Here is a 113449-nt window from a genome sequence, read left to right on the forward strand (position 1 = left end):
GGCTGCGTGTTCGTGCAGGTATTCGCACGTTACAAGGCGGCCGGCCTCCGGCAGGGCCTGTGCCATCCAGATGGTGCTGTATCCGGCCAGGGTGCCGATCTCCAGGACCCTTCTAGCGCCGGAGATGCGCACCAGCAGGTTGAGCAGCTTTCCTGCGTTTGGTGCCACCTCTATGGCAGGCATCCCGGCTTCGGTGGCAGACACCACCGCTCGCTGGAGCGACGTATCAGGACGGACGACGGCGGCACTAAGGTACTGCTCCACCGCCGCCCAGGATGGCTGGACCTTGTGTTCGAACATGGCCCAAAGTCTGGCACCGGATGATCCACGGCGGAAGGGCCTGCCAAAGATTGCGTCAATCGTCTTGCGTGGCGCGTTAGTCCTGCTTGCCGAGCGCTTCTTCGAGCCGGTCCACCTTGGCTGTCAGCTCGCCGGAATAGCCCGGGCGGATGTCGGCCTTGATCACCAGGGAGACCCGGCTGCCGTAGCGGCCCACCGCCTCGGTGGCACGTTTGACGACATCAAATACCTCATCCCACTCACCCTCGATCTCCGTGAACATGGAACTGGTCCGGTTGGGCAACCCGGATTCCCTGACCACTTTGACGGCGGCCGCAACGGCGTCGTGGACTGACGCGTCGGAGGCGCCCGGAGCGGAAGCGCCTGCAAGGGCGGCTCCTCCAGGACCGGCGCCGCTACCGGAGGCGACGGATTCGGACGGCGTTCCGGAAGGGGCAACAGAAAATGCAAGCAACATAAGGCCAGTCTGCCATGCCTCTGCAGCCTCGAGCAGGCCTGCCAGCGTCACAAATTGGACTACTGCAGGGTAACCCGCCACTGGTGGCACGCGTTGGCTAATCTGGTGGAATGAACGTCGCTGCAGACCGCAAGCCCCTCCGTGCGGATGCCGCCCGAAACGTGGACAAAATCATTTCCGCGGCCACCCAATGCTTCCGCGAATACGGCCCCGACGTGCCCTTGCAGACCATCGCCACAGCGGCGGGAGTGGGTCCCGCTACGCTGTTCCGGAATTTCGCAGACAAAGAGGACCTGGTCCTGGCGGCCCTGGACCGGCAGTTGCGCAGCCGGGTCGATCCGGTGATTGCCCAGGCACTCCTGGAGGAAGATTCGGCAGCCGGCCTCTTCCTGGTGATGGAGGCCATTATGTCGACCTCCAGCGAGGACGCGAACCTGCTGGGAGCGGTGGCCGGCCGGCGTCAACTGCTGATCGGCATTACTGGAAGCCTCATCGAATCAGTTGGCGTCTTGTTAGGCCGTGGCCAGCGCCAGGGGACCCTGCGCGACGACGTTTCGCTGACGGACATGGTGCGCCTGCTGGCAATGCTGATTGGCGCTGTGGACACCATGGAACCCGGCTCAGACGCCTGGCGACGCCCGCTGGCGCTGGTGGAGGATGCCCTCCGCATCCAGCGGTTGGCCCGTAGGCTTCCGGCTCAGGTGCCCCTGCCCGGTGATCCCTTCCCGGGAACCACGCTGGGCTGACCGGCCGGGACCTACACGTACCGGAGCTGTAAGTGCACTTGCCGGCAGGCGTTACTCGCGCACGTGATGGTGGCCCTCGTGCAGCCCGTCGTTGGGCGTGTGGTGCTCAGCTTCCTTGAGGTGCTGCTGCAGCTTCTCCTCGGCCTCCCGACGGCGGCGGGCAAGGTCGCGGAGTTCGCGCGTAGACAGGGACCCGGTGGAGTCCCCGGGGCGAGCGGCTGATTCGTGGTTCATGGAATGGCGGTCCTTCCAGTTCGCGGCTCGGTTGCTACGGCATGCTTCCCGCTTCTCCCTTACTGGCAAACGGGTCGGGTGACCCGCCTGCCCGCAGTCTCAATTCCTGGTTGACCGCCGCCAGGAGCTCCCATGAGGAGCTTGAGGCCTGCGGGCCTGCAGCGTCTTGAAGGTACAACTGCAAGGTAACCAGTTCGTCTACGGGTACAGCCTGCAGTGCAGGAAACTCCCGGTAGAAGCGTTTGGGCCTTGTTCCGGCCACTGCCTGGACGGCTGGAACACATATGGAATTGTCTGCTTTGGGATTGTTGGTGCGATGCCGATTATTGTCCATGCTCCCCACTTACAACGACGAATTTCCGCCGACGGTCAGGTTCATGGCCAACTGCATAGCCACTCTCATGCTAACCCCGGTGGCCGTTTACCACCACAGCACCAGACGTGCGGCCCCTGCCCTAGCCCCAGCCGAGGAGCCTTAATCCTGCCGCGGTGCCCGCGCCGGCGAGCACTACCACCAGGAAGGGGGCGCGAAGGATGAGGGCTACCGCAGCGGCCGCCAAGGCACCAAGGCGCGCATCCAGAACCAGCGACTGCCCCGTGGCCAGGGCATTGACCACGGTCAGGGACGCCAGCAGGCCGATGGTCATGGTCCCGGCAATCCGGGACATTCGCGGGTTCTCCATCAGCTTTGTCGGCACAAGGTAGCCGGCCACTTTCCACGCGTAGGCGAGGGCACAGGCGATCAGGATCCACAGCCAGAGGTTCATAAGAGGTCCTCCTGCTGGTGCCTTGCTGCCGGGCTTCCCTGGCGCTTACCCTCACCCTTGCCTTCGGTTTTCCCTTTGGTGTTCCCTCGGGGACGGTGCGTGTGTTCCTTTTCGTAAGGCTCGACGTCGGGCTCCAGTCCTTCATCACTGCGTCCGTGGCTGAACCACCCCACGACGGCAGCCACCACAGCGGCCACCAGGATCGGGACGCCGGCCGGAACATAGGGGACCGCAAGGACGGTGGCCAGAGCGCAGACGACGGCGATCGCTACCGGTTCGCGGCCCTTCAGCCTCGGCCACAACAGCGCCAGGAAAGCAGCGACAGCTGCGCCGTCCAGCCCCCACTGTTTCGGATCGCCGAGGCCGCTTCCCGCCAGTGCCCCGACGGCGGTGAACAGGTTCCAGAGGACGTAGATGCCGATCCCGGCTGCCCAGAAACCACGGCGCTGCTCGTCGGGATCGGTCTGCCCGGTGCTGGTGGCTGTTGACTCGTCTATTGTCACCTGCGCGGCCGCGAACCTGCGCCAGCCCTTCGGCCGCAGCAGGGCGTTAAGCTGCATGCCGTAAATGCCGTTGCGCATGCCCAACAGGGTTGCCGCACTCATGGCAGCAACCCCGGAGCCACCACCGCCCACCACACCGATGAAGGCAAACTGCGAGCCACCGCTGAACAGGAGCAGGCTCAGCGCCATGGTCTGCCAGAAATCAAGGCCCGAGGTGACGGACAGGGCGCCGAAGGAGACGCCATAGAGGCCTGTGGCAACGCTGAGGGACAGTCCAACCCGAACGGCCGGCGATTCCATCAGCTTCAAACGCATCCCCCTACTTAATCACAGGCTACGGAGCCTACCCGACTCCCGATCTGGGCCAGGACCTTGGCTGGCTTGTTGGTGGTGATCTCATGAATGCCCAGTCCCTGGCACAACGCCACGTCCTTCTCGGTGTCCACCGTCCAGACCCGAAAACGGCGGCCCGACTCCATCCAGCGCTGCACCGTCCGGGCGTGCTGGCGTACGTAGTCGATGCCGGGGCCGGCGAGCAGCACCTGGCAGTCGTCCAGAACCCGTTCTGCGCCCAGCTGGGCCGCCCTCATTACGTTGGCCACGGCGCTGCGGGCGATCGGACCAAGCCCGTGGTCCTCGCGAAGGTCCTGCAGATCCACCTCATGGACCAGCTGGCAGATGAAGTCACCCGGAACCGTGCGCAGCAGATGGGAAATGGAGTCGGAGCTGAAACTCATGAAGGAGACGTTGATGTTATCCACCACAGATGCCTCCGGGGTCCAGCCATGCTCCTCCAGAACCTCCAGCACCCGGTCCTCCAGCTTGAGCTGATATGGGCTGGGATGCTTGAGCTCGATGGCAAGGCCAACAGGACGGCCGGCGCCCTGCAGGATTTCCAGGAGGTCCTCCAGCGTCAGGAACTGTTCCGATTTGGCCCCGTAAGCCTCCGGAATCCGGGTGCCCTTCCACGAGGAAAAATCAAGCTGGCGCAGTTCATGCAACGTGTGCTCGGCTACCGGTCCGGTACCGTCGGAGGTGCGGTCCAGCGTGGTGTCGTGAAGCAGCACCACATGGCCGTCGCGGGTCAGGTGGACATCGCATTCCACCCCGTCAGCGCCGTCCGCCAGGGCCTGCATGAATGCGGCACGGGTGTGTTCGGCAAACGCGGCACTGGCCCCCCGGTGGGCGTAGACCAGCGGACGGGCAGGTGAGGACTCGTCAAATGTCATGAAGAAACCTTAGCCAACCCTGTGTCAGCGACCGGCACTAGGCTGGGCACATGCAGGTGAACACTGAGCCAACACCCCCCGCAGGTCCCGGCGTCCACGAGCGTCCGCCGTTCCGGAAACCTCCCGCCGCCGTCGGACTCTCCGATCTCAGCGCCGGCGATGCCGAAAAGGCTGCCGCGCTGCGCCGGATGAAAGCCGTGGCGCTGACCCTGCTGCTGTTTATGGCAGTGATCTTTGTCGTCGCGTTCGCGCTTCAGGATGACTATCCATGGCTTGAGTATGTGCGGGCCGCGGCCGAAGGCGGCATGGTGGGCGCCCTCGCGGACTGGTTCGCCGTGACGGCGCTTTTCAAGTACCCCATGGGCATCAGGATCCCGCATACAGCCATCATTCCGCGCCGGAAGGACCAGATCGGTGCGTCGCTGGGCGAATTCGTGGAGACCAACTTCCTCTCCGAGCAGGTGGTCCAGGACAAACTGGCCAGCATCAACGTCGCCCGCAAGGCCGGGCAGTGGCTGTCCGGTCCCGGCGGCGCCGAGCGGGTGGCCAAGGAGGGCGCCGCCGCCATCCGGGGAGCTTTCAAGGTCCTCAATGACGACGACGTCCAGGCAGTGATCGAGGCAATGGTGCGCAAGCATCTGCTGGCTCCGCCATGGGGGCCTCCCGTGGGCCGGCTCGCTGAACGGATTTTTACCGAAGGCCACCACCACTCGCTGGTTGACTTGCTGGTGGACCGTGCAGCCGACTGGGTCCGCGACAACCACCAGACGGTCACCAGGCTGGTGGCGGACCGCTCGCCGACGTGGGTTCCGCAGTTCGTGGATGGGATCGTTGCGGACAAGGTGTACCTGGAAATTTTGAGGTTTGCCCAGGCAGTTCAGGCAGACCAGGAGCACCAGGTCCGGAAGTCCATCGATACCTACCTGAACACGCTGGCCAAGGATCTGCAGCATGATCCAGCCATGATCGCCCGCGCTGAGCACATCAAGTCCCAGATCCTGGGCGATCCCGAGGTCCGCGAACTGGCCTCACGCACGTGGGCTACCGTCAAGAACGCGCTGCTCACCGCCGTCGAGGATCCGGAGAGCGAGCTCACCGTCCGGTTCAAGAGTGCTGTGCGCGACTTCGGCAAGCGGCTTGTTGACGACGTCGAGCTGGCCGGAAAGGTGAACACCTGGATTGGCGACGCTGCCGGGTACCTCGTGCGCACCTACCGTTCGGACATCGCCGGCGTGATCACGGATACCGTGTCCCGCTGGGATGCCGAGGACACTTCACGGAAGATCGAACTCCAGGTGGGCAAGGACCTGCAGTTCATTCGGATCAACGGCACCGTCGTGGGATCGTTGGCCGGGCTGGCCATCTTTACGGTGGCACACCTGGTGTTCGGGTAGGGGTCCCGGCCCGGCAGCCGCCGGGGCTGCTAGGCGAACGGCGCGAGTTCCACGCCCGAACGCTGCAATGCATCCCGCACGGCAACGGCCATGTCCACAGCACCCGGAGTGTCGCCGTGGATGCACAGCGAGTCGGGGCGGACGTTCACTACGCTCCCGTCGATCGCGACCACCTCACCCTGCGTCGCCAGGCGGACGGCCCGCTCGGCGATCATGCCGGCGTCGTGCAGCACCGCGCCCTCCTGGCTGCGCGGCACCAGAGTTCCATCAGGCTGGTAGGCGCGGTCCACGAACGCCTCGATAAAGACCGGATGGCCTGCCTCGCGCGCCTGCTCCAGAAGCTGTGATCCGGGGAGGCCCAGGATCGGCAGGCCCGGATCGTAGGCCTGGATGGCGGCCACCACCGCGGAGGCCTGCTCGATGTCGTGGAAGGTCCGGTTGTAGAGGGCTCCGTGCGGCTTCACGTAGTCAACGGAGGCACCCACGGCGTGCGCCACGCCGTCTAGTGCTCCCAGCTGGTAGAGGACATCGCCGAACAACTCGTCGAAGGACATCTCGATGGCCCGCCGGCCGAAGCCCGCCAGGTCGCGGTACCCCACATGGGCCCCCACCGTGACGTCGAGCTCAAACGCGGCACGGCAGCTGTCCAGCATGGTCACGGGATCACCGGCGTGGAAGCCGCAGGCCACGTTGGCGCTGGTGACGATCTGGAACATGGCTGGATCGTTGCCCATGGTCCAGGAGCCGAATGATTCGCCGAGGTCAGCGTTGAGATCCAAGGGTGTTGCCTTCCGGGCCGGGCGTTTCAATCGCCGGTGGCTCCGCGGCGGTGGCCACCGCACGGAGTTCGCCCGGAATGGTGTCCGGGAGCGGACCGAACGCCTCCTTCGCATTGGCGATGACGGCACGGCCCATGACGAGGTTACCGGCACCACCCACCACTGCCCCAATGCCGAACGGCAGGGCCCGGCCCAGCAGCGCTGTGCCCTGCCGTTTGAGCAGGCTGCGCAGGAAGGCTTTCTGGATCCGTGCGCGGACTGACCCAAAACCGGATGGTACGGCCCGGGACAGGATGCCGCCCCAGGCTTTGGTTGCACCGCCGCCCACGCCGCGCGCCTGCCCGCTGAGGCTGCCCAGCAGGGTGGTTCCTTCCTCCCCCAGCATGATGGCCATGACCATGGTGCTGGCTTTGTCCGGGTTGGTCAGCCGGATGCCGTGCAGCTCGGCGAGCGAGGTCGCGTACAGGGCCGTAGCTTCGAGGAAACCAACGGTCGCCACAGCGGACAGTCCCAGCGACGCCACCGTTCCCACCCCGGGCACGACGGCGGTAGCGCCCACGAGTGCCCCGCCCCCGGTAACAGCGCCGAGGTAGTTGCGTTCCAGGATGGCGGCCAACTGTGCGGCTGTGGCCTGAGGATGCCTTCGCTGCAACCGGCGAAGGTTGGCCAGCACCAGCGGCCGCTGGATTTCGACGGCGCGGAGCAGCATGTTGTGGACGCCCGGCTTGGGTTTGCCTTCGGCGTCGAATACGGCATCGTGGGCCTTCTGCTGGGCGATTTTTACGGCAGGATTTGCGCGCTTGGCCATGGTCACCTTCGTTCAGGTCCGCTTCGTTTACGTGCAAAGCAGCGGTTGCTGCCTGCGCCTCTCCATCCTAAGCCGACCGGCACTAAGCATGCTTAATACTTCCCCGCCTTCCGGCCATCAGTCTTCCGCTCCCTTCCGAAGGATCTCTGCGACGTAGGCAGCCAGGTTGCCCAATGTCTGCTGACCCCCCTCGATCGCGCCGTGCTTCTCGACCGCCTCGTTGCGCAGTTCTTTAGTGGGGAACACCGTGAGCATCTCGATCCGGGTCCCCTCCCCGTCGGCTGCGAACGTGAGGACCGATTCGAATGCGTTCGGGTCACCGCGGTACTCGCCATGGAGCATCGCGATCCGTTCCGCCGGGACGATCTCCGTCCAGGTGATCCACTCGCTGTAGTCGGTGCCGTCCGGTCCGTGCATCACGAAGTCCCACTCAGCGCCAATGCGGAACTCGAAGGACCGGGTGGTGGTGGTGAACCCTTCCGGGCCCCACCACTGCGACAGGTGCCGAACGTCGGTGAACGCCTCAAATACCAGCTCCCGCGGGGCGTCGATCACTCGGGAAATCACGATCTCGCGGTCGGCCGTCGCGGACGGTGCCAGCGATTCTCTTCCAGTCATGTTCATCATCTACTCCTCTTGCCTCTCCTGTTTAAGGTCTTGCACGTATGCCTCCAGGCGATCGAAGCTCGCGTTCCAGAATTGCTCGAACCCGCCGGTCCACTCGTGAACCGCACGCAGCCCGCGGGCATCAAGGCCGTACAGGCGTTGCTTGCCGGCCTTGCGGTCGCGCACCAGTCCCACCTCCCGAAGCACCCGCAGGTGTTTGGATGCCCCCGGCTGGGACATCGCCAGCTCCCGGCACAGCTCGGTCACCGGTCGCTCACCGGTCTGCAGAAGCGCCAGGATCTCCCGCCGCCGGGGCTCGGCGATCGCGTTGAAGACGTCCGACGTGGTAGCTGCTCGTGCCATGACACCCAACATATACCCATATGGGTAAGCGTTCAAGGGTTCCATCCCGACGCCGCGAATCTTCAGTTATCAGCCTCCACAATTGGAGTTGGCGCTGCCCGGTTGACCGCCGCCTAGACTAGCTTCCATGCCCAACCTCCGAGCCCTGCGTCCCTTCGCGCACCGTGAATACCGGGTGCTGATCGCGGCGCTGGCCATCTCCATTTTCGGCTCGGGCATGTGGGCCGTTGCCATGGTCTACCAGGTCATTGCGCTCGGCGGTGGGCCCTTGGAACTTTCGCTGGTGGCTGCGGCCGGCAGCACCGGCCTGGTGGCTTTTGTCCTGGCCGGCGGCATTGCCGCGGACCGGGTCCCGCAGCGGCTGCTGATCATCGGCGTCGAAGGGGCCAACCTTGCCGTCATCGCCGGCATCACCGGCCTGGCCATGTCGGGATGGTTGGAGATGTGGCACCTGGCTGTGGGCACGTTCATTCTGGGAGTTGGTGCGGCCTTTTTCTTCCCGGCATACTCGGCGATCCTGCCGCGGATCCTTCCTCCCATGGACCTGCTGGCGGCCAACGGCATGGAAGGGACCATCCGGCCCGTGCTGCAGCAGGCGGCCGGGCCCGCCGTCGCCGGTTTGGTGGTGGCGTCGCTGTCGCCGTCGCACGCCGTGGCCGGGGTGGCCGCCTGCCACCTGCTGGCCTTTCTGGTCCTGAACATGCTGGGCCGCAACACCCTGAACACGCCCGCGCCGGCCGCCAAAACTACACTCCTGCACGATTTGCGGGAGGGCGTCGGCTATACCCTGCGCACCCCGTGGCTTCTGTGCACCCTGTTGTGGGCATGCCTTTCCGTGCTGTTTATGATCGGCCCCATCGAGGTGCTGATCCCGTTCGTGGTGCGGGACCAGCTCGGCGGGGACGCCCGGATGTTCGGCTTCCTGCTCGCCATCATGGGAGTCGGCGGGGCGATTGGTTCCCTGATCACCGCCTCCCTGAAGCTCCCCCGGCGCTACCTCACGGTGATGATGACGCTCTGGGCGGCCGGGGCGATGCCGCTTGCCGCCGTCGGACTGATTCAAAGCTTCTGGATGCTGGCGGCGGCACTGTTGATTTTTGGTGCCACCGGCAGTGCGGGCATGGTTATTTGGGGCACGCTGTTGCAGCGCCGGGTTCCGCCGCATCTGCTGGGCCGGGTTTCCAGCCTGGACTTTTTCGTGTCGCTGGCGCTGCTGCCACTGTCCATGGCACTGGCAGGACCGGCTGCTGAGGTAATGCCCCTGTGGGTGATCTTCCTCGTGGCGGGCGCTGTTGGTCCTGTGCTGGCCGTTATCGCGCTGATCGCCGCGAAAATGCCGCAGGACGAATTGGCCCACCCGCTGGACGCTGCAGGCAGCGACCACAGCCCGGAGCATCCAAGCCCCGCCCTTCCCGGAGACTAGATTCCGGTCCCCACCACCGGGATGCTCGCCGTCGGGAGTCCGGACGGGAAGACCGTTGGCTCCGGGACAGGGATCGGATCCAGCGGGACGCTGACGCCCTCGGGCCCCACCTGGACCAGCTTGCCGCGGACGTCGACGTCGAGCGCCATTCCGTCCGTGCGCAGGGACAGCAGGCCCGGCGTCAGGTCCACGGAAAGCAGCCCGCCGCGGATCCGTACATTGAAGGTCAGGCTGCTCCACTCCTGGGGCAGCCGGGGATCGAAGAACGGCACCGGCCCCTGGTCCCGCAGACCGGCAAAGCCGCAGACCAGCGAGCTCCAGACGCCACCGGCGGATGCGATATGCACGCCGTCGATCGTATTGCTGTGCGAATTGTCCAGGTCGATGAACACGGCGTTCGTGAAGTGGTCCAGGGCAGCCTTGGTGTAGCCGACTTCCGCCGCCATGATGCCCTGCACGCAGGCGGACAGGGTGGAGTCGCCGGTGGTGATGGGATCGTAGAAGTCGAAGGCCCGCTGCTTTTCCTCAGCGGTGAAATCCTGCCACTGCAGGAACATGGCCAGCACGGTGTCCGCCTGCTTCAGCACCTGGTGGCGGTAAATCACCAGCGGGTGGAAGTTCAGCAGCAGAGGATACTTATCCCGTGGCGTGGTCCAGTCCCACTGCTCCAGGGTCATAAAGTCGTTGTCCTGCGAGTACACCTGCAGCCGGTCATCGAACGGCAACTGCATCAGGTCCGCGGCGGCCCGCCACAGCTGCCGCTCGTCGTCGTTGATGTCCGGGTGCTCCAGCGCCGCGGCGGCCCGGAGATTGAAGCGGGCCATTACGTTGGTGTACAGGTTGTCATTGACGACGGCGGTGTACTCATCCGGGCCGGTGACGCCGTGGATGTGGAATTGCCCGTCCTTGCCGAAGAACCCGAGGGAGACCCACATCCGGGCGGTTTCTATCAGCAGTTCGGCTCCCATTCCCTCGCGGAAGCCGTCATCACCGCTTGCCCACAGGTACCGGTTGGTGGCGAAGGCGATCGCCGCAGCGATGTGGAACTGGGCCGTGCCGGCAGCGTAGTAGGCGCTTGCTTCCAGGCCGTTGATGGTCCGCCACGGGAAGAGGGCGCCGTCCACGCTAAGCTCTTTGGCGCGGATCCGTGCCTCGGGCAGCATCGAGTGCCTGAATTCCAGGACTTTACGGGCACCTTCGGGGTTGGTGTACGTCAGGTACGGCATCAGGTACACCTCCTGGTCCCAGAAATAGTGGCCGTCGTAGCCGGACCCGCTGACGCCCTTGGCGGGGATGCCGCCAACGTCTGCCCGGGCGGTGGCCTGCGCAAGCTGGAACAGGTTCCAGCGGATGGCCTGCTGCAGCCCGTCCGGGCCACCCACCTGGATGTCCGCAGTGGCCCAGTACTGCTCGAAGTGCCGCCGGCTCTCCGCGAAGATCTCGGCCACTGGCAACAGCGCCGCCTCAGCGGTTTCCGCCGTGTCCAGGGCGTCTTCCTCCTGCTGGGCGCGGGCCACTGCGTAGCTGACGCTCTTCTCGAGCCGGAACGGCTCGCCTGGGTTCAGGGCCAGGATGTACCGGACACTGCTGTCGTCCTGGTCAACCACCGTCTCGAACGGCTGCAGTCCGGCGGAATTCCAGTGGTCCACGGCGATTCCGACCCGCTGCTTCGATTCGGCGGCCTCCCAGGACAGGCGAAGTGACCCGTCGGAGCCTTCCTGGCGGACCGGCAAGAGCACGCGGCCGGCGTGCCGGCCGGATCGGCGCGGATCGTGTTCTGAGTGGTCCTCCACAGGCTGGTCCTGCCGGTTGATCACCGAAGAGGTGATGTCCGCGGACACTGCCCTGTCGGCGTCGATCTCCAGGGAGATCCCCAGGTTTCCGCGGGCGTCGTAACCCACAGCCCGGCGTTCGGTGGTGGTGACCAGGGCGCCGGAGCGGCTCTGCCAGGTGATGCGGCACTCGTATATGCCGGTGGAGAAATCGACGGTGCGCCGGTAGTCCTGCACAGTGGATTCCGCGAGGGTGAGCGGCTCGCCGTCGATGATCACGGTGAAGTTGTTGGCGTCCGGGATGTAGAGGATGCGCTGGCCGGTGCGGGCAAACCCGAAGGCATTTTCCGCATGCCGGATGTCCCAGATCTCGTGCAGTCCGTTGATGAAACTGCCGGGAAGTTCGACGTCGGCAGCAGACCAATGTCCGCCACGAACGCCCAGGTGCCCATTGCCCAGGGCGAAAAGGGTTTCCAGGGTGCCCGCATCACCGGGACGGTGGGCGGTTTCGACCAGCTTCCAGGGATCATCAGGGAAACGAAGGCGATCTTGTGTTACCAGTGCCATGGTGTTGGGGGTCCTTAGGCAGTTGTTCTAGAAAGTTCTTGCTATGGCGGCGAGTGGCACCCGGGGAAGGCGCCCTCTCCTGCTACAGGAGTTCGTCGAGATCGTTGACCACCAGCGTGGCTCCGGCGTCCGTCAGCGTCTGGCGTCCCGCGCCGCGGTCCACGCCGATCACCGCGTGGAAGGAACCGGCTTTGCCGGCCTGAACGCCGGAGACGGCGTCTTCAACAACCACGCAGTCTTCGCTGGGCAGACCCAGCAGGCGTGCGGCGTAAGTGTAGGTGTCCGGGTTTGGCTTACCCGGCAGGCCCTCGGCAGCTGCAACGACGCCGTCCACCACCACGTCGAAGCGGTGGTCCAGGCCGGCAGCCTTCAGGACAGCGGGGGCGTTACGCGAGGAGGAGACGACGGCAATCTGGAGTCCACGCTCCTCCGCAGCATCCATGAACTTAACCGAGCCGGGGTACGGGTCCACACCTGCGGCAACAATGCTGTTGAACACTTTGTTTTTGCGGTTGCCCAGGCCGTGGACAGTGTCGTTCCCGGGATCGTCGTCCAGGGGGCCTTCAGGAAGCACAACGCCCCGGGACGCCAGGAAGTCCCGGACGCCGTCGAACCTTGGCTTGCCGTCGATGTGGTCGAAGTAATCGCTGGCAGCATACGCAGGCACGTCCGGGTGCTGCTGCTGAAGGTAACCTTCGAACAGTTGCTGCCAGGCGCGTTCGTGGATGATGGCCGTGGGGGTCAGTACGCCGTCGAGGTCAAAGAGAATTGCCGCGGCACCTGTCCAGGCCGTGGTGTTGTCAGCAATGTATTCGCTCATAGGTTTGCAGCGTCCTCTCGGGTGGGCGGGCAGCAGGCAATCGTGCCGGTTTCCCGGTCCCGCAGCCTGCCAGGTTTACTCGTACCCGCCGCGTGCAGGTCAGAACGTGGCCAAGACACAGAGTGTAAGCGCTTGCAGAAGTGCTTGCAACTGGATTTAAGGCCCGTAGGTCAGGGGTTGTTCAGTACGTAGTGGCGCAAAAACGCGGAGACATCCACCATCTCCTGTGCACTGATTGAATGGCCCATTCCCGGATAGGTACGGGCCGTCAGTGCGGTGTTTTGCTCCAGCCACCGGGCGGTGTGCTCGATGGCGTCCTCGTTGATAACGAGGTCGCCCCGGTCCCGGCCCCAGAAAAAGGGCGGCGGGGTGGAGAACTGTTCGCTCATGGCCAGCAGTTCGTTGTCCAGGACAAATCCGGAAAGGCCTACCACTGCCTTATATTTTTCCGGATGTAGACGTAACAACGTACTTGCCATGGCCATTCCCTGCGAGTATCCAAGCAGGGTGACGCTGCTGTGCCCGGGGCGGAGCGAGTCGATCCAGGTGTGCACCTTATTGGTGGCAGTGACGACGTCCGCGAAGTCGTTGGTCAGAAAATAATCCAGGAGGAACCAGCCGAACGCGTCGCCAATGGCCATGGGTGCCCGCGGTGCGGCGCAGGTGAACTCCTGCGGCAGCATCCCGAAGAGCTTTTCCATCCGGGATTCATCGGTGCCGTAGCCATGCATCATCACCAGCAGGGGCGTACCGGCACGTTCGGATTCGGGTTTGGACCAAGCTACTGTTTGCACTGCCCCAGCCTAGTCAGTTCATGGGCCGGCGGAGGCAAGGCAGGGCTCTTTTCAGACTGCGCTGGTGGTTATCTCCAGACTGCCGGATTCCTGGAATCACGGGAGAGTCCGTCTTAGAAAGCAAAGCTGTCTCGCTACAGCGAGCAGATACGGGCGGCAGGGCCTTATCCCCACCGCCCGCATCTGCGGTTATCCGTCTGATCCTTCTCGTCGTGTTACTGGGGCTTGCCGTTGCCTGGGCGCACGGTGACCTCGGCCGTAGCGGTTGTTTCGATGCCGGCGTGGTTGATCGCGGTGACGCTAAGTTCGAAGCTGCCCTTGAGGCCTTCGATGGGGAGCTCGTAGCGGCCGTTCACTCCAGTGAGCTCTTGTCCGTTGAAGGTGACGGTGAGTGAGCGGACACCCGACTCAGGATCTTCTGCTTGAATGTCGACGACGAGGCCGTGCTTTGCACCTACTTTGGTGTCCTTGACCTCGGTCACGACTGGTGCTGTCTCGTCGGGTACCGGGGCGTTCACGTAGGCGATGCTCGGAGCGGGAGGCGTCGTCATTCCCTCGCCGAGGAAGAAGCTCGGGTGAGGGGGCTGGTTGTAGGCGGTGTTCTGCCACGCTACGCCGAGCCGATACACCGGATCGTGCATCAGGGTGCGGATGCGGTGTTCGGTGACATCGGTGGTGGTGAAGATCTTCAGCGACGAGTGGTCGGCGCTGCGGTACACGAGTTCCTCCCGCCAGTCGCCGAACAGGTCGGCCTGCAGCCCCGGGTTGCCCTTGGTGCCGTTACCAGTGAGGGTGCCGTCGAGTGTGAGCAGCCGTTCTTCCGTCTTTGACTCCCAGTTCCACTTCGATATGGTCGGCGTCGCACCAGTGGCGAGTTCGGTCGGGTCGGTGTAGTCGTGATCGGTGATCTCACGCAACAGGTCCCCGTCCCACCAAGTGAGGAAGTTCGCCGCGGGGATGCTCGTACCCAGGTCCGTGCCATCTGCTGCGCGAAGCGATCCGACCTTCGAGTAGAACTTGTACGTTCCTCCGATCGCCCACGCCTCATTGCCCTCGTGCGTCGGGTCGATATCGCCCGCCGCGCCACGGCCGGTGTCACGGGTACCAGGTATCGACCAGAGGATCTCACCCGTAGCGGCGTCGCGCATCGTCGCCGCACGCTGGCCACTGCTTGGCATGCTCTCGTGCACTGAGAAGACCTCCAGCCCCCCACGGGAGGGGATGTGGTCGGTGACGTGCATCGCGTCACCGTGCCCGAGGCCGGTGTTATAGAGCGGCGTGCCGTCGCTATCGATCGTCATCGACCCGAAGACAATCTCGTCGGCGCCGTCCGCGTCGACATCCGCGATCGAGAGGTTGTGGTTGCCTTGTCCTGCGTACTGGTTGCCGGCCTTGGTCGAGTCGAACAACCAGCGTTCTTCGATCTTGCCGTCAACGAAGTCAAACGCGGCGATGTAGGTCTTTGTGTAGTACCCACGGCTGAAGATCATGCTGGGTTTTTCACCGTCGAGATAGGCGGTGCCGGCGAGGAATCGGTCCATCCGGTTGCCGCTGGTGTCACCCCACGATGAAAGCTCCCCGCGCGTCGGTACGTAGTCAATACTGTCGAGCGCCACACCGGTCGCGCCTTCGAAGACGGTCAGGTACTCGGGGCCGGTCAGGATACGGCCGCTCGTGTTGCGGTGGTCCGCCGCCGCGTCGCCGATGACCGTGCCTGCACCATCGACCGTAGCGTCCGCGGTCTTCATCGCAACTTCGGCTCGGCCGTCACCGTCGTAGTCAAACACCTGGAACTGTGTGTAGTGCGCTCCCGCGCGAATGTTGCGGCCGAGGTCAATCTGCCACAGCCGGGTGCCGTCAAGCTTGTAGGCGTCGAGGTAGACGTTCCCGGTATAGCCGGAACGTGAGTTGTCCTTCGCGTTCGTCGGATTCCACTTGAGGACGATCTCGTACTCTCCGTCACCGTCGAGATCGCCGACCGACGCATCGTTGGCTTCGTACTCGTAGGCCTCGCCCGTCGGAGTCGTGCCCCCTGCCGGTCGCTGGAGCGGGATGTCCAGCGACTGATCCCCCCACGGCGTGAATTCGTCAGTAACCGTGACTTCCCGCTGGTCGATCAACGCGGTCACGCGGTAGACCGAAGCTTCGGTCCCCTCCGCATCGAGCAGGTTGGTGCTGCCGGTGATCGGAGTTTCAGTGATACGAATACCGTCACGGTAGACGTGGAAACCGATCGAATCGGCGTCGAGACCAAGCATGCGCCAGCCAACGTAGACTCCGCCGCCGGTTGTTACAGCGACCGGGGCTCGGTCGAGGTATTCCACCTGCCGGATCGGCGTGTTCTCGGGCGCCGCGACTGCCGGCATACTCACAAGCGTTGCCGCAGCGACAGCAGCTACTGCCGCCGCTCCTAGCGCTCGTCGTGACCTTCGTGGGTGGACGAACGAAACCATAACCATCTCCCTTGATGTCCTCATGCAGAAGCAAGTCATCGCCCCGCACTGGGAAAACGCTTTCTTTTGAACCGTTTCATCGTGCTTCTGCTCCTTACCGGTTGTCAAGGAAACAGACGAATATGAAGGCCCACCGTCTGCAAGGAATCATTAGGTCGACCGGTGCGCAGCAGCGAGTGAACCAAACGGCTGTCACATCCGTCCCGCCGCAAAGATCGCCCCACCACCACGAATTCGTTCGCGCTTTATCAAATTGGATAGCGGAGATTCGCACGCGACTTCTCGACGCCCGGAGCGCCCCGTACAGGGCAACCGAGCCGGCAGGTCAAAAGCGCCGCGGGGACATGTCCTGCGCCGCGCCAGCCATCACTCCGTGAAAGCAACTAGCAAGGGTGTAATTCCATCGCAATAATCTCGCGGCGCGTCCAACACGCTCAACAACTCAGACTTCATTGAAACCCCAACTCAGTGGCAGTAGCGTAAAGTTGACAGCATGCTTATCAATGCTGCGGGAAGCCCGTGGCGTACAGAAGGAGCAAGTCCATGAGAATCGGCTCATCCATTTTCCTCATCGCCCTGGGAGCAATTCTGGCCTGGGCCATCACCCCAGGACTGATCCCCTACGTTGACCAGACGCTGATCGGTTACATTCTGATGGCGGTGGGCGTTATCGGCCTGGTCGCCTCCCTGATTCTCGCCTCCCCAGGACGCCGTCACCGGGTCAGCGAGACCCGTACCGTGGCAGACCCGCAAACCGGCGAGCGGATCACGCGCCACGACACCCGCGACGGCGGCCTCTGACGCCAACGCCTAACAACCACACGAACCACTACGCAAGCGCAGGCCCGGATCGCCACGATCCGGGCCTGCGCCTTTATTGGCGCCGTGCAACTTGGGCGTTGGACCAATCCGCAGTCCATCTGCTAAGGACTGCGGCCGAACCTCTCAATCGCTGGCGTTGGCAAGCCTGGCTGCCAGCGTCCTGACGTGCTCCACAAGCTCCGGAGGTTCGTGCACCTGGAAGTCGAATCCCTTGGTTGCTACATAGATGGCCAACTCATCCAGGGAGTTGGCTCCTGCATGCAGCGTGCATCGGTGCTCGTCGATCGGCTTCAGCGCACCGGTGGTGGGGGCAATCCGCTCAGCCGCCGTCTCAGCGCTGACGTGCAGGGTGAACCGGCCCTGGTAGCGGTAGGCCGACGTCGTAATCGCCTGCGAAGTGTAGCCGCCGAGATCGGGAGCCGGCGGGGTGCGTGGGGTAAACCGGGGGCCGGCGGGGATGCGCGGGTCGAGGCGGTCTACACGGTAGGTGCGCCAGTCCTGCCGATCCAGGTCCCAACCTACGAGATACCAGCGCCACCCTGCATGTACCAGCCGGTGCGGCTCAGCCGTGCGAATTCTGCTGGTTCCGTCGTGCCTGCGGTAATCGAAGCGCAGGCAGAGCGAGTCGCGGCATGCGGCGGCAATGGCGGTAAGCGTCTCTGGAGCGACAGTAGGTCCGGTGCTGGACATCGGCACAACTACTGCCTGGAGGCCGTTGATTCGGTGCCGCAGCCGGGACGGCAACACCTGTTCGAGCTTGGCCAGTGCCCGCACTGACGACTCCTCGATGCCGGTAATGGAACCACCGGCGGCCGTCCGCAGCCCAACCGCTACAGCCACGGCCTCGTCGTCGTCCAGCAGCAATAGCGGAAGAGCAGCCCCCGCGCCAAGGCGGTAGCCGGCAGCACCGGCAGTGGCCAGCACTGGATAGCCCAGGCCGCGCAGCCGGTCGATGTCCCGCCGCACGGTCCGCTGGGTAACTTCCAGCCGCTCGGCCAGCTCGGTCCCGGACCAGTCGCGCCGGGCCTGCAGCAGGGAGAGCAGTCGCAGCAGCCGTGCCGAGGTTTCCCACATGGCCACCATCCTGCCACGGCTTAGGACCGGACCTGACCTAGGTGATTCCTAGGCTTGTCTCTATGGACAAGAACACAGACATCAGGCCCTTCACCATAGACATTCCCCAGGTTGAGCTGGACGACCTGCGGGACAGGCTCACCAGAACTAGGTGGACTACAGACCTGCCGGATGTGGGGTGGAGTCGCGGCGTGCCGGCAACGTACCTCAAGGGACTGGCCGAATACTGGCGGGATGGGTACGACTGGCGGGTCTTCGAGCGGGCACTGAACAAGTACCCGCAGTTCACTACGGAGATCGACGGGCAAAACATCCATTTCCTGCACGTCCGCTCGCCCGAACAGGACGCGCTGCCGCTGATCCTGATCCACGGTTGGCCCGGTTCAATCGTTGAGTTCCTGAACGTCATTGGCCCGCTGACCGACCCCAGGGCACACGGAGGAAATCCGGCAGACGCATTCCATCTGGTGATCCCGTCAATCCCCGGCAGCGGCTTCTCAGGTCCTACCGGAGAAGCCGGCTGGGACACCAACCGAGTGACCAGGGCGTTCGCCGGGCTGATGGAACGGCTCGGCTACGACCGCTATGGCGCGCAGGGCGGAGACACTGGAACTGTCATCTCCCCGGGGCTTGGCCGGCTCAACCCCGGCAAGGTGGTTGGGGTTCATGCAAATGGTCTCGCGGCCTTTACCAGCGTCAGCCCAAGCGAGATGGCGGAGTTGACCGAGGCGGAGCGGGCACGGCTGAACCACGTGCAGTACCTGGAAAGAGAGCAGTCCGGCTACGCGATGGTCCAGATCAGCCGTCCACAGACACTGGCCCACGGGCTGCACGACTCCCCGGTGGGGCAATTGGCCTGGATCGTGGAGAAGTTCAAGGAGTGGACCGATCCGGCTGCCAATCTGCCCGAGGATGCGGTGGACCGGGATCTGTTACTTACCAACGTGATGCTGTATTGGCTGACCGGCACCGCAGGGTCCTCGGCCAACAGCTACTACGAAACCGCCCATGCCGGCGCCTGGGGCGCGAGTCAGCGTTCGTCCGTGCCGACCGGCGTCGCAGTTTTCCCCTTGGATGTGTCCATCCGGCGGACTGTGGAACTTGAGCACACAGTTGTTCACTGGTCCGAATTTGACCGCGGGGGCCACTTTGCCGCCATGGAGGCACCGGACCTGCTCGTCGCTGATGTCCGGAGGTTTTTCAGCGGGCTGCGCTGAAACCAAGGCAACAAGCCCGCACCCACACTGCCGGCGGCAATCGCATACGCGCTTTCACATAAGGGACAGGACAAAGGAGAGGACGAAGCCGGCCGCCGTGCTCATTGCTACAGCCGGTCCGCCGTGTTCATAGGCCTCGGGCATAAGGGTGTCAGCCAGGGACGCGATCACAGCGCCGGCGGCGAATGCCAAAGGCAGGGAGATAGTTTCCGCGTCTACCTCTGAAAGGGGGCCTGCACCGATCACGACGGCGATAACGAGCAATACCGCACAGGCACCCCACAAGCCGAAGACGGCGCCGGCGCTTCGGCCCTGTGCGCGCATCGATGATGCTCCAACCAGTGCCTCGGGGAAGTTGGAAACGAAGATCGCAGCCAGGAGGGCCAGTCCACCGGTGCCGCCGCCGAGTGCTACTCCCAGTGCCACGTTCTCCGGCACACCGTCGAGGGTGACAGCGGCGAGGAGGGCCAGACCTGCCGCACCGCGTGTCGATGCCTTGGAGGACGAGCGCTCCGTCGCGGCAGCATCCGTATCGAGCTTTGCGCTGCCTTCGTATTCATCGGCGGGTGTCGCTTCTGAACCTGGTTGGGCCCAACGGTCCAGCAGCGCGCTGAGGACGGTAAAGACGAGGGCGCCGGCCAGCAGGCCTATGGCTGCCCGCCAAATACCGCCTCGTTCATAGGCGTCCTCGAAGAGTTCAAAAGCCAGTGCGGTGATGAGGGACCCGGCAGCAAACGACAGGAGGATCGCCAATAAGCGTTTAGGCAGATTGAACCGGACGCCGACCAATGCTCCAATAACCAGCGCACTGGAAGCCACTACGCCGAACAGTAGCGACATCATCATGTAGCCAGTATAGGAATCCAACCCACGGAATGAGGAGAAGCTTCTGAAGGTGAAGTGCACTCCAGTCCGCCTGTGTTTCCTTCGCTTCACATCGCCACCCGTTGACAATCCAACAGAAACAAAGATAAAGTCAACTAATTCCACATTGGAGTGATAGCTGTCACTCCACCCGGAAGAAGCACCTAAAGCACTACGCGATGGAGGGTACCGTGTTCGCCGAGGAACGCCAGCAGAAGATCGCAGGTCTTGTTGCTGCCACCGGCCGGGTAAGCGTGACGGATCTCGCGGAGAGCTTCAGCATCACTACGGAGACCGTCCGCAGGGACCTCGCTGCCCTGGAAGCCACTGGAACTGTGCGACGTGTCCATGGTGGCGCCGTCGCCGCAGACCGCTTCACCACAACCGAGGAAAGTGTCACGGAGCGCACCGTCCAGCGTCCCGAACAGAAACTGCGGATCGCGAAGGCCGCCCTGAAGCTGGTTCCGCACAGCTCGGCCGGCAGCGTCCTCCTCGACGCCGGGACCACCACGGAAGTCCTCGCGGACCTGCTTGCCGGGCAGCACGGCCCGACCAACGGCAACGACATAACAACACAATCCAACAACGCCGGCCCGGACTTGGTGGTTATCACCCATGCCCTGCCTATTGCCGCGAAGCTCTCCAGTACGCCCGGCATCGCCCTGCATCTGCTGGGCGGACGGGTCCGGGGACTGACGCAGGCCGCCGTGGGGCAATCCACGTCGGAGGCAGCGGCCCGGCTCCGCCCCGATGTTGTTTTCCTGGGGACCAATGGCATCCACGCGTCTTTTGGCCTCAGCACGCCCGATCCTGAAGAAGCCGCCGTCAAGGCAGCCTTCGTCACTTCGGCACGCCGCATTGTGGTGCTGGCCGATTCCTCCAAGCTGGACGCCGAAACGCTGGTCCAGTTCGCCTCCCTGAAAGATCTGGACACCGTGATTACTGACAGTGAACCCGGCCCCGAGCTGGCGGCGGCCCTGGCCGACGCCGGCGTAGATGTGGTGATCGCATGATCGTCACGCTCACGGCCAACCCCAGCCTTGACCGTACGGTGGCCCTCCCGGGTGCACTGGAACGCGGAGAGGTCCAGCGCGCAGTCTCGGTCCGGCAGGAATCCGGCGGCAAGGGAGTCAACGTCTCCCGCGCGCTGGTGGCCTCCGGCCTGGACACCGTCGCCGTCCTCCCCGGGGCAGACTCGGATCCGGTCCTGGCCGGCCTCCGCGAAGCCAAGGTCCCGTACAGTGCCCTGCCCATCAGCGAACCGCTCCGCACCAACGTGGCGCTCACCGAACCGGACGGCACTACCACCAAGATCAACGAACCCGGCCCCGTCCTTGACGACGTCCAGCGGGAGGAACTGATCGCCCTCCTCCTGGAGCGTTCCCGCGGCGCCCGTTGGGTGGTCCTGGCCGGTTCCCTGCCGCCGGGTTTCCCTTCAGATTTCTACGCCACCGTGACCCGGCGGCTAAGAATGTCCGACGGCGGCGCTCCCCTGATCGCCGTCGACTCCTCCGGCGCTCCACTTGCCGGGGCCGTGGCCGGCAACAGCCCGCAGGGCACTACAGGTGAGGACACCACCGGGAAACCGGATCTGCTCAAACCCAATGCCGAAGAACTCGCCGAACTGGCGGCTGCGGCCGGATCCAGCCAGTCCTTCACAGGTGAGCAGCTCGAGGCGAACCCTGAGATGGCAGCTGCTGCGGCAGCCGCCGTCGTACGTTCCGGTGTGGGAGCCGTGCTGGCCACGCTCGGTTCCAAAGGCGCCGTCCTGGTAACAGCCGACGGCGCGTGGCTGGCCACGCACCCGCCGGTCACCGCCGTCAGCACCGTCGGCGCGGGCGATTCCGCGCTGGCCGGTTACCTGCTGGCCCACGGTCAGGGCGCCGCCCCGGCTGATTGCCTCCGTCAGGCAGTGGCACACGGTGCCGCCGCCGCTTCGCTGCCGGGTTCCACTGTCCCGGCAGTCCACCAGACCACCCCCGAAGCCGTCACCGTGACGGCTCTTCGAAAGGATTGACAGTGTCCCAGCTCATCACCACAGAACTGGTCGACCTCGACCAGAACCTGGGCTCCTCGCCCGAGGCCGTGATCCGGCACTTGGCCAGCAAAGTTGCTGCCACCGGACGCGCCACCGAAGTAGAAGGCCTCTTCGCGGACGCCTTCGCCCGGGAACAGAAAACCGCAACGGGGGTGCCCGGCGGCATCGCCATTCCGCACTGCCGCTCGGCCGCCGTCACCGTCCCTACCCTGGCGATGGCCCGGCTTTCCAGCCCTGTGGACTTCGGCGCCAAGGACGGCCCCGCGGACCTGATCTTCTTCATTGCTGCCCCGGACGGTGCAGACCAGGAGCACCTGAAGCTGCTGTCCAAGCTGGCGCGCTCGTTGATTAAAAAGGACTTCACGGGGGCGCTGCGTAACGCAACCTCCTCAGAGGAAATTGTTGAGCTGGTGACCGCAGCGATCGGTGACAGGCCTACTTCCGGCGCCGCCGCTGATGGGGGCCCGGGAGCGGCTTCGGGCGTCCGCGAAGCGGGCGGGGCCCCCATCGGTGGTGGCGCCCCCGCAACCACCGGCACCAAGCGCCTCGTCGCCGTGACCGCCTGCCCCACCGGCATCGCGCACACCTACATGGCTGCTGATTCCCTCGTTGCGGCCGCAAAGGAAGCCGGCGTGGACCTGCAGGTGGAGACGCAGGGTTCCTCCGGCGCCAAGCCGCTGGATCCCGCCGTCATCGCTGCGGCCGACGCGGTCATCTTCGCCGTTGACGTTGACGTCCGCGGCAAGGAGCGCTTCGCCGGCAAGCCTGTGATCAGCGCACCGGTCAAGCGCGGCATTGATGAGCCCGCCAAGATGGTCCAGGAGGCACTGGCCGCCGCGGACAACCCCAATGCCCGTCGGGTCACCGGCAGCATGGAAACTGCCGGTGGGGAAGAAACAGGCGGCGGTGAGCACCTGGGCCAGAAGCTGAAGAAGGCGCTGCTGACCGGTGTCAGCTACATGATCCCGTTCGTTGCCGGCGGTGGCCTGCTGATTGCGCTGGGCTTCCTGCTGGGCGGCTACGACATCACGGACATTGCGGACACCGTGGTGCTGGAGAACAACCTGGGCAATCTTCCCGAAGGTGGCCTCAGCATCTACCTTGGCGCCGTGCTGTTCAAGATCGGCGCGCTCTCCATGGGGTTCCTGGTCCCTGCACTGGCTGGCTACATCGCCTTCGGCATCGCTGACCGCCCGGGCATCGCTCCCGGTTTCACCGCCGGCGCAGTTGCCGGCTTCATGGGTGCGGGCTTCCTGGGCGGCCTGGTGGGCGGTCTGCTGGCCGGTGTCATTGCCCACTGGATCGGCACCTGGGAGGTACCGCGGTGGCTGCGTGGCCTGATGCCCGTGGTGATCATCCCCCTGCTGGCTTCCATCGTTGCTTCCGGTCTGATGTTCCTGGTGCTGGGTGGCCCCATCGCCGGACTGACTGTTGCCCTGAACTCCTGGCTGTCGGGCATGACCGGTGCATCCGCCGTCGTGCTGGGCATCATCCTCGGCCTCATGATGTGCTTTGACCTCGGCGGCCCGGTCAACAAGGTTGCGTACTCGTTCGCCGTGGCCGGCCTCGGTGCCGGCAGCCTGATCGACAATCCCGCGCCTCTGCAGATCATGGCCACCGTCATGGCAGCCGGTATGGTTCCGCCGCTGGCCATGGCCCTGGCCACCACGCTGGACAAGAAGCGCTTCAGCCTGGCTGAGCGGGAGAACGGCAAGGCCGCCTGGCTGCTGGGGGCATCCTTCATCACCGAAGGTGCCATCCCGTTCGCCGCTGCCGACCCGCTGCGTGTCATCCCTGCAAGCATGCTCGGCGGTGCCGTAACCGGTGCCATCGCCATGGCTGCGGGCGTCACCTCGCAGGCCCCGCACGGAGGCCTCTTTGTCTTCTTCGCGATCGGCAACCTGCTGATGTTCGTGCTGTCCATCCTTGTGGGCACGGTCATCACCGCGCTGGCCGTCCTGGCGCTGAAGCGCTGGGCCGTCCGCGAGCCCGCTGCTACGGTGGAAGCTGTCCCGGCCACCGTCTGATCCGGCCTGCCAAGGCCACTCGATTCACACCATAAAGGAGCACACCCCATGTCCGAACGCACCGCAACCGTTGCCAGCCGCGTTGGCCTGCACGCCCGTCCGGCCGCCATCTTCGCCGAAGCTGCCGGCGAATACGATCTGGACATCACGATTGCCCGCGAAGGCGAGCCGGCCGACGAAGCAATGGACGCCGCCAGCATCCTCTCCCTGATGAGCCTGGGCGCCTCGCACGGCGACGTTGTGGTGCTTCGGGCCGAAGGAGACGGCTCAGACGCAGCCCTCGACCGCCTGGTCCAGATCCTCGAAACGGACCACGACGCCGAGTAACTTACCGCCGGGACCTTCCGAGGGAGCGTCCGGAGCCCAATGGCCAGTACCGCGCAGGTACTGGCCATTGGGCGTTAACCGCCAGTTGTCTATAGCGCCATTTTCGCCTTTTAGGGTCCATGAGGACCTCAGCCTGATCGGGCTGGCCATCATCGAAAATGGAGCACACGGACAATGGAACACATTCAGCGGACGAGTTTCAGCCGACGGACGGCACTGGCGGCCGCAGGAACGTTGGGCGCGCTGGGCATCGGCCTGTCGGCTGGGACGCCGGTCTTCGCCAAACCGGGACCGAAAGCGCAGAAGCCTGCTTTGACGTTCCGGCCCGACGGCGGGTTCAAGGTTGTCCAGTTCAACGACACCCAGGACGACGAACGGACTGACCGGCGCACCATTGAGTTGATGAACGGCGTCCTGGACGCAGAAAAGCCTGACTTCGCAGTGATCAACGGCGACGTGATCAACGGTGGCTGTGACACCGAACTGGAAGTCAAGCAAGCACTGAACCACGTGGTACAGCCAATGGAAAGCCGCAGGGTTCCCTGGGCTGTGACGTTCGGCAACCACGACGAAGATTCGGCTCAGCGAACCGGCATGACGGAAGACCGCATGCTGGAGTTCCTGCAGACCTACGAATTCAACGTCAACGCTGACTCAATCCCGGGATTGACGGGGACCTCGAATACACAGCTGCTCCTGCAGTCCTCGCGATCGAAAGACCCGGTCTTCGGCCTCTGGTTGATGGACACGGGCCGGTATGCGCCAGATACCATCAATGGCCAGGACTTCGCGGGCTACCCGGACTGGGACTGGGTACGGATGGACCAGGTAACCTGGTATCGCAATCTGTCCATCGCCACCGAAGAGAAATACGGCAAGAAGATCCCGTCGCTGATGTGGGGTCACATTGCACTGCACGAGCACCGCAACATGTGGTTTGCCAGCATCGATTCCCGCACTGACGCAGATCATGCCCGGGCCGTTGCGAAGCACAACATTGTTGGCGAGCGGAACGAGGACGAGTGCCCGGGCCCGTTCAACTCGGGACTGTTCAATGCGTTCCTGGAGCGTGGTGACGTTCTTGGCTACTTTGTAGGCCACGACCACGTGAACACCTACGTGGGTAACTACTACGGCGTGCAGCTCGGTTACGCACCCGGAACCGGGTTCGGCGCCTATGGGCTTTCAGGCGCGGAGCGGAACCGCCTCCGGGGTGCCCGGGTCTTCGAGCTGCACGAGGACCACCCCGGAATCTACAAGGACACCCGGGTGGTCTTCGCCAAGGATCTGGGCATCGACCTCACCGCCAACGACCAGCCCATCGAGCCACTGCCGCTTAGCGCGCCACAGCAGTAGGCCGGCGCTACGTGCCGGCGGATTCGCGCAGCCCTGGGGCCTCGGGTGCGGTCTATGTACGATGGCCTCAATTGAACAACCACAAATGGGGGCAAATGGGCGAGAGTACTGATACTGCAACGCGTGCACTGGACACGCAGCCTGACCGGGCAGCACTACCCGGACCAACGGCGGCGGGAGCACGAATCACCGCGGGTATCCTCTCGATCGTGCTGGGCCTCTGGATGCTGGTCTGTTCGGTCCTTGTATGGGCGGACGCCTTCGAATCTTTCACGGACACCCGCATCGTTGCGGCCGTCGTTTTCCTCATCGGCCTTGCCACCCTGACCATGGGCACTGTCTGCTTGACACTGGCAAGGGGCCGACATCGAGAACCAGCCCTGTCATTCGTTTGGGTCCCGGCCGTAGCCGTCCTGGTATCGCTGTTGGTGCTTAACGCGTACGGGCCGCTTCTGCTAGTGCCCGCCCTGTTGTTGGGACTTCCCGCGATTCTGGTGTTGCTGCCGAGGCCGGCGTAGCTTCATCACGCAGATTCGGAACTTCAGAGGGAGCTCCACGAACACCGAGAGGACTACCGCATGCCCAATATGCAGAATGACCGCCTGTGGGCGATGGCCCGCGCCGAGCGGGCCGCGCTGGCGGAGGACCTGTCCGGCATTAGTGCGGAGCAGTGGCGGCATCACACGCTGTGTGGGCAATGGAACGTGGAGCAGGTCCTCGCCCACCTCACGGCAGCGGCCAGTTTGAATCAGTGGCAGTGGATAGGCAGCATTCTCAGGGCCCGTTTCCGTCCCGATGTGCACAACCAACGGGCATTGGCCGAGCACCTCGGTAGGACCCCTTCAGAGACGCTTGAGCGCTTCCGGAACATCATCGACAGCACCACGGCTCCCTCAGGCCACACCGCGGCCTACCTCGGCGAAATCGTCGTTCACGCCCAAGACATCCGGCGGCCGCTGGGAATTCCCCGAACACCGGCGGTCGAGGCGCTGACTCCCGTCGCCGATTTTTTCGCCGGAAACAACTTTGCTGTTGACAGCCGCACGCACGTCACGGGCCTTCAGCTCCGGGCCGACGACGGGCCATTCGCTGCGGGCAGAGGTTTATTAGTCACCGGTTCAACCCTCGCCCTGGTAATGGCTATGGCCGGCCGCACCGCGTACCTCGACGAGCTTGAGGGGCCGGGGTTGCCGGTTCTTGCGTCCCGCGTTCAGGGCTCCGCCGCCGGTTAGCTGCCCTGACCCTAAGGCCCGACGGCGGCACCCGGCTTAAGCGCCCTTCCGCGCGCGGGTGCCGGTGGACTTCGCCGTGCTGGACTTCGCGGCTGTGGACTTGGAAGCGGTGGACTTCGCCGCTGTGGACTTGGCGGCCGGCTTGCGCGCCGGGGCCTTGGTGTCGGCGTCGTCCTTGTCTTCGCTGTCCTTGGCAGTAGTGCTCTTCGAAGTGGAGGCCTTCGCGCCACTGGACCGGGTGCTCCGGCTCTTGGCAGGGGCCTTCTTCGCGGCACCCGAGTCCGTCTCGTCGTCGGACTCTTCCTCGTCTTTAGAGCCGGATTTGGATCTGGAACCGGTTGCTTCCCCGCCCTTGCCGCGCTTTTTATCCAGGCTCCGCTTGAGGGCCTCCATGAGGTCGATGACCTCACCCTTGCTTTCACCCTCCACAGCGCCGAAGGTCTCTTCAGTGTCCAGGGCGTCGCCCTTTTCCAGCTTGGCCTCAATGAGCTGGCGAAGCTGGACCTGGTAATCATCGGTGAACTGCTCGGGCTCAAAGTCGGCGGCCATGGATTCCACCAGGGCCGCCGACATATCCCGTTCCTGCGCGGAGATCTTCACGGAGGTGTCCAACGCCGGGAAGTTCACCTCGCGCACCTCGTCATGCCACAGCAGCGCCTGCAGCACCAGAACGTCATCCCGGATGCGCAGCGCGCCCAGGCGGGTCTTCTCGCGCAGGGCGTACTGCACAATCGCCACCCTGTCCGTGTCCTCCAGCGCGCTCCGCAGCAGCACATAGGCTTTGGGCGACTTGGAATCCGGCTCCAGGTAGTAACTTTTTTCGAAAGTCATGGGATCCAGTTGCTCAGACGGCACAAACTGCACCACCTCGATCTCATGCGAGTTCTCCGCAGGGATGGACTTCATCTCTTCCTTGCTCAGGATCACCGTGCGGCCGTCTTCCTCGTAGGCCTTCTCGATGTCCGAGTAATCCACCACCTCACTACAAACCTCGCAACGCCGCTGGTACCTGATCCTGCCGCCGTCGGCATTGTGAACCTGGTGCAGACTAATGTCATGATCCTCAGTGGCGCTGTAGACCTTGACGGGCACATTGACCAGCCCAAACGCGATGGCACCTTTCCAAATGGCTCTCATCCCTCAAGTGAACCCCAGCTTGGCCGGAAGGAGAAGCCCCATGCCGGGACCTAGGGAACGTGTCAGGGTAGCGGGCCGCGAATTGACCCTCACCAACTTGGACAAAGTGCTCTATCCGGAGACGGGCACCACCAAGGCCGATGTGCTGGCCTACTACGCCTCGGTGGCACACGTCCTCATCCCGGCCTCTGCCGGCCGTCCGGCCACCCGGAAGCGCTGGGTCAACGGCGTGGGGACCGCCGAGGAGCCCGGCCAGATGTTCTTCCAGAAGAACCTGGACGAATCCACGCCCGGGTGGGTTCCCCGCGCCGCGATCACGCACAAGGACCGCACCATCCACTACCCGCTGGTCAACGATCCCGCGACGCTGGCCTGGTTTGGCCAGATCGGCTCGCTGGAAATCCACGTGCCGCAGTGGCAGGTGGATTCGCACGGCAACGCGCTGCCGCCGGACCGGTTGGTGCTGGACCTTGATCCCGGTCCGGGCGCGGGACTTCCGGAATGCGTTGAGGTGGCGCTGCTGGCGCGGACCATCCTGCAGGACGTGGGATTGGAACCGGCACCGGTGACCAGCGGCAGCAAAGGCATCCATCTCTATGCCAAGCTGGACGGCAGCCAGAGCTCGGACCAGATTTCCGCCTTCGCACACGAGTTGGCACGAGCACTGGAAGCGGACCACCCGGACCTGGCGGTCAGCGACATGAAGAAGTCGCTGCGCCAGGGCAAGGTGCTGGTGGACTGGAGCCAGAACAGCGCCGCGAAAACCACCATCGTGCCCTACTCACTGCGGGGGCGTCTTACGCCAACCGTTGCCGCTCCCCGCACCTGGGAGGAGCTGGAATCCGGTTCATTGAAGCATCTGGACTACCGGGAAGTGCTTCAACGTGTGGAGGCCGGCGAGGATCCGTTCGCGCCGATCTCCGGCGGGTATGGTGGCAACGTCGCGGCCACTGATTCAGACAGCGACGGCGGCGGCAACCCGCGCCTTGCAAAGTACCGCTCCATGCGCGATCCGGCCAAAACTCCCGAGCCCTTCACCGGCACTCCTGACGAACGGATTGGCGAGAACCGGACGTTCGTCATCCAGGAACACCATGCAAGCCGGCTGCACTACGACTTGCGGCTGGAACACGACGGCGTGCTGGTCTCCTGGGCAATTCCCAAAGGAGTGCCGGACACCGCGGACAAGAACCACCTGGCCGTGCAGACCGAGGACCACCCGCTCGATTACGCCACGTTTGAAGGCACCATTCCCAAGGGCGAGTACGGCGCAGGCGAGATGACCATCTGGGACCACGGCACGTACGAGACGCACAAATGGATCAACGGCAAGGAAGTGATAGTTACCCTGACCGGGTCCGACGGCGGCGGGCTGGGCGGGACGCGGAAGTTCGCCTTGATCAGGACCGGACGCAGCGACGGCAAGGACCAGTGGCTGATCCACCTGATGGAGAAGGAATCGCACCGCTATCCCAGGCGGCGGCCCGAGGACGATCCTGAGGACCTGGTTGCTGTGGGTGGGACGCCGGAAGGTGAGAGAGCAACCGGTGAAACTCCGGAACCGGAACCGGCGGAACCGGGCGGCGAGCACAGCGCCTCCGCGGAAGGGGACGGCGATAACCAGACCCAGGAGCCGCCGTCGTCCATGGACTTCCGGCCGATGATGGCCACCTCCGGGACGCCGGCCGAGCTGAGCGGCAGCGACTGGCAGTTTGAGCTGAAGTGGGACGGCGTCCGCGCCATTATCATTGGCGGCGGTGGAAGTGTGCGCATCTTCAGCCGGAACGGCATCGACGTTTCCGCCACGTACCCGGAGTTCACCGACCCCGCCCTCTGGCCGGACCGGACGTTTGCCGCTGATGGCGAGATCATCGCCGTCGGGCATACGGGGAAACCTGATTTCGGGCTGCTGCAGGGCCGGATGAAGCTGACGCGGCCGGGCGACGTCCGCAAGGCGCAACGCACCATTCCCGTGCGGCTGGTCCTTTTTGACTTGCTGTACGACGGCGGCACCGACCTCCGTGCCATGCCGCTGCGCAGGCGCCGGACGCGCCTGGAAACGTTCTATGGCCAGGCTGATGCCCCCCTGTCGGAGGCTTCAATCGAGCTGTCCCCGGTGCTGGACGAGGACGTTGAGGACCTGTTGGACAGCGCCGGCGAGCTGGGCCTGGAGGGGATTATGGCCAAGCGCGCGGACACCCGCTACGTCAGCGGCCAGCGCACCCGGACATGGATCAAGCTCAAACTGGAGCAGACCCAGGAAGTGGTGGTAGGTGGCTGGCGGACCGGCAAGGGCGGACGCTCAAGCACTGTGGGCTCGCTGTTGCTGGGGATCCCGGAGGGCGGCAGCCTGCGGTACGTGGGCCGGGTGGGCAGTGGATTCAGCGGCCGCGAACTGGCCGAGATCAAGGAAAAAATGGACCGGCTGGCCCGGAAAACCTCACCGTTCCACGACGTCCCGGCCGTTGACGCGTCCGACGCGCACTGGGCCAAACCCGAGCTGGTGGGCGAGGTGACGTTTGGCGAATGGACCGAATCAGGACGCCTGCGCCATCCTGTGTGGCGCGGATGGCGGGTGGATAAAACGCCCGACGACGTGGTGCCCGGCTGAGTGCCCTGGGTAGCTGGGTTAGACCGCCGGGCCCGCTTCGCCGGGCTCGCTGGAACGGTGCCAGGACGCCGTAACGTTACGGCGTCCCGGCACCATTCCGGCGAGTGGACGGAACTCTGCTGAGCCGTCCGACTGGAAGCAGCTAGCTCGAGTGCTTCACCTGCGGCCGACTGGTCCGGTGCACGGCGGTAACGGCTGCTTCGTGGCCAGGCCTGCTGTGCGCAAGGAACTGGTCGTGGCTGTGCTCGTGGCGGTGGCGCTTGGCGTCGCCGTTCGAAACCGCTGCCCGTGGCTGGTTCACTCCCCCAACTGAAGCAGGCGGAGCGGCTGCCATCTGTGCCCTCATGGATTCGGCAAGATGCCGTGCGAGCTCCGGATCGAGTTTCCCCCCGGAGTCGTCAGGCATTCCTGCAGAACTTGGCGTCCTAGCGGACCTGGACGCCCTTGCGGTTTTGTTCCTGGCCATGGTTCTTCCTTCCTCTTTGAATGAAGCTGTTCCTGTTTCAAGCACTCTGGGCAGGGTTCCTACCAGCGCGTTTTCTTCTCCACAGGCCCCTTCTTACCGCTGGCCTGGGTGGGCTGGTGGCTCTTACCCACGCTCTGCACGTGCCCACCGCCGCCCCTTGATTTGCTGGCCAGCATGGCCCGCTGCGCCTCGCTCAAGCGGGACTTGACGCCGGACGCTGGTGGCGTGGTGGACTCGGCTGAGCCTGTGGACTTGGACTCTGTTGGTTCATTGGAAGCTGCCGGGTTCGAAGCAGAGTTCGATGCAGCCTGGTTGCTTTTGGATTCAGGGGTGGTCATGGTGACCTTTCGGGTGACGGCCTGCGCAGACGGGCGATGCGGACCGGCGATGCAACGGGCCCATCTGTACGGCGTCAGCCGAACAAACAGGACCACGGGAAAAATGAGCACCAACCAGCCTGAACAGGCATGGACTTACGGACGTTGGAAGACGACGGGACCAGCAGGAGGACTGTGGTCAGACCGTGGCACTTCTACTCAAAAATTAGTGTTCCCATGGACCAACCATAATCACCCGGCGGGTGCTTGGGAACCCCACACGGCATGCACACGGGCCAGGGCATTTCCCGTGGGCAAATTCCGGATAAACGCAGCGGTGAATACAGTCCCCGGCGGAAGTGAATTCCGTGCCGAATTGCCTCATGTTTGCACAAGTTTGCCCCGGATCGCGGGTTCTCTACAGAGAGATAGAACACATGGCCTGCAAGCGGCCGCGGATCCCTTTGTTGGCGGGGATCTCTGGGGCAACCTCAGGCCCCATGGACTGTCCGATTTCCGCTAGTAGCAGGCACTTTGAGGCCGTTCCAATTCTGACTTCGACCTAATCCAGCGTAAAATCTATAGCCTGCCCGAAGCGGGGCAGCTATACGTCGCAAGCAAATGACCTCCCTAGGAGTGGCACAAATGCCCACAGACCGAAGCACGACCTCTTTCACAGGCGCCAGGAACGCCAGCAGACCCAGCAAACCGAGCCTCCTCAAGCGTCGGCGCCTTAAGGTGTCGGATGTCAACGTGGTAAACCAGCCGATGTTGAAGAAGGCGCTTGGCGGCACGATCGTCGGTAACACCATGGAATGGTACGACGTCGGCGTGTTCGGCTACCTCATCACCACCATGGGTCCGGTGTTCCTGCCTGAAGCCGATGCCTCGGTCCAGACACTCTTCCTCCTGGGCACGTTTGCTGCAACCTTCATTGCCCGTCCACTGGGCGGTGTGGTGTTCGGCTGGCTGGGAGACAAGATCGGCCGCCAAAAGGTCCTCGCCGCAACCCTGATGCTGATGGCTGCGAGTACTTTCGCCGTCGGCCTCCTTCCGGGGTACGCGCAGATCGGCATCTGGGCAGCGGCCCTCCTGGTCCTGCTGAAGCTCGTGCAGGGATTCTCCACCGGCGGCGAATATGCCGGTGCCACCACCTTCGTGAGCGAATACGCCCCCGACAAACGCCGCGGCTTCTTTGCCAGCTTCCTGGATATGGGCAGCTACCTCGGCTTCGCCCTCGGCGCAGCCCTCGTCTCCGCGCTGCAGCTGACCCTGGGCCAGGCCGCCATGGAAGAGTGGGGCTGGAGGATCCCGTTCCTGATCGCCGGCCCGCTGGGGCTGATCGCTGTCTACTTCCGCAACAAGATCGAGGAGTCCCCGCAGTTCCAAGCCACCTTGGACGCCCAGGAAGACCTCGCCAAGGACGCGACCGCACTGGACACCGCTGCTTCCAAGGGCCCGGTGGGCATCGTCAAGGCATACTGGCGTTCGCTCATCGTGGCCATGATTTTGGTGGCAGCCGCGAACACAGCGGGCTACGCCCTGACGTCCTACATGCCGACCTACCTGACGGAGTCCAAGGGCTACGACCCGGTCCACGGCACCCTGCTGACCATCCCCGTTCTTGTCGTCATGAGCCTGTGCATCCCGCTGACCGGCAAGCTCTCCGACCGGATCGGCCGCCGGCCGGTGCTGTGGATAGGGGCCTTGAGCACCGTGGTCCTGGCCGCCCCGGCGTTCCTGTTCATCGGAATCGGCGAGGTCTGGTCCACCCTGCTGGGCCTAAGCCTGATCGCCTTCCCGGTAACGTTCTACGTCGCCAACCTGGCCTCGGCCCTGCCGGCGCAGTTCCCGACAGCGAGCCGCTATGGAGCCATGGGCATTGCGTACAACTTCGCGGTAGCCATCTTCGGCGGAACCACCCCGTTCATCGTCGCGGCGCTCATCACGGCCACCGGCGATGACATGATGCCTGCCTATTACCTGATGGCCACCTCCGCGATCGGTGCGGTTGCGATCTACTTCCTCAAGGAATCAGCGCAGCGCCCCCTGCCGGGTTCCATGCCCAGTGTGGATACGCCTGCCGAGGCCCGCGAACTCGTCGCTACCCAGGACGAGAACCCGCTGATCGACCTGGCAGGAATGCCCTTTGAGCAACAGGACGCCATGGATCGCGGTGAAGTCGAACGGGCTTCCCATGAGGAGCGCGACCTGGCCAGCAGGTAACTTCACCGCTCCTTCGCTGTAGACGTATGGATGGGACTTCAAAGAGATACAGGAAGCATCACGCCGTTCCTGCCTCACCGGCACAGACCGCAGCGGTGGGCACGTCAACAGCAAAGTGACCGGAGCTTCAATGATCGGCGGGTCGGGTTTAGGATTAGCCTACTCATCTAGCAGATCAGGGATTCCACTGGTACTGCCGGGCCCTCCAGGCCCGACCGCGACGGTGAGAATCGCTGAAAGCCGGAAGAGTATGTCTGACAACCACACACGCGCTAATATCCCTGCTGATATCCGGGCTGACGCTGATATTGATGTCTCCGTACCGGGGATGCTGCAGGACATGGTCCTTGAGAGTACTGACGTCGAAGGATTCCTGACGAACCTGGCGAAACTGGCAGCAGGAAGGTTTTCTTCCCCTGACGCTGAGGTCCTCGCCGCGGTGACACTCCTGCGGCCGCGAACAAAAGTTACCGTAGCCAGTAACAATGAACACGCGCAGAAGCTGGATGAAGTTCAGTACGCGTTCGACGACGGCCCCTGCCTGCGGGCCGCACGGGAAGAAAGAACCTACACGGTCGGGGACTTCCGCACCGAAACCAGGTTCGGCCGGTACCCGGAGGCTATCGCTGGACACGGCATTCTCTCAGCAATTGGCGTCCCTATCCCGCTCGACGGCGACGCTAATTGCGGATTGAACCTGTATGCACCTGAAGCGGGACACTTCACGGCGGAGGACATTGCAGAAGCAGAACTGCTCGCACGCCAGGCATCGAAGGCTTTGCGCATGGCCGTGCGGATTGCCAAGGCCACTGAAACCAGTGAACACCTCAAGGCCGCCATGAACTCCCGCACAGTCATCGACGTGGCTGCAGGCATCATCATGGCCCAGAACAGGTGCAGCCACGACACAGCCATGACTATCCTCAAAGCCGCTTCCAGCGGACGGAACATCAAACTTAACGCGGTTGCCGCTGCTGTGGTGCAATCCCTCGGTCAGGAAATTCCCAGCACCCATTTCGAGGGATAACCCGAACCTGATCAGCCAGCGCAGCAAGAGGCCACCGGAACCCGCCAGTTACCTCTGTCGGCGGAAACTTATCTGTGTTGAACTGTTCTAGCGGGCGTTCCAGTCCCGCCGCAATATCCACGGCCAAACCGGCCTGACTACCGGCAGGCCGGCATCGGGAAGGATCGAGCTCATGGCAGCAACGTACAAGATTGGCTATTTTGTGGGGAGCCTGGCGACTGGCTCCATAAACCGCATCCTCTCAAGAGCGCTAATAAAGCTTGCCCCGGAGGGCCTCGAGTTTACCGAAATTCCCATTGGGAATCTCCCGCTCTACAGCTACGACTACGACGCCGACTTCCCTCCGGAAGGCCGCGCACTCAAGGAAGCCATCGAAGCGTCCGACGGCATCCTCTTCGTATCTCCGGAGTACAACCGTTCCATTCCGGGTGCGCTCAAGAACGCCATCGACTGGGGCTCCCGCCCCTGGGGCTCGAATTCCTTCGCCCGTAAACCCACCGGAATCATCGGCGCCTCTCCCGGCAGCATCGGCACCGCTGTGATGCAGTCCTCCTTCCGCAGCGTCCTCAGCTTCCTGGACGCTCCTCAGCTGAACGCGCCCGAGGCATACGTCCACTACGACGCTGCCGTGTTCGGTGAGGACGGCGAAGTTAAGGATGAGTCCACCGCAAAGTTCCTCCGCCACTACATGGACGAGTACGGTGCCTTCGTGGCCCGCGTCCTGGCTGCCAACGCGCCGGGGCACATCGGTGATATGGAACCGGACGCCAGCAAACTGTCGCGCTAGGAGGAACAGTGCGGGGGTTGCCTTCCTCTCCGGCACCGGACCGTCCATGGTGCTCCTGGTAGGTCAGCGCACGGCAAGCGCCACCACGCGGTCCGGCAGCAGCCGGGCACCGGCCACCAGAACCTTGTAACGCCTGGAAGGGATGGATACGGCCCTGCCATGCGCGTTGTCCGCCAGGCCCTCGCGGACCACCCGTTCGGCATTCAGCCACAACCACCCCGGTGCCACTGACTTATCCATGCCCATCCGCTGGTGGAACTCGGTGTGTGTCAGCCCCGGGCAGACGGCCGTGACCTTCACCCCGCGGCGACGGTAACTCACCGCGGCCGAGCGGCTGAAGCTCAGGAGCCAGGCTTTGGCGGCGGAATAGGTGCCGCCGGGGGTAAAGGCGGCCACGCTGGCGACGTTGATGATCCGCCCCGAACCGCGCGCCACCATCCCCCGCAGCGCCGCATGACTCAGCACCAGCGCCGCCTTGCAATGCAGCCTGAGGAGGTCCTGTTCCGCGTCCACGGCGTTGTCTTCAAACTGACCCAGCAGGCCCATCCCCGCATTATTCACCAGCATCTCCACCGGCCGCGCGGGATCGGTAATGCGTTCGACGACGGCGGCCAGGCCGGCGTCGTCTGTCAGGTCCGCTGGAAGCACCTCAGTTGTGGTGCCGTATTCGGACTCCAGTCCCCGGGCCACGGATTCGAGCCGGTCCCGGTTCCTGGCCACCAGCACCAGGTGCCAGCCAGCCGCCGCGAGCTGACCCGCGAATTCCGCGCCGAGGCCGGCGCTGGCTCCCGTGATGAGAGCGGTGTGAGGTGTAGATGGCGTCATGCGGCCAGCCTAGCTGCTACCGGTCCGCGAACCTGGCCAGCGGATTCACCAGCCTGCCGGCCATCTGAAGCCCGCCGGACGGATCCGTGAGGTCCAGCATCTGCTGGTTGTTGCGCAGCTGCAGGCGGTTCAGGCAGGAGAGCTCAAAGTCCGGGGCGAAAAGATCGTGCATGGCGAACTGATCCGCCAACTCCGGGTGTCGCTGCTGGTATTCACGCACGACGGCGGCCGTCACCTTCCAGAATTCGGTCTCGGCCAGGATGCCGTCCTCCGCGAGAATTGCGGCCAGGAAGCGGAAGATGCAGTCGAAGACGTCCGTGAAGATGGCCAGCACCATCTCTTCCGCAGGAATGTCGGCCTTGATCCGGGAAACGTCCTCCGACAGCTCCAGCCGGTCTCCCATCACCACGATTTCCTCAGCGATGTCTTTCATGATGGCCCGCACCGGAACACCGTTTTCAAGGACCAGGATGACGTTCTCGCCATGCGGCATAAAGGCCAGCTCGTACTCGAAGAGGCAGTGGACCAGGGGCACCAGGTAGGCCTCCAAGTAGCGGCGCAGCCAGGCGGCAGGCTCCAGCCCTGAACGTGCAATGAGCTGGGACGCCACGGAAACGCCCTCGGAATCGACGTGCAGCAATGACGCCATGGTGGCGAGCTGCTGGCCGTCTTCGAGCAGCGGAAGGGGACTCTCCCTCCACAGCGCGGAGAGCATTTTGCGGTAGGCCGAGCCCTTGGCTGACGCAGCCTCGTAGTAGTGGTTGTGATAGCCGATCGCAGCCGTCTCCCGGATCATCGCCAGTCCGCGATCCTGGAGTTCCCGGTCCTGGCCGATGAGGTCCTGCAGCCAGTCGTTGATCGCAGGGGTGGCCTTCATGTACTGGGGCGACAGGCCGCGCATAAAGCCCATATTCAGCACCGACATGGCGGTCTTGACATAGGCCTTCCGTGGCTCGGTTGTGTTAAAAAAGGTCCTGATGGACTGCTGCGCCTGGTAGGCATCGTCGCCGGTACCAAGGTGCACGATGTGCCGCCGGGCGATCTCAGCGGCAAACGTCACCGTAAGTTTGTTCTCCCACTGCCACGGGTGCACCGGCATCAGCAGGTACTGGCGGGGATCCACGCCGGCCTCTGCCAGTTCGGCGTCGAAGCAGGCCAGGACGTCCGCGCCCAGCTCGGCTTCGAAGTGGCTCCTGTAGTCCAGTCCGGCACTGGAGGTGAAGACGGCCTTGCTCCGGTGCACCGCGATCCACTCCAGCTGGACTGCTGCCCCGGTTTCGGGTGCAAAGGCGTGGTAATCAGTGATGCCGAAGCCCAGGCGGCCGTTGTTGGCCACAAAGCAGGGATGCCCCTCGGTCATGCTGCGCTCTATGGCCTGGAAGTCGGCAGCGGCATCGGCGCCGCCGGAGATGCCCGCCACGAGCTCTGCGGAGCCCGTGCTGGAACCCTGCTTGTAGGCGTGGCTGGAGAGTGTGCTGCTGATTTCCTCAAGGTAGACCGGCAGCATCTCCTCGCGGATGGCCAGCTGTTCCCGGAATTCGGTGATGAAGGCCAGGGCGTCCACAGGCAGTTCCACGGACCCTTCGATCCGCAGGATGGACTCTGCCGGAATACTCCAGTGCTCCAGCTCCAGCACGCGGGCCTGGAAGCGGTACTCCACTGCCGCGTCGTCGCTCACCACGCGGTACAGGCCGCCGCCCGCTCCGCCCGCTTCCTTGAGCAGTTCCGGAACCAGTATCCGTTCGTGTGAGAACTCGGCAAGCGCCTTGCGGACCAGGTGCCTGTTCGCGGCGGCCCAGCGGGCCGGCGTGAGGTGGTCCACGGATCCGGTTGCTTTGGTGCGGGCGGGCGGCTGGACGCCGGTGGTCTCGTCGGCAGTCTTGGTGGGGTCTTCAACAATGGTGGTCATCGGGTCTCACTTACAGTCAGGGTTTGGAGGAAATCAGCACGGGTGCAGAAGCTCAGGAGCGCTTCCTTGAAGGTTTCGGAAGGGTCGACGGCGGGTAGGGTCACCACGGCGTTGGGCCTGAAACCCACCCGTTTGTTCAGGGCCTGGATCTTGTGGTTGCGGGCATCCGGTTCCACCACAATGCGTTCCGTTCCAGGGTTCTCGAAGAGGCGGGAGACCACCGAGCGCATCACGTCCCGGGTGTAGCCGGGCCGCGGACCCGTTGCCGGCGGGGACACCAGGAGGTGCATTCCCCGATCGCCCGGATGTACCGCGTAGACGGCGGCCAGCGGTGAGGCGGCGGGATCGTACTCCTCCATCAGGAAGGCGGGGACGCCGTCGTCGAGTCCCAGCAGCGCGTGGTGGTGGCCACTGGACTGGATCCTTGAGTACTCCTCCACAACGTCCTGGACAGTGACGGACAGCATGCCCCAGAACGAAGCGTAGGGTTGCGTCACCCAGCTGTGGAGGAGCGGTGCATCCTGGATGGGATCCACGGGGCGGAAGGTGAAGCTCAATGTGCCGCCTCCGCCAGGTGTGGAGCAGCCGATTCACCGGAGGCTCCGGGAATGGTGGAAGCTCCCGGAACGCCCGAGGCTCCGGATCCATCCGGCTGTTGGGGTGCCCCGAACTGCTGGAAGGCAATGCTCCGCTCCACCGGATAAACCTCGCGCCCCGTGATCTCCCGGAGGATGCAGGAGTTGCGGTATGCGGCCATTCCCAGGTCCGGGGTGACGAAGCCGTGGGTGTGCAGCTCGGCGTTCTGGACGAAGATTTCGCCCGGTTCCACTCCTGTGGAGTAGTTGCGGGCGACGTCGAACCGGCCCCGGGGGTCGCGGGCGATCCGGTCCTGGATTCCGGCCAGGAACGCCGGTTCCCGGTAGCCGTAGCCCGTAGCCAGCACCACGGCTTCACTATCCAGCGTGTAGTCCTTGCCGTGTTCTTCGTGGCGCAGCTTGAGGGTGTGCAGGCCGGTTGACGCGTCCCAGCTGGCGTCATTCAGGGCCGAATGGGTGAGCAGTTGGCTGTCCACCATCCCGGAGAGGTTCTTGGTGTAGAGGAGATCGTAAATGGCGTCGATCAGCTCGGAATTGATGCCTTTGTAGAGGTTCTTCTGGCTCTTGATCAGGCCATCGCGTTGTTCGGATGGAAGGCTGTGGAAGTAGTCCACATACTCCGGCGACGTCATCTCCAAGGTCAGCTTGGTGTATTCCAGCGGAAAGAACCTGCCGGACCGGGTGACCCAGTTCAGCTGGTACCCGTAGACGTCGATGTCCTGCAGCAGCTCGTAGTAAATCTCCGCGGCGCTCTGGCCGCTGCCCACAATCGTGATGCTGCGGGCGGCCTGCAGTTCACTCTTCCTCGACAGATAGTCGGCGTTGTGGAGGACAAGTCCCTCACTGGCACCATCCGCGATGCCGGCGCAGGCCTCGGGCACATACGGTGACGTGCCCGTCCCCAATACCAGCCGTCGGGCCGAAAGTACCTGGGTGCCTGTGGAGGACGAGACGGTCAACCGGTACACCCCGTCGTCGTAGGCCACGTCGGTGACGTCGGAACCAAAACGGACGGAGCGCAGCTGTCCGGCAACCCACTGACAGTACTGGTTGTACTCGGCACGCAGGGGATAGAAGTTCTCGCGGATATAGAAGCGGTAGAGGCGCCCGGTCTGCTTGAGGAAGTTGAGGAAGGAATAGGGCGAGGTGGGGTCCGCGAGGGTCACCAGGTCTGCCATGAACGGAACCTGCAGGTGGGCCGGCTCCAGCATCATGCCCGGATGCCAGTCAAAGGAATCGCGGCGTTCCAGGAACACGCTGTTCAGGCCGGGGATGGGCTCGCTGAGGGCGGCGAGGCCGAGGTTGAAGGGTCCCAGGCCGATTCCGGCGAAGTCGTAAACAATTTCCGTGCTCATGCTGCGTCCTCACTGGTCATGGAGGTCTGGGTAGTGGAGGTCTGGGTAGTGGAGGCCTGGCGGGTAGCGCCCTGCGGAATGCTCTCCTGCGTGGTGGCCAGCAGTGAAGCGCCGGTGCAGCGGAGGAGCTCGATGATCTCGCGGATGTCGCCCAGGGTTGCCTCCGCATTGAGGAGCGTGAATTTCAGGTAATGCCTTCCCGCCACCGTAGTTCCGGCCACCACTGCCTCGCCCGAGGCAAACACGGCCGCACGGATGGCAGGGTTCAGCACGTCGCTGCCGTCCTCACCGAGGCGGGAACCGTCCACCACCGGCCGGTAGCGGAAGACGAGCGTACTCAGCCGGGGCGCCGCGGCGAGCTCGAAGTCCGCGTCTGCACCCAGCACCGTTCCCACCCGGGCCGCCAGGTCTATGGCCTCGTCAAACAATGCCCCGATTGATTCCGCGCCCATGATGCGCAGGGTCAGCCACAGCTTCAGGGCGTCAAAGCGGCGGGTGGTCTGGATGCTCTTGTCCACCTGGTTGGGGATTTCGGCGCGGACGGCGCTCTCCGGGTTGAGGTAGTCGGCGTAGTACGTGACGTGCTGCAGCATGGCCCGGTCCCGGACCAGCAGGGCGCTGGAGCTGACGGGTTGGAAGAAAGTTTTATGGAAGTCCACGGTGACGGAATCGGCCAGCTGGCTCCCGTCCAGCAGATGCCGGTAGCGGTTGGACACCATCAGCCCGCCGCCGTACGCCGCGTCCACATGGAACCAGGCGCCGTAGGCGCGGGCCAGGGCCGCCATGTCCGCCAGCGGATCCACGGCCCCGAAGTCCGTGGTTCCGGCAGTGGCCACAACCGCCATGGCCAGCAGCCCGGCGTCGTGCGTTTGCGCCATCGCTTCAGCCAACGCCGACGGGTCCAGCCGGCGGTCCTCAGTGCACGCTACCGGGACCACGGCGTCGTAGCCCATCCCCAGCATGGACGCGGACTTCTGGATGCTGAAGTGGCTGTCCGCGGAGGTGAAGATCCGCAAACGCTCCAGCAACTGCGGGAGCCGGAGGTGCTCGTTCCCGGGCTCGCGCCGCAGGGCCGCCACGGCGTGGTTGCGGGCGATCAGCAGGGCCTGGAAGTTTGACTGGCTGCCACCGGACGTGAAGACGCCGTCTGCATCGGGGCCAAGGCCCAGCCGATCAGCTGTCCAGTTAATGAGCCTTCGTTCGATCATGGTGGCGCCGGCGCTCTGGTCCCACGTGTCCATCGACGAGTTCACCGCCGACAGCACAGCCTCCCCCACCAGCGCTGGAATGACCACGGGGCAATTGAGGTGCGCGGCGTACTTGGCGTCATGGAAGTAGATGGCGTCCTTGAGGTACACGTCTTCCAGTTCGGCCAGCGCGGCGGCGGTGTCCGGCAGCGGACGATCAAGATCGACGGCGGCAATTCTCGCCTTCATCTGCGCGGGTGCGATGCCTGTGAACGGCTGCCTGGTCCTGTCCAGTTTGGTAGCCACGGCGTTGACGCCCTGCAGCACCTGCGCAACGTAACGGGGCGAATTGCGCGCGTTGAACAAGTGGTTCGTGGCGGAGAGCGCCAGCTCGACCCGGGCACCAAAGCCCGCATCGGCGTCGTTGTCATTGGCGGGGCCAGTGCCTGTGCGGTTACTGGCGGAACCTGTGGGAAAAGCCTGGGGTTGTTCGGTGCGGGGCGGTGGGGTCACGGGGTCATCCTTTGTTCTGACGCGTGTGGTGCACGGGTAGCAAGGACAGACTTACTTAGGCAACCCTTATAGTCAAACTTCTGTGCCCTAATTGCCAGCACGGGCGTCATTGACTTTCCCAAACGGCCCGGAAGGTCCAAAATGTGCGCTTCATTGCTTCCGGGGCAGGATGAATCACCGGCGGTCCGCCGTCGGTAGCCGAAGCACAGCTGTAGGGTGTTGGAATGGCGCTGGCCGGGCGCCGGGATAAGGGGGCCAGGATGAATCAACGCGAGGGTATCTCCAACTTCCGGGAGATCGATGCTAACGGGAATCCCGTCCCGGCACCCGGATCCGGCAGTCGCGAGTTCGCTGCGTGGGGCCAATCCGTGGGCGAAGACGCCGGTTCCAGCTCTGCATTCCCGCGGATCAACCCGTTTATCGTCATTCTCTGGCTACTGGCGGCACTCCTGCTGGGGTGTGGCCTGTGGTTCTTTATGGAGTCAACGACGGGTTTTATCGGTCCTCCTGGACCCGCGTCCCAGTTCACCTACATGATGATGACTTTCGCGCCCTGGGCGGTGATTGCGGGGCTTGCCACCCTTGCCTGTTTGCTCTTTTGGCATGCCAACCAGTGGCAAAGGCGCCGCGACACACTCGGTTAGTTCCGGCGTCGAGCTCTATGTGAACCTTGCCGCAGGGCCTTTCGAGCATGCAAAGACGTTCGCCGCCCAAGCCGGCGGCAGGTGGGGCAGGTGAAACTACGGCATCAGGGCCAGTCGACGCACTGCTCGTAGTCTGTGTGCTTGCGGAGGTACCCCGCGATGAACGGGCAATGCGGAATGATCCGCTTGCCCGAGGCCACAACATCATCCAGCGCGAAATGCGCCAGCACGCCGGCATAGCCCCGACCCCGGAACTCGTCATCCGATTCTGTGTGGGTGAAGTCTATGTGGCCGGGAAGTTCCACGAAATGCGTCTGCACCGCCACTTTTCCGCCCACCAACAGCTCATAACGGTGCTGGGCATCGTTGCGGACGGTGGTGACGTCGGCGCGGAACGCGTCCTGCTCCATCTCCGTGTTCTCAGTCATCCTTCGAGACTGGCACTACTTGGGGCAGGTGGCAATGCTCCACTGATCGAGGAAAACCACCACGGCGGCGGTGACCACAATGGCCGGCGCCCTGCCCGGAGGTAGCCCGGCGCCGTCGGACATTCCCCCGGACGGCCGAAGATCGCTGCCGCGGGAGACAAGAAGAGGACTTCAGTGCGCTCAGGACAAGGCGGCAGGCGGGGCAGTTGTGCCCCTGATGACCAGTTCAGTGGCCACTTCCAATGCGCCGGGAATGTCCCGGTGCTCCTGCTGATCGGCCAGGATTCCCACGGCCATCGAGGCAAGCTGGGCCAACGGCTGCCGGACGGTGGTCAGCGGCGGCGACATCAGGGCCGCTTGGGCAATGTCGTCAAAGCCCACCACGCTGAGCTGTTCAGGAATTTTCAGCGAGCGCTGGGTGGCGGCGTTCATGACACCCAGCGCCTGGAGGTCGCTTCCGGTAAAGATAGCGGTTGGCGGCTCTGCGAGATCCAGGAGGTCCCCGCCATGACGGATACCCGATTCAATACTGAAATCCCCATCCCGCACCAGTTCGGGCAGCACCGGCAGGCCGGCTTCGTGGAGGGCCGCGGCGTACGCCGCGTAACGGGCGCGACCATGGCCGGGACTATGCTTGCGGCCGGTGATGATACCGATGCGCCGGTGGCCCTGGGCCAACAGATGGCCCACTGCCGCCAGGGCGCCGGAGAACGACGCCGGGCTGACGCTGGGGATGGCCAGGCCTTCGGTGCCTTCGGGGTCGATGGCAACAGCCGGGATGTTCAGGCTCCGCAGCGAGGCTACCAGCTTGGATTTCCGCCGGGGCGCCAACAGGATCACGCCGTCGAGCCGGTTGCCTGGGGATTCGCGCAGTTTCCGCCAGCTGTCCGGGGTAGCGTGCTCCGCCCTGGTGTAGACCATGGTGTAGCCGAGTCTGGCCGCGGCGGTCTCGACGCCTTCCATCGTGGCCAGCACCCAGGGCGAGTCAAAGTTGTTAACTACCAGCTGCAAGAGCCCGGGCTGTTGCGCGGGGGCGTTCCGCTTGCTGTAGTCCAGATCAGCCAGCGCCTTCCGCACCTTGTTGCGGGTGGCTTCGGAAACGTGGGACCGGCCATTGAGGACTTTGGACACAGTGGGGACGGAGACGCCCGCTACTGCAGCCACATCCGCAATCTTCGGGCGTGGAGCGGCAGTCAACGGGGTCCTCACGATCACAGCGAAGCGGCGGCAAGATGCGGGGCTGAAGCCCGGCGCACCGGTGCAACATCCAGACGCACAGGACCAACGATAACACTGCCTTTTTCCTCGGATCCCAGTGGTGAGGTGGCGAACAGGCCCAGTTCCGCGCCGATCCACTGCCCCTTGGCGACCTCGAAGTTCCATCCCTGCACTTCCCAGGGATCGCCCTCGCCGGCCCGCCAGGCGAAGGTGGAGCGCGGCGTTCCGTCGGTGCGGATCTGCAGCTCAATCCGTGGTCCGGCCAGCAGCAGTTGGCGTCCTGGCTTCTGTTCCTGAGGGCCTTCTCCCCCGATGCCGCTGCCTAGGACATACCCGTCTGCCGTCCGGATAATTCCCAGCCAGGCGTACTCCAGGCCAAGGACTACGACGCCGGCCCGGGTGCCTACCGGAACGTCGTCCAGTTCCAGCGAGGTGCTGAAAGTGCACGGTGTTCCCGGCAGGATCTGTGCCAGGACGTTGGGCAGCTCGCGCAGGTTGATTGGGTCGTTGGCCAGCGGCACCAGGACCCTGCGGCCGGGGCCGTCGTGAAAGGACCAGGATTCGTCCGGGTTTGCCTGCCAGTGCCATTGCGGGCCAAGCACTGGGGAATCGAAGGGGTCGCTGGTGGGGGGCGCAACGTTGTCCGGTGAAGTACCTTCCGGATAGGGATGGCTGAGCACCGGAACTCCGGGGCCGCCGTCGGGATCCCTGTCACCCATCCACGGCCAGCCATCAGCCTCCCAGCCCATCGGCTGCAGGTGGACCACCCTGCCGTAGGGGCCGCGGTCCTGGAAGTGCAGGAACCAATCCTGGCCCTCAGGAGTGGTGACCCACGCACCCTGGTGCGGGCCATTGACCTCTGTGGAACCCTGTTCCAGGACCCGCCGTTCCTCATAGGGGCCGAACGGTGAACGGGAACGGAAGACAGACTGCCAGCCCGTGGCTACCCCGCCGGCCGGGGCGAAGATCCAGTACCACCCGTCCCGCTTGTAGAACTTGGGGCCTTCGAGAGTGGTGAAGCCGGGCAAATCCTCGCCATTAATCACGTGTGTGCCGTGATCCAGCAGGCGGCTCGCGTCCGGGCTCATGCGGTGTACGGTAAGCCGATTCTTGACGCCGATCCGGCTCTTCGCCCAGCCGTGCACCAGGTACGCCTGGCCGTCGTCATCCCACAGCGGGCAGGGGTCGATCAGCCCGCGTCCGGGGTAGAGCAGATGCGGGGCGGTCCAGGGCCCCTCGGCCTTCTCGGCGCTCAACACGAAGATGCCGTGGTCCGGGTCCGGGTAGAAGATCCAAAACCGCCCTTCGTGGTACCGGAGCGCCGGCGCCCACACGCCGCAGCCATGCCGGACCAGCGAGTAGTGGCTGTCCTGCGGCAGGGCCCGGAGTGCGTGGCCCGCATGCTCCCAGTCCACGAGGTTCCGGGACCGCAGTACCGGAAGCCCGGGCACCCGGTTGAAGCTTGAGGCGATGAGGTAATACATGCCGTCCACCTGCACCGCATCCGGGTCAGGCCAGTCGCCGTTGAGGATCGGGTTGCTGTAGACGGGTGTGGGGATCCGGGTTGTCATGGTGTCCTGTCGGGTGAGCCGGTGCTGTTGAATGCGGGGTGGTGCTGGAGCAGGTCCAGGGCGCGGGCCGGAGTTTCCACCCGGCCGTCGTGAATCACTGCATGGAGGCTGAGTTGCAGGGGATGGAGGTGATCTGCCCGGGCAGGCTCGGACCACGCGACGGCCGGTCCGGCGCCGAGGTAATCGCCGGCGCGGATAAACCAGGGGAACCGGGCTCGGCGCAGCGGTTCAACGGCAGGTTCCGTACCCACCCCGGTGTCCTGCGCCAGCAGGATGCTGACTTGCTTCCCGGCCAGGAAGACGGTGATGGACAACCAGGGAGAACGTGAGCCGTGGGCGGCGGCTTCGCCGGGACCGTCCGCGGAGATGATCAGCGGCTCGCCGGAACCCCGGGGGAACCGCCAGAAGATTCCGCCATAGCCGGCACCTTTCCTGCCCTTGGCGGCCGACGACGACACCTCCAAAGCGTCCGCACCGGCTCCCGGAACCATCACCGAGGCAAGTGTCAGGCTCCAGGTTCCTTCCTCCGGGTGCTCCGAGGCCCTGATGGTTCTCCTCTCCCGGCCCAGTTCGACTCCGCCCGGAGAGCGCCAGGACACCTCGCCGGCCGCGTAGCCCTCGTCATACTGCCAGCCCGACGGCACCTGGGTTCCATGGTTTGGCAGCAGGGCGGGCCCATTGGAGGTATAGGTGGATCCACCCCAAAAGTTTGTGCCGTTGAGGTCCGCGAACGCCACGGACAGGCCCAGATGGTGCCTGTGGTCTGCAGGTTCAACTTCAGTGACGGTGGCGCCGGCCAGGGATGAAACCGGGTGCAGGTAGGGCCGCGGCGCATGGACGGCAGGCTGCAGCATGCCGTCCAGGTGGGCGGCAACCTGCTGCCCCTTCACTGACAGGGCGGAGGCTACTACCGCCCGTGCGTCTTTGCGTGGCATGGTTCCTCCTCGAACTGCAGTGGCTGGCTGGTGAGGATCAGCATAACCATCCAGAAAACCAACGGCAAGTAGCAAAGAAAGTTTCTTGGCAGCTTCGGGGGCGTTTTTCGGTAGTGTGTTGACAGTCACAAGGTTTCCTTGCTAGAAATCGTTTACTCGCTGAACGACTTCAGCATCTGCATGAGAAATGCAGGCCGCGGATCGTGGCAACAGGCCCAGAAAGTTTCTGGCTTAGTAACCTACAAGCGCATCACCCCTGAGAGGCGTCATTCAATGAAGAAGACAGTTAGCACCCCCATCCCGCGAAGGCTCTTCCTCGGCGGGGCCGTGACCTTGGCCGGGCTCGCTTTGAGTGGCTGCGGGGGAGGCTCCGCACCGGCCGCGAGCGGTCCCGTCGAACTCAACTTCGTGTTTTGGGGGGATGCCAACCGGGCAAAAGTCACTGAGGAGGCTTTGCGGATCTTCGAGGAAAAAAACCCGGGCATCACCGTCAAAACCGAATACCAGGACAGTGGCCCCTACGCAGACAAACTGGCCACCCGCTTCGCCGGCGGCAACCCGCCTGATGTCCTGGCCATGGCGAACCGCAGCCTCCTTGAGTACGCCCAGCGCGGCACTCTGGCGGATTTGAAGAGCCTGCCGGAACTCAAGCTGGACGCCATTCCGGAGACGGTACTCAGCCGTGGAACCGTCGATGGAAAGCTCTACGGCCTGGCCACCGGCGTCACCACCATCGGCATGGTGGTGAACAAGACCATCACGGACCAGGCCGGTGTGACCATTCCGGACGACAAGACGTGGAGCTGGGAGGACTACGCCAAGTTCGCCACTGAGATCACTCAGAAGACCGGAGGGAAGGTCTATGGTGCCGGCTTCGACGTCGCCACCGAAACCGGCCCCATCATGCTGGCCAGGCAACGTGGCGAGGACTTCTATACCAAGGACAACAAGCTGGGCGTCAGCGAGGAGACTATCCGCGACTGGTTCCAGTACAGCATTGAACTCCGCAATGCCGGCGGCTACCCGCCGGCCGGTTTCTTCGAGCAGATTGGCGGCTCCCCCGCCCAGTCCTACCTGGCGAAGGGCACAGTTGCCTCACAGATCATCCCCATCAACAACTACCGCGGCTACAACGATGCCGTGGAGGGCGAGGTAGTCCTCCTGCGCATCCCCGGAGAAACCTCCGGCGAGCGCCGCGGTTACTCTGCTGATCCCACCATGCTCTGGTCCATCGCAGCCAAGTCCAAGCACCCCAAGGAAGCTGCAAAACTGTTGGACTTCCTGACCAACGACAGCGACGGCGCGGCTCACACCCTCACCCAGCGAGGCGTGCCCATCAACCCCGAGGTAGCTGAATCCATCGAGTCCAAGCTCAGCGAGGATGACAAGAAATTTGTTGACCTCATGGCAGCCATCCAGGAAGACGAACTGCCTGCAGCCTACGTTTACCCCAAAGGCGCCAGCGTGGTGGCGGACACCCTCAAGCAGCTGGCCACTGAAGTGGAATTCGGCCGCATCACACCGGCTGACGCTGCCAAGACCTTCCTCGAGAAGAGCAATGCAGCAATCAACAAGTAGTGCCGCCGGACGTCCAGCCACAACGCAGACAGGAGCCTGACGCATGTCCGTGCTGACCAAACAAGCCCCGGGCCCGGCCCTGGGCTCCCCCGCAAGCGGTGCGTCCCGGCGTCGGCCACCCCGGCGAAAGAACCAGCGCTCCGGCTACCTGTTCCTGCTGCCGTGGTTCCTGGGCATGCTGTTCACCATCATTCCGTTCTTTGCTTCGCTGTACCTGGCGTTCACGGACTACAACCTGTTCACCGAACCCAACTTCATAGGGCTGGCGAACTTCCAGGCGATGTTCGAGGACCCACGTCTCCTGCAGTCCTTGAAGGTCACGTTCATCTACACCTTCGTGTCCGTGCCGATCTCGCTGGCCACTGCACTGCTTGTGGCACTGATCCTGAACAGGGGACTCCAGGGCCTGGCGATTTACCGCTCCGTCTATTACCTGCCGTCCCTGCTGGGCGGCAGCGTAGCGATCGTGATGCTGTGGCGCTACATCTTCGGCAACGACGGAATCGTCAACAGCTTCCTGGGCCTGTTCGGTATACAGGGGCCTGCCTGGGTCACGGACCCGGAGTTCGCCCTCAGCACGCTCATTGTGCTGAATGTGTGGACTTTCGGTTCGCCCATGGTGATCTTCCTGGCCGGCCTCCGCCAGGTCCCCACCATGTATTACGAGGCGGCCTCCATTGACGGGGCATCCAAGTGGCGGCAGTTCCGCAGCATCACCTTGCCGCTCATCAGCCCCATCATCTTCTTCAACCTGATCATGCAGCTCATCGGGTCCTTCCAGACCTTTACGCAGGGCTATGTCATGAGCGGAGGTACCGGCGGTCCGGCGGATTCAACCCTCTTCTACAACCTCTACCTGTACCAGAAGGGCTTCACGGAGTTCGAGATGGGGTACGCCTCCGCCATGGCCTGGCTGTTGCTGATGATCATTGCGATCTTCACCGCCATCAACTTCATCGCGTCCAAGTTCTGGGTCTTCTACGACAATTAAGGCAACCGCAATGGCTCTCCTCGAACAATCCCTCAAGCCCAAGCAGGTCAAGCCCGCCAAGGAGGCGGCACCGGAAGATGCCCTGACCGGCACGCCGGGGACCCGCTTTTCCCGCCACCTGATTCTGTGCCTGGTGGGCCTGGTGATGCTGTACCCGCTGCTGTGGCTGGTCTCCAGCTCCTTGAAGCCCAGCAATGACATTTTCCGGCAGCTGGGGCTGTGGCCTGAAAACTGGGATTTCAGCAACTACGAACAGGGCTGGACGGCGCTGGACCAGCCGTTCCATGTGTACCTGATCAACTCGATGATCATTGTGGTGTTTTCCATTGTGGGCAACATCTTCTCCTGTGCCCTGGCCGCCTACGCCTTTGCCCGGATGGAGTTCACTGGCCGGAAGCTGTTCTTCGCGCTGATGCTGGGCACCCTGATGCTGCCGGGCCACGTGCTTTTGGTGCCGCAGTACATCATCTTCTCGCAGCTGGGATGGTTGGATACCTACCTGCCGCTGATCGTGCCAAACTTCATGGCTACCAACGCGTTCTTCATCTTCCTGATGGTCCAGTTCATGAAGGCCCTGCCCCAGGAACTGGATGACGCCGCCCAGATCGACGGTTGCGGACCCTTCCGGACATTCCTCCGCGTCATCATGCCGCTGTGCGTCCCGGCCATGGCCACCACAGCGATCTTCACTTTCATCTCGACCTGGAACGAGTTCTTCGGCCCACTCCTCTACATCCAGAACCAGGACCTGTACACCGTCCCGCTGGCACTTCGGGCGTTCATGGACTCAGAGGGCCAGAGCATGTGGGGGCCCATGTTCGCCATGTCTGTGGTGTCCATTGCGCCGATCATCGGATTCTTCATCGCCGGCCAGAAATACCTCATCAACGGCATCGCCACCACCGGCCTGAAGTAGGCCGCCTCTCTTACCGGGCAACGGCCTCAAACAACCCCTAGATCCAAAATAAACAAAACAAAGGAGTTTTGCATGAGTTTGCGACGTCTACTCGGCGCGGCAACCGCCGTCGTCATCCTGGGAAGCCTCACCGCTGTTCCCGCCCAGGCAGCGCCCTCCGGCGCACTAACGCTTCCGACGGCGGTGCCCGCGACTTCCGGCGCCGCCGGCACCCCTGAAGCCATGTGGAAGCAGAAACCCGATGGTTTTGCCTCCCTTCCCGGCAACGGGCTGGCCGGAACCACAGGGGGCCAGTCAGGCCGCATAGTTACGGCCACCACCCTGCAGGAGCTGAAAGACTACGCAGCGGCTAACGAGCCGCTGGTGATTTTCCTCGAAGGCACCCTCACTGCCGAACACTATGTGAAGATTCCAGTCTCCGCTAACAAGAGCTTCATCGGTGCCGGTGCCGGCGCCGAACTGGTCAACGCCGGCTTCAAGCTCATCAACGTCTCCAACGTAATCTTCCGGAACTTCACCATAAGGGACTCGTATATCCCCGGTGACTGGGATGGAAAACGCCCGGACAATGACAGGGACGGGATCCAGATTGATACGTCCCACCACATCTGGGTGGATCACATGAAGATCCAGCGCATGGGTGACGGACTGATCGATACCCGCAAGGACTCCGACTACCTCACCTACTCGTGGAACGTGTTCGCTGACAACAACAAGGCCCTGGGCGTGGGATGGACCGCTAATGCCGTGACCAAAATGACCATCCACCACAACTGGATCCGCAACACCACCCAGCGCAACTTCAGCATCGACAACACAGCAGCCGCCCACGTGTACAACAACTACCTGCAGGACATCGGCCAGTACGGAATGATGGGCCGCGGCGCCGCCAAGGTAGTGGTTGAGGCAAACAACTTCACCGCGGTCCAGGACCCGATTGTGGCCAAGGACCCGGGAACGCAAGTACGGAACAGCGGCAACATCTTCAACGGCACGCGCGGACGCAAGGACAACGTCGGCGCAGCCTTCGACCCCACGGCTTTTTACGGCTACCAGAAGGACGATGCCGCGCGGGTTCCGGAGATCGTTGCGTCCGGCGCCGGGCCACGGGAGAACAACGCCCCCAACAACGCCACGGAGATCACGGTGGCATTGGACGGCAGCGGCGACTTCGGCAGCCTCCAGGCAGCCATCGGTTCCATCCCCAGCGGCAGCACCATCCCGCGCACGATCACTGTGAAACCCGGCGTTTACCGGGAAGCGGTGAATATCTGGGCCGACCGGCCCAACCTGACCATCCAGGGCGCAACAGCCAACCCGGCCGACGTCGTCATCACCTACGACACCCCGGCCAACGGCATCAAGTTCTTTGGAGGAACCTGGGGAACCAGCGGCAGCGCCACCATCAACGTCCTCGCCTCGGACACCACCGTCCGGAACCTCACAGTGGAAAACGCCTACGACGAAGCAGCGCTCGGTTCCAGCCAGGCGCTGGCAGTACGCAGCGTTGGTGATCGGATCACGTTCGACGGCACCCGCTTCCTTGGCAACCAGGACACCTACCTGGCGGACACCACCGGGCGGGATGCCACAGCCCGGACCTACCTCAAAAACTGCTACGTCGAGGGCGACGTGGACTTCATCTACGGCCGCGGCACAGCCGTCTTCGACGGCTGCACCATCCACTCCCTGGACCGCGGCAGCGCCACCAATAACGGTTACATTGTTGCCCCCAGCACCAAGAACTCCAACCCCTACGGCTTCCTGATCAGGGACAGCAACCTGACCAGCAACGCGGCTCCCGGAACCGTCAGCCTGGGCCGGCCGTGGTTCGCCAGCAGTGATCCTGACGCCCACCCCATGGCCGTCATCAGGGACTCAACACTGGGCAGCCACATCGCGGTCCAGGGTTGGGCCGATATGAGCGGACACCACTGGTCCGAGGGCCGGTTCGCGGAATTCAACAACAGCGGACCCGGTGCGCACATCAATGAGTTCCACCCCCAGCTCAGCGCTGACGAAGCACCCGCCTTCACCAAGGAGACTTTCCTTGGTGATTGGACCCCCGAAGGACGTGGTTGAGATGGCGGACCAGAACGAAGCATCGGTGACACACGGGCTCCCCCGGCGTACGTTGTTCACAGCAAGCCTCGCAGCAGGAGGCCTGATGGCTTCCGGGCTGCTCGGTTCAGCGGCCCCGGCCGCTGCCCAGCCGGCTGGCACTACTGGAGTCGCTGCAACGGGCCTGACCCCTGACCTTAACGGCTACGCCCAAGCCGGCTTGCCGCGCAACAAGGCGCTGAACGGCACCGTATGGGCTGACGCTCCGGAAGGTTACGCCGGAATCTCCAGCCACGGACGGGACACCACCACCGGCGGTGCCGGAGGAAGGATTGTGCACGCCTCTACTCCGGAGCAGCTGAAGGAGTTCGCCGCCAGTCCCGAGCCCCTGGTGGTGATTATCGACGGCGTCCTGGCGTTCCCCGTGTACGAGAAACTGCGGGTTACAGCCAACAAGTCCTTCCTGGGCAGAGGCGAAGGAGCCACGGTGGTAAACGCCGGCTTCAAGCTCATCAACGTCTCCAACGTCGTCTTCCGGAACTTCACTATCCGGGACTCCTACATCCCGGGCGACTTCGCCGGAAAGCGCCCTGATAACGATCGTGACGGCATCCAGATGGATACCTGCACCCATGTCTGGGTGGATCACATGTACCTCACCCGGCTGGGCGACGGCCTGGTGGACATCCGGAAGGACTGCGACAACGTCACCCTGTCCTGGAACGTTTTCGCTGACCACAACAAGGCTTTGGGCGAGGGGTGGACCCAGAACGTTGTCACTCGGGTGACCCTGCATCACAACTGGGTCAGGAATACCCACCAGCGCAACGCCAGCCTGGACAACACCGCTGCATCTCACGTCTACAACAACTACTTGGAGAACATCTCCAGCTACGGAATGCTGGGACGCAACGCCGCCCTGTTGGTGGTAGAGGGAAACCACTTCCGTGATGTCCGGAACCCGCTGCACCACCAGGGCCCGGGAGGTGAGCTGGTGGTTCGTCACAACGTGTTTGAGCAATGCAGCGGCAATACCGGCGAGCAGCGGGGAAGCTCTTTCGTTCCTCCCTACCCGTACAAGTTGACGCCGGCAGAGGCCGTGCCGGGAGTTGTCCGGGCCTTTGCCGGGCCTCTCGGAGGAACAGCTCCCACAGACCGCAGCGTCATTACGGTGGCCTTGGACGGTACCGGGGACTTCGCCAGCATCCGGGCGGCTGTTGGTGCCATTGCGTCCAACAACCCCGGCCCGGTCACGGTCCTGGTCAAGCCCGGCACCTATCACGAGCCTGCGGTGATCTGGGGAGACCGCCGGAACGTCACCTTGGCCGGAGCCACCGGCCAGGCGGCGGACGTGGTGTTGACCAACAGCGAGGGAATTACGCTGCTGGTTGCGGCGGACGGTTCCAACATCAGGGACCTCACCGTCACGTCCGACACCCCTCAGAACGGCCATGTGCTCAGGACAACCGGCCGTCATGTCAGCACCAGCAATGTGGTGGTACTCAACGGCACCTCCGGCTGAGCTCTGGCCCCCGCTCCGAACTACTACTAGTCTTCAGGGACAGCCCAAGTGGGAGATTCACGAGACTGAGGAGAGCATTATGACTAACAACACCTACAGCATTTCCGAGATCGTCGGCACCTCCAACACCGGCGTGGACGACGCAGTCCGCAACGGAATTGCCGAGGCCGCCAAGACTCTCCGGAACCTGGACTGGTTCGAGGTCAAGGAGATCCGTGGGCACCTGGAGAACGGCGAGGTGGCCGACTGGCAGGTCACCATCAAACTGGGTTTCCGCCTGGAACGCTGATCCGTTCCAACTCGCCAACCAGGTAGCAGTAGACGCCGTTTAGAGTTCTGAAAACGGCAACTACTGCTACCTAGTTGGGTGAGGCAGTGCCTGCGGAAACCCGCTGCCACACCGTGGGCACGCCGTCGAACGCGGGAAACACGGTGCCCTCGAAAACGGACAGCACCGTTGTGGGATCCGCATCCGGGCTCCAGAGGCCCGAGGCCGGGCAGTGCGAGCCGGTGGCGGTGACCTGGCCCAGGCCGGCAGCGGACGCCTGGCGTTCCTTGAGCAGCGAGATGCGTTTCATCGTTGAAGACCATCCTTGGTGGAGAAAACGGAGATAGCTCCAGCCTAGGAAAAGGCCAGCAGGGCCCCAATGGGCTGCTGGACAGAATAGTGCGGCCACGCTGGACAATTGCACAGCCCAGGCAGAGCAACAGGAAACCGGAAAACTCAGGTGCCGCAGAACGTGCGGTACTTGCCGAAGTCTCCCGGGGCTCCTTCGGCGTACCTTTCCAGGCCGGGACGTTCGTTGAAGGGATCTGTTACCGCAGCCAGAAGCTGATTGAAGGGTGCCAGATCGCCCTCGGTGGCCGCAGCGAGGGCCTCTTCCACCAGGTGGTTGCGCGGAATGTAGACCGGATTGACCTGATCCATCAGCTCAGCGTCGGGAGACAGGGCAAGCCAGCGCTGCGTCCACGAGTCAAAAGCAGCGAGATCCAAAACCATGCGACGTGCGGGCTCGGCATTTCCCCGGGCGGCTTCTCCCAGGTTCCGGAAGAACGACGTGTAATCCACCGGGCTTTCCTGCAGCAACGCCAGGAGGTCGTTCACCACGGGCGAGGCAACGGCATCATCAATGTCTGCGGGAAGGCCGAGTTTGACGTTGAGTCCTGAAGACCACGCCGCACCGTACAGCCGTCGGAACCCGCCCAGGGTCTCCACAGCGATATCCACTGCTTTTTGCTCGTCCTCATGGAGCAGCGGAAGCAGCGTCTCCGCCAGCCGGGCGAGGTTCCATTCGGCTATTACAGGCTGGTTCCGGTAGGCATAGCGCCCCATTTCGTCGATCGAACTGTAGACCGCCGCGGGATCGAAATCGTCCAGGAAGGCGCATGGCCCGTAGTCGATGGTTTCTCCTGAAATGGCCATGTTGTCTGTGTTCATGACGCCGTGGACGAATCCCACCAGCATCCACTTGGCCACCAGTGAGGCCTGCGCTGCCATGACGTCCCGGAACAAGGCCAAGTAGGGGTTTTCAGCCGAAGCGGCCGACGGGTAGTGCCGTTCGATGGCGTAATCAGCGAGCCGGCGGATCAGGTCGGTGTCGCCGCTTGCCCGGGCGTACTGGAAGGTGCCAACCCTTACGTGGCTTCCGGCGATCCTGGCCAGCACGGCTCCGGGCAGGACGGTCTCGCGCTGCACAGGTCGTCCTGTTCCCACCACTGCGAGGGCCCGGGTGGTTGGAACACCGAGCGCGTACATCGCTTCGCTGACCAGGTACTCGCGCAGCATGGGGCCCACCACAGCACGGCCGTCGCCTCCACGAGCGAAGGGAGTGCGTCCGGAACCTTTGAGGTGCAGGTCGCGCAGGTGTCCGTCCTGGTGGAGGATTTCGCCCAACAGCAGGGCGCGGCCGTCGCCGAGCCGTGGCGAATACCCGCCGAACTGATGGCCGGCATACGCCTGGGCCACCGGGACGGCGCCCGGGGGCAGAGCGTTACCGGTCAGCAGGCGCACTCCTTCAGGACTGCGCAGGAAGGCCGGGTCGAGGCCAAGCTCGGCGGCAAGGGGTTCATTGAGCGCCAGCAACTCGGGGCGGGGAACCTCCTCCGCATGCCAGGAAATGGCCAGTTCCTTCAGCTGATCGGCGAACCGGCTCTCAAGCATGACGGCGGACAGTGCGGTGTCACTCATCTATCAATGATACCGGCGTCACCTTCTGCGTGGAGGGGAGATGTGGTACCTCCGGCCATCTGCGAGGGCGATTCCCGGGGAGACCCCTGATGCGCGCCCGCCCCCAGACTGCCCAACAGCGCCAGTGCATCGGCCGATGGGGATCCGGGCTTCGCGGAATACACCCTCAGCACCTGGTCCGGATCGTCCGGGAGGACCAGGTTTTCAAAGTTCAGTTCAAGATCGCCGACGGCGGCATGGTGGAGCCGTACGCTGCCGGCGGACCGTGCCGCGACCCTGTGCCCTGCCCACCATTGGCGGAAATGCTCGCTGTGGACCGCGAGTTCCCCCACCAGCTGGTTGGCCTGGGAATCATTGGGGTGCCGGCCCACGTCCACGCGAAGAGCTCCGGCCGCCTCTTCGGCGACCATCTTCCAGTCCCGGAAAAGCTCCCGCGCCAAGGGATCCAAAATGAGCCATCGCGTCAGGTTGCGCTCCTGCGCGGGAAGCTCCTGGAAGTTCGTGAACAACAGGTAGGCCAGCCTGTTTCCGGCCAACACATCGGTGCGCCGGCCCAGCACCAGAGCCGGGACGTCTCCTACCGCTTCGAGCAGGTGGCGGAGGGCGGGACGGACCCCTTGGGGTGGTGCGGGAGCCCGGCTGGCTGCCGAGCAGTTTTCCAGCAGGTCCATCATGTGCGCGTGTTCGCTGCTGTCCAGCCGGAGCGCTTTGGACACCGAATCCAGTACCGCCCTGGAGGGACGGATGTTCCTGCCTTGCTCCAGCCGGACGTAGTAATCCGTACTCACTCCCGCAAGCAGGGCCACCTCCTCGCGGCGCAGTCCCGGAACCCTGCGAGCGCCAGAGTTTCCCGCACCCCCTGCGTCTTCCGGACTCAGCCGGGACCGCATGGCTTTCAGAAATTTTCCAAACTCGGCGCTCTGACCCATGCCCACCATTGTGCACGCTGGTCCCCCGGAAGTTCTACAGACTTTTTACGACGAGGGTAGGACTGCCAGTCCTAGGAAAAACAGGGACACGATCAGGGGCTGACTCGCGCAGCAAAAGTGCATAGGCTCAATACAGAGCCCAGCGAAACCGCTTTCTGAGGTGACGCTGGCCTCCGCACACAGCGCAAACAGCACTGTGCGAACTTTGCACACAGCACTGCCTGCAACCAAGGAGCCACACCATGAAAGAGCTGACCCTGAACAATGGCGTCACCATTCCCCAGCTCGGCCTCGGGGTTTTCCAGGTCCCGCCGGAAGAAACGCAGCGCGTCGTCGAGGATGCCCTGGAAGCCGGGTACCGGCACATCGATACCGCGGCCGCCTACCGCAACGAGGCAGGAGTAGGCGCAGCGATCGCGGCCACCGGCATTTCCCGCGAGGAAATATTTGTCACCACCAAGCTCCGCAACGGCGAGCAGGGCCAGGCCCAGGAAGCTTTTCTGAACAGCCGCAAGGCCCTTGGCCTGGATTACCTGGATCTCTACCTGATCCACTGGCCGGTCCCGTCACAGGGCCTGTTCATCCAGGCCTGGAAGGAGATGGAACGACTCTATGCCAACAACCAGATCCGGGCCATCGGGGTTTCCAACTTCCTGTCCGACCACCTTGATGCCCTGCTGGAATCCGCTGAGGTGGTGCCCGCAGTTAATCAGATCGAACTGCACCCCAGCTACCAGCAGGCCGCTCTGGCCGCTAAATGCCGTTCGCTTGGCATCGCCGTGGAAGCTTACAGCCCGCTCGGCCAGGGCGGCGACCTCAACGGCAGCGCCGTCACTGCCATCGCAGAGGCACATGACGCCAGCACGGCCCAGGTGATCCTCGCATGGCAGCTGGCATCGGGCAACATCGTGATCCCAAAATCTGCCAATCCGGCAAGGATCAGGGAAAACCTCGCAGCCTCGTCCCTCACCCTGTCTGAGGACGAACTTGCGGCCATCACGGCACGGGAGTCCGGTGCACGCCTCGGTTCGGACCCGGCCGTCGCCGCCTTCACCCAAATGTAGGTCTCGACAGGCTCGCCCACTGAAAGGACAGGCTCGACCCGAAAGACGGGCTCGACCACCGAAAGGATCTACCAATGCAGTACACCCACTTGGGCCGCTCCGGCCTCCAGGTTTCCCGGCTTTGCCTGGGCACCATGAACTTCGGCCCGCAGACTGAGGAAGCCGATGCCCACAGCATTATGGATTCCGCCCAGGAAGCAGGCATCAACTTCTTCGACACCGCCAACGTCTATGGTGGTGCGGACCACCGTGGCTGGACGGAAGAGATCATCGGCCGCTGGTTCGCCAAAGGCAATGAACGCCGCGAACACACAGTTCTGGCTACCAAGCTTTACGGCACCATGACGGACCGGCCCAATGAATCCAAGCTCTCCGCCCTGAACATCCGGCGCGCGCTGGACGCCAGCCTTAAGCGCCTGCAAACGGACTACATTGACGTCTACCAGTTCCACCACATCGACCGGAACACCCCATGGGACGAGATCTGGCAGGCCATCGAAGTGGCAGTCCAACAAGGCAAGATCCTCTACTCCGGCAGCAGCAACTTCGCCGGCTGGCACATCGCCCAGGCGCAGGAAGCCGCGCAGCGCCGGAACTACACCGGGCTGGTCAGCGAGCAATCCATCTACAACCTGTTCATGCGCCAGGTGGAACTCGAGGTCATTCCGGCTGCCCAGCAGTACGGGCTGGGCCTGATTCCGTGGTCCCCGCTGCAGGGCGGCCTCCTGGGCGGCGTTCTGAAGAAGGAAAGCGAAGGGGTCCGGCGCACCGAGGGCCGTGCCCTGGAAACACTGAAGGCGCACCGGGAGCAGATCCAGCAGTATGAGCACCTGGCTGATGATCTGGGCCACGAGCCCGGCGACGTTGCCCTGGCCTGGCTGCTGCACCAGCCGGCGGTGACCGCGCCGATCGTAGGGCCACGCACACAGGAACAGCTCGACGCCGCCATCCGGGCCCTGGATGTCACCCTGGACGCCGATGCGCTCAAGCGCCTCGATGACATCTTCCCGGGGCACCGCACCGCTCCCGAGGACTACGCGTGGTGAATCCGCTGGCACCTGACGCGGACACGGTGGCGCCGAGGAACATCCTCTTCATCGGCGGTACCGGGGTGATCAGCGCGGCGGCGGCAGAACGTGCCGTCGCGCTGGGCCACCGGCTCACCATCCTCAACCGCGGGCAGTCCACCGGCAGGCCGGTTCCGGACGGCGCCGAAGTGCTGCACGCGGACGTCCGCGATGCAACAGCCGTGCAGGAGGTGCTGAAAGGACGGGAGTTCGACGCCGTTGCGGACTTTATTGCCTTCACTCCGGACCACGCGCGGGCAAGTATGGAGTTGTTCCGTGGCCGTACAGGGCAGTACGTCTTTATCAGTTCGGCATCCGCGTACCAGAAGCCGCCCACCCGGCTGCCCATCCTCGAGTCCACTCCCCTGAAGAACCCGTTCTGGCAGTACTCGCGGGACAAAATCGCCTGCGAGGACCTCCTGTTCGAGGCGTACCGCTCCGATGATTTTCCGCTTACGGTGGTCCGGCCGTCGCACACGTACGACCACACGAAGATTGCGATGGTGGGCGGCTGGACGGATATTCACCGGATGCGCGAGGGCCTGCCCGTCCTGGTGCATGGCGACGGCACTTCGCTCTGGACGCTGACTCACAGCCGGGACTTCGCGAAGGCCTTCGTGGGGTTGCTGGGCAGGCCCCAGGCCGTGGGCGAGAGCTACACCATCACCTCTGACGAGTACCTGCCGTGGAACCAGATTTACCGGCTCTTCGGCCGAGCGGCAGGTGTTCCGGCACCGAAACTGGTCCATGTAGCGTCAGAAACCATCGCCGCACACAGTCCTGTGCTGGGCGCCAACCTGCTCGGCGACAGGTCCCACTCGGTAGTATTCGACAACACCAAGATCAAGTCTCTGGTCCCCTCCTACTCAGCCACGATTCCGTTTGCCGATGGCGCCCGGGAAATCGTGGCGTGGTACGACTCGCACCCGGAGCTGAAAGTAGTGGACCGGGAATACATGGACCTGAGCGACCGGCTGATCAGTTTAGCGAGCCAAACCGGTTGACTTCCGTCTCCGGGCGGGATTGGTGCCCTATTCTGGCTGAGGAGCATCCAATCCGGGATGGTCCTTTTGGGGGAAAGAGCATGAATGGGCGCGCTCGAGCAGACCGACACCGAAACTTCCGCTGAACGGGAACGCAGGGCGCAGCAGCCCGCCGCGCCCGGGGACGGCGGAAGCACATCGCCGCGGAAGCATCGACGTCGACGGCGGTGGTGGGCAGCCATCGCCGTCACGGTCCTGGCCGTGGCCCTGGTGCTGTCCTTGACGCCGTGGCCGTCCGCCTTGCTGATCCGGAGTGTCTTTGAGCAGGGCGCAAAGTCCACGGTGGCCGAGATGCTTCCCTATGTTCCCGATACCCCATTGCGCCAGCAAACGGATATCGCCTACAACGCCGACGGGTTGATGGACCATTACACTCCTGCCGACGCGAAGGGCCCGCTTCCCACCGTGGTGTGGATCCATGGTGGTGCGTGGATCTCCGGGGACAAGCGGGACGTGGCGCCCTACCTGCAGATCCTCGCGGCCAAGGGCTACACCACCATCGGCCTCAGCTATCCGATAGCCCCCGAGACCACCTACCCCAACGCCGTTGAAGACATCAATGACGCCCTTGCGTACATCAAGGAGCACGCGGCGGAATTGAACGTGGACGCCAGCCAAATCGTCCTGGCAGGGGATTCGGCCGGAGCGCAGCTGGCCAGCCAAATGGCCACACTGACTGTGAACCCGGACTATGCGCAGCTGCTCGGTATCCAGCCTGCCCTGGCGAAGGAGGACCTTGCCGCCACCATCCTGCACTGCGGGGTCTATGACCTGAGGGCAATGGCCGAGCTGGATGGATTGGCGGCCTGGGGCTTCAAGGTTGCCCTGTGGGGATACACCGGGACGAAGGACTGGTCAGAAACCTACGCCGGCGCCACAATGTCCACCATTGAGTTCGCCAGCGGAGACCTTCCGCCCACCTTCATCAGTGGCGGGAACGCGGACGGGCTCACCTGGCTGCAGTCCATCCCCTACAGCAACAAGCTCAAGTCCGAGGGCGTGCCGGTGACGCAATTGTTCTGGGCAGCGCACCACTCAACGGATCTCCCCCACGAATACCAGTTCCATTTGGACTTCCCCGAAGCCCAGGAGGCAAGGGACAAAACCTTCGATTTCCTCGCCCAGCACACCTCCCCCTGACTGATGCGGGGTCCGCAGCGCCCTAAATACCCCACGAACAAGCCCAGTGCAAGGCTTGTTTTCGGCCCCCGACGGCCACTAAGTTACTGGGGAAGCGTTTTCCCATTCCCGAATTGAAAGGATTCACTGATGAATCCGAACAGGAAATCCGTGCGCCGTCTTTCGGTTGCCGCGGCTGCCGGCATGGCACTGACCCTTGGCTGCCTGAGCACCCCGGCCTCCGCCGTCGGGCCTTCCTCCCGTGACTCTGCAAAACCCGCCGCCGCAGGCGTCCAACTGGATCACCTGGACCGCGGCCTGGTGGCCGCCGGAACCAGCGAAGGCGTCTTCCTGAGCTGGCGTCTCCTGGGCCACGAGGCCACCGGATCCAGCGCAACGGGGCTCACCGGCACCGACTTCAACGTCTACCGTGACGGGCAGAAGATCGCCACAGTCACGGACAGCACCAACTTCCTTGATATAGACGGCACGGGAACATCGGCCTATGACGTGCGTGCCGTCGTCGGAGGCGTTGAACTGGACAAAAGTGACATTGCAACCCCCTGGGCCGGAAACTTCCGGGACATCCCGCTGACCAAGCCGGCCGACGGAGTTACTCCCGTTGGGGAGGCTTACACCTACCGGGCCAACGACGCCAGCGTGGGCGACGTGGACGGTGACGGGCAATACGAATTTGTCGTCAAGTGGGACCCCACCAACTCGAAGGACGTCTCCCAGGTGGGCTACACCGGGCCCACCTTCGTAGACACGTACAAGGCGGATGGCACCCTGCTGCACCGAATTGACTTGGGCGTGAACATCCGCTCCGGGGCGCACTACACTCAGCTGCTGGTCAATGACTTCGACGGCGACGGCCGCGCAGAGCTGATGTTCAAGACGGCGCCGGGAACCAAAACCACCTCCTACAACGCTGACGGCAGCGTGGCAGGCGAGTCCTTCATCTCGTTGTTGCAGGAGGACATTGACGCCGGGTACTCCAACTCGGACGACTACCGGATGAGCGCCGCGGATTACTATCAGCACGTGGTGGAGATGTTCATGGGCTGGACCGAGCACCCCGAGGTAGCGTCCGGTAACTGGCCCGCAACCCTCGAAGAGGCGTTCGGCAAGGCACCTCAGTACCAGTACCCGCTGTCACGCACCGACGCTGAATCACTGGCGGACTACTTCATTGACGAGTACGCGCCCGGCCGAAGCGCACGGAACAACCTGCGCGCATTCGAAGGCTTTGTGCTGGACGGCCCGGAGTACCTGAGCGTCTTCGAGGGAGCCACGGGCAAGGAGCTGAAGACTGTAGCCTACGAGCCCGGCCGGCACGACGACGGCCTGATGTGGGGCGACTACGCCATGGCCCGGATTGAACCGGGCAACCGCGTGGACCGCTTCCTGGCAGGGGTGGCGTACCTGGACGGCAAAACGCCCGCAGCCGTGTTTGCCCGCGGCTACTACACCCGCACTACCCTGGCCAGCTACACCTGGGACGGCACCAACCTTAACCCGGTATGGGACGTCGATTCCGGGTGGACCCCCATGGCCAATCCTTTCAACGCTTCACCTCACGGCGTTGACGGCACGGATCCGGTGTTCGGCAAGTTGACCACCCAGGGCTTCCATTCCCTGAGCGCAGCCGACGTTGACGGCGACGGCAAACAGGAAGTCGTCTACGGCTCAGCCACCATCGACGATGACGGCTCCCTCCTGTACAGCTCGTTCGACACCATGCCTGCCCAGAGCGCTGCTCCCGGCCAGGAAGCACGGCTGGGCCACGGCGACGCCATGCACGTGACGGACATCAATCCGGACCGGCCGGGCAAGGAAATCTTCTCCGTGCATGAAGGCGGCGTGTGGGCACCCTACGGCTACGCCATGCGGGATGCCGCTACCGGTGAAGTGCTGTTTGGCGAGTACTCCGGCAAGGACACCGGCCGCGGCATGATCGGCGACGTCGATCCCAACGTCCGCGGCATCGAAAACTGGGCCATCGGCATGCAGTCCGCGGCCGGGCAGAAAATTTCCGACAGCATTCCCGGCACCAACATGAGCATCAAGTGGGCCGCGGACATGACCACCCAACTGGTGAACGGCTCCCGGGACCAGACGCCGACGATCGATGACTGGAAGCGCGGCCGCCTGCTGACCGCTACGGACACCCGCACCAACAACGACACCAAGGGCAACCCCAGCCTCGTGGCGGACGTCGCGGGCGACTGGCGCGAAGAGCTGCTGGTCCGCACCACGGACAGCTCCGCGTTGCGCATGTACCTGAGCACCGAGGTCACCACCCACAAGCTCTACACGCTCATGCATGATCCGCAGTACCGCGCTGAAGTGGCCAGGCAGAACACCTCCTACAACCAGCCGGCTTACACGGACTTCTATTTCGCCTCCGACATGGACTTCAGTAACGTCCCGTTGCGGGCCGCATGGACGCCCGGCAGCGTAAGGGCCCTGCAGCAGGTCCTCGAAGGCCTGGTGGAGTCGGGCGAGGTGTCCGGTCCGGCAACTGCCCAGCTCACTGCCAGCCTTCGGCAGGCCGTCAAAGCAGTTGACGACGGCGACAGCACCAAGGCGGGCCAGGCAGTGCAGCGTTTTGTTGGCTTCCTCGGCCAGCAGAAGCGACCCGACCAGGTGAGTGGTTCAGCCAGGACCCTCCTGGAATACCATGCCGGAAAAATTCTTCGGGCTTTCCAGGGCTAGGCCAACCGGAAGAGGGAGACACTGTTCAGATGACACTTGCACCGCTGATCACGCTCAATGACGGGCATCAGATTCCGCAACTGGGACTCGGCACTTGGCCGTTGGACGATGCACAGGCGGCGGCAGCTGTCGTCCAGGCGGTGGACGCCGGCTACCGGCATATCGATACAGCAGTGAAGTACGGGAACGAATTGGGGGTGGGCGACGGCATCCGACGTGCCGGCGTCGACCGTTCCGAGCTGTTCATCACCACCAAGCTGGACGGCACCTACCAGGGTCAGGACCGCGCCGTTGAGGGCCTGGAAGGTTCGTTGCAGAGGTTGGGACTGGACTATGTGGACCTGCTGCTGATCCACTGGCCGCTGCCCGGCCGGGACGAGTTCGTGTCCACCTGGAAGACGTTTGAGCGGCTTCAGGTTGAGGGAAAGGCGCGGACAATCGGCGTCTCCAACTTCAAGCCTTCGCATCTGGAGAGGTTGATTGCTGAGACCGATGTGGTGCCGGCTGTCAATCAAATCCAGCTAAGCCCCGCCATTACCCGCGCCGAAGAGCGGGCATATAACGCCGCTCACGGAATTGTTACGGAGTCCTGGAGTCCGCTGGGAGCCGGCACGGATCTGCTGTCCGCGCCGATCTTATCCGTGCTGGCCGAGAAGTACTCCAAAACCCCGGCCCAGATTGTGCTCCGCTGGCATCTCCAGAACGGCCTGGTAGCCATCCCGAAGACGGCTAATCCCCAGCGAATGCGGGAGAATCTGGATGTTTTCGACTTCGTGTTGGACCGGCTGGACCTGGCGGAACTCGCAGTCCTGGATGAGGGCCCCCGAGCCGGGGTCGATTCGGACGTCCGGGGGCACTGAGGACGGCGCCAAGACTGCTGGAAAAAGGCCTTAAGCCCCGCATGAAAGCCGCGTCAACCGCACTGATAGCACCTCGGCGACTGGCGAAAATATAGTAAGCATGTTTAGTATTGAGGCAGAAGGAATCAAGCGTATCCGGCAATCCGGTGCCTCCTTTATGAAGGAAGAGGAAGACAAAATGGGTTTTTTTGCATTTCTGATCCTTGGGCTTATCGCTGGTGCGATCGCTAAGGCAATCCTGCCGGGCAAGCAGGGCGGCGGTATCTTCATGACCCTGCTGCTCGGCGTCGTCGGCGCATTCCTTGGCGGTTGGCTCGGAAGCGTGCTGTTCAACGCACCGCTGCAGGAATTCTTCTCCCTGCAGACGTGGCTCCTGGCGATTGGTGGCGCCATCATCGTGCTGCTGGTCTACGGGCTGGTCACCAAGCGGAGCGTCCGCAGCTAACACAGCTTCGGCCGGAAGCCGGCCCCAGGTACTCCTGGGGCCGGCTTTCCTTTTCACGTTTGCACACCATCCCCACCCCGTGGTCTCCATCAACTGAGCAGGAGTTCATCATGAAATCAAAGCTTCTCTTGGGCATCGGCCTTGCCGCCGGCTATGTCCTCGGAGCGCGGTCCGGACGGGCCGCGTACGAAAAAATCAAGGCCAAGGCCACCGGAATCTGGGAGAGCGAACCCGTCCAGCAGAAGGTCGCAGCCGCCACGGAGACCCTCAAGGAGAAGGCACCCGAGGTAGCCGACCAGCTGGGCGAGGCTGCCCGCCGCGCAGGCACGGTAATCGGCCAGTCAGTACATCGCGAATCAGGGGACACCAAGACTGCAGACCAGGGCACTTCTGGTGGGGGTGCCTTTGGAAGCGGTACCTCGGCAGACTCCTCAGGCCCTTCCGGCGCCGAAGCTGCGGTTCCCGGCCACAGCACGCATGCCGGCACCCCAAACCTGGACACGCATATCAGCCCCGACGCCGGCGCGGCGGATTCCAGCGTCTATGAGACTGCCGATGGGATCGTGGAGGTAGCCGAAGAGCACGACCGGGCTGTCGACGCCGCGGGTTCGCATGCCCGGACCGCAGACGTTGATTCGGATCCGGCCCTTAACGCCGCCAGTGGCCAGGACTGGACAGACGAAGGCGGCGCAACGCCCTCCGGTGCTGCCACTAACACGGAGCGGAACGAACAGTAAGATCCGCGGCGTCCCGCTTCGCCACGGTAGTCTCTAGCCGGGACAGCTACAAGGAACGGTAAGGGATTACACGTGAGCGAAGCGGGGAACCAGGGCGTACCGCCGGGTTGGTACAACGACCCGGCGGGATCCGCGCAGCAGCGCTGGTGGAACGGTACGGCGTGGACCGAGCACGTCAGCCAACCAAGTCCCCACGTTGCTCCCGGTTACGCCGCCGGGTACCCGGCCAATTACTCCGCCGGATACCTGCCCGAGCGGCCCAAAATTAGCGACCAGACGCCGGTTTACAACCCGATGATCTGGATCATAACCTTGCTGCCCCTCGTCACGGTGGCGCTGCTGCTGGCCTGGAACCCCGACTTCAGCGCCCTGTACGTTGATCCCCGGGGTGACTACAGCCCGGCCATGGATATCGGTGCAGTCTTCACGCCCGCTTACCTGTTACTGGTCGGCTCAGGCCTCCCGCTCTATGGGGCCACCGTGGTGCTGGCCTATTTCGACAGCGAACGGCTTAGGCGCGACGGCGTGGTCCGGCCGTTTCACTGGGCGTGGAGCTTCCTGAGCACTGCCGTCTATGTGATCGGACGGAGCGTGATTGTGCGCAAGGTAGCGCCAGAACGCGGCCTGGTTCCTGTTTGGGTCCTGATTGGCGTGGTGGTGCTCAGCATCGTGGTCAGCACAGTTAAGGTCACGGCCCTTACGTCCTCCATGATCGATACTCTTTCCACCTACTGACGGGCAGCTCATGCCGGCAGCCCTTCGTAAGCGATGAAGAAGACTCTGTTTTCTCGAATAGCATGAAGGAATGCCTGCTGCCCCTTCTTCGGCCATACCACCAGCTACGCCGCGACATCTAGTCGAACCCGGCACAGCGCAGCTGTCATTTGGGCAGGGCAGGCCATGGGCAATGCCGGGGACGATTGGCTTGTTGGCGTTCTGTGCCGCTTTCATCGGTTCATGGGTGCCCTCATTTTGGGATGACGAAGTAGCCACTATTTCCGCAGCCGGACGGTCACCGCACGAGTTGCTGATGCTTCTGCAGTCGGTGGATGCAGTCCATGGGTTCTATTACTTCCTGATGCACGCCTGGACGTCGGTTTTTGGCTTTTCTGAGCTGGCAATGCGGTTGCCTTCGGCCGTGGCGGTGGCTCTGGCCTGCGCCGGAACAGTCATCATCGGCCGGAAGCTGGGCTCTGAGCAGATCGGCCTGGCGGCAGGGCTTGTCTTGGCGTTGCTTCCTCGGATGGCGTGGGCCGGAACAGAGGCGCGGCAGTCCGCCTTCACCGCCTTGTTCGCCGTGACCCTGACTCTTCTGCTCATTCGTGCGTGGAAGTCCGGCCGCGTCTCTGACTGGCTGCTGTACGGGCTGTGTGCGGTCCTGGGCGTATGGATGTTCATGTTTTTCGCCTTGGCCGTTGTGTCGCACGCCATCGCGGGCCTGATCTTGAAGCGCAGGCCCGTTGCCACCCTCATCACCTGCGCCGGAGCAGGCGCCCTGGTCCTGCCCTTCCTGCTGTACGCGCTCGGGCAAAAGGCTCAAGTGGACTGGATCCAAGACCGTTCGCTGGTCCAGAACCTGGCAACTGCCGGCGTCAAGCAGTTTTTTTATGGTGATGACAGGCCCACGGAGAACCTTCCTCCGCAGTGGATCCTCGGCTTTGTTGTACTGCTGGGAGTCCTGGAAATTGGCCTCCTGGTATGGGGCGTACGCGCTGCGGTACGCATACCGCACCTGCGCCCTTTGGTGGTCCTGGGTCTTGTCAGCGTTGCCGTCCCGGCCATGGGCCTGCTGGTAGTAAGTGTTATCGCCCAGCCCGTGTACGTTGCCCGCTACCTCACTTTTACGGCTCCGGCGTTCGCCTTGCTTGTGGGCGTCGGAATCAGCCAACTGCCAGCCACCCGCACGTTGCTGCGAAACCTCATCATCGCGGCAGTTGCCTGCTCGAGCCTGGTTCCCCAACTCACCCTCAAGAGCCTGGTCAATGAGCCCCCTGACACTGAACGGCAACTCGCAGCGCTGCTCAGTGCCCAATCCGAACAACCAGCCGCAATTGTCTACCTGCATCCGCATCTTCGCGACATGGCCCTTGCCTACCCTGAAGACTTCCGCAGCTTCCAGGACCTCTCCCTCAAGGAAAGCCCGGGCGAGTCAGGGACATTGTGGGGGGAGAACATGGCGGTCGCCCCCGAGCGGCTTTCGGGACGGGGACAGGTCTGGTTTGTGGGCGACGGCAAAGGGGCATCGAATGACCTGTCAGCCTTTACAGCAGCCGGATGCTCGATGACAGAAACCCGCGCGTATCAACGGGTTACCCTGATTGCCTTCGACTGCCGCTAAGCCACCACGCAACCCGGTCCCACCCAGCTCGTCCCGGGTCGGGCTGGAAACTGAGGCCATGGAGCAAAAACCCACCCGTAAGGCGCCATAAGTTGGCAGGATAGGGCTATGAATCCTGCCGCATCACGCACCATTATCTGGACCGGTACCTACACCCCCGACGGCGGAGGCAGGGCCGAAGGAATCGGCGCCTTGGCCGCGCACAGCGATGGCCGGCTTGAGTGGCTGGGTACGGCCGTGGCGGCGGATTCGCCGTCGTTCCTTGCCGTGCACCCCACGCTTCCGGTCTTGTACGCGGTAGCTGAGCAGCGCCGCAAGGTCCAGGCCTATCGCCGCACCGGCGGGTTCGAACTGGAGCCGTTTGGCCCCGCCCAGGACGCGGGTGAGGGCTGCTGCCATGTGGCAGTTGACCCTCGAGGCCGTTTTACCGTGGCTGCCTGCTACGGCGACGGCCAGGTCCTGCTCTACGAATTGGACCACGACGGCGGTCTGGGCGCACGGTTCCAAACCGTGCCTTCGGTTGATCCGTACCCGGGCGCCAGTGCTGCGGGGCACCGCCAGAGCCGCGCCCACGCCAGCCTGGTGCTGGCAGACGGGCGCGTCATGACAACAGACCTGGGCCACGATAAGCTCCGCATCTGGACCTACGTTCCCGGCCGGGGCCTTGTACCGGACCATGAGGTGGTGTTGCCCGCCGCCTCCGGACCCCGGCACATGGTGCAGCACCACACCGGCAGCGTTCTTGTGGTCACGGAATATTCGCTGGAAGTACTGGTAGTGCAAGCGGACGACGGCGGGACGTTCCGTTTGGTCAGCCGGGGACCGGCTACCGCCGGCGGAACCCTGCCGGGTGATTCAGCCGCCGAGATTTGCCTGGACACGGACGGGACCTACGCTTACGTCGGTATCCGGGGATCGAACATTGTCGGCGTCCTGACCGTCAGCGCCGACGGCACCCAGGCAACTCCTAAGCGGCACTATGCCAGCGGCGGCGATTGGCCACGCCACCACCTCGTCCGGGGCCATTGGCTCTACGTGGCGCACGAACGATCCGACGAAATTGCCACCTTTGCCCTGGACCCGCAGACCGGCCTGCCAGGGCCCCGGGTGCAGTTGCTGGCGGTACCTTCCCCCACTGCCCTGGTGGTGGCGGCGGACTAGCTCCTCCTGGTGCCCGACGGGTGATGGCGCATTCAGGTGCAAGCGCTTACACTTGTGATTTCAGTCACGCACGCCTCCCGCGCGCTGCTGGCTGCTGTCCCATTCCCTGAAGCAATGCCGCTACCAGGAAGGCCTCATAGCAGTGTCATTACGCACCCGAATAAAGCCCCCGTACCGATCCCTGATTCCTCACGAACCCCGCACGGCGGCCCGAGCCGCCGCGGCCGTCCTACTGACCGCCGCCGTGGCCGTGTCCACAGCAGTACTTCCCGTCCAAGCAGCGCCCGGCCCCAAAGGTCCGGGATCGGCGTCGGCCCTCCATTCGCTTCGCGCACCGGTGACGGACGAAAACTTCTACTTCGTCATGGCGGACCGCTTCAGCAACGGCGACGCAGCCAATGACGACGGCGGACTCGGTACCGACCCCATGGTCTCCGGCTTCGACCCGACCCGGAAGGGCTTCTACAACGGCGGTGACCTGGCAGGACTGCTGGACAAAATCGACTACATCCAGGGCTTGGGCACCACGTCCATTTGGCTGACCCCAAGCTTCAAAAACAAGGCGGTTCAGCCGGAGGACAATTCGGCGGGCTACCACGGGTACTGGATCACCGACTTCACCCAGATCGATCCCCACCTGGGTACCAACGACGAACTGAAGGCCCTGATCGACGAGGCCCATGCGCGCGGCATGAAGGTGTACTTCGACATCATCACCAACCACACAGCCGACGTGATTGGCTATGAGGAAGGCGCCCGCAAGGCCTACGTGTCCAAGGACGAGGTGCCCTACAAGACGGCGGACGGCGTTGAGTTCGATGACCGCGACTTTGCCGGCTCGCCCGACTTCCCGGCGCTGGATCCGGCTACGTCCTTCCCCTATACGCCTGTGCTGGACCCGGCCGAAGAAGACCTTAAGGTGCCGGCCTGGCTGAACGATCCCACGCTCTATCACAACCGCGGTGACACCACCTTTGCGGGCGAAGACGCCTACTACGGTGATTTCTTCGGCCTGGACGATCTTTTCACCGAGCACCCCACCGTGGTGGAGGGCATGAAGGACATCTACAAGACATGGATCGGCGACTTCGGCGTTGACGGCTTCCGGATCGACACCATGAAGCACGTCAACAATGAGTTCTGGCAGGACTTCGGCCCGGAGGTCCTCAGCTACGCCCACGAACAGGGCAAGGACGAGTTCTTTATGTTCGGCGAGGTTTTTGACACCACCAAGAGCTTCACCTCGCAGTTCACCACCCGCAGCAAGATGCAGGCTGTGCTGGACTTCCCCTTCCAGGAAGCAGCCCGCAACTTCGCCTCCAGGAGCCAGGACACCCGGTCGCTGGAAACGTTTTTCGCCGGCGACGACTGGTACACGGACGCCGATTCCAACGTCTACCAGCTGCCCACTTTCCTGGGCAACCACGACATGGGCCGCATTGGCAGCTTCATCGCGGCAGACAATCCCGGAGCCACGGACGCCGAGCAGCTGGCACGTGACCAACTGGCGCACGAACTGATGTACTTCTCCCGCGGCAATCCGGTGATCTACTACGGCGACGAGCAGGGCTTCACGGGTCCCGGCGGGGACCAGGATGCGCGCCAGACACTGTTCGCCAGCCAGGTTCCGGAGTACCTTGACGACGACCTGCTGGGTACCGACGCCACACATGCCACAGACAACTTCCGCCAGGACCACCCGCTGTACGCCAAGATCAGCGCGCTTTCGGCCCTCACAAAGGAACACCCGGCCCTTCGCGACGGCGCCCACCAGCACCGCTATGCGTCGGACGGCGCCGGCATCTATGCCTTCTCCCGCACCGACGCGAAGGACCAGCGCGAGTACGTGGTGGCCCTGAACAACAGTGAGGAGCCGCAGACCGCCCAGGTGCCGACGTATGTCGCAAAGCGCAACTACACCTTGGTCTATGGCGATTCCGGGGCTGCCGCTGCAGAAGTAAAAACGTCGGCCGCCGGCACCCTTGCCGTCACGGTCCCGCCGCTTTCGGCTGTGGTGTACAAGTCCTCTGGCCGTCTTCCGCACTCCAAGCAGGCGCCCGCCGTCGTACTCCAGGATCCTGCCCCGGCAGCCGGCGACAACGGCCGCCTGAAAGTGACTGCCGACGTCGCCGGTACTTCGTTCTACGAGGTCACCTTTGAGGCCAGGACGGCGGGAGGCGCGTGGGAACCGATCGGTACCGACGACACCGCGCCCTACCAGGTGTTCCATGACGTCGCCGCGCTCGACGCCGGCACTGCCGTTGAGTACCGCGCAACGGTGCTGGACAACGGCGGCCATACGTCCGTCAGCCAGCCGCGCACGGGAGCAGTTCCGGCACCGGTCCTGACGATGCAGACTCCGGCGGAGGGCAGCAGCGTAGAAGGCTCCGTCACCGTCAGTGCCACGGCTGATCCGGAAAAGGCCAGCCATGTGGTGTCCTTCGAGCGCAGTGTGGACGGCGGCGAATGGACGGCCATTGGCTCCGACGATTCGTCTCCGGTGTATTCGGTGACCGATGACCTCACACCCCTGGCACTGGATGACGGCACGCAGGTACAGTACCGGGCCCTGATGAGCGGTACCGGATTCAGTGTGGTGAGCGAACCACGCACGGTAGTGGTGGGCGAGGCGCCGCAGCCCGACTCGGTCACTGTCGCCGGCGATCTGAACGTCCTGATGGGCTGTCCGGAATGGGATCCGTCCTGCCCGCAGGCCATGATGGTGCTGGATCCCGCAGACAAGATCTGGCGGCTCACGGTTGACCTGCCCGCAGGCCAATACCGGTACAAGGCTGCGCTGAACGGCGACTGGGAAGAGAACTACGGCGCCGGCGGCGAGTTCGACGGGGACAATATTGTGCTGGACCATCCCGGCGGGCCCGTCACGTTCCGCTACGACCACAGCACGCACGTTCTCGACGTGGTCTATGCATCCCAGCAGCCGCAGTCCGTGACTGTCGCAGGCAGCCTGAACTCGGAAATGGGTTGCGACGCGGACTGGCTGCCGGACTGCGCGGCGGCCCACCTTTCGCTTGATCCCACCTATCTTGTGTGGAAAAAGACGGTGGATCTGCCGGCGGGCTCATACGAGTTCAAGGCCGCGCTGAACGATTCCTGGAGGGAGAACTACGGTGCCGGCGGCGTGGCCAACGGCGGCAACGTCCAGTTGGTCCACGACGGCGGGCCGGTCACCTTCCGGTATGACCACTTCACGCACCTGATCACGGCCCACTGACCGCGAGCCCTGGTCCCGTCCCAACTAAGTAGCAGTAGTTGCCCTTTAGAAGCCTCTAACCGGTAACAAGTGCTACTTAGTTGGGGGCGGGTCAGGTGGGTGTCCGGAGGGACTTTTCGACGGCGGCCAGCAAGCGGTTGAAGCGGGCGTTGCCTGGCAGCTTATCCAGTGAGACCGCTTTTCCGTCTGCATCGGCCAGCGGCACCTGCCAGTTCGGGTAAAGCGCCTCCGTGGTGCCCGGCTGGTTTTGGACCCGCCGCTCCCCTACTGCATCCACCAGTGCAACACCCAGCAGTACCGACGGCGTCTGGGCGAGCAAAAGGTGCAGGGCCTCGATGGTGCGCTCCTCGGTGCCGCCCAGGTCGCTGATGGAACCTTTACCTTCCAGCTGGGCCGGCAACAGGCCCCGCTCTTTGAGCAGGTCCATCATCTTCGCCAGGGTGGCGTCATGGTCAGTTCTCTCGTCCGCCTCGGACCGCTTCAGGAGCCCCAGCCTGCTGCGCAGAGATACATGTTCCCCGGCAAGATAGCCGGCGGTAGGCGGAAGGTCGTGGGTGTTGACGCTGGCAAGTGCCTGCACCCGGTACTTTTCCGGCGGGAGAGGAGATTCGCCGTCGTATTCGAACCAGAGGATCGAGGTGCCCAGAATGCCGCGGCTGGCAAGATAATCCTGCACCCAGGGTTCGAAGAGGCCAAGATCCTCGCCGATCACCACCGCCCCGGCGCGGTGGGCCTCCAACGCCAGCACACCAATCAGCGCGTGGTGGTCGTACCGGACGTAGGCACCGTCTGCGGGGCTGCTGCCGGCTGGAATCCACCAAAGGCGGAACAGTCCCAGGATGTGGTCCACCCGGATGCCGCCGGCATGGCGCAGCACTGTTCCCAGCATGTCGCGGAATGGCCGGTAGCCGGCTTCTGCGAGCCGTTCCGGGTGCCATGGCGGTTGGCCCCAGTCCTGGCCTTGCTGGTTAAACATGTCCGGCGGGGCGCCAACACTGGCCCCGGGGGTGAGAACACCCCGCAGCGTCCAGGCATCGGCACTGCTGTGATCCACTCCCACGGCCAGATCGTGAACAACTCCCAGCCGCATCCCGGAACGCCTGGCTGCACGCTGGGCGTCTTCCAGCTGCTCATCACAAATCCACTGCAGCCAGCGGTGAAAGTCGATGCGGCCTGCCAGCTTTGCCCGCTTGGCCTCCGCCCGCTTGGTGCCAACAGCGGACTCCGCATCCTGCCAAAAGTCCTCGCCGGGTCCGGTCTTCTCCCGGATCGAGGACCAGAGGGCAAAATCGTCCAGTCCCTTGCCGGTTTCGGCGCAGAACTTGTCCAGGGCTTCCTGCCGCGCAGCCGAACGCTTAACCCTGAAGACCAGTTCCAAGGCCTCCAGTTTTGCCTCGAAAGCCTTGTTACGGTCCAGCCTGTCGGCATCTGCGTTGAGTTTTTTCACCTGCTTGAGAAGCTGGTCCACCACGGCGCGCTTCTTCGGTTTGAGGTAGGCAAACTCAGGAATGGCTTCAACCCGGATGTACAGCGGGTTGAAGAAACGCCGCGAGGACGGCGAGTAAGGAGAGGGCTGGAGCGGCGGAACCGGCTCCGCGGCGTGCAGCGGATTGACCAGGACATAATCCGCGCCACGGCTGCCGCTGATCGCCGCCAGATCGGCCAGGTCCGCGAAATCGCCGATTCCCCAGGATCGCTTGGACCTCACCGAGTACAGCTGCGCCGCGAGCCCCCAGCCGCGGCGTTCACGCAGCGGCTGGGCGGTCTGAAGGCGGGTCGGAACAACGATCAACGCCCCGCTGGCCGTGAGGTCATCCGAGGAGGCGCGCAGCGTGTGATAGCCAAGAGGCAGATCCGCGGGTACTTCGAACGTCGCGCGTCCCACGAGCTGGCCATCGACGTCGGCTGGCAGCACCCACACGTCCTGCTGTTCGGCGTCGTACACTTCCCCGTCCTCACGCTCGATCGTGAGGCGGGCGGGCCTGCCATGCGGGACGTGGACCGGAACCGTGGCGGATTCGCCCTCGGTCACGACGACGGTGGGCGGCACCATCCGTCGCCAGGGCGCCAGTTCGGCGTCGCGGAGGGCCTTTTCGATGAGTTCCTCAGTATCTGCCTGGACGCCCAAGGCTGCCAGGACCTTCACCAGGGTTTGGTCCTCCACTTTGTGCACCACATCGCCCCAGCCGAGGAAGGAGGTACCCACGCCGTGGGCAGCGGCAAGCTGCTGGAGCGGCGTCTTGGGCTCGTCCGGTTCCACGGGGCCGGGGGCTTCCGCTTCATCCGGTGCAGGAAGTTCTGCCGTCGTTGCCGTGGGAAGGGTTTCCTGCTGGTCCGGGGTGTTCATGGACGTCCGCCTCGTCTTGATGTGCCAGAACTTACGCTGCTGCCTGGCGCATGCTGATCAGCATCCGCGCAAACCTTTGGTCCGATTATTGCAGGGCAGACAGGCATTTCCTCAACGCTGCGGTACGACTGCGCAGGCGTACCGCAATGAACACCGTCCGACGGCGCAAACCCAGTGGGAATCCTGTGACCCTCTCCACCGTTAAGACTTATGAACAACCCGTCTGTAAAGGAACCGAATGAGCAGGAAGTTTGAGTCAGTAGAAGACGACGCCGGCAAGGTCACCCGCTACGTCCGGCACCCGAATGGTGGGGGGCTGGTCGCGCCCGGAGCCGCCGTCGCCGATAACGTGCGGATCGGTTCCATGACCTATGTGGAGCCCGGCGCCAGTATCGGTTCCGGAGCCCGGATCGGCCGGGGCAGCTGGATTGACCGCGGCGCCAGGATTGGCGATCGCGTGGTCATTGGTGACGCGGTGCATGTTGGCCACGGAACAGCTATTGGCAACCGCGTCCATATCGGCAGCCACGCCCGGATCGGCTCCGGTGCCGTCATTGGCCACGGCGCCCTTGTGCATGCAGACACGATCGTGCCTGATGGTGCCCGGATCATGGCCGAGCCGGAGCGCGGCCGCCCTGCCCGCGGCAAGCGCCACCCCACGCGCAAGCAGCACGGCCTGGCCGCCTAGCGGGGGCCTGGTCTCAGCATCCGCCACGCCCGCCAACGAGTTCAAATGATGGCGTTAGCGCGGGGCGGTCCGGCCCGGGCGCAGAAGGTGGTTTGCGCCCCACACCGCCAGCAAAAGGCCAACCAGGAGCAACCCTGCGTTGCCCAGATCGATCGAACCCAGCCAGGTGGTGAGCGGATCCTCCAGCACGAATGCCGCATTGGCGAAGCCGCCCAGCGTGATCACGGCGATGAACAGGGCGGACACGGCTGAGATCCCGGTAACTACAGCGTTAAAGCCAAGCTTCCGCAGCGGATCGTCCAGCGCAGAGCGGTACATCCGCATCATGGCCACGCCGTTGAGGGAATCGCACAGGGTCATCGCAGCGGTGAAGGCGAGGGGCAGCGCGAGCAATGCCAGCGGAGACACCCCGGCGAGCGAGGCCGCCGTCGTCATCACCAGCAGCCCGATCGTTGTGGCAGTATCAAACCCCAGCCCGAACAGGAACCCGATCACGTAAATGTTCCGCGGCCGCCGCACCCGGGACAGCGGCCTGGCCAGCAGCCGCGCCACCAGCCCCTTCGTCTCCAGATCGTCGACGGCGATGCTCCCGCCGCCGCGCGCACTCCGATACACGCCGGCCGCACGCATAAAGGCGGAACCGTTGTAGAGGCCCATCGCCAGCAGGAACACCCCGGAAACACCGCTGCCGATCAGCCCCAACACCAGGTTTCCCGCGGTTCCGTCCTCCATGAACTGCCCCACCACGGACGCACCGGCAATGACCAGCACGCCCGCCAGGATCACCACCGAACTGTGCCCCAGGCTGAAGGCGAACCCCACACTGACCGGGTCCTGCCGCTGCGCCACAAACTTGCGCGTGGAGTTGTCGATCGCAGCCAGATGATCCCAGTCATAGCTGTGCTTCACACCGGCCAGGTACGCAGTGAGCACCAGTCCCAGCACTATCGGTTCGCCACCTGGAATCGAAATGCCGGCTGGGGTCCCACCGGACATCCCCAGGAGGAAAAGTATGACGGCGGCACCGTGGAGTGCGGCCACCGCCCCGAAGGTAAACAGCAACCGCGTCCGGAAGGGCAGGTGCTCCCGGCGGTGGTAGAACGAGGCGAACGCCGTCAAGGTCGTCATCAGTACTTCCTCAGGTTCAGGGGCTGTTGCCCGTACCAGCGATTTCGAAGATAGCCCGTGCAGGCGCCCAGCAGGCGGTTCAGCTCCCCAGTGCTGTTGGACAACGCCCGGAGGACCAATCCGGTGGTGCCGGCCAGGGGACGCGTCAGCGAGATTCCGGTATGGGCGCCGTGTCCGGCGGCCACGTGGTGGAGTTCATCGGCGAGCGCTTGGTCCACGCGGGGATCAACCACCAGAAGTGATCCCAAATGGGTGTAGCCCTCCATAAAGCCCATTCCGGTCACGTCCGCCGAGGGTGGCCGGATCAGCACGTTGTCCAGGGCCAGGAGTTCGCCTCCGTGCCCGGCGCCTATCCGGATCTCAGTCCTCAGCCGCAGCTCCTCGTAACGGAACGATGCCCCATCCGGGGACCAACCGGGCGTCACCACATCGGCTACCACCAGGCTGGACGTCGGACTCATGGTGATGTGCGTGTGCTGCCGGTAGCTGGCCTCGCGGTAGGCAATAAGCTGGTCCGGCAATAGTTCCATTCGCGCCGCCTCCCCCAGCCGCACAGTCATCCGCTGCTCAGCAAAGGATCCAGGAGTCCGGTAGACCTTCGTGGCGGACTGCGTCGTCAGCAACAGATCAGCCCCTGCTTTAACCTCCACATCGAGTAAGTAAAGGTCAGCGCCCAGGTAAGCTCCACCGGGATTCACCATGACATAACAAACCTGCCCGCTGTCATCCAGGTAATGCGGCCGCAACACTCTCAGTGCGCCCTGATGAAACTGCTGCGAAGCGACGGACCGTCCGTTGCCGTCGCCAATCACCAGGTTGAGAACTCCGCGGGGTTCCGGTGATTGAGCCTGTCGAAATCCGCCTGGTGATTGAGCCTGTCGAAATCCCCGGGTCTCGACAGGCTCGATCACCGGCATCGTGATCATGAGGCGAGGTCGAGCATCAGGACATCGCGGCGCACCCACTCGATCACGCCGTCGAGGCCCTCATCTGTTTTGAGGTTGGTGAAGCAGAACGGTTTGGCGCCGCGGAATTCGCGGGAGTCGCGCTCCATGACGGAGAGATCCGCGCCAACATGCGGGGCCAGATCCGTCTTGTTGATGATGAACAGGTCCGACTTGATCATGCCCTGGCCGGCTTTGCGCGGGATTTTTTCGCCTTGGGCCACGTCGATGATGTAGATGGAGAAGTCCACCAGTTCGGGGCTGAAGGTGGCGGAAAGGTTGTCGCCGCCGGATTCCACAAAGATGACCTGCAGGTCCGGATGCCGTGCCTTCAGCTCCTCGATAGCTGCGGTGTTCATCGAAGTATCCTCGCGGATGGCGGTGTGCGGGCAGCCACCCGTTTCGACGCCGATGATCCGGTCCTCCGGCAGGATCCCGTTGGCGGCCAGGATCTTCGCGTCCTCGATGGTGTAAATGTCGTTGGTGATGGCGGCCATGGAGATTTCAGTACTCATGTGCCGGGTGAGCCGCTCCACCAGCTGCGTCTTCCCGGCTCCGACGGGCCCGCCGATGCCGATTTTGATGGGTTCAGACATGTTTCCTCCTTGATTCCGTAAACAGTCAGCTCATGAACATGCGGGCGCGTTGGCGTTCGTGCCGCATCTGTGAAATTTCCAGCCCCGGGCTGATGGCACCGAAGTCATCCGGCGTGAGGTGCGGGACCTGTTCGACGGCGGCAACGACGTCGTCGGCCGCTTTCCGCAGCAGCCGCTGCCCTGCGTTCTGGCCCAGCGGGATGGCCCGCACCGCGTTCTGCGTCAGGGAGGTGACGGCGGCAAAAAGGTACGCGGACAGCGCCTCGGCCAGCGGCACGCCCAGGGAGCGCGCGACGACGGCGAACGCCAGCGGCTGGTGCCCTGCGGCCCTGCCCGTGGTCACCATCTCCCGGTACAGTGCCAGCGCCGGTGACGGGAAGACGTCCTGGCCGATCTCGAGCAGCCGGGTGCCCATCTTGATACTGGCCTCGCGGACCTGGCGTGGCAGCAGTTGAGCCGTGAGCTGGGCGTCGAGTTCGCCAACGGGTACTCCTTCATAGGAAAAACGGATGGCCAGGCCGTCCGAATAGGTCAGTTGTTGCGTCACAAACGCCGAGAGCCACGTCCCAAAAGAGGCCTCGTCGTGGACCAGCCCGCGCTCGATATACCCCTCGAAGCCCAGCGAATGCGCGAAGGCCCCGGTAGGCAGTGCGGAATCGGTGAGCTGCTGCAGGGCCAGCTGGTAGCTAGTGGCTGTGTTCGGCATGGCGGAAGGGGACAGGCATTACGCGGTCCTGCCGTTCATAAGGGGCGCCAACGTGTTTGAGGTAGTCCTCCACGGTGTGGTCGTACTGGCACACCATCACCTCGGCGCCGTACTCGGAGGAGGCATCGAAGAACTGCGCCTGCAGGTGCCGGTTGCCCAGCGAATGCGCCACTACACCCATTTCGTAAACGGATCTCGGCGCGATGACCAGGACGTCTGTGGGCAACACTGACACCACAATCATGTTGCTCTCGGCTACGTGCAGGATGTCGCCGTCGCGCAGGTCCCCGGCAGTGGAGGGCAGCCTGATGCCGAGCTCCTTGCCGTGATCCGTGGTGACCCGTTGGATACGTTTGACCAGCTGGGAGCTGGGCAGCACTACTTTCTCTTTGTGGTGCCTTGTCAGGGCGGCAGTCTCGGCGGCGGGCAGTTCGTGGAGGTTGCCCAGAATCTTCTCAATAATCACAGTGGCTCCTAAAAGAGGAAGTAGCGCTGCGCCATGGGCAGCTCGTCCGAGGGCTCACAGGTGACGTCCTCGCCGTCGACAGTTACCTGGTAGGTTTCCGGATCCACCTGAATGTCCGGGGTGGCACCGTTGTACTTGAGGTCCGCCTTGGTCAGCGTCCGGATGCCGGAGACCGGCCGGATCACTTTCTGCAGGCCCAGCTCTTCAGGTACACCGGCGTCGATCGCGGCCTGCGACAGGAACGTGATGGACGACTGTTGCAGCGCCTTGCCGAACGTGGCGAACATGGGGCGCATGGTGCGCGGCTGCGGCGTCGGGATGGAGGCGTTGGCGTCCCCCATGAGGGCGTAGGCGATTTGGCCGCCCTTGAGAACCAGCTCGGGCTTGACCCCGAAGAACGCCGGGTCCCACAGCACCAGGTCCGCGAACTTACCCACCTCCACGGAGCCGACGGAGTCCGCCATGCCCTGCGCGATCGCCGGGTTGATGGTGTATTTGGCCACGTAGCGTTTGAGCCGGAAGTTGTCGCTGTCCGCGGAACCATGAGCCGCGCCTGCCGGATCATGGAGCACCCCGCGCTGCTTCTTCATCTTGTCCGCCACCTGCCAGGTACGCGTGATGACCTCACCTACACGGCCCATGGCTTGGGAATCGGAGGACGTGATGGAGAAGATACCCATGTCCTGCAGTACGTCCTCCGCGGCGATGGTCTCGGCCCGGATCCGCGAATCGGCGAAGGCCACATCCTCGGGGATGTCCGGGTTGAGGTGGTGGCAGACCATCAGCATGTCCAGGTGTTCTTCGATGGTGTTGCGCGTGTACGGCAGCGTGGGGTTGGTGGACGCCGGCAGCACGTTGGGCAGCCCGGCAATTTTGATGATGTCCGGGGCATGGCCGCCACCGGCGCCTTCGGTGTGGAAGGTGTGGATCACCCGGCCGTCGATCGCGGCGATAGTGTCCTCCACAAACCCGCACTCGTTCAGGGTGTCGGTATGGATGGCCACCTGGACGTCGTATTCATCGGCCACCTTCAGCGAATTGTCGATCGCCGCCGTCGTTGTTCCCCAGTCCTCATGGACTTTGAGCCCCACGGCACCGGCGCGGATCTGCTCGGCAAGGGGCTCCACGGCGGACGCGTGGCCTTTGCCCAGCAGACCGATGTTGACGGGCAGCCCTTCAGCCGCCTGCAGCATCCGGTGGATGTGCCATGCGCCGGGGGTGACGGTGGTGGCTTTGGTGCCCTCCGCCGGGCCGGTGCCGCCGCCCACCATGGTGGTGACGCCGCTGGTCAACGCCGTGGGCACCTGGTCCGGGGAGATGAAGTGGATGTGGGTGTCGATCCCGCCGGCGGTGAGGATTTTCCGCTCGCCGGCGATAATCTCCGTGCCGGCGCCGATCACAATGTCCACGCCGTCCATGATTTGCGGGTTGCCGGCCTTACCGATCGCGAAGATGTGGCCGTCGCGAAGGGCAACGTCCGCCTTATAAATGCCGGTGTAATCCAGGATCACAACGTTGGTGATCACGGTGTCCGGCACATCGGGAGCGCTACCTTCGCCATTACGGGTCAGCTGGCCGTTCTGGCCCATCCCGTCCCGGATCACCTTGCCGCCGCCAAACACCACTTCCTCGCCGTAGACAGTGAGGTCCTTCTCGATTTCCAGGAACAGTCCGGTGTCCGCCAGCCGGATGGCATCGCCCGTGGTGGGCCCGTAGAGATCGGCGTATTGTCTGCGCGGCAAGTCGAAGCTCATGGCCGGCTCCCCTCTGTGGTGGTGAGGTCCGGCATGGCGTTGGGCTGTCGGCGGGTGCCGCCGTCGAGCTTTCCGTTCACAGCATTGCTGAGTCCATACACCTCACGGCTGCCGGCAAGCTCCACCAGTTGAACCGTGCGGGAGTCGCCCGGCTCAAAGCGGGCTGCAGTGCCGGCGGGGATGTCCAGGCGACGGCCAAAGGCCGCATCCCGGTCAAACTCAAGTGCATTATTGGCCTCGGCGAAGTGATAGTGCGAACCAACCTGGATGGGCCGGTCGCCGCGGTTGACCACCTCTACGGCGATGGCTTCACGGCCGGTATTGCAGGCAACGGGCTCCGGGCGGAGCCGGTATTCTCCGGGAATCATGTGGCTCCTAGCGGATAGGATCGTGGACGGTGACCAGTTTGGTGCCATCCGGGAAGGTGGCTTCGATCTGGACGTCGTGGATCATTTCCGGCACGCCTTCCATCACGTCGTTCCGGGTGAGGAGGGTGGTTCCGTAGCTCATCAGTTCGGCGACGGTACGGCCATCGCGGGCGCCTTCGATGAGTTCGTAGCTGATGATCGCTACCGACTCCGGAAAGTTCAGCTTCAGCCCGCGGGCCTGGCGGCGGCGGGCGAGGTCAGCTGCCACCACAATCATGAGCTTTTCCTGCTCACGGGGCATCAGATGCATGCGGATCCCTTCAACGTCCTGCCGGAGATGGCGTGGGATCAGCGTAGGGGCCGCACGTTTCAGGGGCGTTTCGGGAATGTCTCCGGCAGAGTCCTCCCAACCCAACTAAGTAGCACTTGTTGCCCTTTACCGGGCTTCAAAGGGCAACAAGTGCTACTTAGTTGGGAGAGGATGAGGGGCGGCGCGGGCGCGGGCGGGTTATTTCTTTGCGGACTACTTCTTCGCGGCCTTGGCTGCTGCCTTCGCTGCCTGCTTGCTGGCCCGGACCTTGGCCAGCGATTCGGAGTCCACGATGTCCGCGACGGAGAGGTAGGAGCCTTCTTCGCCGTAATGCCCTGCAGCTTCGCGCCAGCCCGGGGCCTTGAGCCCGCACTGCTTGCCCAGCAGGGCGAGGAAGATTCTGGCTTTCTGGTCTCCGAAACCGGGCAGTTGCTTCAGCCGGCGCAGTACCTCGGGCCCGTCCGGTTCTCCCTGGGTCCAGATGGCTGAGGCGTCGCCGCCCCAGTCCCCCTCAACGGTTGCCGCGAGCGCTTGGACCCTGGCGGCCATCGAGCCGGGAAAGCGGTGGACGGCCGGACTCTGCTTGAAGACCCCAAGGAATTCCTGCGGATCGTAGGCAGCGATGGCCGAGGGGTCCAGCGTTCCGATTCTGTCCTGAATTTTCTGCGGCCCGGCGAAGGCGGACTCCATGGTGACTTGCTGGTCCAGCAGCATGCCGGTCAGGAGCGCAAAAGGATCCGAACCCAGCACGGCGTCTGCGTCCGGGCTCCCAGTGATGTGCAGTTCCACGTTTTACCCTCCAAGGGCATTCTGGATGGTGGTCACCAGCTGATAACCGCCAAGCACAACAAACAGGACGGCAGTGATTACCAAAGCGGTGTTGGTGTGCCAGCGGTTGCGCCATGCTACGGGGACACCGTACTTTTCCAGGTTCAGCAGCGGCAACAGCGTGATGGCGAGGAACGGCATGAACAGAGCGCCCAGGACGCCGTAGGCGAGGACCAAGCCGATCGGCTCATCCAGCATCAGCAACAGCATGGAGGGGAAGGTCAGCCAGATCAGGTAGAAGCGGAAGTATTTTCCTTTGAGCCTGGCATCCGCATGGTCCGAGCCCTTGCCCCGGGTGTTGGCCCAGAAGTCCGCGAACATCAGGGAGACGCCGTTCCACACGCCCAGGATGGAGGAGAAAGCGGCGGCGAAGAAGCCCCATAGGAAGGCGATGCCGATGACGTCTCCATAACGGTCCTGCAGCACGCCGGTCAGGTCCAGCAGGCCCTTGTCGCCAGCCGAGATGCTGACGCCTGCCACCTGCACCACTTCCACGCCCACAATCAGCATGGAGATGACGAAAATACCCGTCATGACATAAGCCATGGTGTTGTCGATGCGCATGACCCGCATCCAGCCCGGGGTGATCCAGCCTTTTTCGCGCAGCCAGTAGCCGTATGCGGCCAGGGTGATGGTGCCGCCCACCCCACCAGCCAGGGCCAGGGTGTAGAAGAGTCCGCCGTCCGGGATCATCGGGATGAGTCCGGTGAACATGGCGGGGATGTTAGGGGCAGCGATCACGGCCAGCCCCACGATGGTGATAAACATCAGGCCGACCAGAACCGCGGTGATCTTCTCGAACACGGCGTACCTGTTGAACCACACCATGACGAAGCCTGCAAGCCCGGTGCCGATGGCAAAGACCCACAGCGGAACCGCCGGAAAAAGCGCGGCCAATGGCAATGCGCTCGATGACATGGCCGAAGCACCGTACACAATGCCCCAGATCATGATGTAGGGCCCGAAGTACCAGACGGGCCACCGGCCAAGAGAACGCCAGCCCTGGAAAATTGTCTTGCCGGTGGTCAGGGAGTAGCGCCCTGCGCCTTCAACCAGGACGATTTTCAGCAGGATACCCAGGATGACTGCCCACAGAAGCATGTATCCGTACCGGGAACCAGCAGCCAGCGTTGCTACCATGTCCGCCGCGCCCACACCGGTAGCTGCCACCACAAGCCCGGGGCCGATGATCTTCCATTTGTGGAGGCGGGCCCGCTCCTCAGAGTCGGCGTGCGCAGTTGTTTCTGCCATGGGAACCTTTCGGTGCGACCGGCCCCGCTTCGCGGCCCGGCATTGGGTGACGTAAGCAAATGTTAGCGCGTCACCTTGCCCGGGACTGTCGAAGTCCTGGTCAGGCAGGTCCTCGAGCGCCTTCAGGACGTCGCCGTCCGCTCCGGACTCCTTGGCTTTGTCCAGCAGAGCCGCCTTGCTGGCGGGATATTCAATCCCGCTCAGGAACTTATGCACTTCATGTTCGTCGCCCTTGGCGGCCCTGGTAGGAAATGAAAGCTACCAATTCCCCGACTCTGTCCTCCGGATAACTGCGTGCAATATCAGCCTGGGAGACGATCCCGACGAGGTCGTGGCCGTCAATAACCGGGAGGCGGCGTACCTGGTACTCCTGCATGGTGCGGATGGCTTCTTCCACCGAATCGTCGGCTCCCACGGTGACGGGCTTGCCCTGGGCGAAGTCTCCTGCTGAATGGGCTTGTGGATTGCCGCCGTCGGCGATGCACTTGATCATGATGTCCCGGACCGGCCCGGTTCTTCAGCTGCAGCCCACTTTCAGGCTAGTGCTGGCTACTGCCGTGGGCAAGGATGGCGCAATAGGTACTACCCGTTCCGGCTCAGGGGGCCGAGCTGCGGATTAGCAGAGTGTAGTCCGCCTCGATGTGGACGCCATCAGGCGAGGTTTCCTTGCCATCTATCCGGTCCAGGAGGAGCCGCAGGGACCGTTGGGCGATCTCTTCCATCCCGGGGCTCACCGTAGTCAGGGACGGCGAGGCATAACTCGCTTCATCGATGTTGTCGAAGCCGGCCACGGTCACATCCTCGGGCACCTTCACGCTGCGGACCAGCAACTCGTGCATCGCGCCAAGCGCCACCGCATCGTTGAGGCCAAAAACAGCATCGAACTCGATGCCCCGGGACTGGAGGGAAGCAACTGCTGACGCGCCGCCGTCGCGCCGCCACTGGCACTGCACCACCAGCGCGGGATCAAAGGGAACGCCGGCTTCGGCCAGCGCTGCCCGGTAGCCGTTCAGCCGCAAACCGGGGCTTCCGGCGTCGTCTGTTGCTTCGGCACCGAGGACGGCTATCCGACGGCGGCCTCCCGCGAGCAGGTGGGCGGTGACAGCGCGGGCGGCTGCATGGTTCTTCATGGTGACCAGGTCCAGGCGCGGATCCAGGACATGTTCGCCGAGCAGGACCAGTGGCTTGCTGCCGCGCCGGGCAATGATGGTCTCCGGATCCAGGGTAAGGGGGGTGAACAGCAGGCCGTCGGTGAGTTGGCGGAATGGCCCCTGGAGGGCGGCGAGCTCGTTGCCCGCACCGGCATTGGACTGCTCAACCAGCACCCGGTAGCCCGCCTCCGAGGCAACAACCATCAGCCGCGATGCGAGCTCGGCGTAGTACGGGACGGAAAGGTCCGAGAGCACCAGGCCCAACATCCGGGTCTTGCCGGAGCGTAAGCTGCGGGCTGTCAGGTTTGCTTCATAGCCCAGTTCCTTTATGGCCTTCTGGACTTTTGCCTTGGTGGAATCGCTGATGAATTCGTAGTCGTTGAGAACGTTGGAGACGGTCTTCAGGGAGACGCCGGCCGCCCGGGCAACATCATGCATGGTGACGGCCATGAGGGGTCCTTACTCGCGGAGTGTTTGTAGATACATCGTTGCAGAAACACTACGTCCCTGGAGGCTCTTAGTTGCTTCCAGCAGGCAAGCCGGGTGGCCCGCGACCTTTTTAGGGCAGATCGCCACACCGGGAGCGTGGCCAGTTGGAGGGGGTGCTGCGGACCTTCCTCAACAGCAAGGAAAAGAGGGCCTGACGCCCAGGGCAGGCTGCCGCGGCGGCCGGGAGCTCCTCTATCCTCCGGGTTTACAACGTTATACAATCACCGCATGACGCCTGCCGCACCACTGTTCCGTTGCCCTGTTTTCGACGGCGCCGCTGATCCCACGGTCATCCACCGCCGGGGAACGGACGAATGGTGGATGTTTTACACGGCGCGGCGGGCGACGCTGACCACAGCGGGTTGCGACTGGATCACCGGCACCCGGATCGGCGTCGCGGTTTCAACCGATGCCGGCGCTACCTGGACCTACCGGGGTGTGGTGGACGGGCTGGACCCCGCGGATTCCCCCGGCCTGAACACCCATTGGGCTCCCGAGGTGGTGTGGCACGCCGGGCAGTATCATCTCTTCCTGACGTGGGGCGCCGGTGCCCCGGGGAGCTGGACCCAAAAGGTCGAGCGCCGGCTTGTCCACTACACCGGGGCGGATCTGGTGGACTGGAAGTACCAGGGAATGCTCGACGTCGGATCCCCCAATGTCATTGACGCCGCCTTCGCCGTGGTCTCCGACGGGACCCCACGGCTTTGGTTCAAGGACGAGATGGACGGTTCCACCACCTGGTCCGCGGTGTGCAACAGCGACGATCTGAATGACTGGCAGACCGAAGGCCAGGTGATCGGGCTGCCTGCCCATGAAGGGCCCAACGTCTTCAGGCTGGGCGACTGGTACTGGATGGTGGTGGACGAATGGCGCGGCCAGGCCGTCCACCGTTCTGCGGACGGGATCGCTTGGCAACGGCAGGAAGCCAACGACGGCCTGATCCTGGACCGGCCCGGCAGCGGAGCGGACGATGCCACCTATGGCCGCCATGCCGACGTCGTGGTTCAACATGCCGACTCCAACGGCGCCGCAGAAGACTTCGCCTACATTTTCTACTTCACCCATCCGGAGTGGCAGGATACCGACATGGTCAGCGGCCTGGCAGACCCGGAGCGGGCAGCCCGCGAACAACGAACCAGCATCCAGGCGGCCCTGCTGCACGTGGAGGACAGCGTGTTGGTGTGCACTCGAGACCTGGACTCACCCGTGAGGCTGGACCCGGCCCTGCTGTAGGTAACTTCGAGGGGACGTGGCGGCTCGAGGGCCTGAGCCCGGTGCAACCGTACTCAGGCCCTCGCAGCCTAGGCTCGTACCCAGCCAGCGGACACGCTGTTAATGGACATTGGCGAAGTATGCTTCGATGGCCTCGATGTCCACGCTGCTGTCCGGCCGGTAGCCCAGGTTGGCGTAGTGCTTCTTGCGTGCGGCCATGTCGGCGAGCAGGATCGCACGGGCGTGGACCGCGACTTCCTGTGCCACGTGTGCCGGCACAACGACAACGCCGTCGTCATCAGCCCCTACGATGTCGCCAGGATTGACTTGCACGCCACCACAGGCGATGGTGGTCTGCGTTTCGATGGCCTGGATTCGTCCGGGGATGATGGTGCGCCCGCGATGGCGGGCAACGACGGGGCTGCGCTGGGCTGCGACTTCCGCAGTGTCGCGGCAATAGCCGTCCGTAATGATGCCGACGGCACCACCGAGAACTGTTGCCATGGCGTTCTCCGAGCCCCAGAACCCGACTTCTGGCCCACCGCCAGCGTCCATAACCACAACGTGGCCCGGCTTGAGGTCTTCGGGAAGGCGGGCGTGCGAGGTCTCAGCGAACCAGCGGCCGTGCGCAGCGACGATGTCTTCGGTAGTGTCCAGCTTCCACATGGGTTTGTTGGAGGGGACGCAACGGATGGTGGCTGCTTCTCCCCAGAAGTTCATGCCCAGCCAGAGAGGGCGGACTTCAGGGTCCATCAGACCAATGTTGAAGTAGCCAATGCCGTCCAGGGCGTCGACTACGTCGCAGACACGCAAGTGCTGGTACAGGCTTCCGAGGTTTTCCGGGTCAGCCTGGGCGTAGGAAAAGGGCGTGTGGGCGGTGGTGGTCATTGCGGATGTGCTCCTTGTTTGTGTTTTCGGTTGTAGTGCTTGTTTTGTGATGGACATTTACGGACTAGGTCGCAGTGGCGGGAACCGGGAGTGAGTACCAGTTTTCGGCCGTACCACCCATAAGCAGGGCCTGATCCGCTTCGTCCGGGAAGACGTCCAGGACAACGGACAGAAGGTCCTGCCAGGCCCGCTGGTAGTCGGCCTTGAGCAGGACGACGGGCCAGTTGCTGGCCATCATGAGCCGGGAGGCGCCGAAGTGTTCAGATACCCACTTGACGTATGGGACCAGGTCCTCGCGCTGCCAGGAGTGCCACTTCGTGAGGACGTCAATCCCCACCGAGACTTTCACTGCGATGCCGGGGCATCGGGAAAGATCTTTAAGGTGATCGGCCCAGGGCTGCCATCCGCCGGTGTCAACAGGAGGACGTCCAAGGTGGTCCACAACAATCCGAAGCTCGGGCACGGCGGCCGCGAGCCTGAGAACGGCGAGGATCTGTTCGGACGTCACCGGAACGACATCCCAGGCGAGTCCGCGGCGCGCGATTTCACGGAATAGGGAAATGGATTCCTTGTTGGCCAGCCACTCCAAAGGGTCCGCGGCTATGAGGGTACGCACGCCGCAGACCTTGTGCGGGTTCATCCGGTCCAGCTCGGCGAGGGCAGCGGCCGGGTCCGCTAGGGGCAGCCATGCTACAACGCCGGCTACAAGCTCGCTTTTGGCGTATTCGGCAAGCCGGTCATTCTCGGCGGGCTCATCCACGGACTGCATGAGAACTGTTGCGTCGATATTGGCCGCCTTCAGCTCTGGTTCCAGGTCTTCAGGGCCGAAGTCTGCTTCGAGCGCGGCGTGGGCGTCAGTCCGCCACGGCTGCTCCTGGGCAGCCGTGCGCCAGAAATGGTGATGCGCATCTATTGTGCGACTCACTTTATTGTCCTTTCCATAGGGGGTGTCGGTGTTCGAGGAAGGCCCGTACTCCTTCTTGGAAATCTGAACTGCCGTAGCAGAGCTGAAGTAGATCATCGGATGGGACAGTGGGTGTTGCTTGTTCAATCCGGCGACTGATTTCTTTGATGGAGGCAAGAGTCAGCGGCGCCGAGGTCGTAATTCGTTTCAGTAATTTCCGGAGTTCATCGTCGATTGCTTCAACAGGATGGACCCGGTGCACAAACCCTGCGGTTTGGGCGTCCTGAGCTGAGAGCATGGTTGCTGTCAGCAGCATGGCCATGGTCCTGTTGATTCCGAGCCGGCTCTGGAGCCGGGCGATAACCGGTGCCGGCAAGCAGTTGCCTAAGGTTCTGGCGATGGGGGCTCCAAAGACGGAATCAGGCGTAGCCAGGACGATGTCGCATGCCGCCGCGATGGCCAGTCCGGCTCCAACGGCCGGCCCTTCCACTAAGGCGATGGTGGGTACTTCGATGGTTGAGAGTGCTTCAAACACCGTCCCCACGCGGTGTTCATAAGCCACGCCCTGCTCTCCCGTCGTGAAAGCGACGAATTGATTGATGTCAGTTCCCGCGGCGAAGGCTGCACCTTCACCGCGGATGACCACGGCCCGGACGTCCTCGCGGGTAGTGAGGTAGTCCGGGAGCGCTGCAAGTTGGTCGTACATGCTCCAGGTGAAAGCGTTCAGCCGTCCCGGATTGCGCAGTTCCACCACGGCGGCGTTGTCCGCCACAGTGATGGTCACCGAACCTTCATCAGGAGTGGTCGTGCTCATGCACCGGGCCCCGTCGTGGTGCGGGCCTGAACGCGGATTCCAGCGAGGACGTCCTCCGTGTCCTCTCCCAGAAGCGGCGGCGCCTTCCGGATGGTCGGCGGCGTACCGTGAAGCCTGATGGGTGAAGCAAGGACGGGCAGGCGACCCTCCACCGGGTGATCAAAGGAACTGACCATACCTCTGGCCTTGACGTGGGGATCTTCGTCCAGGACCTGGGAGTAGTTCCTGATGGGGCCGGCGGGAACGCCTTCCGCGAGGAGAATTTCTACCCACTCGTCCGTGGTCTTCTGCGCGAAGTAAGGCTCGAGCGCAGCGATCAGCTCGGTCCGGTTCGACATCCTGCGGTTGTTATCGACGAAGCGTTGGTCTTCGATGAAGTGCTTTGCTCCCATAGCCCTGCACAGGTTTTGCCACAGTTTTTCATTGTTCGCCCCGATGGTGACGTAGCCGTCGCTGGTGGCGATGGCCTGATACGGGGCGGACATTCGGTTTGCTGAACCCAGCGCGGCGGGAACTTCCCCGGTGGCCCAGTACTCGGTAGATTCCCAGACCGAGAGGGCAACTGCGGTTTCAAAGAGCGACGTTTCCAGGTACTGCCCCGGCCCGTCCTCCCCCCTGGCGATAACCGCGCCAAGAATGCCAATGGTGCAAAACAACCCGGCTCCCAGGTCCGCCACGGGCAGCCCGCACTTCACCGGTTCGCCACCAGGTTCCCCAGTAATGCTCATGACACCGGACATCGCCTGGGCAATCAGGTCATAGCCGGGATAATTTGCATAAGGTCCGGTCTGCCCGAAACCCGAAATACTTGCATAGATGATTCGCGGATTGACGCCACTGAGGGTGTCATAGTCAATGCCAAGGCGTTTCGCGACGCCAGGGCGAAAGTTTTCCACTACGACATCCGCAGAGGCGACCAGCGCGTAGAAGTCCTCCAGGTGGGACTCCTGCTTCAGATCCAGGCATACGCTGCGCTTGTTCCGGTTCAGGGACAGGAAAGCCCGGCTGTCCTCCCCTTTGACCGCGTATCCCCATGACTTCCGGGTTTGGTCTCCTGACCCTGGCTGCTCGATCTTGACGACATCTGCCCCAAGGTCACCGAGCATCATGGTGCAGTAGGGCCCGGACATCACCTGGGTCAGATCCAGGACCCGGATGCCGTTGAGGGCTGTGACGGGACTGCTAGGGGGACTGCTTGATTGCTCTGTCATGACGGTGCCATCCTTTGACTTGAAGACTCACTGGCCGAGCTTGGCGTTGGCTTCAGCGAAAAATTTGTCGGCAGCCTGGTCGACGTTCATACGCCCGAAAGCCACCTCTTCGTAGGCTCGCTTGAAAGAGTTCTCAAAGACGGACTGGTAGCCGGCGGGAAAGACGATCGTCGGCGGGTCTTCGGAAATGATCTTCTTGTAGGTTTCCAGTTCGTGCTTCTTGGTAGCCGACATGGACGGGTCCGCGAGCTGGGCGTCGAGGACCTTGGTGTTGGTAGCGGCGCCGTTGTCCGAGGCGAACGTCTTCCCCGCTTCCAGGTCGTTGGTGAAGTAGTTGATGAAGGCTGCCGCCGTGGGAACGTTCTGGCAATTAGCCGACACGGCGAAGCCTGACGGGAACAGAGCGTTCCCGGAGCCGCTGGGTCCCGTGGGATACGGCAGCGTGGTGATGGCCTGCCCGGGAGCGGCGCCGGCGAGAGTCTTGCTCGCCGGTGTAAACGCGTTGCCCGGAAGTGTGTCGGACATGACCTGCCCGTGCGCAAAGTAGCTCTGGTCCGGGGCAGTGGGCTCTTCGGAGCTTTGTTGCGGTGTGACGGTCACGCCTTCCTGGCGCAGCTCCTCCCACATCGTCCAGTACTCCGTCAGGTCGCTCTTGGCGAACCCGAGCTTGCCCTCATCATTGAAGAGTTTTTTGCCGTTGGCCTGGGTCCAGCCGATGAAGTAGTTGGGCCGTCCGCCGCCGTTGTTGGAGGCATTCACGCCGTCGGGCATCTTTTCCTGGGCCTTGGTCAGGTACGAGATGAACTCAGGCCAGTCATATCCCTCGGAGAGCGTTCCAACCCCCGACTGCTGAGCCAGAGAGGTGTTGACGCCGACCGCGTCATAGGCCGCACCGTAGGGCAGGAAATAAAGCTTGCCATCAGTTCCGCGGCCTGCGTCCACAACGGCCTCCGGGATGTCCGTGATATCAATCGCTCCTGATTCCACCATCGGGTCCAGAGGAAGCAGGACGTTTCGCTTGGTGTAGTCATTGATTTGACGCCCCTGGAGCTGGACGACGCAGGGCAGGTCCTTGCTCGCGGCCTGGACGTTCAGCTTGTCGAAGTACTTCGCAAAGTCGGCCGACTGCCGGTCCACGGTGACGCCCGGGTTTTCGGCCACGAACATGTCAATAACTTTGTTGGTGAGCTCGATGCGGGACGTTCCGCCCCACCACGCCGCGGCAATGTCACCCTTGACTTCTCCCTGGCCGTCAGCGCCGGGGGCTCCCGGAGCCGGGCCGGAGGTTGCGCCCGTTCCCCCGCTACAGGCGGAGAGGATGAGCGCTGCCGCTGCTGCGCCTGCAAGGAAAGTTGTGCGTTGTAGTTTCACAGTGTTGCCTTTCGATTTACTTGAGTCCGGTGGTCGCGACGCCTTCAAGGAGGAGCCGCTGGGAAACGATGAAGAAGCCCACGATGGGGGCAAGGGACAGCACAGACATGGCGAACAGGGGGCCGAAGGCGCTTTCCGAAGTTGCGTCCAGGAATGCGCTGAGTCCGAGCGGGACCGTCCAGAGTTCGGTGCGGTTGAGGTACAGCAGGGGTCCGAGGAAGTCATTCCAGGTATTGATGAAGGTAAACATCGCGGTGGTGCCGATAGCGGGCATGGCAAGCGGCATGATGATCCGGCTGAAGATCCGGAAGTGGCCGCAGCCGTCGATGCGGGCGGATTCGTCAAGTTCCCGAGGCAGTGTCCTGATGAACTGGACCATAAGGAAGATGAAGAAAGCGTCTACTCCGAACCAGTGGGGCACTACGAGCGGAAGATAGGTATTAATCCACTCAAGCTTGTTGAACAGGATGTACTGGGGAACCATGGTCACCTGCGAAGGCAGCAACATGGTTCCAAGGAGCAGTGCGAAGAGGAACTTTTTGAATGGAAACTCCAGCCGGGCGAAGGCGTAGGCGGTAATAGAGCATGCCACCAGGTTTCCTGCGATGGACAGGACCGTTACGAGGAAGGAGTTCATGAAGTAGCGGGAGAAGTTCAAGCTTCCGGCGCTCCACCCGCTGGCATAGTTTTCCAGGGTGAATCTGGAGGCGAAGATCCCCAGGCCGTTGAAAATCTCATTTTCCGGTTTGAAGGAAGCAGCCACCATCCAGATGACGGGGTAGAGCATGATGACCAGGAAGCAGATAATCAGTGCGTGCCGGATGACCGCAGCCAGGATGGGATTAGTAACCTTTTTGGTCGGATACATTCGCGGCGGTGCCGGCCGGGTAGGCGTGGTCGTTGTCATCGTTCATCTCCGTAATGCACCCAGAAGCGGGCGGTCCAGAAAAAGAAGGCGGAAAAGGCGGCGAGGACGGCGAGCAGCACCCAGGCCATTGCAGAGGCGTAGCCCATGTCCAGCTGGGCGAAGCCGCGCTGGTAGAGGTACAGCGTGTAGAAGAGGGTGGAGTCTGCCGGACCGCCGGTTCCTCCGCTGACCACGTACGCTCCGGTGAAGGACTGAAAAGCGTGGATGGTGCCCATGAGGGTGTTGAAGAAAATCAGTGGCGTCATGAGCGGAATGGTGACACTGATAAACCTGCGGACGGGTCCGGCGCCGTCCATCGTCGCAGCTTCGTGCAGCTCCCGGGGGATCTGGCGGAGGCCGGCCAGGAAGATGATCATGGTTGACCCGAAGACCCAAAGTGTCAGGGTGATGATCGTGGTGAGGGCGTCGTCAGGGTTTCCAACCCAACTGCCGTGTTCGATTCCGAAGATTGCCAGGGCCTGGTTTACCAGCCCTTCGGCACCGAAGACCAGCCGCCAAAGGGCTGCGATGGCCACGCTCGCTCCCATCAGTGAGGGGAGGTAGAACAGCGCCCGGTAGCCGGTCAGGAACTTCATGTTCCGGTTCAGCAGGAGGGCCAGCAGCATGGACACGATCAACAGCAGAGGCACCGAGATCGCAACATAGACGAGCGTGACAGCCACGGACTTCAGGTAGCGGGGGTCTGCGGTGAACATCTGTGTGTAATTTTGCAGTCCGACCCAGCGGGGATCGCTCAGCAGGTCGTATTGGGTGAAGGACAGATACAGGGAATAGAGCATCGGCCCGAGCGTCAGCAGAATCATGCCGAGGATCCAGGGGATCAGAAATACATAGGCGGCGATTGCCTCTCTGGTTTTGGCTTTCATGATGCGCGACGTGGGCCTGCGTGTTTGCCGAGTTGAACCGGGACCACCGTCGCTGATGGTCCCCAGTGACTCGGGACGAACCAATTCGGCGAGCTCTTTGGCTGCCGGGGCATCACTCATTTGGTGCCGCCTTTCGTCTCTTGTGTGGATGTGGACACGGTGGCGTGCTCTTCCACCAGCCGTGGCAGGATCTGTGCCAGAAGTGCGGCCAGCGGCACGCTGATCCCGGCGGACCGGGCCGCGGTGACGACTTCGCTGAGATCTTTGCTCCAGGGTCGGTCCGGGAGCGGCGTGCCAAGCCGGTTGTACTCAGCCGCGACGCCGTCGAAAAACCCCCAGTTCCGGCCAACCCAGGTGTCTCCGGTGCTGTTCGAAAGGGCCTTGAGGACGCCTGTTTCGTCAACCCCGTATGCAGCCGCAAGGGCCAACGCCTCATGGGCTCCGGCCAGGGCAGAAAACATCATGAGCTGGTTGGCCAGCTTGGTGGCCGCGCCGGCTCCGGGCAGCCCGAGATGAATGACCTCTGACGCAACGTCGCCGAGCAGTTCTTTCACCGTGGACAGTGCACCGGCTGTTGCACCCACCATGAGGGTCAGCTCACCGCGACGCGCCCGTGCAGCTCCCCCACTGACAGGTGCGTCGAGGAAACCGATGCCGGCTGCTTCGAACTGCTCCCCCAGCGACCGGGCCGTCGCAGGCAGGATAGTGCTGTGCACGACCAGGCTCTGGTGGGACTGCAGTTGATGTATCAGGCCGGAGGGGCCGAGCGCTAGTTGCATCACAGCGTCATCATCGGGAACAGCAAGGCAGATGATGTCATGTTCCCTGAGGTCGGATGGGTCCATTGCCGCTGTGGCTCCGGCGGCCGTGACACTTTCAAGGCGCTCAGCCGTTCGGTCGAGGACAGTGACGTCCCATCCGCGCTCCAGCAGGTTCAAGACCATGCTCTCGCCCAGGTTGCCGATGCCGACGAACGCGATCTTGCGGTCGGTAGAGCGCTCTCTCACGTGGCTAACCTCCTTGTTAGATGTGCGGGAAGATGCTTACAGCCGTGCAGCTGAGGGCTTTGAAGTGCAGGAAACATGTGATGTTGCTTACAATTTTTCCTGCTGATAATGTTTACCGCATCTTGTAGACAAAATGCAAGAGACAAAATCAAGCGGTGAACGGACTCAGTAAGGAATGCCATGGCGTCAACAACAGGAGCCCGCGGCAGCGGGCAGAATGCAGCAAGCCCGCTGCCCTCGCTGGTCCACCCTCCGAGTCTGGTGACTCTGGCGGCCGACGCCATCCGTAAGAAGATTCTTGCGGGCGAATACGGGCCAGGCGAACGGCTCCTGGAGGAGCGGCTTACCGAAGAGCTCACCATCAGCAGGCCTCCTCTGAGGGAAGCACTTCGAACCCTGGAAAACGAAGGGCTGATCGAAACGCGACCGCGCCGCGGGTCATTTGTCTCAACGTTGACGGATAAGGACGTCTACGAGATCCTGACGCTGCGTTCAACCCTGGAACGAATGGCCTTTGAGCTGGGAATTCCGGTCAAGGACCGCGCCTTGCTCGAACCTGCCCGAAAGGCATTGCTGGCCATGGAGCAATCTGCCCGGGAAAAAGACCGTGGCGCTCTCGTCCAGGCCGGGTACGCCTTCCACTACGCGCTGGTGGGGATTGCAGACCACCAGCGCCTCAATCAGACATACGCGTCCGTACAGCGCCAACTGTTGCTGTGCATGGCCAGGAATCTCATCGCCCGCGAGACGTATTACGAGGATCTTGAGAACCACGTCGCCCGGCACAAACATTTGCTGGACCTGGTTGAGGCAGGCGACCGGGAGGCGGCTTTGGCTGAACTTGCGGTGCACGGGGAACGGTCCTTCGAAAGTGTTGCTCGTCCGGCAACCAAGGAAACCACGGCTAACCATCGCGTGAACCGGGCTACGGCCCCCGTTTTGACACCAGACACTGCCCACGGGCAGTGAGTGCCCCTTAAACAGCCCGCTCATGCGAGCGCGCAATGATGAAAGGCCTTTATGAACATCCATCCACACAGCTCCAGCGTGCTGCCAGAGGACTACCGGAAGGCAATGCTGGTGGGCAGGGTCTTCGATCCCAGGGAGCGCGGGCCGGCGGTAGCCATCGTCCGCGGAGATGAGCTGATCGATGTCTCGCACTTGGAGCCAACCGTGTCCATGCTGCTGGAGCGGGAGGACCTTGCCGATCTGCTGGCGAACGCAGAGTCGGACAGGACCTGGCTCCTTAGCGAGGTTCTCGACGCCACCCTTAGCCAGGACTACGGCCGTGTGCACCTCCTGGCACCGGTGGACCTGCAGGTCATTAAGGCCGCCGGCGTCACGTTCGTTCAAAGCATGCTGGAGCGTGTCATCGAAGAGCGGGCAGCCGGGGACCCGGCCCGGGCGGAAACAGTCCGGGCCCAGTTGGACGAGGCCATCGGGACCGCCATTGGAAACGTCCGGCCGGGCACCGCAGAAGCGGCGGCGGTCAAGGAGATCCTGATCCGGGAAGGGCTTTGGTCTCAATACCTTGAAGTGGGAATCGGGCCAGACCCTGAGATATTCACCAAAGCGCCAGTGCTTTCGGCCGTGGGAACGGGGGCCGCCATAGGCGTACTGGCCCGGTCCACGTGGAACAACCCTGAACCCGAACTCGCACTGGCGGTGACTTCTAAGGGGAAAGCTGTCGGCGCCATGCTTGCCAATGACGTCAACCTTCGGGACTTCGAAGGCCGTAGCGCTCTGCTGCTCACCGAAGCCAAGGATAATAACGCCTCCTGCGCCCTCGGCCCCTTTGTCCGGATCTTTGACGACTCGTTCAGCCTGGATACAGCCAGGAACCTGGACATTGAGCTCCGCGTGACAGGAGCGGGCGACGGGTTCGTGATGAACGGCACCAGTTCGATGTCAGCTATCAGCCGGGACCTGACCGACTTGATCAACCATGCCTGGGGATCCCACCACCAGTATCCTGACGGGTTCGTGCTGCTCACCGGGACACTGTTTGCCCCGACCCAGGACCGCGGCGAAGCAGGGGCCGGTTTCACCCACCACGAAGGCGACACGGTAGCCATCTCAAGCCCCCGGCTGGGTTCACTCATCAATACGGTGACCAGTTCCGAAGATGCGCCTGATTGGATTTTCGGGATCTCCGCGCTGATGCGAAATCTCGCCGGCAGGGGCCTGCTGACAACCAGCGAGAAGGCCAGGGTATGACCCCCAAAGTCGTCGTCTCGGACCAGGCATTCGGCAACGTAACGCGTGAAGAAGCAGCAGCTCGCCGCTTCGGCGCGGCCTTCGACGCCTACCAGTGCGTAAGCGAAGCAGAGACTATGAAGGCCCTGGCAGGAGCCGACGTCGCCTTCGTAAATTTCGCCCCCGTCACCCGCCCTGTACTGGAAGCGATGGCTCCCGGCGCACTGGTGATCCGCTACGGTATCGGCTACGACAACGTCGATGTCGCATCGGCCCGCGAACTCGGGATCTCAGTCAGCAATGTGCCGGATTACGGAGCAGACACGGTGGCAGACCATGCGGTCACGTGCATGCTCGCTCTGCTCCGCAAAGTCAAACAGCTCGACTCCCGGATACGCAGCGACGGATGGCTCCGCCCCAACGATCTCGGATCCATGCCCGGGTTCTCGCAAACCACCGTGGGGCTTATCGGCACCGGCAGGATCGGTCGGGCAGCGGCGGCGAGGCTCAAACCCTTCGGCTTCACCATCATCGCCTACGACCCCTTCCTAAGCGCCCCTGCATTGAAAGGCACTGGCATCGACCTGGTCCCGTTAGAGAAGCTGCTGCAGGAATCGGACGTCGTATCGCTGCATGCGCCTCTCACTGCGGAAAACCACCGGCTGATCAACAAAAACACGCTTGGCATGATGCGGCCGAACGCGATAGTCGTCAACACCTCCCGCGGTGGACTCGTCGACGAAGAGGCTTTAGCTGATGCCCTGCTGGACGGACGTCTGGGAGGGGCCGCACTTGACGTTTTCGACCCGGAACCCCTCGCCCCCGGATCCAGGCTGCGCAAGCTGGAAAATGTAATCCTCACTCCACACGCGGCTTTCTTCTCCGATGAATCACTGGCCAACCTGCAGCGTCTCGCTGCAGAAGAAGCAGTGCGCCACCTGGCTGGAGACAAACTCCGCTGCCCAGTTAGCTGAGCGCCGTCCGACTGACGAGATCATCCGAAAGGCTTGAAATGGACGCAACTCAATACCGTCATCTCATCGCCGGCCGCTGGGAAGGCAATGCCGGCACTCCAAATATCAGCCCCTCAGACACCTCGGACATCGTAGGATTTACCCCCTCGGCCGCGGCGGAGGAAATCAAAGCAGCGATATCCGCGGCCGACGCTGCCCGCGAACAGTGGGCCCACTCCACGCCCCAGCAGAGATTTGACGTGCTGGACAGGGCCGGTACAGAGATCCTTGCCCGTGTCCCGGAGCTCGGGAGGCTTCTGGCCCGCGAGGAGGGCAAACCAATCAAAGAGGCCATGGGCGAGGTGACGCGGGCCGGTCAGCTGTTCAAGTTTTTCTCCGGCGAGTGCCTGCGCCTCGGCGGCGAAACTGTTCCCTCTGTGCGCCCGGGAATGACGGTCGAAATTATCCGGGAGCCTGTCGGCGTCGTCGGTGTGATTACGCCCTGGAACTTCCCCATCGCCATACCGGCGTGGAAAATCGCCCCTGCCTTGGCTTGGGGCAACACGGTGGTGTTCAAACCGGCGGGCAACACCCCCGGGTGTGCCTGGGAACTGGCCAATATCCTCACCCGGGCAGGACTGCCCGCCGGCGTTCTGAACCTCGTTTACGGCAGCGGCTCAGAGGTAGGAGCTGCGTTAACTAAGTCAGGGCTGGTCAATGCCATCAGCTTCACGGGGTCAGTAGGAGTGGGCAAAAGCGTCGCCATGGCCGCGACGGAACACGGCATCAGGGTCCAAACGGAAATGGGCGGGAAGAACCCCATGATTGTCCTGGATGATGCTGATTTGGAGCTGGCGGTGGAGGTTTGTACCAACGGCGCCTTCTTCTCAACCGGACAACGCTGCACCGCCTCGTCCCGCCTCATCGTCACAGGTGGCATCCACGATAAGTTCGTTGCTGCATTGGAAAAGCGGATGCGGACACTGACGGTCGGCAACGCACTGGACCCTGAAACCATCATCGGGCCGGTCGTGGACCAGGCACAGCTGGACCAGGACCGGCACTACATCGAACTCGCCGCATCAGAGGGTGGCGTCGTCATCGGCGGTGACCTCCTTCAGCGCCCCACAACCGGCTTCTACCTGGCTCCTGCCCTCGTCAAAGACACAACCCCGGACATGACCATCAACCGTGAGGAAGTTTTCGGCCCTGTTGCATCCGTCATCCGCGTAGCCGACTACGACGAAGCACTCAGCGTCGCGAACGGTACACCTTTCGGGCTTTCCAGCGGCATCTGTTCCACCTCGCTGAAACTTACGTCCCACTTCAAACGCCATTCCCAAGCGGGAATGGTCATGGTCAACGCGCCGACTGCAGGAGTGGATTATCACGTCCCTTTCGGCGGCACAAAGGCCTCCAGTTACGGGGCCCGCGAGCAGGGCAGCTACGCCAAAGAGTTCTACAGCACCACGAAGACCATCTACACCAACCCCTAAGCCCCTACCCTTCGGGCGAACCTGCGCGGCCGTAACAGAATTATTCTCCGGCCAGGTCCGCCAGAATCTCTTTGTTGGATTGGACGGCTTGGCGGTATTCGTCCGTGAGGATCCTTAGCGTGTCTGCCTCAGCCTCTTTGTCCTCCGACGTCATGGCATCCTGTGCATAGGTGACGCGGAGGTTCCTGGCGAAGGCGTCAGCCGCGGTCTGTGCCAGGCAGTTGTGCGAGGAGACGCCGGCCAGCACCACCCGCTCAACGTTCCAGTTGCGGAGTCGGGCCAGGAGGTCAGTGTCCACGAAGGCGCTGTCGCGGGTCTTGACCAGCTGCGGGTGGCCGTCTACCTGCAGGCCCGGCACAAACTCCGCCTGCTTGCTGCCGCGGAAGATAAACCCCTGGTCGTCGTCCAGCATGTTCAGGGTCCAGGTGGACTTGTCCCGCTCATGCTCCGTGCGGACCAGCAATACCTTGTGGCCCGCGGATCGAAACCCGGCAATCAGCTCGTTGCACCCGCTGACCACTTGCTCCTGGTTCGCGCCCAGTCCCGGGTCCTCGAAAAAGGCGTTCTGCATGTCGATCACCAGCAGTGCTTTCACTCGTTCCTCCTTCATAATCCTGGAAAAATACGGCCAAAAAGAGGGCAGCCTGAACGCAACAGGCCTTCCTCAAGGCTCAGGGATCATCCGGTCAGTCACCTGCTCCTGGTCCGTCCGCTTTGGTGTCAGCGGGCACCGGAGGTCTGGGCTCGGTTCGGAATCCGTTGAACTTGTGTGTCCCGTCGCAATACGGCTTGATAGCTGACCCGCCGCAGCGGCACAGTGCAACCGTCCGGCGCTGCCTCGGCAGGAGTTCACCCGTGGTGGAGACGATGTCGAAGTCGCCGCGGACCAGCAGGGGCCCGTCCGGGCAGACGACGATTACTTCCCCCGCGTCCCGTTGGGTATCGGGCTTTTCCGGGCTGGATGGTGGGACGGTCATGATGCTGTTTGCCTCTTTCGTAACTGGGCTTGGGTATGTGCTGCGACTTTAAGCCGGGATCCGGCATAGGGGACCCCGCCGGTCAGGCGCATGGCGAGGGCGGCCCAGATGGTGAAGGCCCGTTCACAGAACCATAGTGGTGCCCATAGTGCAGAACCGGCATCGAACACCTGCGTTCCGTCGTTCCGCCGTCGCCCGCTCTCCGCTGCCAGGCACAATGCGGCGAAGAGTCCGGCCAGAGGCCAGGGCCTGCCTGCAACGGCCTGGCGCCACGCCAGCACGAGGACGGGCAGGTAAAGCAGCTCCGCGACCAACCGCACGGGCTGGGCGAAGTCGTCATAAGCCTGCCGCACCCGCTGACGCAGGAAGTGTGCACTCTTGGGAGGAATCCTTCGCACGAACAGGTCCCCTGCGATTAGCTCACGTCCTCCGGCAGCCCGAATGGTCCGCAGCATCTCCAGGTTCTCGAATAGGACACCTGCGTCATAGCCGTCCGTTGCCAACAGGGCCGAGCGGCGCACGCCAAAGGTACCCGGGTAGTCATTGCCGAAGGCCCGGTTAAGGAGCGTGCGGGACGTGTCCCACCGGGCGTGCCACGGCAGTGGCCGGAAGTAGTTCTGGGGCCGGACCACCTCGGCGTGCGCAAGGAGTTCCAGCAGACGAGCCATTGTCCTGCGGTCGTACCGCACATCGTCGTCGGCCAGCACCAGCAGTTCGGTATTCGCGTGCCGCAGGCCGGTCAGAACGCCGAGAACCTTCCCGTTAGCGGGACTTGCACCTGCGTCCCGGGAGCCATGGGACGGGACCTCAGGAGGCAGGTGGCGCACTCCAGGCGGAAAGCGCCTGGCGTGCTCAGCGAACAGCCTGGAGGGCGAACCATCAATGACGAGGACTGACATATAGCCGTTGAGCTCCATCAGGTAGTCCACCAACTCGTCCAGGCCGTCGTCGGACTCCCAGCGCAGCGGGAGGATGTAGGTAGCCGGCGGGAGGGCAGCGCTCATGCCTGCAGCATCAGGGGCAGCCGCAGTGACGACGCGCCGTTCTCCCAAGCGGTGATGATCTCCTCAGTGAGCCATTGATCAACCACCAGAGCAGCAGCGGCCCCGAAATAAATGTCCGGCAGCAGCGCCGGTTCCGCCTCGAACAGCCCGCCTGCAAGGTCCCTGCCGGCAATCTGCTCGTGCACAGCGTCGGCTTCCACGTGCTCATCGAAGTACCCGGTAGCTGACTCGTCGAAGCCGTGCCGGCGGAATCCCCGGCTGTAGAGCCTGTTGGGCTGCGATGACGTCATTTCGTAGGCGGCAAGGTGCCCGACGATGGCCCCACGCAGGCGCCTGTTGAGACCAAACATCGACATCATGTTCACAGATGTCAGGGAGATTGCCGGAACGGCGTCCACATATGCCCCGTAGCTGTCGTCCAGCTCGAGGGTTCGCATGGTCCGGGCGAACAGGGCCGAGTGCATCCGCTCCGGGCGGCCGCCACCGTATTCGTCGGCCTGGATCTCCACAAGCGCCGCCTTGGGGCGGCCGGCGAGCCGTGGAATGGCGAAGGTGTGGGGGTCAGCTTCCTTGAGTTGATAAATGGATTTGTGGATCAGGAATTCCCGCAACTGTGCCAGGTCCGCCTTTCCAGCCAGGAAGCGGGACATGCTGGGTCCGCCGTCCTTACCGGTGAGTTCAAAAAGGACGGCAGCGACCGCATCGCTGTCCGTTGCGTCCAAGGGCGGAAGATCCACAGCGGCCCTAAGCGCTGCCTCAAAAACTTCTTCGATGCTTTGCCGGCAGGCAATCAGCCCCGGATTCCATTCCCACCGCTCATCTACCCCGTCAAGCCCGCCATAGTGGAGCTCATAGAGGCAGAACAACGCGAGCTGCAGATCTTCATCCGTCGCTATGTTCTCGTGCTGTTCCAGTGCGGCGGTGACCGCTGGCATCAGGGCAGCCTCGGCGTCGCCGTTTCCCGGCTCTCTTTGCAGTATGTCCAGCAGTGCTGTGCTGACTGGTCCTCGGGGGGATGGCAACTTCAACTGGAGGCTCCTAATCCAGAGCAGCTGATTGTCAACAGCTGCTCTTCAACACAACAAATCACCAAAGCCGCATCATCGCGGCAATGCTCAGTATACTGACGAATCTCAAGCAGGGGGTAGGCCTGCAGCTGTGCTGCCACAGACGCGTACCGCCAGCGGCAAGGCGCTGTGTTTCAGCTGGCCTCAAACCAGGCTGGGATGGCTTGAAAGAATGTAGTCAACAGCGGCCGGGCCTGTCATAGTGAGTCCGCGCCATACGCGATCACCGCCCCTGCTGTAGCCCATCGCCCTTAAGGCAATCCAGAAGTCCTTCTCCTCGCCCGGCTCTTCCTGGTTAAGCGCGCACCAGCACAGGAACACGCCCCATATGTCGTCGCCGCGAAGGCCCGCTTGCTGCTCATGATTCCGTACGATGCATTCGGACAAGAACCGGGGGAATTTTACATCGCTCATATCTGTGATCCTTCGGCGAGAGACTTCGAACTGCGGGCGCGCCAGCGAAGCGGCGGCAACCCGTCACTGGCATCAGTAGTTCGGTGCGGTCCGTGCCATGGATGGGTAGCATTTTAGCGATGTTTCCGGCAAGCGAGCCAACGCCGGTGGGGACACAGCGGAAGCAGTACACCGGCCCTGCCCGCGCTGCTTTCCTGTGCCTCTTGGGAATCCGTTACTTGACGGCCAGCCGGATCATTGACCAGGACACGGCCGGCAGCTGGGCGGTGAGGTGGCCGGCGTCGATCTTCACGCTGACGTTGCCAGCCGGCAGGACCGACGTCGAATCATCAGCGGTTGCCTGCCAGTACGGGTCCTTGTTGGAGTACGTCAGCGCCTCGATGACGGTGGCGTCGCCCAATCCGGCGATTGCGGCGTCGAGCACCAAGGCGTCCGCGGCTGATCGGTTCACGGCAAACACCACCGCTTCACCGGCGTCGGCATCGTAGGTGGCAACGGCGGACAGTGCCGGGAAGTCGGCGGTGGTTCCGCCGCTGAGCAGCGGGGACTCGACGGCCAGCTGAAGGACCGTTCCCGCGGCGTGCCGGGAGGTCAGGGCGAACGGGTGGAAAGTCGTTTGCTTCCATGCACGGCCGGCGGGCTCGGTCATGATCGGCGCGATCACGTTCACCAACTGCGCGAGGCTCGCCGAGTGCACGCGGTCGGTGTTGCGCAGCAGGGTGATCAGGAGGTCACCCACGACGACGGCGTCCGCCACGGTGTAACGGTCCTCCAGCAGGACCGGAGCTACCGGCCAGTCCTTGCCCGTGGGAGGTTTCGATTCCGCGCGGCTCATGTGCCAGACGTTCCACTCATCGAAGGAGATGTTGACCTGCTTGCTGGACTTCTTCACCGACTTCACGTGATCGATGTGGCTCACGATGTCTGCGATGAAGTTATCCATCCGCTGGCCTGCGGAAAGGTGCTCCTGGAGGTCGCCGAAGTCCTCGAAGTACTGGTGGGCCGAGATCAGGTCAACCAGCTCATAGGTCTCGGTCAGGACCACCCGCTCCCACTCGCCAAAGGTCGCCATGGTGGGTGCGGAGGAACCACAGGCCACCAGTTCGAGGTCCGGATCGATCATGCGCATGCCACGGGCTGTGTCGGCGGCCAGCCGCCCGTATTCGAGGGCGTTCTTGTGGCCGATCTGCCACCAGCCGTCCATCTCATTGCCCAGGCACCACATTTTGATGCCGTAGCCGTTTTCCGCGCCGTTGGCCTTGCGTTGATTGGAAAACGCCGTGCCGCCGTCGATATTGCAGTATTCCAGCAGGTCCAGCGCCTCCTGTGTTCCACGGGTGCCCAGGTTGACGGCCATCATGGGTTCCACGCCTGCCTTGACGGACCACTTGGCGAACTCGTCCACGCCCACCAGGTTGGGATCGGTGGAATGCCATGCCAGGTCCAGGCGGGCCGGACGCTGGTCCACTGGACCGACGCCGTCCTCCCAGCGGTAGCCGGAAACGAAGTTGCCGCCCGGATAGCGCACGGTGGACACCCCCAGCTCGCGGGTCAGCTCAAGGACATCCGTCCGGAAGCCGTCTTCGTCTGCTGTGGGGTGCTCCGGCTCGAAGATCCCGGTATAGACGCACCGGCCCAGGTGCTCGACGAACGCCCCAAACGTTCTCGCCCGGACCGGACCTACCGTAAAGGCAGGATCGATGGTGACTTTTGCTGTTGCCGGTGCGTCCACAAACACGTCCTCGCTAGATTTACAACGTTATAGAAACATTGTTGGTGCTAGCTTCTCCTGCGTCAAGGCGTTTTGGGGCTAGATCTTTCCTGCCAGCCGGTAGTACGCGGCGTTCCACGCCAGTTCTTTCTTGAAGCCCTTGAGGGTGGTGCCCTCATCGATCGTCAGCAACTCGGTCTCCGCAATTTCCGCGAAGTCCTCGAAGACTTCGATCCCCACGGCAGTGCTCAGCACGGTGTGGTGCGCAGCGCCGGCCGTGAGCCAGGCCGCAGCAGAGGTGGCAAAGTCCGGCTTGGGCTGCCACAGTGCGCGGGCCACAGGAAGGTTGGGCAGCGGCTGGTCAAGGTCAACCACGTCAACCACGTTGGCCACCAGGCGGAAGCGGTCGCGCATGTCCGACAGCGCCACAACAACGCCCGGCGAAGCGTCCGTATCAAACACCATGCGGACGGGGTCTTCCTTGCCGCCAATACCCAGCGGGTGGATCTCCACGCGAGGTTTGCCTGCGGTCAGCGAGGGGCAGACCTCCAGCATGTGGGCGCCCAGGATTTTTTCCTCACCGGGTACCAGGTGGTAGGTGTAGTCCTCCATGAGTGACGCGCCGCCTGGCAGCCCGGAGCCCATGACCTTCGCTGCGCGGACCAGGATGGCGGTCTTCCAGTCGCCCTCGGCGCCGAAGCCGTAGCCGTCCGCCATCAGGCGCTGGACTGCCATGCCAGGCAACTGGCGCAGTGTTCCCAGGTCCTCGAAGGAGGTGGTGAAGGCAGCCGATCCATTGGCTTCCAGCATGGCCCGCAGGCCCAGTTCGATCTTCGCGCTGTAACGCAGCGACTCGTGCCGGTCACCTCCGTTTTGCAGCTCCGGCGCCACCTCGTAGAGACGCTCATACTCGGCAACCAAAGCGTCGACGTCGGACTCTGCGGCGCCGTGTACAGCGTCGGCGAGCTCGTTGACGGACCAGGTGTTCACGGAAACGCCGAACCGGAGTTCTGCTTCCGTCTTGTCACCTTCAGTCACGGCCACGTTGCGCATGTTGTCGCCAAACCGGGTCAGTTTCAGGGTGCGCACGGCCGCCCAGCCGGCAGACGCGCGCTGCCATGCTCCTACCTGGCGCTGAACTTCCGGATTGGACACGTGCCCGACGACGGTCTTCCGCGGCACACCGAGGCGGGTCTGGATGTAACCAAATTCGCGGTCGCCGTGGGCGGCCTGGTTGAGGTTCATGAAATCAAAGTCGATGTCAGCCCAGGGCAGCTCCACGTTGGCCTGCGTGTGCAGGTGGAGCAACGGCTTGCGGAGGAGGTCCAGGCCCTGGATCCACATTTTCGCGGGGCTGAACGTATGCATCCAGGCCGTGACGCCGATGACGGCGTCGTTGGAGTTTGCCTCGAGGGCAGTGCGCCGGATCGCGTCCGAATCCGTCAGGACCGGCTTCCAGACAATCTTTACCGGCACCTCGGCGGAGGCATTCAGAGCGTCGGAGATCTCCTGCGACTGGGAGGCCACCTGCTTCAGGACATCCTCGCCGTAGAGGTGCTGGCTGCCGGTCAGAAACCAGACTTCGTAGTGGTCAAGGCTGGTGGTTGCTGCATTCATCAAAGACTCCTGGAAATTTTCGGGCACGACGGCGTCAGTTGCCGTAGACGTTCTGGTAACGGTCATAAAGCGAGCTGATCTGCGCCGGTTCAATGGGCAGCGGTTCTCCCAGCTGCCGGGATATATGGACGGTGCGGGCGACTTCCTCGCACATCACGGCCGCCTTGACCGCTGATTTGGCATCCTTGCCAATGGTGAAAGGGCCATGGCTTTTCATCAGAACCGCCGGCGAGTTCGAGTTCTTCAGCGTTTCCACGATGCCCTGTCCGATCGAGTCATCGCCGATCAGCGCGAAGGGACCCACCGGGATCGGTCCGCCAAATTCGTCAGCCATCATGGTCAGAACGCACGGGATTTCTTCACCCCGGGCAGCCCAGGCCGTGGCGTAGGTGGAGTGGGTGTGGACCACGCCGCCGACGTCGGGCATGTTCCGGTAGACGTACGCATGTGCCGCCGTATCCGACGACGGCGAAAGGGGCGGATTGCCCCAGTTGCCTTCGGCGTTACCATCCACGGGCACCCCGAACAGGTCCGTAACCACCATGTTCGCGGGGGTCAGGTTGTCATAGGAGACACCGGAGGGCTTGATCACCATGAGCTCATGGCCGGGAACCCGGGCCGAGACATTACCGGCAGTCCAAACCACCAGTTCGTAGCGGGTCAGCTCGGCATGCAGGGCGCATACATCTTCGCGGACCCGTGCGATGTCATCCAGGAGCGCGCTCATGCCGAAACTCCTGCCGGGGTTGCAGCGTTCGCGGAGGCGTCTGCAGCCGAATCCGCTGGCCGCGCGGGACTGCCCGCATTGCGCTGGATCGCCTTGAGCCTGTGCATCACGTTATTGGTGCCCCGTCCGAAGTAGTCGTGCAGCGTGCGGTATTCCTCGAACAGGACGTTGTAGGCGGCTACGTTTTCCGGAATCGGCACGTAGACATCGCCCGGTTCCGCACCCATGGCGGCGGCTGCGGCACGGATGTCCGGGTACTCCCCGGCAGCTACCGCGGCGTGGATAGCGGAACCAAGCGCCGGGCCCTGCCCCGAACCGATGGTGGAGAGCTGGAGGCCGGTGATGTCAGCGTAGATCTGCATCAGGAGCCTGTTCTTCAGCAGGCCGCCGGCCACGATGAACTCCTTGACCGGAACCCCGGAATCGCGGAACGCGTCAACGATGGTGCGGGTACCGAAGGCTGTGGCTTCCAGCAGTGCGCGGTAGGTGTCCTCGGGCTTGGTGGCCAGGGTCTGACCCACCACCACACCGGAAAGCTCGTGGTCCACCAGCACTGACCTGTTGCCTGAATGCCAGTCCAGCGCAATCAGGCCATGCTCGCCGATTGCCTGGCGGGCGGCCAGTTCGGTGAGGTATTCGTGGATGCCCAGGCCTGCTGCTTCGGCAGCCTGGTGGTAGGCGGGAGGCACGCCGTTTTTGGTGAACCACCCGAAGATGTCACCCACACCGCTCTGGCCGGCTTCATAGCCCCAGAGCCCATCGACGATGCCGCCGTCCACTACGCCGCACATCCCAGGAACTTCCCGCAACTCTGAGCCGCTCATGACGTGGCAGGTGGACGTGCCCATGATGGCTACCAGCTGGCCGGGTGCAACGGCCTTGGCTGCCGGTGCCGAGACGTGCGCGTCAACGTTGCCTACGGCGACTGCGATGCCTTCCGGAAGGCCTGTCCAGGCGGCGGCTTCGGCAGTGAGCCGTCCTGCTGCTTCGCCGAGGCGGCCGATCCGGTGTTCCACTTTGTCGCTGACAAAGCCCGCGAAGTCAGGGTTCAAGGCCGAAAGGAAGTCTTCGGACGGGTAAGTGCCGTCCTGGTAGATGCCCTTGTAACCGGCGGTGCAGGCGTTGCGCACGTACTGGCCGCAGAGCTGCCAAACGATCCAGTCAGCCGCTTCCACCCAGTGGTCCATGGCAGCATAAATTTCCGGATCCTCTTCCAGGAGCTGCAAGCCCTTGGCAAACTCCCATTCTGAGGAAATCAGGCCGCCGTAGCGCGGCAGCCAGCTTTCACCCCGCTCTGCAGCCAACTGGTTGATCCTGTCCGCCTGCGCCTGGGCCGCGTGGTGGCGCCACAGCTTCACGTAGGCGTGCGGGCGGTTGGCGTAGCCCGGGACCTCATTCAGAGGGGTTCCGTCCGCCAGCGTAGGCACCATGGTGCAGGCGGTGAAGTCGGTAGCGATACCAACCACCTTGGCAGGGTCGATTCCTGCGTCGGCAATGGCGGCCGGCACCGCATTGCGGAGCACCTCGCGGTAATCGTTGGGCACCTGCAGGGCCCACTCACGCGGAAGAGTGGCGCCCGCGTTGTCCACGGGCAGTTTGTCAGTGACCACGGCATGCGGATAATCAAAAACCCCGCTGCCCAGTTCCTTGCCATCCCGGACCCTGACTACCAGGGCCCGGCCGGACAGCGTGCCATAGTCCACGCCGATGACATACTTGTCCGCTTCTGCACTGCTTTCGCCTACGACGCCTGCGCTGCCGTCCATAATTCCTCCAAGTCACTGCGGCCGGAGTGATGGCCTGACTCAATTGTGAGCGCTAACAAGCAGGGCTGTCAAGACCGCGGAGCCATCCCTCCACTTCCCGCAGCCGCAGAATCAGGCTGCAGGCGGTGCCGTGCTTTCCCTGGCCACGAACTCAGGTGTGACCACTGTTGAACTGGCGGCGGCGCCGTCCTCGATTTTGCGAAGCATGATGTCCATGCAGCGTCGCCCCAACTCCTCAAAATCCTGCCGCACCGTGGTGAGGGGCGGGCTGAAGTAGCCCGATTCAGGCTGGTCGTCGAACCCCACTACGGAGACGTCGTCGGGCACGGCGACGCCTGCCTCACTGAAAGCGCGGAGGACGCCCAGCGCCATCTGGTCATTGCCTACGAACACGGCTGTGGCAGTGCGCTCGGCTGCCAGGCGGCGGCCCAGCTCATAGCCGCTGCCTGCGCTCCAATCACCTTCCAGCAACAAGTCATCCTCCAGTCCGCCCTGCTGCAGCGCGGCCCGCCAGCCCTCCGCGCGGGCAGCACCGTCGATCCAGTCCGTGGGTCCGGAGACGTGGGCAATACGCCGGTGGCCCTGGGAGATGAGATGCCCGACGGCGGCCTCCGCCCCACGCCGCTGGTCCACCATGGCGCCACTGACCTTGGCATTTCCCGTGGAGCCGACGGCCACCACCGGCACTCCGGTGTTGAATTCCTCCAGGACGTTCAGCGTCTTGGTGTGCGGCACCAGCACCACAATCCCGTCCACGGACTGGTCCATAAAATGCCGCAGGGAGTCGGCAATGGCTTCGCTGCTGACTGAGCGCAGCGCAGCGATACTCACGAAATAACCGGCGTCACGGGCGGCCTGTTCAACACCGAGAAGCGTATGGGCAGGACCGAACTGGGAGAGTTCGCTGGCCAGGACGCCGATGGTCTGGGAACGCCGGGTAACAAGGCTCCGCGCCGCACTGTTCCGGCGGTAGCCCAGCTCCGCGATGGCAGCTTCCACCCTTTTCCGCGTGGCAGCACTGACGTTGGGGTGGTTGTTGACTACCCGGGACACAGTCTGGTGCGATACGCCGGCGCGTTGCGCGACGTCCTCCAGACGGGGCAGCCGGCCGCTGCTGGTCTTGGTCATGTATCCATTCTCAGTGAAGACGCGCCGAAACGCTGCGAAGTGGCAGCTCACGGCCGTGTTCACGGCTGGTGGCTGCCGTTACACAAAGCAGGCCAGAGACGGCGTGTCTCTGGCCTGCGAAAAGGGTGGGCCCTGTGGGGCTCGAACCCACGACCCACGGATTAAAAGTCCGATGCTCTACCAACTGAGCTAAAGGCCCCAGCCGAGCGCAGAAAACCACACTCAGCCCAGTCCATTTCTGGACGTTAACACTGTACCCCACGCCCGCCGCAGCCGCGGACCAGCCGGCCGATGGGGTGACCGGGCGCTCGATTCACAAGAAGCGCAGGAGTAGCGTGGGGAACATGAACGAGCAACCAGCCTCAAGTTCCAGGGCAAACATGCCCCGCCAACACAAGCCCAAGCTGTTCGCGCCGATCGACTTCGAGCCCTTCGCCGGCGGCGCTGATCCCGCCCGGGTCTCCGAGGCCGCCCACCTGGCCGCACAGGCGCTGGTGCGCCATGGCAGGGACAGCGATGACCCCCAGATCACCGAGCGGCTGGTGAAGCTGACGGACGAGCAGGGCCTGGAGGCCATCGCCGAAATGTGGGCGGAAAGCCCCGCCCGTTCGCTTCCGGGCGCCCTGTGGCGTTTGTACGCAATCAGGGCCGCAACCGTCCAGGACCCTGAGCGGATTTCCGTGTATTTCCGCGCTGGACGGGACACTGCACAGGTCTCGAACGTTGTGGCGGGAGCAGCGGAACCGCCCGGAGCCGAGGAAATGCGGACCATGGCGGACGCCATCCTTTCCGGAGCGTTCGACGGCGAGTTCGACGTCGCGCTGGAGCGTTCGGCGGCCTTCTGCCGCGTCGTGGCCCTGGGCCAGGCCACCATCGCTGACGGCGCCGAGCACAGCAACGAGAGTCACGCGAGCAAGCTCACCCGCAACTCCAACCAACTCGTGAAAACAGCCGAAGACCTGGAACACGCCGCCAACGCCTGGCGGCTGGGCGAGCTGGATTAAGCGCCAATTAGAGGCCAAGACTACGCCGCTGTCAATGTTGACTTGGCCCGCGCAAAGTAGAAAACTGAGATCGGTGCCGAACCGCGAAACCCCCGGGCTTCAACAATTAGCCGCCTAGAGCGGCCTACCGCCGAGAGGCGTATCCGGTTCGGCACCATTTTCCTGCCCGGCACATCCTCGCCGGAGAGCATTGCGGTCCAACTGACGCATCGCGCCACCCCTCGAAGCCCCTGCAGCCGCCGAGATTTTCCTGCCGGTTCACCGATGGCGGTAAAGTAAGCAGCAGTTTGCGGGCCGACGTCAAGTCACATCGCGCACTGTTCCAGCCCCCAGTAACCCTTCCGGAGACCGGTAACCACGTGAAGCTGCGCCTTTTTCCCCAGGAGCCCGCCGGGCTGATTCTACTGTCGCAGATGGCGCGGCAAATTGTGCTGGCCAGCGGTACCCTCTCCGAAATTCTCGGCATGCCAGCCAGTGAGCATGCGCACCTGGTGGACACCATGCACGAACACGAGGCCAAATCCAACGAGCTCCACTTCGCGCTGCTCACGCACATGCGCACCAGCTTCGTCAATCCGCTCCCCCGCGAGGACATGTACTCCTTGTCCCGATTCCTGCATGAAGCTCTGGAGCGGCTTGATGCCGCCGCCGAACTGGTTGCCCTCTACAAGTTGGAGCGGTTACCCAAGCGCGCTGCGGACCAGCTGGAAATCATCAGCCGCCAGGCCGAACTCACCGTTGACGCCATGCGCCGGCTTGACGATCTGGACGAACTGGAGGACTACTGGATCGAGATTCTCAGGCTGGCCAAGCGCGCCGAACGAACCCACAGGGTGTGGGTAGCGGACCTCCTGGCGGACATGAAGGGTGCCCAGTACGCGCGGCACCGGGACATCGCTAACCAGCTGGTGGACGTCTCCCGGGACCTGCGTCGCGTTGCCACCCAGGTGGGCAGCATCATCGTCAAGGAATCCTGACGTGGCACCAGCTCTCTTTGGCGTGGTGGTTCTTTTCACCGCCGCGTTCAGTTTCCTGAACGGCTTCCGGGATGTCTCTACCGCCGTCGCCCTGGCTGTCCGGACCCGGGCCATGACACCCAGCATCGCCGTCCTGCTGGCCGCTTTCTTCAATCTGCTGGGTGCTCTGCTGAGTGCCACCCTGGCTGTCTCGGTGGCGCAGCACTGGGTGACGCTACCGGAGGGTGTCAGCGGCCTGAGCATCGTGATTTCGGGTTTGGCCAGCGCCGTCGCCTGGGGAGTGCTCACCTGGTGGAAAGGTATTCCTTCATCTTCAACCCACGCACTGGTTGGCGGCCTTGCCGGTGCCGGCCTGGCCAGTGTGGTCGTGGGCGGCAATACCGTCGGGGGCGTTGATGAGTCCTTGCTGTTCCAAGTGGTTCTGCCACTGCTGATCTCGCCGGTCATCGCTTTTGCAGGCGCCTATGCGTCCGTGCTTCCCCTCGTCTGGGCCACCCGGTTCGCCCAGCCCAACATCATCAACCGCAGGTTCCGCCGCGCCCAGTGCGTTGCCGCAGGAGCGGTCGCCTTTGGCCACGGGCTTCAGGACGGCCAGCGCGTCAGTGCCGTGCTGTTGCTGGCCATGATCTCCGTAGGGTATTACGACGGCGGGATCCCCCTCTGGGTGATTCTGCTGACGGCACTGACCATCACCGCGGGGACGCTCGCTGGCGGTTGGCGAATCTCGCACACCCTGGGCCATAAGCTCACCCGGATAGATCCGCTGCGTGGCTTCGTGGCCCAGACGTTCAGCGCCGTGGTGCTCTTCGTGGGCGCCATTGCGTTGCACTGGCCGGTGTCCACCACACACTCTGTAACTGCAGCAGCACTGGGCGCCGGAGAGACCCAAAGGTTCGCTTCCACCAACCGGCGCCTGGTGATCCGGATCCTCGGCTATTGGCTGCTGACTCCTGTGATCACGGCAGCCCTGGCATTTATCATTGAACTGGCGTTGTCGCCAATGTCCAAGTAGACCCTGGGCCCACGCCGCCGGGGTTCCCTGGCCGAGCTTGCGAGGTGAGGGCGGCGGTGGGGATTATCCGAAGCGGCCTGAGACGTAGTCCTCGGTGGCTTTAACGGACGGGTTGTTGAAGATGGTGGAGGTCTCAGCGAACTCAATCAATTTGCCCGGCTTGCCGGTACCCGCGATGTTGAAGAACGCCGTCTTGTCCGACACACGCGCGGCCTGCTGCATATTGTGCGTCACGATGACCACGGTGTACTGATCCTTGAGCTCGTTGATGAGGTCCTCAACAGCGAGCGTGGAGATGGGGTCAAGGGCTGAGCAGGGCTCGTCCATCAGGATCACCTGGGGCTCCACGGCGATGGCCCGGGCTATGCAGAGGCGCTGCTGCTGGCCACCGGAAAGGCCGGAGCCGGGCTTCTCGAGGCGGTCCTTGACCTCGTTCCAAAGATTGGCGCCGGTCAGTGAACGCTCCACCAACGCATC

107 protein-coding genes and 1 tRNA gene (2 of these 108 cut by a window edge) are annotated in these 113449 nt (G+C 63.4%); 44 read left to right on the forward strand and 64 right to left on the reverse strand.

The window, feature by feature from the left end:
* Window positions 1–300, reverse strand: the 5' portion of a protein-coding gene (locus AC50X5_RS07230) for an O-methyltransferase (RefSeq protein ID WP_494975431.1). It extends 378 nt beyond the left edge of the window; the window shows 300 of its 678 coding nt (coding positions 1–300); the start codon lies at window positions 298–300; its stop codon lies beyond the left edge, outside the window.
* A 76-nt stretch (window positions 301–376) separates the two neighbouring features.
* Window positions 377–757 (reverse strand): thiamine-binding protein, encoded by a 381-nt coding sequence (locus tag AC50X5_RS07235; protein ID WP_494975432.1) that lies wholly within the window; start codon window positions 755–757, stop codon window positions 377–379.
* A 110-nt stretch (window positions 758–867) separates the two neighbouring features.
* Here AC50X5_RS07235 and AC50X5_RS07240 point away from each other — a divergent pair, with 110 nt between their 5' ends.
* Complete coding sequence (locus AC50X5_RS07240) at window positions 868–1503, forward strand: TetR/AcrR family transcriptional regulator (protein ID WP_494975433.1); 636 nt, start codon at window positions 868–870, stop codon at window positions 1501–1503.
* A 51-nt stretch (window positions 1504–1554) separates the two neighbouring features.
* On the opposite strand, the gene AC50X5_RS07245 is transcribed toward AC50X5_RS07240, so the two are convergent.
* From AC50X5_RS07245 to AC50X5_RS07260, 4 genes are all read right to left on the reverse strand, one after another.
* Window positions 1555–1737 carry a hypothetical protein gene (locus AC50X5_RS07245; protein WP_494975434.1) on the reverse strand — a complete coding sequence of 61 codons (183 nt, stop codon included), beginning with the start codon at window positions 1735–1737 and terminating at the stop codon, window positions 1555–1557.
* Between the two features lie 455 nt (window positions 1738–2192).
* Window positions 2193–2504, reverse strand: coding sequence for an AzlD domain-containing protein (locus tag AC50X5_RS07250; RefSeq protein ID WP_494975435.1), 312 nt, complete (start codon window positions 2502–2504; stop codon window positions 2193–2195).
* Window positions 2501–3322 carry an AzlC family ABC transporter permease gene (locus tag AC50X5_RS07255; RefSeq protein WP_494975436.1) on the reverse strand — a complete coding sequence of 274 codons (822 nt, stop codon included), beginning with the start codon at window positions 3320–3322 and terminating at the stop codon, window positions 2501–2503. The genes AC50X5_RS07250 and AC50X5_RS07255 overlap by 4 nt, the downstream gene beginning before the upstream one ends.
* Before the next feature lie 8 nt (window positions 3323–3330).
* On the reverse strand, window positions 3331–4236 hold the full coding sequence (locus AC50X5_RS07260) for a glycerophosphodiester phosphodiesterase (RefSeq protein WP_494975437.1): 906 nt from the start codon (window positions 4234–4236) through the stop codon (window positions 3331–3333).
* Between the two features lie 50 nt (window positions 4237–4286).
* Here AC50X5_RS07260 and AC50X5_RS07265 point away from each other — a divergent pair, with 50 nt between their 5' ends.
* Complete coding sequence (locus tag AC50X5_RS07265) at window positions 4287–5630, forward strand: DUF445 domain-containing protein (protein WP_494975438.1); 1344 nt, start codon at window positions 4287–4289, stop codon at window positions 5628–5630.
* A gap of 29 nt (window positions 5631–5659) precedes the next feature.
* Here the strand turns inward: AC50X5_RS07265 and AC50X5_RS07270 are convergent, their stop codons facing one another.
* The 4 genes from AC50X5_RS07270 to AC50X5_RS07285 form a co-directional block, all read right to left on the reverse strand.
* Window positions 5660–6409, reverse strand: a complete 750-nt coding sequence (locus AC50X5_RS07270; protein ID WP_494975439.1) for a LamB/YcsF family protein — start codon at window positions 6407–6409, stop codon at window positions 5660–5662.
* On the reverse strand, window positions 6393–7217 hold the full coding sequence (locus tag AC50X5_RS07275; RefSeq protein ID WP_494975440.1) for a hypothetical protein: 825 nt from the start codon (window positions 7215–7217) through the stop codon (window positions 6393–6395). Before AC50X5_RS07275 ends, AC50X5_RS07270 begins: the two co-directional genes overlap by 17 nt.
* Window positions 7218–7334: 117 nt before the next feature.
* Window positions 7335–7835, reverse strand: a complete 501-nt coding sequence (locus AC50X5_RS07280; protein WP_494975441.1) for an SRPBCC family protein — start codon at window positions 7833–7835, stop codon at window positions 7335–7337.
* Window positions 7836–7844: 9 nt separating this feature from the next.
* Window positions 7845–8186 (reverse strand): ArsR/SmtB family transcription factor, encoded by a 342-nt coding sequence (locus AC50X5_RS07285; RefSeq protein ID WP_494975442.1) that lies wholly within the window; start codon window positions 8184–8186, stop codon window positions 7845–7847.
* Between the two features lie 127 nt (window positions 8187–8313).
* On the opposite strand from AC50X5_RS07285, the gene AC50X5_RS07290 reads away from it, so the two are divergent.
* A complete protein-coding gene (locus AC50X5_RS07290; protein ID WP_494975443.1) occupies window positions 8314–9609 on the forward strand; it encodes an MFS transporter in 1296 nt (431 codons plus the stop codon).
* Here AC50X5_RS07290 and AC50X5_RS07295 read toward each other — a convergent pair.
* The 4 genes from AC50X5_RS07295 to AC50X5_RS07310 form a co-directional block, all read right to left on the reverse strand.
* Window positions 9606–11948: a glycoside hydrolase family 65 protein gene (locus AC50X5_RS07295; RefSeq protein WP_494975444.1), complete on the reverse strand. Its 2343-nt coding sequence runs from the start codon at window positions 11946–11948 to the stop codon at window positions 9606–9608. The genes AC50X5_RS07290 and AC50X5_RS07295 overlap by 4 nt on opposite strands.
* A gap of 82 nt (window positions 11949–12030) precedes the next feature.
* The gene (locus AC50X5_RS07300) at window positions 12031–12768 is read right to left on the reverse strand and encodes an HAD family hydrolase (protein ID WP_494975445.1); all 738 of its coding nucleotides are present in this window, start codon (window positions 12766–12768) and stop codon (window positions 12031–12033) included.
* A gap of 170 nt (window positions 12769–12938) precedes the next feature.
* Window positions 12939–13562, reverse strand: coding sequence for an alpha/beta hydrolase (locus tag AC50X5_RS07305; protein ID WP_494975446.1), 624 nt, complete (start codon window positions 13560–13562; stop codon window positions 12939–12941).
* A 215-nt stretch (window positions 13563–13777) separates the two neighbouring features.
* Window positions 13778–16021: a rhamnogalacturonan lyase gene (locus AC50X5_RS07310; protein ID WP_494976059.1), complete on the reverse strand. Its 2244-nt coding sequence runs from the start codon at window positions 16019–16021 to the stop codon at window positions 13778–13780.
* A gap of 537 nt (window positions 16022–16558) precedes the next feature.
* Between AC50X5_RS07310 and AC50X5_RS07315 the strand changes: the two genes are divergently transcribed.
* Window positions 16559–16816 carry a DUF6458 family protein gene (locus AC50X5_RS07315; RefSeq protein ID WP_494975447.1) on the forward strand — a complete coding sequence of 86 codons (258 nt, stop codon included), beginning with the start codon at window positions 16559–16561 and terminating at the stop codon, window positions 16814–16816.
* A gap of 144 nt (window positions 16817–16960) precedes the next feature.
* On the opposite strand, the gene AC50X5_RS07320 is transcribed toward AC50X5_RS07315, so the two are convergent.
* Window positions 16961–17911 carry a helix-turn-helix transcriptional regulator gene (locus AC50X5_RS07320; RefSeq protein WP_494975448.1) on the reverse strand — a complete coding sequence of 317 codons (951 nt, stop codon included), beginning with the start codon at window positions 17909–17911 and terminating at the stop codon, window positions 16961–16963.
* A gap of 62 nt (window positions 17912–17973) precedes the next feature.
* Here AC50X5_RS07320 and AC50X5_RS07325 point away from each other — a divergent pair, with 62 nt between their 5' ends.
* On the forward strand, window positions 17974–19128 hold the full coding sequence (locus AC50X5_RS07325) for an epoxide hydrolase family protein (protein WP_494975449.1): 1155 nt from the start codon (window positions 17974–17976) through the stop codon (window positions 19126–19128).
* A gap of 54 nt (window positions 19129–19182) precedes the next feature.
* On the opposite strand, the gene AC50X5_RS07330 is transcribed toward AC50X5_RS07325, so the two are convergent.
* A complete protein-coding gene (locus AC50X5_RS07330) occupies window positions 19183–19974 on the reverse strand; it encodes a ZIP family metal transporter (protein WP_494975450.1) in 792 nt (263 codons plus the stop codon).
* A 209-nt stretch (window positions 19975–20183) separates the two neighbouring features.
* Here AC50X5_RS07330 and AC50X5_RS07335 point away from each other — a divergent pair, with 209 nt between their 5' ends.
* From AC50X5_RS07335 to AC50X5_RS07365, 7 genes are all read left to right on the forward strand, one after another.
* Complete coding sequence (locus tag AC50X5_RS07335) at window positions 20184–21005, forward strand: DeoR/GlpR family DNA-binding transcription regulator (protein WP_494976060.1); 822 nt, start codon at window positions 20184–20186, stop codon at window positions 21003–21005.
* Window positions 21002–22009: a 1-phosphofructokinase family hexose kinase gene (locus AC50X5_RS07340; protein WP_494975451.1), complete on the forward strand. Its 1008-nt coding sequence runs from the start codon at window positions 21002–21004 to the stop codon at window positions 22007–22009. Before AC50X5_RS07335 ends, AC50X5_RS07340 begins: the two co-directional genes overlap by 4 nt.
* A gap of 2 nt (window positions 22010–22011) precedes the next feature.
* Window positions 22012–24057, forward strand: coding sequence for a PTS fructose transporter subunit IIABC (locus AC50X5_RS07345; protein WP_494975452.1), 2046 nt, complete (start codon window positions 22012–22014; stop codon window positions 24055–24057).
* A gap of 48 nt (window positions 24058–24105) precedes the next feature.
* Window positions 24106–24384 carry an HPr family phosphocarrier protein gene (locus AC50X5_RS07350; protein WP_463936563.1) on the forward strand — a complete coding sequence of 93 codons (279 nt, stop codon included), beginning with the start codon at window positions 24106–24108 and terminating at the stop codon, window positions 24382–24384.
* A 174-nt stretch (window positions 24385–24558) separates the two neighbouring features.
* Window positions 24559–25740 (forward strand): metallophosphoesterase family protein, encoded by a 1182-nt coding sequence (locus AC50X5_RS07355; protein WP_494975453.1) that lies wholly within the window; start codon window positions 24559–24561, stop codon window positions 25738–25740.
* A gap of 95 nt (window positions 25741–25835) precedes the next feature.
* Window positions 25836–26258 (forward strand): hypothetical protein, encoded by a 423-nt coding sequence (locus AC50X5_RS07360; protein ID WP_494975454.1) that lies wholly within the window; start codon window positions 25836–25838, stop codon window positions 26256–26258.
* A gap of 60 nt (window positions 26259–26318) precedes the next feature.
* Window positions 26319–26972 (forward strand): maleylpyruvate isomerase family mycothiol-dependent enzyme, encoded by a 654-nt coding sequence (locus AC50X5_RS07365; RefSeq protein WP_494975455.1) that lies wholly within the window; start codon window positions 26319–26321, stop codon window positions 26970–26972.
* A 36-nt stretch (window positions 26973–27008) separates the two neighbouring features.
* On the opposite strand, the gene ku is transcribed toward AC50X5_RS07365, so the two are convergent.
* On the reverse strand, window positions 27009–28109 hold the full coding sequence (gene ku / locus AC50X5_RS07370; RefSeq protein ID WP_494975456.1) for a non-homologous end joining protein Ku: 1101 nt from the start codon (window positions 28107–28109) through the stop codon (window positions 27009–27011).
* A gap of 40 nt (window positions 28110–28149) precedes the next feature.
* Here ku and AC50X5_RS07375 point away from each other — a divergent pair, with 40 nt between their 5' ends.
* Complete coding sequence (locus AC50X5_RS07375; RefSeq protein ID WP_494975457.1) at window positions 28150–30720, forward strand: ATP-dependent DNA ligase; 2571 nt, start codon at window positions 28150–28152, stop codon at window positions 30718–30720.
* Between the two features lie 142 nt (window positions 30721–30862).
* Here the strand turns inward: AC50X5_RS07375 and AC50X5_RS07380 are convergent, their stop codons facing one another.
* Together AC50X5_RS07380 and AC50X5_RS07385 are read right to left on the reverse strand one after the other, a co-directional pair.
* Window positions 30863–31126: a hypothetical protein gene (locus tag AC50X5_RS07380; RefSeq protein ID WP_494975458.1), complete on the reverse strand. Its 264-nt coding sequence runs from the start codon at window positions 31124–31126 to the stop codon at window positions 30863–30865.
* A gap of 119 nt (window positions 31127–31245) precedes the next feature.
* Window positions 31246–31524 carry a hypothetical protein gene (locus tag AC50X5_RS07385; protein WP_494975459.1) on the reverse strand — a complete coding sequence of 93 codons (279 nt, stop codon included), beginning with the start codon at window positions 31522–31524 and terminating at the stop codon, window positions 31246–31248.
* A 624-nt stretch (window positions 31525–32148) separates the two neighbouring features.
* Between AC50X5_RS07385 and AC50X5_RS07390 the strand changes: the two genes are divergently transcribed.
* The 3 genes from AC50X5_RS07390 to AC50X5_RS07400 all read left to right on the forward strand — a co-directional run bounded on the left by AC50X5_RS07390 (window position 32149) and on the right by AC50X5_RS07400 (window position 35543).
* Window positions 32149–33729, forward strand: a complete 1581-nt coding sequence (locus tag AC50X5_RS07390) for an MFS transporter (RefSeq protein ID WP_494975460.1) — start codon at window positions 32149–32151, stop codon at window positions 33727–33729.
* 250 nt (window positions 33730–33979) lie between these two features.
* Window positions 33980–34756, forward strand: coding sequence for an ANTAR domain-containing protein (locus AC50X5_RS07395; RefSeq protein WP_494975461.1), 777 nt, complete (start codon window positions 33980–33982; stop codon window positions 34754–34756).
* A 172-nt stretch (window positions 34757–34928) separates the two neighbouring features.
* Window positions 34929–35543 (forward strand): NADPH-dependent FMN reductase, encoded by a 615-nt coding sequence (locus AC50X5_RS07400; RefSeq protein ID WP_494975462.1) that lies wholly within the window; start codon window positions 34929–34931, stop codon window positions 35541–35543.
* 63 nt (window positions 35544–35606) lie between these two features.
* On the opposite strand, the gene AC50X5_RS07405 is transcribed toward AC50X5_RS07400, so the two are convergent.
* The 5 genes from AC50X5_RS07405 to AC50X5_RS07425 are packed head-to-tail and all read right to left on the reverse strand — an operon-like array spanning window position 35607 to window position 41805.
* Window positions 35607–36368, reverse strand: coding sequence for an SDR family NAD(P)-dependent oxidoreductase (locus AC50X5_RS07405; protein ID WP_494975463.1), 762 nt, complete (start codon window positions 36366–36368; stop codon window positions 35607–35609).
* 16 nt (window positions 36369–36384) lie between these two features.
* Entirely contained in the window at window positions 36385–38277 is a 1893-nt protein-coding gene (locus AC50X5_RS07410; RefSeq protein ID WP_494975464.1) for an IucA/IucC family protein, read from the reverse strand.
* The gene (locus tag AC50X5_RS07415; RefSeq protein WP_494975465.1) at window positions 38274–38834 is read right to left on the reverse strand and encodes a GNAT family N-acetyltransferase; all 561 of its coding nucleotides are present in this window, start codon (window positions 38832–38834) and stop codon (window positions 38274–38276) included. Before AC50X5_RS07415 ends, AC50X5_RS07410 begins: the two co-directional genes overlap by 4 nt.
* Window positions 38831–40228 (reverse strand): lysine N(6)-hydroxylase/L-ornithine N(5)-oxygenase family protein, encoded by a 1398-nt coding sequence (locus AC50X5_RS07420; protein ID WP_494975466.1) that lies wholly within the window; start codon window positions 40226–40228, stop codon window positions 38831–38833. The genes AC50X5_RS07415 and AC50X5_RS07420 overlap by 4 nt, the downstream gene beginning before the upstream one ends.
* Window positions 40225–41805 carry a pyridoxal phosphate-dependent decarboxylase family protein gene (locus tag AC50X5_RS07425; protein ID WP_494976061.1) on the reverse strand — a complete coding sequence of 527 codons (1581 nt, stop codon included), beginning with the start codon at window positions 41803–41805 and terminating at the stop codon, window positions 40225–40227. Before AC50X5_RS07425 ends, AC50X5_RS07420 begins: the two co-directional genes overlap by 4 nt.
* A gap of 383 nt (window positions 41806–42188) precedes the next feature.
* Here AC50X5_RS07425 and AC50X5_RS07430 point away from each other — a divergent pair, with 383 nt between their 5' ends.
* Window positions 42189–42572 (forward strand): hypothetical protein, encoded by a 384-nt coding sequence (locus AC50X5_RS07430; protein WP_494975467.1) that lies wholly within the window; start codon window positions 42189–42191, stop codon window positions 42570–42572.
* Between the two features lie 104 nt (window positions 42573–42676).
* Here the strand turns inward: AC50X5_RS07430 and AC50X5_RS07435 are convergent, their stop codons facing one another.
* The 4 genes from AC50X5_RS07435 to AC50X5_RS07450 form a co-directional block, all read right to left on the reverse strand.
* A complete protein-coding gene (locus AC50X5_RS07435) occupies window positions 42677–43000 on the reverse strand; it encodes a GNAT family N-acetyltransferase (protein WP_494975468.1) in 324 nt (107 codons plus the stop codon).
* A gap of 180 nt (window positions 43001–43180) precedes the next feature.
* A complete protein-coding gene (locus AC50X5_RS07440; protein ID WP_494975469.1) occupies window positions 43181–44164 on the reverse strand; it encodes a LacI family DNA-binding transcriptional regulator in 984 nt (327 codons plus the stop codon).
* 47 nt (window positions 44165–44211) lie between these two features.
* Window positions 44212–45789, reverse strand: coding sequence for a glycoside hydrolase family 43 protein (locus tag AC50X5_RS07445; protein WP_494975470.1), 1578 nt, complete (start codon window positions 45787–45789; stop codon window positions 44212–44214).
* Entirely contained in the window at window positions 45786–46724 is a 939-nt protein-coding gene (locus AC50X5_RS07450) for a DUF6807 family protein (protein ID WP_494975471.1), read from the reverse strand. Before AC50X5_RS07450 ends, AC50X5_RS07445 begins: the two co-directional genes overlap by 4 nt.
* A gap of 273 nt (window positions 46725–46997) precedes the next feature.
* On the opposite strand from AC50X5_RS07450, the gene AC50X5_RS07455 reads away from it, so the two are divergent.
* The 6 genes from AC50X5_RS07455 to AC50X5_RS07480 all read left to right on the forward strand — a co-directional run bounded on the left by AC50X5_RS07455 (window position 46998) and on the right by AC50X5_RS07480 (window position 54081).
* Complete coding sequence (locus AC50X5_RS07455) at window positions 46998–48302, forward strand: ABC transporter substrate-binding protein (RefSeq protein WP_494975472.1); 1305 nt, start codon at window positions 46998–47000, stop codon at window positions 48300–48302.
* A gap of 43 nt (window positions 48303–48345) precedes the next feature.
* A complete protein-coding gene (locus AC50X5_RS07460; protein ID WP_494975473.1) occupies window positions 48346–49293 on the forward strand; it encodes a carbohydrate ABC transporter permease in 948 nt (315 codons plus the stop codon).
* Window positions 49294–49303: 10 nt separating this feature from the next.
* A complete protein-coding gene (locus AC50X5_RS07465) occupies window positions 49304–50209 on the forward strand; it encodes a carbohydrate ABC transporter permease (protein ID WP_493983703.1) in 906 nt (301 codons plus the stop codon).
* A 72-nt stretch (window positions 50210–50281) separates the two neighbouring features.
* Window positions 50282–52291 (forward strand): pectinesterase family protein, encoded by a 2010-nt coding sequence (locus AC50X5_RS07470; RefSeq protein ID WP_494975474.1) that lies wholly within the window; start codon window positions 50282–50284, stop codon window positions 52289–52291.
* Window positions 52263–53792, forward strand: coding sequence for a pectate lyase family protein (locus AC50X5_RS07475; RefSeq protein WP_494976062.1), 1530 nt, complete (start codon window positions 52263–52265; stop codon window positions 53790–53792). The genes AC50X5_RS07470 and AC50X5_RS07475 overlap by 29 nt, the downstream gene beginning before the upstream one ends.
* A 79-nt stretch (window positions 53793–53871) precedes the next feature.
* Window positions 53872–54081: a dodecin gene (locus AC50X5_RS07480; RefSeq protein ID WP_463936507.1), complete on the forward strand. Its 210-nt coding sequence runs from the start codon at window positions 53872–53874 to the stop codon at window positions 54079–54081.
* A gap of 70 nt (window positions 54082–54151) precedes the next feature.
* Here the strand turns inward: AC50X5_RS07480 and AC50X5_RS07485 are convergent, their stop codons facing one another.
* The 3 genes from AC50X5_RS07485 to AC50X5_RS07495 form a co-directional block, all read right to left on the reverse strand.
* A complete protein-coding gene (locus AC50X5_RS07485) occupies window positions 54152–54370 on the reverse strand; it encodes a hypothetical protein (RefSeq protein WP_494975475.1) in 219 nt (72 codons plus the stop codon).
* Window positions 54371–54516: 146 nt separating this feature from the next.
* Window positions 54517–55980: a protein adenylyltransferase SelO gene (locus AC50X5_RS07490; RefSeq protein WP_494975476.1), complete on the reverse strand. Its 1464-nt coding sequence runs from the start codon at window positions 55978–55980 to the stop codon at window positions 54517–54519.
* Window positions 55977–56909: a helix-turn-helix domain-containing protein gene (locus AC50X5_RS07495; protein WP_494975477.1), complete on the reverse strand. Its 933-nt coding sequence runs from the start codon at window positions 56907–56909 to the stop codon at window positions 55977–55979. The genes AC50X5_RS07490 and AC50X5_RS07495 overlap by 4 nt, the downstream gene beginning before the upstream one ends.
* 242 nt (window positions 56910–57151) lie before the next feature.
* Between AC50X5_RS07495 and AC50X5_RS07500 the strand changes: the two genes are divergently transcribed.
* The 12 genes from AC50X5_RS07500 (at window position 57152) to AC50X5_RS07555 (ending at window position 72696) form a co-directional block, all read left to right on the forward strand.
* The gene (locus AC50X5_RS07500) at window positions 57152–57973 is read left to right on the forward strand and encodes an aldo/keto reductase (protein WP_494975478.1); all 822 of its coding nucleotides are present in this window, start codon (window positions 57152–57154) and stop codon (window positions 57971–57973) included.
* A gap of 74 nt (window positions 57974–58047) precedes the next feature.
* The gene (locus AC50X5_RS07505; RefSeq protein ID WP_494975479.1) at window positions 58048–59019 is read left to right on the forward strand and encodes an aldo/keto reductase; all 972 of its coding nucleotides are present in this window, start codon (window positions 58048–58050) and stop codon (window positions 59017–59019) included.
* On the forward strand, window positions 59013–60044 hold the full coding sequence (locus AC50X5_RS07510; RefSeq protein WP_494975480.1) for an NAD-dependent epimerase/dehydratase family protein: 1032 nt from the start codon (window positions 59013–59015) through the stop codon (window positions 60042–60044). The genes AC50X5_RS07505 and AC50X5_RS07510 overlap by 7 nt, the downstream gene beginning before the upstream one ends.
* 84 nt (window positions 60045–60128) lie before the next feature.
* Complete coding sequence (locus AC50X5_RS07515) at window positions 60129–61223, forward strand: alpha/beta hydrolase (protein WP_494975481.1); 1095 nt, start codon at window positions 60129–60131, stop codon at window positions 61221–61223.
* 129 nt (window positions 61224–61352) lie between these two features.
* Window positions 61353–63920, forward strand: coding sequence for a rhamnogalacturonan lyase (locus AC50X5_RS07520; protein ID WP_494975482.1), 2568 nt, complete (start codon window positions 61353–61355; stop codon window positions 63918–63920).
* A gap of 29 nt (window positions 63921–63949) precedes the next feature.
* The gene (locus AC50X5_RS07525; RefSeq protein ID WP_494975483.1) at window positions 63950–64780 is read left to right on the forward strand and encodes an aldo/keto reductase; all 831 of its coding nucleotides are present in this window, start codon (window positions 63950–63952) and stop codon (window positions 64778–64780) included.
* A 178-nt stretch (window positions 64781–64958) separates the two neighbouring features.
* Window positions 64959–65225: a GlsB/YeaQ/YmgE family stress response membrane protein gene (locus AC50X5_RS07530; RefSeq protein WP_493983691.1), complete on the forward strand. Its 267-nt coding sequence runs from the start codon at window positions 64959–64961 to the stop codon at window positions 65223–65225.
* A gap of 110 nt (window positions 65226–65335) precedes the next feature.
* Window positions 65336–65962, forward strand: a complete 627-nt coding sequence (locus tag AC50X5_RS07535) for a hypothetical protein (RefSeq protein ID WP_494975484.1) — start codon at window positions 65336–65338, stop codon at window positions 65960–65962.
* Between the two features lie 72 nt (window positions 65963–66034).
* Window positions 66035–66697: a DUF2510 domain-containing protein gene (locus AC50X5_RS07540; protein ID WP_494975485.1), complete on the forward strand. Its 663-nt coding sequence runs from the start codon at window positions 66035–66037 to the stop codon at window positions 66695–66697.
* A gap of 172 nt (window positions 66698–66869) precedes the next feature.
* A complete protein-coding gene (locus AC50X5_RS07545) occupies window positions 66870–68300 on the forward strand; it encodes a glycosyltransferase family 39 protein (protein WP_494975486.1) in 1431 nt (476 codons plus the stop codon).
* A gap of 108 nt (window positions 68301–68408) precedes the next feature.
* Window positions 68409–69461 (forward strand): lactonase family protein, encoded by a 1053-nt coding sequence (locus tag AC50X5_RS07550; protein ID WP_494975487.1) that lies wholly within the window; start codon window positions 68409–68411, stop codon window positions 69459–69461.
* 181 nt (window positions 69462–69642) lie between these two features.
* Window positions 69643–72696 (forward strand): alpha-amylase family glycosyl hydrolase, encoded by a 3054-nt coding sequence (locus AC50X5_RS07555; protein ID WP_494976063.1) that lies wholly within the window; start codon window positions 69643–69645, stop codon window positions 72694–72696.
* A gap of 91 nt (window positions 72697–72787) precedes the next feature.
* Here AC50X5_RS07555 and malQ read toward each other — a convergent pair whose 3' ends face one another.
* Window positions 72788–75043 carry a 4-alpha-glucanotransferase gene (gene malQ, locus AC50X5_RS07560; RefSeq protein WP_494975488.1) on the reverse strand — a complete coding sequence of 752 codons (2256 nt, stop codon included), beginning with the start codon at window positions 75041–75043 and terminating at the stop codon, window positions 72788–72790.
* A gap of 238 nt (window positions 75044–75281) precedes the next feature.
* Here malQ and AC50X5_RS07565 point away from each other — a divergent pair, with 238 nt between their 5' ends.
* The gene (locus AC50X5_RS07565) at window positions 75282–75731 is read left to right on the forward strand and encodes a transferase (protein WP_494975489.1); all 450 of its coding nucleotides are present in this window, start codon (window positions 75282–75284) and stop codon (window positions 75729–75731) included.
* Window positions 75732–75785: 54 nt separating this feature from the next.
* On the opposite strand, the gene AC50X5_RS07570 is transcribed toward AC50X5_RS07565, so the two are convergent.
* The 12 genes from AC50X5_RS07570 to AC50X5_RS07625 form a co-directional block, all read right to left on the reverse strand.
* Window positions 75786–76859 carry a HoxN/HupN/NixA family nickel/cobalt transporter gene (locus tag AC50X5_RS07570; RefSeq protein ID WP_494975490.1) on the reverse strand — a complete coding sequence of 358 codons (1074 nt, stop codon included), beginning with the start codon at window positions 76857–76859 and terminating at the stop codon, window positions 75786–75788.
* On the reverse strand, window positions 76859–77785 hold the full coding sequence (locus tag AC50X5_RS07575) for an urease accessory protein UreD (RefSeq protein WP_494975491.1): 927 nt from the start codon (window positions 77783–77785) through the stop codon (window positions 76859–76861). The genes AC50X5_RS07570 and AC50X5_RS07575 overlap by 1 nt, the downstream gene beginning before the upstream one ends.
* Window positions 77782–78399 carry an urease accessory protein UreG gene (gene ureG, locus AC50X5_RS07580; protein ID WP_494975492.1) on the reverse strand — a complete coding sequence of 206 codons (618 nt, stop codon included), beginning with the start codon at window positions 78397–78399 and terminating at the stop codon, window positions 77782–77784. The genes AC50X5_RS07575 and ureG overlap by 4 nt, the downstream gene beginning before the upstream one ends.
* A gap of 25 nt (window positions 78400–78424) precedes the next feature.
* Window positions 78425–79105, reverse strand: a complete 681-nt coding sequence (locus AC50X5_RS07585) for an urease accessory protein UreF (RefSeq protein WP_494975493.1) — start codon at window positions 79103–79105, stop codon at window positions 78425–78427.
* Entirely contained in the window at window positions 79086–79571 is a 486-nt protein-coding gene (ureE, locus tag AC50X5_RS07590; RefSeq protein WP_494975494.1) for an urease accessory protein UreE, read from the reverse strand. Before ureE ends, AC50X5_RS07585 begins: the two co-directional genes overlap by 20 nt.
* Window positions 79572–79579: 8 nt before the next feature.
* Complete coding sequence (gene ureC, locus AC50X5_RS07595; RefSeq protein ID WP_494975495.1) at window positions 79580–81325, reverse strand: urease subunit alpha; 1746 nt, start codon at window positions 81323–81325, stop codon at window positions 79580–79582.
* The gene (locus tag AC50X5_RS07600) at window positions 81322–81693 is read right to left on the reverse strand and encodes an urease subunit beta (protein WP_494975496.1); all 372 of its coding nucleotides are present in this window, start codon (window positions 81691–81693) and stop codon (window positions 81322–81324) included. Before AC50X5_RS07600 ends, ureC begins: the two co-directional genes overlap by 4 nt.
* Window positions 81694–81700: 7 nt before the next feature.
* Complete coding sequence (locus AC50X5_RS07605) at window positions 81701–82003, reverse strand: urease subunit gamma (RefSeq protein ID WP_463936458.1); 303 nt, start codon at window positions 82001–82003, stop codon at window positions 81701–81703.
* Window positions 82004–82216: 213 nt separating this feature from the next.
* A complete protein-coding gene (locus AC50X5_RS07610; RefSeq protein WP_494975497.1) occupies window positions 82217–82792 on the reverse strand; it encodes an HhH-GPD-type base excision DNA repair protein in 576 nt (191 codons plus the stop codon).
* A 3-nt stretch (window positions 82793–82795) separates the two neighbouring features.
* Complete coding sequence (locus AC50X5_RS07615; RefSeq protein ID WP_494975498.1) at window positions 82796–84298, reverse strand: Nramp family divalent metal transporter; 1503 nt, start codon at window positions 84296–84298, stop codon at window positions 82796–82798.
* Between the two features lies 1 nt (window position 84299).
* A complete protein-coding gene (locus AC50X5_RS07620) occupies window positions 84300–84575 on the reverse strand; it encodes a CBS domain-containing protein (RefSeq protein WP_494975499.1) in 276 nt (91 codons plus the stop codon).
* 103 nt (window positions 84576–84678) lie between these two features.
* Complete coding sequence (locus AC50X5_RS07625; RefSeq protein ID WP_494975500.1) at window positions 84679–85683, reverse strand: LacI family DNA-binding transcriptional regulator; 1005 nt, start codon at window positions 85681–85683, stop codon at window positions 84679–84681.
* Window positions 85684–85950: 267 nt separating this feature from the next.
* On the opposite strand from AC50X5_RS07625, the gene AC50X5_RS07630 reads away from it, so the two are divergent.
* On the forward strand, window positions 85951–86955 hold the full coding sequence (locus tag AC50X5_RS07630; RefSeq protein WP_494975501.1) for a family 43 glycosylhydrolase: 1005 nt from the start codon (window positions 85951–85953) through the stop codon (window positions 86953–86955).
* A 99-nt stretch (window positions 86956–87054) separates the two neighbouring features.
* Here the strand turns inward: AC50X5_RS07630 and AC50X5_RS07635 are convergent, their stop codons facing one another.
* The 8 genes from AC50X5_RS07635 to AC50X5_RS07670 form a co-directional block, all read right to left on the reverse strand.
* A complete protein-coding gene (locus tag AC50X5_RS07635) occupies window positions 87055–87822 on the reverse strand; it encodes an RraA family protein (RefSeq protein ID WP_494975502.1) in 768 nt (255 codons plus the stop codon).
* 64 nt (window positions 87823–87886) lie between these two features.
* Entirely contained in the window at window positions 87887–88747 is an 861-nt protein-coding gene (locus AC50X5_RS07640) for an amidohydrolase family protein (protein ID WP_494975503.1), read from the reverse strand.
* Window position 88748: 1 nt separating this feature from the next.
* Window positions 88749–89540 (reverse strand): enoyl-CoA hydratase, encoded by a 792-nt coding sequence (locus tag AC50X5_RS07645; protein WP_494975504.1) that lies wholly within the window; start codon window positions 89538–89540, stop codon window positions 88749–88751.
* Window positions 89537–90751 (reverse strand): CaiB/BaiF CoA transferase family protein, encoded by a 1215-nt coding sequence (locus AC50X5_RS07650; RefSeq protein WP_494975505.1) that lies wholly within the window; start codon window positions 90749–90751, stop codon window positions 89537–89539. The genes AC50X5_RS07645 and AC50X5_RS07650 overlap by 4 nt, the downstream gene beginning before the upstream one ends.
* 27 nt (window positions 90752–90778) lie before the next feature.
* Entirely contained in the window at window positions 90779–92122 is a 1344-nt protein-coding gene (locus AC50X5_RS07655; RefSeq protein WP_494975506.1) for an ABC transporter substrate-binding protein, read from the reverse strand.
* A gap of 16 nt (window positions 92123–92138) precedes the next feature.
* A complete protein-coding gene (locus AC50X5_RS07660; RefSeq protein WP_494975507.1) occupies window positions 92139–93029 on the reverse strand; it encodes a carbohydrate ABC transporter permease in 891 nt (296 codons plus the stop codon).
* Entirely contained in the window at window positions 93026–94036 is a 1011-nt protein-coding gene (locus AC50X5_RS07665; protein WP_494975508.1) for a carbohydrate ABC transporter permease, read from the reverse strand. Before AC50X5_RS07665 ends, AC50X5_RS07660 begins: the two co-directional genes overlap by 4 nt.
* Window positions 94033–94923: an NAD(P)-dependent oxidoreductase gene (locus tag AC50X5_RS07670; RefSeq protein WP_494975509.1), complete on the reverse strand. Its 891-nt coding sequence runs from the start codon at window positions 94921–94923 to the stop codon at window positions 94033–94035. Before AC50X5_RS07670 ends, AC50X5_RS07665 begins: the two co-directional genes overlap by 4 nt.
* Window positions 94924–95103: 180 nt before the next feature.
* Here AC50X5_RS07670 and AC50X5_RS07675 point away from each other — a divergent pair, with 180 nt between their 5' ends.
* From AC50X5_RS07675 to AC50X5_RS07690, 4 genes are read left to right on the forward strand one after another with little or no spacing between them, the layout of a single operon-like run.
* Complete coding sequence (locus AC50X5_RS07675) at window positions 95104–95892, forward strand: GntR family transcriptional regulator (RefSeq protein ID WP_494975510.1); 789 nt, start codon at window positions 95104–95106, stop codon at window positions 95890–95892.
* 51 nt (window positions 95893–95943) lie between these two features.
* Window positions 95944–97140 (forward strand): fumarylacetoacetate hydrolase family protein, encoded by a 1197-nt coding sequence (locus AC50X5_RS07680; protein WP_494975511.1) that lies wholly within the window; start codon window positions 95944–95946, stop codon window positions 97138–97140.
* Complete coding sequence (locus AC50X5_RS07685) at window positions 97137–98093, forward strand: C-terminal binding protein (RefSeq protein ID WP_494975512.1); 957 nt, start codon at window positions 97137–97139, stop codon at window positions 98091–98093. The genes AC50X5_RS07680 and AC50X5_RS07685 overlap by 4 nt, the downstream gene beginning before the upstream one ends.
* 38 nt (window positions 98094–98131) lie before the next feature.
* Complete coding sequence (locus AC50X5_RS07690; RefSeq protein WP_494975513.1) at window positions 98132–99568, forward strand: aldehyde dehydrogenase family protein; 1437 nt, start codon at window positions 98132–98134, stop codon at window positions 99566–99568.
* 40 nt (window positions 99569–99608) lie between these two features.
* Here AC50X5_RS07690 and AC50X5_RS07695 read toward each other — a convergent pair whose 3' ends face one another.
* The 11 genes from AC50X5_RS07695 to AC50X5_RS07745 all read right to left on the reverse strand — a co-directional run bounded on the left by AC50X5_RS07695 (window position 99609) and on the right by AC50X5_RS07745 (window position 110178).
* On the reverse strand, window positions 99609–100163 hold the full coding sequence (locus tag AC50X5_RS07695) for a cysteine hydrolase family protein (protein ID WP_494975514.1): 555 nt from the start codon (window positions 100161–100163) through the stop codon (window positions 99609–99611).
* A gap of 91 nt (window positions 100164–100254) precedes the next feature.
* Window positions 100255–100545 carry a CDGSH iron-sulfur domain-containing protein gene (locus tag AC50X5_RS07700; protein ID WP_494975515.1) on the reverse strand — a complete coding sequence of 97 codons (291 nt, stop codon included), beginning with the start codon at window positions 100543–100545 and terminating at the stop codon, window positions 100255–100257.
* Complete coding sequence (locus AC50X5_RS07705; protein ID WP_494975516.1) at window positions 100542–101549, reverse strand: glycosyltransferase family 2 protein; 1008 nt, start codon at window positions 101547–101549, stop codon at window positions 100542–100544. The genes AC50X5_RS07700 and AC50X5_RS07705 overlap by 4 nt, the downstream gene beginning before the upstream one ends.
* Window positions 101546–102577, reverse strand: a complete 1032-nt coding sequence (locus tag AC50X5_RS07710) for an iron-containing redox enzyme family protein (protein WP_494975517.1) — start codon at window positions 102575–102577, stop codon at window positions 101546–101548. Before AC50X5_RS07710 ends, AC50X5_RS07705 begins: the two co-directional genes overlap by 4 nt.
* A gap of 183 nt (window positions 102578–102760) precedes the next feature.
* Window positions 102761–103030, reverse strand: coding sequence for a hypothetical protein (locus tag AC50X5_RS07715; protein ID WP_494975518.1), 270 nt, complete (start codon window positions 103028–103030; stop codon window positions 102761–102763).
* A gap of 214 nt (window positions 103031–103244) precedes the next feature.
* A complete protein-coding gene (arfA, locus tag AC50X5_RS07720; RefSeq protein WP_494975519.1) occupies window positions 103245–104762 on the reverse strand; it encodes an arabinosylfuranosidase ArfA in 1518 nt (505 codons plus the stop codon).
* Between the two features lie 78 nt (window positions 104763–104840).
* Window positions 104841–106358, reverse strand: a complete 1518-nt coding sequence (gene araA, locus AC50X5_RS07725) for an L-arabinose isomerase (RefSeq protein ID WP_494976064.1) — start codon at window positions 106356–106358, stop codon at window positions 104841–104843.
* Window positions 106359–106392: 34 nt separating this feature from the next.
* Window positions 106393–107085, reverse strand: coding sequence for an L-ribulose-5-phosphate 4-epimerase (locus AC50X5_RS07730; RefSeq protein ID WP_494975520.1), 693 nt, complete (start codon window positions 107083–107085; stop codon window positions 106393–106395).
* Window positions 107082–108851, reverse strand: a complete 1770-nt coding sequence (gene araB / locus AC50X5_RS07735) for a ribulokinase (protein ID WP_494975521.1) — start codon at window positions 108849–108851, stop codon at window positions 107082–107084. Before araB ends, AC50X5_RS07730 begins: the two co-directional genes overlap by 4 nt.
* A gap of 111 nt (window positions 108852–108962) precedes the next feature.
* Window positions 108963–109979, reverse strand: a complete 1017-nt coding sequence (locus tag AC50X5_RS07740) for a LacI family DNA-binding transcriptional regulator (RefSeq protein ID WP_494975522.1) — start codon at window positions 109977–109979, stop codon at window positions 108963–108965.
* A 126-nt stretch (window positions 109980–110105) separates the two neighbouring features.
* A tRNA-Lys gene (locus AC50X5_RS07745) sits at window positions 110106–110178 on the reverse strand.
* 145 nt (window positions 110179–110323) lie between these two features.
* Between AC50X5_RS07745 and AC50X5_RS07750 the strand changes: the two genes are divergently transcribed.
* The 3 genes from AC50X5_RS07750 (at window position 110324) to AC50X5_RS07760 (ending at window position 112972) form a co-directional block, all read left to right on the forward strand.
* Entirely contained in the window at window positions 110324–110983 is a 660-nt protein-coding gene (locus AC50X5_RS07750) for a hypothetical protein (RefSeq protein WP_494975523.1), read from the forward strand.
* A 359-nt stretch (window positions 110984–111342) separates the two neighbouring features.
* Window positions 111343–111960 carry a DUF47 domain-containing protein gene (locus tag AC50X5_RS07755; protein WP_494975524.1) on the forward strand — a complete coding sequence of 206 codons (618 nt, stop codon included), beginning with the start codon at window positions 111343–111345 and terminating at the stop codon, window positions 111958–111960.
* 1 nt (window position 111961) lies between these two features.
* Entirely contained in the window at window positions 111962–112972 is a 1011-nt protein-coding gene (locus AC50X5_RS07760; RefSeq protein WP_494975525.1) for an inorganic phosphate transporter, read from the forward strand.
* Window positions 112973–113035: 63 nt separating this feature from the next.
* Here AC50X5_RS07760 and pstB read toward each other — a convergent pair whose 3' ends face one another.
* Window positions 113036–113449, reverse strand: partial view of a phosphate ABC transporter ATP-binding protein PstB gene (pstB, locus tag AC50X5_RS07765; RefSeq protein WP_463936415.1) — the 3' portion only. It continues 366 nt past the right edge of the window; 414 of the gene's 780 nt are visible here — the last part of the coding sequence; its start codon lies off the right edge, out of view; it ends in the stop codon at window positions 113036–113038.

The sequence above is a fragment of the Pseudarthrobacter sp. MDT1-40-2 genome (genome assembly GCF_059383595.1).

Excerpts from the sequence above, each read along its gene's own strand:
- AC50X5_RS07235 (WP_494975432.1), bottom strand. The coding sequence starts at position 757 with ATGTTGCTTGCATTTTCTGTTGCCCCTTCCGGAACGCCGTCCGAATCC.
- AC50X5_RS07240 (WP_494975433.1), top strand. The coding sequence starts at position 868 with ATGAACGTCGCTGCAGACCGCAAGCCCCTCCGTGCGGATGCCGCCCGA.
- AC50X5_RS07245 (WP_494975434.1), bottom strand. The coding sequence starts at position 1,737 with ATGAACCACGAATCAGCCGCTCGCCCCGGGGACTCCACCGGGTCCCTG.
- AC50X5_RS07250 (WP_494975435.1), bottom strand. The coding sequence starts at position 2,504 with ATGAACCTCTGGCTGTGGATCCTGATCGCCTGTGCCCTCGCCTACGCG.
- AC50X5_RS07255 (WP_494975436.1), bottom strand. The coding sequence starts at position 3,322 with ATGCGTTTGAAGCTGATGGAATCGCCGGCCGTTCGGGTTGGACTGTCC.
- AC50X5_RS07260 (WP_494975437.1), bottom strand. The coding sequence starts at position 4,236 with ATGACATTTGACGAGTCCTCACCTGCCCGTCCGCTGGTCTACGCCCAC.
- AC50X5_RS07265 (WP_494975438.1), top strand. The coding sequence starts at position 4,287 with ATGCAGGTGAACACTGAGCCAACACCCCCCGCAGGTCCCGGCGTCCAC.
- AC50X5_RS07275 (WP_494975440.1), bottom strand. The coding sequence starts at position 7,217 with ATGGCCAAGCGCGCAAATCCTGCCGTAAAAATCGCCCAGCAGAAGGCC.
- AC50X5_RS07280 (WP_494975441.1), bottom strand. The coding sequence starts at position 7,835 with ATGACTGGAAGAGAATCGCTGGCACCGTCCGCGACGGCCGACCGCGAG.
- AC50X5_RS07285 (WP_494975442.1), bottom strand. The coding sequence starts at position 8,186 with ATGGCACGAGCAGCTACCACGTCGGACGTCTTCAACGCGATCGCCGAG.
- AC50X5_RS07290 (WP_494975443.1), top strand. The coding sequence starts at position 8,314 with ATGCCCAACCTCCGAGCCCTGCGTCCCTTCGCGCACCGTGAATACCGG.
- AC50X5_RS07295 (WP_494975444.1), bottom strand. The coding sequence starts at position 11,948 with ATGGCACTGGTAACACAAGATCGCCTTCGTTTCCCTGATGATCCCTGG.
- AC50X5_RS07300 (WP_494975445.1), bottom strand. The coding sequence starts at position 12,768 with ATGAGCGAATACATTGCTGACAACACCACGGCCTGGACAGGTGCCGCG.
- AC50X5_RS07310 (WP_494976059.1), bottom strand. The coding sequence starts at position 16,021 with ATGGTTATGGTTTCGTTCGTCCACCCACGAAGGTCACGACGAGCGCTA.
- AC50X5_RS07315 (WP_494975447.1), top strand. The coding sequence starts at position 16,559 with ATGAGAATCGGCTCATCCATTTTCCTCATCGCCCTGGGAGCAATTCTG.
- AC50X5_RS07320 (WP_494975448.1), bottom strand. The coding sequence starts at position 17,911 with ATGTGGGAAACCTCGGCACGGCTGCTGCGACTGCTCTCCCTGCTGCAG.
- AC50X5_RS07325 (WP_494975449.1), top strand. The coding sequence starts at position 17,974 with ATGGACAAGAACACAGACATCAGGCCCTTCACCATAGACATTCCCCAG.
- AC50X5_RS07330 (WP_494975450.1), bottom strand. The coding sequence starts at position 19,974 with ATGATGATGTCGCTACTGTTCGGCGTAGTGGCTTCCAGTGCGCTGGTT.
- AC50X5_RS07340 (WP_494975451.1), top strand. The coding sequence starts at position 21,002 with ATGATCGTCACGCTCACGGCCAACCCCAGCCTTGACCGTACGGTGGCC.
- AC50X5_RS07350 (WP_463936563.1), top strand. The coding sequence starts at position 24,106 with ATGTCCGAACGCACCGCAACCGTTGCCAGCCGCGTTGGCCTGCACGCC.
- AC50X5_RS07355 (WP_494975453.1), top strand. The coding sequence starts at position 24,559 with ATGGAACACATTCAGCGGACGAGTTTCAGCCGACGGACGGCACTGGCG.
- AC50X5_RS07360 (WP_494975454.1), top strand. The coding sequence starts at position 25,836 with ATGGGCGAGAGTACTGATACTGCAACGCGTGCACTGGACACGCAGCCT.
- AC50X5_RS07365 (WP_494975455.1), top strand. The coding sequence starts at position 26,319 with ATGCCCAATATGCAGAATGACCGCCTGTGGGCGATGGCCCGCGCCGAG.
- ku (WP_494975456.1), bottom strand. The coding sequence starts at position 28,109 with ATGAGAGCCATTTGGAAAGGTGCCATCGCGTTTGGGCTGGTCAATGTG.
- AC50X5_RS07375 (WP_494975457.1), top strand. The coding sequence starts at position 28,150 with ATGCCGGGACCTAGGGAACGTGTCAGGGTAGCGGGCCGCGAATTGACC.
- AC50X5_RS07380 (WP_494975458.1), bottom strand. The coding sequence starts at position 31,126 with ATGCCTGACGACTCCGGGGGGAAACTCGATCCGGAGCTCGCACGGCAT.
- AC50X5_RS07385 (WP_494975459.1), bottom strand. The coding sequence starts at position 31,524 with ATGACCACCCCTGAATCCAAAAGCAACCAGGCTGCATCGAACTCTGCT.
- AC50X5_RS07390 (WP_494975460.1), top strand. The coding sequence starts at position 32,149 with ATGCCCACAGACCGAAGCACGACCTCTTTCACAGGCGCCAGGAACGCC.
- AC50X5_RS07395 (WP_494975461.1), top strand. The coding sequence starts at position 33,980 with ATGTCTGACAACCACACACGCGCTAATATCCCTGCTGATATCCGGGCT.
- AC50X5_RS07400 (WP_494975462.1), top strand. The coding sequence starts at position 34,929 with ATGGCAGCAACGTACAAGATTGGCTATTTTGTGGGGAGCCTGGCGACT.
- AC50X5_RS07405 (WP_494975463.1), bottom strand. The coding sequence starts at position 36,368 with ATGACGCCATCTACACCTCACACCGCTCTCATCACGGGAGCCAGCGCC.
- AC50X5_RS07410 (WP_494975464.1), bottom strand. The coding sequence starts at position 38,277 with ATGACCACCATTGTTGAAGACCCCACCAAGACTGCCGACGAGACCACC.
- AC50X5_RS07420 (WP_494975466.1), bottom strand. The coding sequence starts at position 40,228 with ATGAGCACGGAAATTGTTTACGACTTCGCCGGAATCGGCCTGGGACCC.
- AC50X5_RS07430 (WP_494975467.1), top strand. The coding sequence starts at position 42,189 with ATGAATCAACGCGAGGGTATCTCCAACTTCCGGGAGATCGATGCTAAC.
- AC50X5_RS07435 (WP_494975468.1), bottom strand. The coding sequence starts at position 43,000 with ATGACTGAGAACACGGAGATGGAGCAGGACGCGTTCCGCGCCGACGTC.
- AC50X5_RS07445 (WP_494975470.1), bottom strand. The coding sequence starts at position 45,789 with ATGACAACCCGGATCCCCACACCCGTCTACAGCAACCCGATCCTCAAC.
- AC50X5_RS07450 (WP_494975471.1), bottom strand. The coding sequence starts at position 46,724 with ATGCCACGCAAAGACGCACGGGCGGTAGTAGCCTCCGCCCTGTCAGTG.
- AC50X5_RS07455 (WP_494975472.1), top strand. The coding sequence starts at position 46,998 with ATGAAGAAGACAGTTAGCACCCCCATCCCGCGAAGGCTCTTCCTCGGC.
- AC50X5_RS07460 (WP_494975473.1), top strand. The coding sequence starts at position 48,346 with ATGTCCGTGCTGACCAAACAAGCCCCGGGCCCGGCCCTGGGCTCCCCC.
- AC50X5_RS07465 (WP_493983703.1), top strand. The coding sequence starts at position 49,304 with ATGGCTCTCCTCGAACAATCCCTCAAGCCCAAGCAGGTCAAGCCCGCC.
- AC50X5_RS07470 (WP_494975474.1), top strand. The coding sequence starts at position 50,282 with ATGAGTTTGCGACGTCTACTCGGCGCGGCAACCGCCGTCGTCATCCTG.
- AC50X5_RS07480 (WP_463936507.1), top strand. The coding sequence starts at position 53,872 with ATGACTAACAACACCTACAGCATTTCCGAGATCGTCGGCACCTCCAAC.
- AC50X5_RS07485 (WP_494975475.1), bottom strand. The coding sequence starts at position 54,370 with ATGAAACGCATCTCGCTGCTCAAGGAACGCCAGGCGTCCGCTGCCGGC.
- AC50X5_RS07490 (WP_494975476.1), bottom strand. The coding sequence starts at position 55,980 with ATGAGTGACACCGCACTGTCCGCCGTCATGCTTGAGAGCCGGTTCGCC.
- AC50X5_RS07495 (WP_494975477.1), bottom strand. The coding sequence starts at position 56,909 with ATGGGTCAGAGCGCCGAGTTTGGAAAATTTCTGAAAGCCATGCGGTCC.
- AC50X5_RS07500 (WP_494975478.1), top strand. The coding sequence starts at position 57,152 with ATGAAAGAGCTGACCCTGAACAATGGCGTCACCATTCCCCAGCTCGGC.
- AC50X5_RS07505 (WP_494975479.1), top strand. The coding sequence starts at position 58,048 with ATGCAGTACACCCACTTGGGCCGCTCCGGCCTCCAGGTTTCCCGGCTT.
- AC50X5_RS07515 (WP_494975481.1), top strand. The coding sequence starts at position 60,129 with ATGGGCGCGCTCGAGCAGACCGACACCGAAACTTCCGCTGAACGGGAA.
- AC50X5_RS07520 (WP_494975482.1), top strand. The coding sequence starts at position 61,353 with ATGAATCCGAACAGGAAATCCGTGCGCCGTCTTTCGGTTGCCGCGGCT.
- AC50X5_RS07525 (WP_494975483.1), top strand. The coding sequence starts at position 63,950 with ATGACACTTGCACCGCTGATCACGCTCAATGACGGGCATCAGATTCCG.
- AC50X5_RS07530 (WP_493983691.1), top strand. The coding sequence starts at position 64,959 with ATGGGTTTTTTTGCATTTCTGATCCTTGGGCTTATCGCTGGTGCGATC.
- AC50X5_RS07535 (WP_494975484.1), top strand. The coding sequence starts at position 65,336 with ATGAAATCAAAGCTTCTCTTGGGCATCGGCCTTGCCGCCGGCTATGTC.
- AC50X5_RS07545 (WP_494975486.1), top strand. The coding sequence starts at position 66,870 with ATGCCGGGGACGATTGGCTTGTTGGCGTTCTGTGCCGCTTTCATCGGT.
- AC50X5_RS07550 (WP_494975487.1), top strand. The coding sequence starts at position 68,409 with ATGAATCCTGCCGCATCACGCACCATTATCTGGACCGGTACCTACACC.
- malQ (WP_494975488.1), bottom strand. The coding sequence starts at position 75,043 with ATGAACACCCCGGACCAGCAGGAAACCCTTCCCACGGCAACGACGGCA.
- AC50X5_RS07565 (WP_494975489.1), top strand. The coding sequence starts at position 75,282 with ATGAGCAGGAAGTTTGAGTCAGTAGAAGACGACGCCGGCAAGGTCACC.
- AC50X5_RS07570 (WP_494975490.1), bottom strand. The coding sequence starts at position 76,859 with ATGACGACCTTGACGGCGTTCGCCTCGTTCTACCACCGCCGGGAGCAC.
- AC50X5_RS07575 (WP_494975491.1), bottom strand. The coding sequence starts at position 77,785 with ATGATCACGATGCCGGTGATCGAGCCTGTCGAGACCCGGGGATTTCGA.
- ureG (WP_494975492.1), bottom strand. The coding sequence starts at position 78,399 with ATGTCTGAACCCATCAAAATCGGCATCGGCGGGCCCGTCGGAGCCGGG.
- AC50X5_RS07585 (WP_494975493.1), bottom strand. The coding sequence starts at position 79,105 with ATGCCGAACACAGCCACTAGCTACCAGCTGGCCCTGCAGCAGCTCACC.
- ureC (WP_494975495.1), bottom strand. The coding sequence starts at position 81,325 with ATGAGCTTCGACTTGCCGCGCAGACAATACGCCGATCTCTACGGGCCC.
- AC50X5_RS07600 (WP_494975496.1), bottom strand. The coding sequence starts at position 81,693 with ATGATTCCCGGAGAATACCGGCTCCGCCCGGAGCCCGTTGCCTGCAAT.
- AC50X5_RS07605 (WP_463936458.1), bottom strand. The coding sequence starts at position 82,003 with ATGCATCTGATGCCCCGTGAGCAGGAAAAGCTCATGATTGTGGTGGCA.
- AC50X5_RS07620 (WP_494975499.1), bottom strand. The coding sequence starts at position 84,575 with ATGATCAAGTGCATCGCCGACGGCGGCAATCCACAAGCCCATTCAGCA.
- AC50X5_RS07625 (WP_494975500.1), bottom strand. The coding sequence starts at position 85,683 with ATGGCCGTCACCATGCATGATGTTGCCCGGGCGGCCGGCGTCTCCCTG.
- AC50X5_RS07630 (WP_494975501.1), top strand. The coding sequence starts at position 85,951 with ATGACGCCTGCCGCACCACTGTTCCGTTGCCCTGTTTTCGACGGCGCC.
- AC50X5_RS07635 (WP_494975502.1), bottom strand. The coding sequence starts at position 87,822 with ATGACCACCACCGCCCACACGCCCTTTTCCTACGCCCAGGCTGACCCG.
- AC50X5_RS07645 (WP_494975504.1), bottom strand. The coding sequence starts at position 89,540 with ATGAGCACGACCACTCCTGATGAAGGTTCGGTGACCATCACTGTGGCG.
- AC50X5_RS07650 (WP_494975505.1), bottom strand. The coding sequence starts at position 90,751 with ATGACAGAGCAATCAAGCAGTCCCCCTAGCAGTCCCGTCACAGCCCTC.
- AC50X5_RS07660 (WP_494975507.1), bottom strand. The coding sequence starts at position 93,029 with ATGACAACGACCACGCCTACCCGGCCGGCACCGCCGCGAATGTATCCG.
- AC50X5_RS07665 (WP_494975508.1), bottom strand. The coding sequence starts at position 94,036 with ATGAGTGATGCCCCGGCAGCCAAAGAGCTCGCCGAATTGGTTCGTCCC.
- AC50X5_RS07675 (WP_494975510.1), top strand. The coding sequence starts at position 95,104 with ATGGCGTCAACAACAGGAGCCCGCGGCAGCGGGCAGAATGCAGCAAGC.
- AC50X5_RS07680 (WP_494975511.1), top strand. The coding sequence starts at position 95,944 with ATGAACATCCATCCACACAGCTCCAGCGTGCTGCCAGAGGACTACCGG.
- AC50X5_RS07685 (WP_494975512.1), top strand. The coding sequence starts at position 97,137 with ATGACCCCCAAAGTCGTCGTCTCGGACCAGGCATTCGGCAACGTAACG.
- AC50X5_RS07690 (WP_494975513.1), top strand. The coding sequence starts at position 98,132 with ATGGACGCAACTCAATACCGTCATCTCATCGCCGGCCGCTGGGAAGGC.
- AC50X5_RS07700 (WP_494975515.1), bottom strand. The coding sequence starts at position 100,545 with ATGACCGTCCCACCATCCAGCCCGGAAAAGCCCGATACCCAACGGGAC.
- AC50X5_RS07705 (WP_494975516.1), bottom strand. The coding sequence starts at position 101,549 with ATGAGCGCTGCCCTCCCGCCGGCTACCTACATCCTCCCGCTGCGCTGG.
- AC50X5_RS07715 (WP_494975518.1), bottom strand. The coding sequence starts at position 103,030 with ATGAGCGATGTAAAATTCCCCCGGTTCTTGTCCGAATGCATCGTACGG.
- araA (WP_494976064.1), bottom strand. The coding sequence starts at position 106,358 with ATGAATGCAGCAACCACCAGCCTTGACCACTACGAAGTCTGGTTTCTG.
- AC50X5_RS07730 (WP_494975520.1), bottom strand. The coding sequence starts at position 107,085 with ATGAGCGCGCTCCTGGATGACATCGCACGGGTCCGCGAAGATGTATGC.
- araB (WP_494975521.1), bottom strand. The coding sequence starts at position 108,851 with ATGGACGGCAGCGCAGGCGTCGTAGGCGAAAGCAGTGCAGAAGCGGAC.
- AC50X5_RS07740 (WP_494975522.1), bottom strand. The coding sequence starts at position 109,979 with ATGACCAAGACCAGCAGCGGCCGGCTGCCCCGTCTGGAGGACGTCGCG.
- AC50X5_RS07750 (WP_494975523.1), top strand. The coding sequence starts at position 110,324 with ATGAACGAGCAACCAGCCTCAAGTTCCAGGGCAAACATGCCCCGCCAA.